Annotated in this window: 79 protein-coding genes, 1 tRNA gene and 1 riboswitch (1 of these 81 running past the window's edge); of the genes, 47 read left to right on the plus strand and 33 right to left on the minus strand. The window is 70.1% G+C overall.

Going from position 1 to position 86,950, the window contains the following annotated elements:
* On the plus strand, window positions 1–625 hold the 3' end of the coding sequence (locus FHX53_RS09140) for an amidohydrolase family protein (protein WP_182491039.1). The gene continues 827 nt to the left of window position 1, outside the view; 625 of the gene's 1,452 nt are visible here — the last part of the coding sequence; its start codon lies beyond the left edge, outside the window; the stop codon is at window positions 623–625.
* A gap of 373 nt (window positions 626–998) precedes the next feature.
* Here the strand turns inward: FHX53_RS09140 and FHX53_RS09145 are convergent, their stop codons facing one another.
* The 4 genes from FHX53_RS09145 to FHX53_RS09160 all read right to left on the minus strand — a co-directional run bounded on the left by FHX53_RS09145 (window position 999) and on the right by FHX53_RS09160 (window position 5,284).
* Window positions 999–2,021, minus strand: a complete 1,023-nt coding sequence (locus FHX53_RS09145; protein WP_182491040.1) for an ABC transporter permease — start codon at window positions 2,019–2,021, stop codon at window positions 999–1,001.
* 4 nt (window positions 2,022–2,025) lie between these two features.
* Complete coding sequence (locus tag FHX53_RS09150; RefSeq protein WP_182491041.1) at window positions 2,026–3,552, minus strand: sugar ABC transporter ATP-binding protein; 1,527 nt, start codon at window positions 3,550–3,552, stop codon at window positions 2,026–2,028.
* A gap of 3 nt (window positions 3,553–3,555) precedes the next feature.
* Window positions 3,556–4,599, minus strand: a complete 1,044-nt coding sequence (locus FHX53_RS09155) for a sugar ABC transporter substrate-binding protein (RefSeq protein WP_182491042.1) — start codon at window positions 4,597–4,599, stop codon at window positions 3,556–3,558.
* Between the two features lie 235 nt (window positions 4,600–4,834).
* Window positions 4,835–5,284 carry a VOC family protein gene (locus tag FHX53_RS09160; protein ID WP_182491043.1) on the minus strand — a complete coding sequence of 150 codons (450 nt, stop codon included), beginning with the start codon at window positions 5,282–5,284 and terminating at the stop codon, window positions 4,835–4,837.
* A gap of 311 nt (window positions 5,285–5,595) precedes the next feature.
* Between FHX53_RS09160 and FHX53_RS09165 the strand changes: the two genes are divergently transcribed.
* The 3 genes from FHX53_RS09165 to FHX53_RS09175 all read left to right on the plus strand — a co-directional run bounded on the left by FHX53_RS09165 (window position 5,596) and on the right by FHX53_RS09175 (window position 8,627).
* Window positions 5,596–6,375: an SDR family NAD(P)-dependent oxidoreductase gene (locus tag FHX53_RS09165; protein WP_182491044.1), complete on the plus strand. Its 780-nt coding sequence runs from the start codon at window positions 5,596–5,598 to the stop codon at window positions 6,373–6,375.
* A gap of 43 nt (window positions 6,376–6,418) precedes the next feature.
* Window positions 6,419–7,801 (plus strand): M24 family metallopeptidase, encoded by a 1,383-nt coding sequence (locus FHX53_RS09170; protein WP_182491045.1) that lies wholly within the window; start codon window positions 6,419–6,421, stop codon window positions 7,799–7,801.
* Window positions 7,802–7,883: 82 nt separating this feature from the next.
* Window positions 7,884–8,627 (plus strand): helix-turn-helix domain-containing protein, encoded by a 744-nt coding sequence (locus FHX53_RS09175; protein WP_182491046.1) that lies wholly within the window; start codon window positions 7,884–7,886, stop codon window positions 8,625–8,627.
* Between the two features lie 28 nt (window positions 8,628–8,655).
* Here FHX53_RS09175 and FHX53_RS09180 read toward each other — a convergent pair whose 3' ends face one another.
* Complete coding sequence (locus FHX53_RS09180; RefSeq protein WP_182491047.1) at window positions 8,656–9,546, minus strand: ABC transporter substrate-binding protein; 891 nt, start codon at window positions 9,544–9,546, stop codon at window positions 8,656–8,658.
* Between the two features lie 248 nt (window positions 9,547–9,794).
* Here FHX53_RS09180 and FHX53_RS09185 point away from each other — a divergent pair, with 248 nt between their 5' ends.
* The 6 genes from FHX53_RS09185 to FHX53_RS09210 all read left to right on the plus strand — a co-directional run bounded on the left by FHX53_RS09185 (window position 9,795) and on the right by FHX53_RS09210 (window position 17,200).
* The gene (locus FHX53_RS09185; RefSeq protein ID WP_182491048.1) at window positions 9,795–10,808 is read left to right on the plus strand and encodes an ABC transporter permease; all 1,014 of its coding nucleotides are present in this window, start codon (window positions 9,795–9,797) and stop codon (window positions 10,806–10,808) included.
* Entirely contained in the window at window positions 10,805–11,737 is a 933-nt protein-coding gene (locus tag FHX53_RS09190; RefSeq protein ID WP_182491049.1) for an ABC transporter permease, read from the plus strand. Before FHX53_RS09185 ends, FHX53_RS09190 begins: the two co-directional genes overlap by 4 nt.
* Before the next feature lies 1 nt (window position 11,738).
* The gene (locus FHX53_RS09195; RefSeq protein WP_182491050.1) at window positions 11,739–12,926 is read left to right on the plus strand and encodes an oligopeptide/dipeptide ABC transporter ATP-binding protein; all 1,188 of its coding nucleotides are present in this window, start codon (window positions 11,739–11,741) and stop codon (window positions 12,924–12,926) included.
* A complete protein-coding gene (locus FHX53_RS09200) occupies window positions 12,923–14,296 on the plus strand; it encodes an ABC transporter ATP-binding protein (protein WP_182491051.1) in 1,374 nt (457 codons plus the stop codon). The genes FHX53_RS09195 and FHX53_RS09200 overlap by 4 nt, the downstream gene beginning before the upstream one ends.
* Before the next feature lie 17 nt (window positions 14,297–14,313).
* Window positions 14,314–16,023: an ABC transporter substrate-binding protein gene (locus tag FHX53_RS09205; RefSeq protein WP_182491052.1), complete on the plus strand. Its 1,710-nt coding sequence runs from the start codon at window positions 14,314–14,316 to the stop codon at window positions 16,021–16,023.
* A gap of 115 nt (window positions 16,024–16,138) precedes the next feature.
* A complete protein-coding gene (locus FHX53_RS09210; RefSeq protein ID WP_182491053.1) occupies window positions 16,139–17,200 on the plus strand; it encodes a substrate-binding domain-containing protein in 1,062 nt (353 codons plus the stop codon).
* Here FHX53_RS09210 and FHX53_RS09215 read toward each other — a convergent pair whose 3' ends face one another.
* On the minus strand, window positions 17,201–18,070 hold the full coding sequence (locus FHX53_RS09215) for an NAD(P)-dependent oxidoreductase (protein WP_220476339.1): 870 nt from the start codon (window positions 18,068–18,070) through the stop codon (window positions 17,201–17,203).
* 300 nt (window positions 18,071–18,370) lie between these two features.
* On the opposite strand from FHX53_RS09215, the gene FHX53_RS09220 reads away from it, so the two are divergent.
* The 10 genes from FHX53_RS09220 (at window position 18,371) to FHX53_RS09265 (ending at window position 28,694) form a co-directional block, all read left to right on the plus strand.
* Window positions 18,371–19,237 (plus strand): ABC transporter permease subunit, encoded by an 867-nt coding sequence (locus FHX53_RS09220; protein ID WP_182491054.1) that lies wholly within the window; start codon window positions 18,371–18,373, stop codon window positions 19,235–19,237.
* Window positions 19,234–20,244, plus strand: coding sequence for a branched-chain amino acid ABC transporter permease (locus tag FHX53_RS09225; RefSeq protein ID WP_182491055.1), 1,011 nt, complete (start codon window positions 19,234–19,236; stop codon window positions 20,242–20,244). The genes FHX53_RS09220 and FHX53_RS09225 overlap by 4 nt, the downstream gene beginning before the upstream one ends.
* A 15-nt stretch (window positions 20,245–20,259) precedes the next feature.
* Complete coding sequence (locus tag FHX53_RS09230; RefSeq protein WP_182491056.1) at window positions 20,260–21,561, plus strand: ABC transporter substrate-binding protein; 1,302 nt, start codon at window positions 20,260–20,262, stop codon at window positions 21,559–21,561.
* 62 nt (window positions 21,562–21,623) lie between these two features.
* Window positions 21,624–22,367 carry an ATP-binding cassette domain-containing protein gene (locus FHX53_RS09235; protein ID WP_182491057.1) on the plus strand — a complete coding sequence of 248 codons (744 nt, stop codon included), beginning with the start codon at window positions 21,624–21,626 and terminating at the stop codon, window positions 22,365–22,367.
* Window positions 22,364–23,077, plus strand: coding sequence for an ATP-binding cassette domain-containing protein (locus FHX53_RS09240; protein WP_182491058.1), 714 nt, complete (start codon window positions 22,364–22,366; stop codon window positions 23,075–23,077). Before FHX53_RS09235 ends, FHX53_RS09240 begins: the two co-directional genes overlap by 4 nt.
* A 12-nt stretch (window positions 23,078–23,089) precedes the next feature.
* The gene (locus tag FHX53_RS09245; protein WP_182491059.1) at window positions 23,090–24,748 is read left to right on the plus strand and encodes an amidohydrolase family protein; all 1,659 of its coding nucleotides are present in this window, start codon (window positions 23,090–23,092) and stop codon (window positions 24,746–24,748) included.
* A 13-nt stretch (window positions 24,749–24,761) separates the two neighbouring features.
* Window positions 24,762–25,223 carry a RidA family protein gene (locus tag FHX53_RS09250; protein WP_182491060.1) on the plus strand — a complete coding sequence of 154 codons (462 nt, stop codon included), beginning with the start codon at window positions 24,762–24,764 and terminating at the stop codon, window positions 25,221–25,223.
* A 99-nt stretch (window positions 25,224–25,322) separates the two neighbouring features.
* Window positions 25,323–26,258, plus strand: a complete 936-nt coding sequence (locus tag FHX53_RS09255) for an NAD(P)-dependent oxidoreductase (RefSeq protein ID WP_182491061.1) — start codon at window positions 25,323–25,325, stop codon at window positions 26,256–26,258.
* A complete protein-coding gene (locus tag FHX53_RS09260; RefSeq protein WP_182491062.1) occupies window positions 26,258–27,559 on the plus strand; it encodes a M24 family metallopeptidase in 1,302 nt (433 codons plus the stop codon). Before FHX53_RS09255 ends, FHX53_RS09260 begins: the two co-directional genes overlap by 1 nt.
* A 16-nt stretch (window positions 27,560–27,575) precedes the next feature.
* The gene (locus tag FHX53_RS09265; RefSeq protein WP_182491063.1) at window positions 27,576–28,694 is read left to right on the plus strand and encodes a zinc-dependent alcohol dehydrogenase; all 1,119 of its coding nucleotides are present in this window, start codon (window positions 27,576–27,578) and stop codon (window positions 28,692–28,694) included.
* A 12-nt stretch (window positions 28,695–28,706) separates the two neighbouring features.
* On the opposite strand, the gene FHX53_RS09270 is transcribed toward FHX53_RS09265, so the two are convergent.
* Genes FHX53_RS09270 through FHX53_RS09285 form a run of 4 tightly spaced genes read right to left on the minus strand, consistent with a single transcriptional unit; the run spans window position 28,707 to window position 31,768 of the window.
* Window positions 28,707–29,102 (minus strand): RidA family protein, encoded by a 396-nt coding sequence (locus tag FHX53_RS09270; protein ID WP_182491064.1) that lies wholly within the window; start codon window positions 29,100–29,102, stop codon window positions 28,707–28,709.
* 5 nt (window positions 29,103–29,107) lie between these two features.
* A complete protein-coding gene (locus FHX53_RS09275) occupies window positions 29,108–30,484 on the minus strand; it encodes an NADP-dependent succinic semialdehyde dehydrogenase (protein WP_182491065.1) in 1,377 nt (458 codons plus the stop codon).
* A gap of 40 nt (window positions 30,485–30,524) precedes the next feature.
* Window positions 30,525–31,247 (minus strand): GntR family transcriptional regulator, encoded by a 723-nt coding sequence (locus tag FHX53_RS09280; RefSeq protein WP_182491066.1) that lies wholly within the window; start codon window positions 31,245–31,247, stop codon window positions 30,525–30,527.
* Entirely contained in the window at window positions 31,244–31,768 is a 525-nt protein-coding gene (locus tag FHX53_RS09285; RefSeq protein ID WP_182491067.1) for a VOC family protein, read from the minus strand. The genes FHX53_RS09280 and FHX53_RS09285 overlap by 4 nt, the downstream gene beginning before the upstream one ends.
* A 116-nt stretch (window positions 31,769–31,884) precedes the next feature.
* Between FHX53_RS09285 and FHX53_RS09290 the strand changes: the two genes are divergently transcribed.
* Together FHX53_RS09290 and FHX53_RS09295 are read left to right on the plus strand one after the other, a co-directional pair.
* Entirely contained in the window at window positions 31,885–34,074 is a 2,190-nt protein-coding gene (locus tag FHX53_RS09290) for an alpha-ketoacid dehydrogenase subunit alpha/beta (protein ID WP_182491068.1), read from the plus strand.
* The gene (locus FHX53_RS09295) at window positions 34,074–35,429 is read left to right on the plus strand and encodes a dihydrolipoamide acetyltransferase family protein (RefSeq protein ID WP_182491069.1); all 1,356 of its coding nucleotides are present in this window, start codon (window positions 34,074–34,076) and stop codon (window positions 35,427–35,429) included. The genes FHX53_RS09290 and FHX53_RS09295 overlap by 1 nt, the downstream gene beginning before the upstream one ends.
* Before the next feature lie 15 nt (window positions 35,430–35,444).
* On the opposite strand, the gene FHX53_RS09300 is transcribed toward FHX53_RS09295, so the two are convergent.
* Window positions 35,445–36,755: a DUF4032 domain-containing protein gene (locus FHX53_RS09300; protein WP_182491070.1), complete on the minus strand. Its 1,311-nt coding sequence runs from the start codon at window positions 36,753–36,755 to the stop codon at window positions 35,445–35,447.
* A gap of 91 nt (window positions 36,756–36,846) precedes the next feature.
* A complete protein-coding gene (locus FHX53_RS09305) occupies window positions 36,847–37,947 on the minus strand; it encodes an ABC transporter ATP-binding protein (RefSeq protein WP_182491071.1) in 1,101 nt (366 codons plus the stop codon).
* A gap of 295 nt (window positions 37,948–38,242) precedes the next feature.
* Here FHX53_RS09305 and FHX53_RS09310 point away from each other — a divergent pair, with 295 nt between their 5' ends.
* The 6 genes from FHX53_RS09310 (at window position 38,243) to FHX53_RS09335 (ending at window position 43,683) form a co-directional block, all read left to right on the plus strand.
* A complete protein-coding gene (locus tag FHX53_RS09310) occupies window positions 38,243–39,148 on the plus strand; it encodes a DsbA family protein (protein ID WP_182491072.1) in 906 nt (301 codons plus the stop codon).
* A gap of 48 nt (window positions 39,149–39,196) precedes the next feature.
* Window positions 39,197–39,269 (plus strand) — tRNA-Thr (locus FHX53_RS09315).
* Between the two features lie 204 nt (window positions 39,270–39,473).
* Window positions 39,474–40,463 carry a CAP domain-containing protein gene (locus FHX53_RS09320; RefSeq protein ID WP_182491073.1) on the plus strand — a complete coding sequence of 330 codons (990 nt, stop codon included), beginning with the start codon at window positions 39,474–39,476 and terminating at the stop codon, window positions 40,461–40,463.
* Between the two features lie 93 nt (window positions 40,464–40,556).
* Complete coding sequence (locus FHX53_RS09325; protein WP_182491074.1) at window positions 40,557–41,540, plus strand: Gfo/Idh/MocA family protein; 984 nt, start codon at window positions 40,557–40,559, stop codon at window positions 41,538–41,540.
* Between the two features lie 23 nt (window positions 41,541–41,563).
* A complete protein-coding gene (locus FHX53_RS09330; protein ID WP_182491075.1) occupies window positions 41,564–43,054 on the plus strand; it encodes a D-alanyl-D-alanine carboxypeptidase in 1,491 nt (496 codons plus the stop codon).
* A 44-nt stretch (window positions 43,055–43,098) separates the two neighbouring features.
* Window positions 43,099–43,683 carry an isochorismatase family protein gene (locus FHX53_RS09335; protein WP_182491076.1) on the plus strand — a complete coding sequence of 195 codons (585 nt, stop codon included), beginning with the start codon at window positions 43,099–43,101 and terminating at the stop codon, window positions 43,681–43,683.
* Window positions 43,684–43,843: 160 nt separating this feature from the next.
* Here FHX53_RS09335 and FHX53_RS09340 read toward each other — a convergent pair whose 3' ends face one another.
* Window positions 43,844–45,736 carry an ABC transporter ATP-binding protein gene (locus tag FHX53_RS09340; protein ID WP_182491077.1) on the minus strand — a complete coding sequence of 631 codons (1,893 nt, stop codon included), beginning with the start codon at window positions 45,734–45,736 and terminating at the stop codon, window positions 43,844–43,846.
* Between the two features lie 62 nt (window positions 45,737–45,798).
* On the opposite strand from FHX53_RS09340, the gene FHX53_RS09345 reads away from it, so the two are divergent.
* From FHX53_RS09345 to FHX53_RS09355, 3 genes are read left to right on the plus strand one after another with little or no spacing between them, the layout of a single operon-like run.
* Entirely contained in the window at window positions 45,799–46,725 is a 927-nt protein-coding gene (locus tag FHX53_RS09345; protein WP_182491078.1) for an ATP-binding cassette domain-containing protein, read from the plus strand.
* The gene (locus FHX53_RS09350; RefSeq protein WP_182491079.1) at window positions 46,722–47,573 is read left to right on the plus strand and encodes an ABC transporter permease; all 852 of its coding nucleotides are present in this window, start codon (window positions 46,722–46,724) and stop codon (window positions 47,571–47,573) included. Before FHX53_RS09345 ends, FHX53_RS09350 begins: the two co-directional genes overlap by 4 nt.
* On the plus strand, window positions 47,570–48,394 hold the full coding sequence (locus tag FHX53_RS09355; protein WP_182491080.1) for an ABC transporter permease: 825 nt from the start codon (window positions 47,570–47,572) through the stop codon (window positions 48,392–48,394). The genes FHX53_RS09350 and FHX53_RS09355 overlap by 4 nt, the downstream gene beginning before the upstream one ends.
* Before the next feature lie 68 nt (window positions 48,395–48,462).
* Here the strand turns inward: FHX53_RS09355 and ribH are convergent, their stop codons facing one another.
* From ribH to FHX53_RS09380, 5 genes are all read right to left on the minus strand, one after another.
* Window positions 48,463–48,933 (minus strand): 6,7-dimethyl-8-ribityllumazine synthase, encoded by a 471-nt coding sequence (ribH, locus tag FHX53_RS09360; protein WP_182491081.1) that lies wholly within the window; start codon window positions 48,931–48,933, stop codon window positions 48,463–48,465.
* Window positions 48,930–50,213: a 3,4-dihydroxy-2-butanone-4-phosphate synthase gene (gene ribB, locus FHX53_RS09365; RefSeq protein ID WP_182491082.1), complete on the minus strand. Its 1,284-nt coding sequence runs from the start codon at window positions 50,211–50,213 to the stop codon at window positions 48,930–48,932. The genes ribH and ribB overlap by 4 nt, the downstream gene beginning before the upstream one ends.
* A complete protein-coding gene (locus tag FHX53_RS09370) occupies window positions 50,210–50,815 on the minus strand; it encodes a riboflavin synthase (protein WP_182491083.1) in 606 nt (201 codons plus the stop codon). Before FHX53_RS09370 ends, ribB begins: the two co-directional genes overlap by 4 nt.
* An 8-nt stretch (window positions 50,816–50,823) precedes the next feature.
* Entirely contained in the window at window positions 50,824–51,885 is a 1,062-nt protein-coding gene (ribD, locus tag FHX53_RS09375; protein WP_246335609.1) for a bifunctional diaminohydroxyphosphoribosylaminopyrimidine deaminase/5-amino-6-(5-phosphoribosylamino)uracil reductase RibD, read from the minus strand.
* A 66-nt stretch (window positions 51,886–51,951) separates the two neighbouring features.
* A riboswitch (FMN riboswitch) is annotated at window positions 51,952–52,089 on the minus strand.
* Window positions 52,090–52,125: 36 nt separating this feature from the next.
* Entirely contained in the window at window positions 52,126–53,184 is a 1,059-nt protein-coding gene (locus FHX53_RS09380) for a sugar-binding transcriptional regulator (protein ID WP_182491084.1), read from the minus strand.
* 117 nt (window positions 53,185–53,301) lie between these two features.
* Between FHX53_RS09380 and FHX53_RS09385 the strand changes: the two genes are divergently transcribed.
* The 4 genes from FHX53_RS09385 (at window position 53,302) to FHX53_RS09400 (ending at window position 58,795) form a co-directional block, all read left to right on the plus strand.
* Window positions 53,302–55,020, plus strand: coding sequence for a glycerol-3-phosphate dehydrogenase/oxidase (locus FHX53_RS09385; protein ID WP_182491085.1), 1,719 nt, complete (start codon window positions 53,302–53,304; stop codon window positions 55,018–55,020).
* Window positions 55,021–55,236: 216 nt separating this feature from the next.
* Entirely contained in the window at window positions 55,237–55,944 is a 708-nt protein-coding gene (locus tag FHX53_RS09390) for an MIP/aquaporin family protein (protein WP_220476361.1), read from the plus strand.
* 66 nt (window positions 55,945–56,010) lie between these two features.
* The gene (gene glpK / locus FHX53_RS09395) at window positions 56,011–57,525 is read left to right on the plus strand and encodes a glycerol kinase GlpK (protein ID WP_182491087.1); all 1,515 of its coding nucleotides are present in this window, start codon (window positions 56,011–56,013) and stop codon (window positions 57,523–57,525) included.
* 400 nt (window positions 57,526–57,925) lie between these two features.
* Entirely contained in the window at window positions 57,926–58,795 is an 870-nt protein-coding gene (locus FHX53_RS09400; protein ID WP_182491088.1) for an endonuclease domain-containing protein, read from the plus strand.
* A gap of 190 nt (window positions 58,796–58,985) precedes the next feature.
* On the opposite strand, the gene FHX53_RS09405 is transcribed toward FHX53_RS09400, so the two are convergent.
* The 9 genes from FHX53_RS09405 to sdhC form a co-directional block, all read right to left on the minus strand.
* Window positions 58,986–59,738: an HAD-IA family hydrolase gene (locus tag FHX53_RS09405; protein WP_182491089.1), complete on the minus strand. Its 753-nt coding sequence runs from the start codon at window positions 59,736–59,738 to the stop codon at window positions 58,986–58,988.
* Window positions 59,735–60,292, minus strand: coding sequence for a GNAT family N-acetyltransferase (locus FHX53_RS09410; RefSeq protein WP_182491090.1), 558 nt, complete (start codon window positions 60,290–60,292; stop codon window positions 59,735–59,737). The genes FHX53_RS09405 and FHX53_RS09410 overlap by 4 nt, the downstream gene beginning before the upstream one ends.
* A gap of 8 nt (window positions 60,293–60,300) precedes the next feature.
* Entirely contained in the window at window positions 60,301–61,305 is a 1,005-nt protein-coding gene (gene trpS / locus FHX53_RS09415; protein WP_182491091.1) for a tryptophan--tRNA ligase, read from the minus strand.
* Window positions 61,306–61,356: 51 nt separating this feature from the next.
* Entirely contained in the window at window positions 61,357–62,202 is an 846-nt protein-coding gene (locus FHX53_RS09420) for an exodeoxyribonuclease III (protein WP_182491092.1), read from the minus strand.
* Window positions 62,203–62,254: 52 nt separating this feature from the next.
* Window positions 62,255–63,421 carry a YihY/virulence factor BrkB family protein gene (locus FHX53_RS09425; RefSeq protein WP_182491093.1) on the minus strand — a complete coding sequence of 389 codons (1,167 nt, stop codon included), beginning with the start codon at window positions 63,419–63,421 and terminating at the stop codon, window positions 62,255–62,257.
* Between the two features lie 148 nt (window positions 63,422–63,569).
* Window positions 63,570–64,325 (minus strand): succinate dehydrogenase iron-sulfur subunit, encoded by a 756-nt coding sequence (locus FHX53_RS09430; protein ID WP_182491094.1) that lies wholly within the window; start codon window positions 64,323–64,325, stop codon window positions 63,570–63,572.
* Window positions 64,325–66,109, minus strand: a complete 1,785-nt coding sequence (sdhA, locus tag FHX53_RS09435; RefSeq protein ID WP_182491133.1) for a succinate dehydrogenase flavoprotein subunit — start codon at window positions 66,107–66,109, stop codon at window positions 64,325–64,327. Before sdhA ends, FHX53_RS09430 begins: the two co-directional genes overlap by 1 nt.
* Window positions 66,110–66,174: 65 nt before the next feature.
* A complete protein-coding gene (locus tag FHX53_RS09440; RefSeq protein ID WP_182491095.1) occupies window positions 66,175–66,618 on the minus strand; it encodes a succinate dehydrogenase hydrophobic membrane anchor subunit in 444 nt (147 codons plus the stop codon).
* Between the two features lie 2 nt (window positions 66,619–66,620).
* Complete coding sequence (gene sdhC, locus FHX53_RS09445; RefSeq protein WP_220476362.1) at window positions 66,621–67,016, minus strand: succinate dehydrogenase, cytochrome b556 subunit; 396 nt, start codon at window positions 67,014–67,016, stop codon at window positions 66,621–66,623.
* 198 nt (window positions 67,017–67,214) lie between these two features.
* On the opposite strand from sdhC, the gene FHX53_RS09450 reads away from it, so the two are divergent.
* The 7 genes from FHX53_RS09450 to FHX53_RS09480 all read left to right on the plus strand — a co-directional run bounded on the left by FHX53_RS09450 (window position 67,215) and on the right by FHX53_RS09480 (window position 75,755).
* The gene (locus FHX53_RS09450) at window positions 67,215–68,336 is read left to right on the plus strand and encodes a mannose-1-phosphate guanylyltransferase (RefSeq protein WP_182491097.1); all 1,122 of its coding nucleotides are present in this window, start codon (window positions 67,215–67,217) and stop codon (window positions 68,334–68,336) included.
* Between the two features lie 238 nt (window positions 68,337–68,574).
* Window positions 68,575–69,672, plus strand: a complete 1,098-nt coding sequence (locus FHX53_RS09455; protein ID WP_182491098.1) for a BMP family ABC transporter substrate-binding protein — start codon at window positions 68,575–68,577, stop codon at window positions 69,670–69,672.
* A 255-nt stretch (window positions 69,673–69,927) separates the two neighbouring features.
* Window positions 69,928–71,442, plus strand: a complete 1,515-nt coding sequence (locus FHX53_RS09460) for an ABC transporter ATP-binding protein (protein WP_182491099.1) — start codon at window positions 69,928–69,930, stop codon at window positions 71,440–71,442.
* A complete protein-coding gene (locus tag FHX53_RS13665) occupies window positions 71,439–72,707 on the plus strand; it encodes an ABC transporter permease (protein WP_182491100.1) in 1,269 nt (422 codons plus the stop codon). Before FHX53_RS09460 ends, FHX53_RS13665 begins: the two co-directional genes overlap by 4 nt.
* Window positions 72,704–74,014 carry an ABC transporter permease gene (locus FHX53_RS09470; protein WP_425488312.1) on the plus strand — a complete coding sequence of 437 codons (1,311 nt, stop codon included), beginning with the start codon at window positions 72,704–72,706 and terminating at the stop codon, window positions 74,012–74,014. Before FHX53_RS13665 ends, FHX53_RS09470 begins: the two co-directional genes overlap by 4 nt.
* A gap of 17 nt (window positions 74,015–74,031) precedes the next feature.
* Window positions 74,032–74,457 (plus strand): cytidine deaminase, encoded by a 426-nt coding sequence (locus tag FHX53_RS09475; protein ID WP_182491101.1) that lies wholly within the window; start codon window positions 74,032–74,034, stop codon window positions 74,455–74,457.
* Window positions 74,454–75,755, plus strand: coding sequence for a thymidine phosphorylase (locus FHX53_RS09480; RefSeq protein WP_182491102.1), 1,302 nt, complete (start codon window positions 74,454–74,456; stop codon window positions 75,753–75,755). The genes FHX53_RS09475 and FHX53_RS09480 overlap by 4 nt, the downstream gene beginning before the upstream one ends.
* Window positions 75,756–75,780: 25 nt before the next feature.
* On the opposite strand, the gene uriH is transcribed toward FHX53_RS09480, so the two are convergent.
* Window positions 75,781–76,728, minus strand: coding sequence for a uridine-preferring nucleoside hydrolase UriH (gene uriH, locus FHX53_RS09485; protein WP_182491103.1), 948 nt, complete (start codon window positions 76,726–76,728; stop codon window positions 75,781–75,783).
* A gap of 63 nt (window positions 76,729–76,791) precedes the next feature.
* On the opposite strand from uriH, the gene FHX53_RS09490 reads away from it, so the two are divergent.
* The 3 genes from FHX53_RS09490 to FHX53_RS09500 are packed head-to-tail and all read left to right on the plus strand — an operon-like array spanning window position 76,792 to window position 78,649.
* On the plus strand, window positions 76,792–77,931 hold the full coding sequence (locus tag FHX53_RS09490) for an adenosine deaminase (protein WP_182491104.1): 1,140 nt from the start codon (window positions 76,792–76,794) through the stop codon (window positions 77,929–77,931).
* Window positions 77,928–78,380, plus strand: a complete 453-nt coding sequence (locus tag FHX53_RS09495; RefSeq protein ID WP_182491105.1) for a PTS sugar transporter subunit IIA — start codon at window positions 77,928–77,930, stop codon at window positions 78,378–78,380. Before FHX53_RS09490 ends, FHX53_RS09495 begins: the two co-directional genes overlap by 4 nt.
* Window positions 78,377–78,649 carry a PTS sugar transporter subunit IIB gene (locus tag FHX53_RS09500; RefSeq protein ID WP_182491106.1) on the plus strand — a complete coding sequence of 91 codons (273 nt, stop codon included), beginning with the start codon at window positions 78,377–78,379 and terminating at the stop codon, window positions 78,647–78,649. Before FHX53_RS09495 ends, FHX53_RS09500 begins: the two co-directional genes overlap by 4 nt.
* A gap of 24 nt (window positions 78,650–78,673) precedes the next feature.
* Here FHX53_RS09500 and FHX53_RS09505 read toward each other — a convergent pair whose 3' ends face one another.
* The 4 genes from FHX53_RS09505 to FHX53_RS09520 form a co-directional block, all read right to left on the minus strand.
* Window positions 78,674–79,261, minus strand: coding sequence for a hypothetical protein (locus FHX53_RS09505; protein WP_182491107.1), 588 nt, complete (start codon window positions 79,259–79,261; stop codon window positions 78,674–78,676).
* The gene (locus FHX53_RS09510; RefSeq protein ID WP_182491108.1) at window positions 79,258–80,472 is read right to left on the minus strand and encodes a hypothetical protein; all 1,215 of its coding nucleotides are present in this window, start codon (window positions 80,470–80,472) and stop codon (window positions 79,258–79,260) included. Before FHX53_RS09510 ends, FHX53_RS09505 begins: the two co-directional genes overlap by 4 nt.
* A 23-nt stretch (window positions 80,473–80,495) precedes the next feature.
* Complete coding sequence (locus FHX53_RS09515; RefSeq protein ID WP_182491109.1) at window positions 80,496–82,175, minus strand: phospho-sugar mutase; 1,680 nt, start codon at window positions 82,173–82,175, stop codon at window positions 80,496–80,498.
* 91 nt (window positions 82,176–82,266) lie between these two features.
* The gene (locus FHX53_RS09520) at window positions 82,267–83,100 is read right to left on the minus strand and encodes a purine-nucleoside phosphorylase (RefSeq protein WP_182491110.1); all 834 of its coding nucleotides are present in this window, start codon (window positions 83,098–83,100) and stop codon (window positions 82,267–82,269) included.
* Window positions 83,101–83,217: 117 nt separating this feature from the next.
* On the opposite strand from FHX53_RS09520, the gene FHX53_RS09525 reads away from it, so the two are divergent.
* Window positions 83,218–84,657 carry an NAD(P)H-quinone dehydrogenase gene (locus FHX53_RS09525; protein ID WP_182491111.1) on the plus strand — a complete coding sequence of 480 codons (1,440 nt, stop codon included), beginning with the start codon at window positions 83,218–83,220 and terminating at the stop codon, window positions 84,655–84,657.
* Between the two features lie 209 nt (window positions 84,658–84,866).
* Window positions 84,867–85,832 (plus strand): hypothetical protein, encoded by a 966-nt coding sequence (locus FHX53_RS09530; RefSeq protein ID WP_182491112.1) that lies wholly within the window; start codon window positions 84,867–84,869, stop codon window positions 85,830–85,832.
* Window positions 85,833–85,952: 120 nt separating this feature from the next.
* Here FHX53_RS09530 and FHX53_RS09535 read toward each other — a convergent pair.
* The coding region (locus FHX53_RS09535; protein WP_343050944.1) for an ATP-binding protein at window positions 85,953–86,950 on the minus strand (998 nt) is incomplete at its 5' end.

Here is an 86,950-nt window from a genome sequence, read left to right on the forward strand (position 1 = left end):
CGCCACCGAGAGCGAGCAGAGCGCCGGTCAGGGCTACCCGTCGGCGTGGGTCGCCAAGAAGTACGGCATCACCGCCTCGCTCTCGATGGACACGAGCGTGTGGTGGAGCGCCGACTTCTTCTCGGTTATGCGCTCGACGCTCAGCTCGTTCCGCTCGCGCGACCACCTCGAGGCCCACAGCAAGGGCGAGACGGTCAACGTCAACCGCATGAAGGCGGAGGACGCCGTCTGGCAGGCCACGATGGGCGGCGCGCACACGCTCGGCATGGCGGACAAGATCGGGTCGATCACGGTCGGGAAGAAGGCCGACCTCGTTCTGCTCAAGAACGACGAGTCGCCCGTCATGACGCCGATCCTCAACCCGTACGCCCACGTCGTGTACCAGGTCGGCACGGCCGATGTGCACACGGTGGTCGTCAACGGCAAGGTCGTCAAGTACGAGGGTGCCCGCATCGGACTGCCGCTCAAGCCCGTCGCCGACCGCGTGGCGGCCTCGGTCGAGTACGTGCGCGGCGAGCTCGGCGAGGAGGCCTGGAAGGAGTGGATGAACCCCGCTCTGCCCGAGGACGAGCCGATCGCCAACCCGTACCAGTACCTGTCGGAGGACGACGGGCACAAGCACTAGGCAGCAACCGCGCCGTCGACGGCGGGCGGCCCATCGGGGCCGCCCGCCGTCCGCGCGCGCCGCCGGGCCTGCCGCCTGCCGCCCGGCCCGCGCCCTCTGCCCGGCGTGGCCGTGTTCGTTCGTTCGGAGTCGGGCGTCGGGAACGCGGCGTGTCGGGATGCTCGACCGGCGTGTCGTGGGCGCCGTCCGCACGACCGACAGGAGTGAGCGACAAGCGGGCGCACGCGGACGGCGCGCCGGCAGGGCGGCGCCCATGTCGAGCGGGCGGACCGGGCAGCCGTTCGGGCGATCCGCGGGCGGGCCAACGACAGCGGGCGGGGCGCGTCGCGCCCCGCCCGCTGTCCGTCGCCCCTCACCACAGGAGCAGGCGAGATCAGGTCCGTCGGAACTTCGACCAGGCGTCGAATCCGACCGCGACGAGGATGATCATGCCGAGCGCGATGCCCTGGAAGAGCGGGTCGATGCGCAGGAGGGTGAAGCCGTTGTAGAGCATCGCGATGAAGAGGATGCCCAGCACCGTGCGCCACACGGCGCCCTCGCCGCCGAGGATGGACGTGCCGCCGACCACGATCCCCGCGAGCACGGTGAACGTCAGGGTCGTGGCGATCGCGTCGTTCTCCGGCGCCGACGGCGTGCGGGCGAGGTCGATGACCCCGGCGAGCCCCGCAGCGGTGCCGGCGAGCGCGAAGGTCGTGATGCGCACGACGTTCACGCGGATGCCCGCGAGTCGCGCAGCCTCCGCGTTGCCGCCCGCCGCGTACACGTAGCGACCGAAAGTCGTCCTCCACAGGATGACGCCGAGGACGATGAGGACGACGAGGGCGATCCAGGTCGGCAGCGAGACGCCGAGCGGCTTCGTGAGCGCGAGCCACCGGAACTCGGGCACGTCGACGCGGATCTGGCCGATGCCCTCCTTGCCGAACTGCGACACGAGCTTCGTCGCCCCGAGGATGATGAAGCTCATCGCGAGCGTCGCGATCAGCGGGTTGATCTTCAGGTACGTGCTGATGACGCCGTTCAGCAGCCCGACGATGAGACCGGCGAGGATGCCCGCGATGATCCCGAGCGCCGCCCCCGTCTCCCCGCCCACGCGCACGATGATCGTGCCGCAGATGACCGCGGTGAACATGTACGTCGCCCCGATCGAGAGGTCGATGCCGCCGGCGATCAGGACGAGCGTCGCCGCCGCCGCGACGATGAGGATGCCCGACTGGCGGTCGAGCACGTTGCCGATGTTCTGCGCCGAGAAGAACGCGGGGCTGCCGATCGTCAGCGCGATGAACACCGCGAGGAACGGAACGACGATCGCGAGCGATCGCCAGGGGATGCGCCGCATCGAGGGGCGCCCGCCGAAGGGGGCGGCGGCCCGCGGCTTCTCGAGGGTGTCGTTGCTCATGAGCTCACTCGCTCCCGTTCATGATCGGATCCGCGAAGGCCGCGGTGATGATGTTCTCCTCGGTCATGGCCCGGCCGGCGAACTCGCCGACGATCGTGCCGCCTCGAACGACGAGCACGCGGTGGGCGAGACCGATGACCTCCTCGACGTCGGAGGAGATGACGAGCACGCCGATGCCGTTCGCCGCCTGTTCGACGATGAGGTCGTAGATGGCGCGCCGGCTGCCGACGTCGACGCCGCGCGTCGGCTCGTCGGCGATGAGGAGCTTGCGCGAGCGCTGCAGGGCGCGGCCGAACAGCACCTTCTGCTGGTTGCCGCCCGACAGCGCCGAGACGTTCCGACGGTCGTCGCCCGCGACGGTGACGCGGTCGAGGAGGCTGCGCGAGGCGCGGCGCTCGACGCCCGCGGAGACCCACCCGCCCGTCGCGATCTGCCCCATGTTGGAGAGCGTCACGTTGTCGCGGATAGGCCGCCCGAGCACGAGGCCCTGCTCCTTGCGCGACTCCGGGATGAGGAAGATGCCGCTCTTCAGCGCCCCGGGTATCGACCCCGAGGTCTCGACCCCCTCGATCTCAACGGTGCCAGCGGCGATCGCGACCGAGCCGAAGATCGCGTGAGCGATCTCGCTGCGGCCCGCGCCGACGAGCCCGGCCAGTCCGACGATCTCGCCCGCTCGGACGTCGAAGGAGACCCCGTAGACGCCGGGCGCCACGAGATCGGTGACCCTGAGCACGACCTCGCCCTGCGACACGACGTCGGGCTTGTCGGGGAAGACGGAGCCGAGCGAGCGGCCGAGCATCCCCTCGATGAGTGACGAGTCCGTCTCCTCGGAGGCCGGGGCCGTCCTGATCAGGCGTCCGTCGCGCAGGATCGTGATCGTGTCGGCGAGGTCGAGCACCTCGCTCAGGAAGTGCGAGATGAGCACGACCGTGCGGCCCGACGCGGCGAGCTGCCGCACGACGCCGTGCAGGAGGACGGTGTCGTGCGCCGAGAGCGCCGCCGTCGGCTCGTCCATGATGATGAGGGATGCCCCGCGCGCGAGGGCGCGCATGATCTCGACCTTCTGCTGGTCGGCCGTGCGCATCCCCCCGACGGTCGCGTCAGGGTCGAGCTCGAAGCCCGTGCTCTCGGCGATCGCGAGGTAGTCCCTGCGGAGCTTGCGCCGGTTGATGAAGCCGAGCGTGCGCGGCTCGCGGCCGAGGAACACGTTCTCGGCGACGGTGAGCTCGGGCACGAGCGCGAGCTCCTGCGCGATCGTCGCGATGCCGCGGTCGAGCGCCTCCCGCGGCGAGGAGAAGCTCGCCTCCTCGCCGTCGATGAGCAGTCGACCCGACTCGATCGTGTACACGCCCGAGATGATCTTGCTCAGCGTCGACTTCCCCGCGCCGTTCTCGCCGACGAGCGCATGGACCGAGCCGGGTTCGAGACGAAGGTCGATGCCGGTGAGAACGGGAACGCCGCCGAATGACTTGCCGGCACCCCGCAGCTCGACGAGGAGCTGCGGGGCGACGGCGGCTGCCGTGTGGGGCATGGACTATCCGGCCCACTCGCCGGTGAACTCGTCCGCGTTCTCCTGCGTGATGACGCCGCCACCGGGGAGGTCGGCGAACGGATCCACGTCGCCCTGGTCGACGCCGTTGCGCAGCGCGTCGACCATGGCCTCCATGCCCAGGCGGCCTTCGGTCGCGGGCACCTGCAGGACGTTGGCGTAGACGAGGCCCTCGGAGACGCGCTCCTGCGACCAGACCGATCCGCCGTATCCGACCATCAGGTAGTCGCTGAGGGCGGAGCCCGCTGACTCGATCGCCTGGACGGCGCCCTGCAGGCCCTGGTCGGACGTCGCGATGAGGTCGATGTCCGGGTTGGCTGTGAGGATGTCGCTCACCGCGGTCTGCGCGGCGGCCGGGTTGTAGAAGGTCTCGCCCTCGGCGACGATCGTCACCGGGGAGCCCTCGATGACCGCGGTGAAGGCGTCGTAGAGCGCGATGCCGATGGCCGAAGCCTTGACGTCGTGGAGGAAGGCGACGTTGCACGGGTCGAGATCCTGCGTGGCGCACGCGTCGACGACCTGCTCGCCGAGCTTCGTGCCGAGGTCGGAGGGCACGAACACGACGTTGGCGGCGAGACCCTCGAGCTGCGTCTCACCCGTGGTGAAGTCGTCGCCGAGGATCTGGTCGATGTTGACGACCGTGATACCGGCGTCGATCGCCTGCTGCACGACGTCGACGAGGGCGGGGCCGAAGACCGGCTGCGTGATCATGCCGTCGTACTGCCCGGAGGCGATGACGTCCTGGATGAGCGTGACCTGGAGGTTGGGGTCGAGGTTGCCATCGAAGACGGTGATCTCGATGTTGTTCTCGGCCGCGACGCGCTCGATCTCCGCGAGCATCGGCTCGTCGTAGGTGTTGGCGACGGCGAACGAGATGAAGGCGACCTGGAGGGTCTCCTCGGCGGGGACGTCGCCGTCGGCGACGGGTGCGAGCTCGGCGCTCGCGCACGCCGCGAGGGCGAGAGCGGCGACGGCGGTGATGCCGACCGACAGGAGTCGGCGGAACCGCGCCGGCTGTGCATTCCTCATGTGATTTCTCCTTTGAAATCGATGCAGGGGGAGCGACGATCGACGGCGATCGTCGGGCGGTGTATTCAGCCGCACTGTACATCTTCATGCGTTCACATGGAAAGAGTTTGGCCAAACTGAATTCTGAAGCGTACTCCGACCGATCTGTTGAGCTTTTGTGAACATGAAGACGGCGGCGGCCCGAAGGCCTCCGCCGCACTTCTCCGCCGCGGACTGAGCGCCCGCGCGGAAGCGTTCACCCCTTCGGGTACTGCCAGATCTCGAGCTGGATGCCGTCGGGGTCGCGGAGGTACGCCCACTGCGAACCGGCGAGATCGCCCTCGGTGAGCGTCACAGGAGGACCGTTGAACACCGCGCCGCGCTCGATGAGGTCGGCGTAGGCGGCGTCCATGTCATCGACCTCGAGGCAGATGTGGGCCGAGCCGACGTCGCCGTTCGTGCGATCCCAGTCGCGGCCCTCCGGCTGGTGGTACTCGAGGAGCTCGACGTTGACGTTCCCGATCCGGATCATCGAGAACGACAGCTCGGCACCCGGTACCTGCACGCCGCGCTCGAGCTCGGGGCCCGAGCCGTGGTTGACGGGGCCCGGCTGCACCCCGAACATGCGGGTGTACCACTCGAACGACCGCCGCATGTCGCGGACGGTGATGCCGACGTGATGCACGCCGGTGACGCTGAACCCCATGGCCACTCCTCGGTCTCGGTGCCTCGACGCGCGTAGGGCGCGGATGTCCGCTGCCGCCGTCGGCAATGTACCCAGACTCAACACCACCAGCCGCCTGCTCGGCAAGGGCCCAGAGCGCTATGCAGTCCCACCGGGTCGCGGAATTTCGCACATTCGTCGCTCCGGAAGCCGCTCGCCGCCGGACGCGCGGAGGCAGGTCTGCCGGATAGGTGTTCACTTGATTTGGATGGCGCGGGTGAGTAAGTTCACCTATAGTGAACACGAGCGGGCAGGGCCCGCGACACCCGGAACGGACGCAAAGGAGCTTCCACATGGCGGGACGACTGCAGGGGCGCACGGTCATCGTGACCGGGGGTGCCTCCGGCATCGGCGCCGCCCTCTGCGAAGGGTTCGCCGCGGAGGGTGCGAACATCGTCATCGCCGATCTCAATCTCGAACCCGCTCAGGCTCTCGCCGCGACGATCGCCTCGGCGGGCGGTAGCGCTCTCGCCGTCCGCGTCGACGTGACCGATCGCGCGCAGGTCGCCGCAGGCATCGCGGAGGCCGTCGCTCGCTTCGGCCGCCTCGACGCATTCTTCAGCAACGCGGGGATGAACTCGCCCATGAAGTACCTCGATGTCACCGAGTCGAACTTCGACCTGATCATGAAGGTCAACGTCCTCGGCGTTCTCATCGGCGCTCAGGAGGCGGCGAAGCAGTTCATCGCCCAGGGCGGCGGCGGCAAGATCGTGAACACGGCATCCATCGCCGGTCGCACCGGATTCTCGAGCTTCGCGCCGTACAGCGCGGCGAAGGCCGCCGTCATCTCACTCACCCAGTCGGGGGCGCGGGCGCTCGCCGAGCACGGCATCACCGTCAACGGCTTCGCTCCCGGGGTCGTCGAGACCCCGCTCTGGACGAAGCTCGACCGCGAGCTCGACGAGATCGGCGAGGGCCAGAACGGCTTCGACTCGATGTCGAGCAGCATCCTCCTCGGCCGCCCGGCGCAGCCCGCCGACATCGTGCCGACCGGCGTCTTCCTTGCCGGCTCCGACTCCGACTACATCACCGGACAGATCATCCCCATCGAGGGTGGGATGATCCTCGTCTGATCGACGAGGGCATCCCCACTCCATCGTAGAGAGAGCGACCACCATGAAGAGCACGGGAACCACGGGCACGAACGCCGTCGACTGGGAGGCGCGCGTCGACTTCGACCGCCTGCGCACCGAGCGGCTCATGCGGCTCAAGGCGCAGCTCGACAAGTCCGACGTCGGCGCGGTCCTGGCCTTCGACTTCTCGAACATCCGCTACATGTCGGCGACCCACATCGGCACGTGGGCGATGGACAAGCTCATCCGGTTCTCGCTGCTGACGCGCAAGACCGACCCCATCGTGTGGGACTTCGGGTCGGCGGCGAAGCACCACTCGCTCTACAACCCGTGGCTCGACCAGACCCACTCGGAGGCCGACGCCGACCCGCACGCCCCGCACCACGGCGCGACGCGGCCGCGGCTGGAGTCCGGCTCGCGCGCCGGCATCTCGACCCTCCGAGGCGCCTTCCCTCCCGACGCGGGCATCGCCGAGGAGGTCGCGCGCAAGGTCAAGCGCGAGCTGGAGAAGTTCGGCCTCGCGAACGAGCCGCTCGGCGTCGACGTGATCGAGCTGCCCATCCTGTTCGCGCTGCAGAAGGAGGGCATCCAGGTCGTCGACGGCCAGCAGATCTTCCTGGAGGCGCGCCGCATCAAGACCCACGACGAGATCCGCCTGCTGACGACGGCGGCGTCGATGGTGGATGCCGCCTACGAGAACCTCTACGAGTTCCTCCGGCCCGGCGTGCGCGAGAACGAGACCGTCGGCCTCGTCGCGAAGACCCTCTACGATCTCGGCTCCGAATACGTCGAGGGTGTCAACGCGATCTCCGGCGAGCGCTGCTCGCCGCACCCGCACGTGTTCAGCGACCGGCTGATCCGCCCGGGCGACCCCGCCTTCTTCGACATCCTGCACAGCTACAACGGCTACCGCACCTGCTACTACCGCACCTTTGCGGTGGGCTCGGCGAGCCAGGCGCAGAAGGATGCCTACACCCGGGCCCGCGAGTACATGGATCGCGCCATCGCCCTCGTGAAGCCCGGCGCGACGACGGCCGATGTGGTCGCGGTCTGGCCGAAGGCGGAGGAATTCGGGTTCCCGAACGAGGAGGCAGCCTTCGCGCTCCAGTACGGCCACGGCGTGGGCCTGTCGATCTGGGAGAAGCCGATCTTCTCGCGCCTGACCTCATTCGACCACCCGGAGGTGCTGCAGGAGGGCATGGTCTTCGCTCTCGAGACGTACTGGCCGGCGGCCGACGGCTGGGGGGCCGCGCGCATCGAGGAGGAGGTCGTCGTCACCGCGACCGGGTGCGAGGTCATCACGAAGTTCCCGGCGGAGGAGCTTCTCGTCGCGGGCAAGCGCTACTACTCGGTCGGCGGCGAGCTCAGCACTCTGCGCGACTCCCAGTCGCACCTCAACACGGTCGACGGCCGCGGCGGGAAGTGACCCGCGAGCGTTCCGCGCTCGTCAGCACGTATCCTCGACTCGACGGGATGGAAGCGATCATGAGCACGTCACGAGAGGGTCAATGATGCAGTTCGACGTGGGCGCCGAGCTGCGCAGAGTCCGCGAATCCCGACAGCTCAGCCTCCGGGCTGTCGCATCCGCCGTCGGCGTGTCGGCGAGCATGCTCTCGCAGGTCGAGACGGGGAAGACCCAGCCCTCGGTGAGCACCCTCTACGCGCTCGTCAACTACCTCGGAATCTCCCTCGACGCCCTCATGGGGCATCGGCCGCCCGGTCCGCCGCCCCTCGGGCTCGGCGCCTCCACGGCGCCCTCGGACCAGTCAGGCAGTCGCCGCAGCGACTCCGTCGTCCAGCGGCGGGAGGACAATCCCGTGATCGAGATGGAGAACGGCGTCACGTGGGAGCGCCTGGCGGTCGGCGAGTCGGCGATCGCCGACCCGCTCATCGTGACGTACGAGCCGTCGGGCTCGTCCTCGATCGAGGGCAAGATGATGCGGCATGCGGCACTCGAGTACGGCGTCCTGCTCGAGGGCCGGCTCACCCTGCGCATCGAGTTCGAACGCTACGAGCTCGAGCCCGGCGACTCCTTCTGCTTCGAGGCCATCCGCCCCCACATGTACCTCAACGAGGGCGACACGCCCGCGCGCGGCATCTGGTTCGTGATCGCGCGCAGGGAGGCCGGCGGTGAGTCGCTCGAGGACTTCGGCCATGAGCACGACACGGGGTCATCCCCGGCCGTTGCGAAGGCCCCGGCATCGGCCGTCGATGTCCTTCAGATCATGCGCGGCCTCCAGGCCGAGCGCTGACCGCTCCGCCCCTGCCGCTCCGCAGCGCTCAGTGCGCCGCGAGGAGCGCTGCGAGCTGATCGTCCGTCGGGGCGTACGCGCCGACCGACGTGCGGATGTCGGCGAGGACGCGAAGCTGCTCGAGCGAGACCGACGCGTCGGCGACGCATCCGAACTCCGTCGACTGCAGCAGGGCGACGTAGGCGGGGGTGGCGAGCGCAGGTGCGGATGCCCCGAGCAGTTCGGAGACTCGTGCAGCGGGGGCCGAGGAGATGAAATCCGTCGCCTCCTGCCAGAGCGCGAGCAGGCCATCGACGCCCTCCGTGTCGCGATCGGCCATCGTCACGAGCACCGTGCCGAGGTAGTCGTCGCTCACGTCGACCGAGGCGAGCCAGCGCGTCAGACCGGACTCCTCGGCTCTGACGGCCGTCTCGGCGTTGAGGATCGTGCCGACGACCGTGCCGTCGAGCACCGCGCCGAGCCGCTTCGGTGTGGCGCCAATGGCCTCGAAAGCCATCGTGGTCGCATCGAGTCCGGCATCGCGGAGCATGCGGAGGAGCAGCAGCGCGAAGCCTGAGTTCATGACGTCGACACCGAGCGGGCGCCCCTCGAGCTCGGTGAGGGCGCGGATGCCCGGGTCGGTGTACAGCGCGAGCCCGAGTCCGCGGTCGATGGGGCGCAGGAACCGGACGGGCAGCTGCTCGCCGAGCGGATTGCGGTCCGTGGTCGCGTAGAGGATGACGTTGTCGGGGCTCGTGATCGCCACATCCATCTCGCCGTCGCGGAGCGAGGCGAACTGCGCGGGCGACGACGGCACGCGCTGCGTGGTCCAGCTCACACCGAACCGCTCGTCGAGGCCCAGTACGGCGGCCACGGCGAGCACGGGCGACTCGCTGAACTGTCCGATCCGGAGCGTGATCGAACTCGAGGTGTGCGTCATCGTCGTCTCCTTGCAATCGTTCGCAGTGTACGCGACTTGCCGCGTCTGACATCCGCCGCCCGCGCTACGGGCGCACTCTCGTGGGTGTCATCCGCGCAGTCCGAGCGGGCCTCGCGGTAGACGGCGGTGCCGTGACCGAATCGTTACCCGGCGTCGTTGTCCCATCGAATGCCGCGGCTTACGTTGGCCTACAACCGATTGCATCGGGGCGCAGGAACAGACGCTGATTTCGCCAATGGAGGCAGAACATGCAAGTCCGAGACTATTTGTTGAGGCGACTGGCCCTGCTGCCGCTGATCATGCTCGGCGTGAGCATCGTCGTGTTCACCCTCACGCGATTCACGGGCTCTCCGGTCGGCATCTATGCGAGCCCCAACATGACGCCCGACCAGGTCGCCGCTCTCGAGGCGCGCTACCTGCTCGACGAGCCCATCCCCGTGCAGTACATCGCCTGGCTGGGTGGGCTGTTCCGCGGGGACTTCGGCTGGTCCGGCGTCTCCGTCGCTCCCGTGACCGATGTCATCTGGGTGAAGATCGCGGCCACGCTCGAGCTCGCGCTCGCCGCCGGTGCCATCGCGATCTTCGTCGGGATCGCGATCGGCACGATTGCCGGCGTCCGGCAGAACAAGTGGCCCGACCATAGCGCGCGACTGTTCTCCATCCTGGGGGCCAGCACGCCGACGTTCTGGTTCGGTCTTCTCCTGCTCGTCCCGTTCTACCTCTGGCTCAACTGGTTCCCGCTCGGCCGCGCGACTCCGGACATCTACGACTCGGTCACCCACCTGACCGGGATGTACACGCTCGATGCGCTGCTGAACGCCAACCCAGTGGCGTTCGTCGACGCGCTGCGGCACATCGTGCTCCCAGCTACCGTTCTCGCCTTCGGCGCCATGGCCACGATCGTGCGCATGATGCGCTCCTCCATGGTGGAGACGATGTCGGAGGAGTACGTCGACGCCGCCCGCGCCAAGGGGCTGCCGGAGAGCGTCGTCGTCAAGCGCCACGCGCGCCGGAACGCGCTCGTGCCCACCTCGACCGTGATCGGGCTGAGCTTCGGCTTCCTGCTGCAGGGAGCGGTCGCGGTCGAACTCATCTTCCGCTGGCCCGGCCTCGGCCAATGGGTCTCCAGCGCGATCCTCGCCGGCGACCAGGCGACGATCATGGCCTACGTCCTCGTCACGGCCTTCATCTTCATGACCGTCAACCTGGCGGTCGATGTCGCCTACGCCTACCTCGACAGAAGGGTGGTGCTCGGAGGATGACCGCCCTCGCCAGCCCACGGATCTCACTTCCCACCGACCCCAATCATCGCACCGCCGCCGGTGTGCGGTGGGAGCGTCGGCTCCAGCTCGCGCGCGAGGTGCTCCGCAATCCGCTCACGGTGTTCGGTCTCGTCATCATCGGCTTCTTCCTCCTGATGGCGGCAGCCGCACCGCTGCTGACCGAGCAAAATCAGCCGGATGCCTACCAGGCCCCGCGCGACTGGTCGAACATCGACGTCCCGCCCGGCACCGACGGACACGTCCTCGGCACCGACTCGACGGGCGGCGATGTGCTCTACGGCATCATCTGGGGCTCGCGGCTGTCGCTCCAGCTCTCGTTCACCGTCGTGTTCACCACCCTCGTCATCGGGACGATCGTCGGGAGCATCGCAGCGATGCGCGGCGGCCGCGTGGACAACGTCCTCATGCGGATCGTGGACATCTTCCTCGCGATCCCCGAGCTCATCTTCGCTCTCGCCATCGCCGCTGTGCTCGGCCCGTCGTTCGAGAACATCATCCTCGCGCTGGCGTCCGTCTTCTGGGTCAAGTACGCCCGCATCGTGCGCGGCGAGATCATCCGGGTGAAGCAGTCGGAGTACGTCGCAGCAGCCCGCGTCGTCGGTGACTCGACCTGGAACATCTACCGCAAGGACGTCCTGCCCAACTCGCTCACCCCGCTCATGGTGCAGGCGACCCTCGACATGGGAAACGTCGTCCTCATCGGCGCGACGCTCAGCTACCTCGGCCTCGCCCAGGCGGGCCTCACCGAATGGGGCGCGATGGTGAGCGCGGGGCAGTCGGGCCTGCTCGCCGGAGAGTGGTGGGTCTCCACCTTCGCCGGCCTCGCGATCGTCCTGTGGGCTCTCGCGTTCAACCTCGTCGGAGACGGTCTCCGCGACGTCCTCGACCCGAAGATGGAGGGCCGCTGACGTGGCTGACAGCACACTGCTCACGGTCGAGGACCTCAGCGTCCACTTCTCGACCTCGAGGGGGACGGCGCACGCCGTCGACCGGGTCTCGTTCTCCATCGAGAAGGGGGAGACGCTCGCTCTCGTCGGCGAGACCGGCTGCGGAAAGAGCGTCACGGCACGGTCCATCCTCAAGCTCGTGCCGGAGCCTCCCGGCCGATACGCCTCGGGGTCGATCCGGCTCGCCAATCCGGACGGTTCGTCGACGGACATGCTCGCAGCGCCCATGCGGGAGGTGCGCGCCATCCGCGGCGAGCGGATCTCGATGATCTTCCAGGACCCGGGGAAGGCCCTCAACCCGGCGCTGACGATCGGTCGCCAGCTCGCCGAGGTCTTCGGCGAGCACCGACTCGGCATGATCCTCGAGCGGGCGGGTCTCGACCCGGACAAAGCCCGGCCGACAGCGCGGCGGATCGCGCAGCAGCGCGCGGGCGCGACGCGTCGACGCGTCTACTCGCTCACGAACCGCGTCACGTCGCGCGCCCTCCAGCGCTCGATCGACGAAGCGGTCATGGCGGCGCTCGCCGACACGGGCATCCCCAACACCCGCAAGATCATGGCCAGCTACCCCCATGAGCTCTCGGGGGGGATGAAGCAGCGCGTGATGATCGCCCAGGCGCTCGCATGCGACCCTGACCTCCTGGTGGCGGATGAGCCGACGACCGCTCTCGACGTCACGATCCAGGCCAGGATCCTCGAGCTCATCCACGAGATGCAGCAACGACGAGGAACGGCGATCCTGTACATCACTCACGACCTCTCGATCGTGCGGCAGTTCGCGGACCGGGTCGCCGTCATGTATGCGGGACGGATCGTCGAGTCCGGTCGTGCCATCGACGTCCTCACCGCGCCGCAGCATCCGTACACGCAGGGCCTGCTCGCCGCGATCCCGCGCCCCGGCACCCCGCGCGGGCAGCTCGAGGCGATCCCGGGATCCGTTCCTCAGCTCATCGACCCGCCGGCGCAATGCCACTTCGCGAGTCGGTGCAAGTGGGCCGCTCCTGCGTGCTCCGCCGCCGTGCCGCGCCTGCTCGCCGTGCGCCCGATGCACGAGACCGCGTGCTTCCGATACGAGTCGGCCGAATCGGTCGGCATGCCGCAAGAGGACATGCCCGCGCGCATCCATCACGAAGGGGCAACCGCCGAATGAACCAGCACCAGCCCACGATCATCCGGGATCGCACTCCTGTGAGTGATGCCGTCCTGACCCTCCATGACGTGAAAGTGCACTACCCGGTCAAGGAAGGTCTACTGCAGAGCGTCACGGGGCACGTGCGCGCGGTCGACGGCGTGGATCTCACGATCGGACGCGGTCAGACGCTCGGCCTCGTCGGCGAGTCCGGCTGCGGGAAGACCACTCTTGGTCGCGTGATCGCCGGTCTCGTCGAGCCGACCGGCGGCGACCTCTGGGTCAATCTCACCGCCGAGCAACAGCGCGACGTCGACCGACTCCGGGCCGTCGAGCCCGCAAGCATGACGGCGGCCGACAGGGCGGCGTGGCAGTCGCTGCAGACGGGCCACCGGCTCGGGTCGATGTCAAGGGAGAACCAGAGGGCGTACCGACGCAACTGCCAGGTCGTCTTCCAGGACTCCTTCGCCTCCCTCAACCCTCGTCAGCTCGTGAGGGACATCGTCGGTCGTCCGCTGAGAGTGCATCAGGGGCTCTCGGGAGACAGGCTCAACGCGAAGGTTGGCGAGCTGCTCGACATGGTGGGCCTCGGCTCCCAGCACATGTACCGCTACCCGCACCAGTTCTCCGGCGGGCAGCGGCAGCGCATCTCGATCGCCCGCGCGCTCGCACTCAACCCCGAGTTCGTCGTGCTCGACGAGCCGACGAGCGCGCTCGACGTGTCCGTCCAGGCCCAGATCCTGAACCTCCTGGTCGACCTCCAGGGGGAGCTCGGGCTCACCTATCTCTTCATCACCCACGACCTCGGCGTGGTCCAGCACCTCTCGACAACGATCGCCGTCATGTACCTCGGGCAGATCGCCGAGTACGGACCGACGGATCTCGTCTTCAACGATCCGCTCCACCCGTACACGCGCATCCTCCGCGACTCGAACCCGAGCCTCGATGGCGAGAACGACGCGACCGAGTGGGAGCTGACCGGCTCCGTGCCCAACCCCATCTCGCCGCCGCACGGGTGCCGGCTGCACCCGCGATGCCCCGTGGCGAGAGCGGAGTGCGGCTGGTCGGTGGACGACGTGCTGACGGACATCGAGGACCGTGCGCCGCTCCTCTTCGAGACAATCTCGCGCGTCGAGCGCCAGGACGACTTCACGGCGGACGTCACGTTCGACACCGAGGTCTCGGCACGGGCGTTCGCCGATCGCCTGCAGGCATCGCGCGCGCACGACGCGGTGGACCGGCCGCTCGAGATCGCGGACGCCACGGTGAGCGTCAGCTTCCGCGAGGTGCCCGACGCGACTCTGCAGCAGCTTCGCGAAGGCCGTCTCACATCCTGCACGCGCACGCAGAACCTGGGTGCGCTCCCGCCGATCCACGAAACCCGTCGATAACAGTGAAGGTGACCACCATGATCACGACTCCCAGCGGCACGCCGAGCGCTCCTCGCGCCCGGCGCCGCATCATCCCCGCGGTCGCGGGGGCGGCCGCACTGACCCTGCTCGTCTCCGCCTGCGGCGGAGCGACTCAGACCGGCACGAACTCCGGCGACGAGCTGCGGAACGCCGGCGTCATCGTCCACCACCAGAACGGCGAGCCGCGAAGCCTCGACCCCGCGCGCACCGAGCAGGGCGAGAAAGGCGAGGCCTTCATCGACAACGTCTACGAGCGACTCGTCGACGTCGGCCCGGACGGCCCCGATCTGATCCCGTCGCTCGCGACCGAGGTCCCCACGGTGGAGAACGGGCTCGTCACCGAGGACCGACTCACCTACACGTTCCCCCTCCGCGAGGGGGTCGTCTTCCATGACGGCACCGAGTTCACCGCCGACGACGTCGTCTACTCGTGGGAGCGCGTCATGACGATGAACCTGCCCGAGGGGCAGGCGTCCGTGCTGGTCGACTCGGTGGAGTCCCTGCGGGCGGTCGACGAATTCACGTTCGAGGTGACGATCCAGGAGCCGGACGCCTCCTTCCTCTACTCGGTCGTGCTCAACACGGTCGCTTCGGTCGTCAGCCCCGACGCCGTGGAGTCCAACGGCGGCGTCGAGGCCGACGCTCCGAACGAGTGGATGGACGCCAACATGGTCGGGACGGGCCCCTACCGCTTCGGCGAGTGGAACCGGGGCCAGTCGCTCACGATGGTCATCAACGAGGACTACTGGGGCGAGCCGGCCAAGGCCGAGGTGCGGTGGGACATCACGCCGGAGGAGAGCTCGCGCGTCATCGCTCTCCAGGCGGGCGACGCGGACATCATCGACATCTCGCCCTCCAACGTCGACGACCTGGACGGCGTCGACGGAGTCTCGATCTCGGCGGAGGGGCTACTTCTCGAGCCCATCCACCTCGGGTTCAACATGCGCGCTGACGAGCTCCCATCGGGAGACACCATCCCATCGGACTTCTTCGCCGACAAGCGCATCCGACAGGCCTTCAGCCACGCCTTCGACTACGAGACGTACATCGCCTCTTTCCTCGACGGCTACGGAGCCCGCTACAGCGCCTACATCCCGCAGGGTGTGTTCGGCTACGACGAGACCGCCCCGGTGTACGAGTACGACCTCGAGCGCGCGGCGGAGCTCATGGAGGAGACCACGTATTGGGATGAGGGATTCACAGTCTCCGTGCTTGTGCAGGCCGGCGAGCCGGAGTTCGAGGGCGTCGCGCTCCTCATGAAGGACGGCATCGAGAAGGTAAACCCCAACTTTCGGGTCAACGTCGTCAACCAGGCAGAGACGCAGTTCGACGACAACCTCGGCGAGGACCCCGTTCCCTACGCGCTCTGGGTGAAGAACGCCGATCCCGGCGCCGACCCTCATCAGTTCTTCGACCCCTACCAGCACCCAGACGGGGATTGGGGAGCCAAGCACGGGATGCGCGACGCATACGAGGATCCGGACCTCATCGCCGAGCTCATCGACGCGGGGAAGTCGACGGTCGACCCGGACGAGCGCGCGGAGATCTACGCCGAGCTGCAGCGGATCCTGCACGATGACCCGATGTGGGTCTACGCCGCTCAGGAGGGCCTCGCGTACCCCTACCGGTCGTGGCTTGACGGGTTCACCGTGAACCCGCTCTGGCGCGGACCGCACTATGAGTACTACTCGAAGCCGACCGGCTGACCCGGTCTGGCACGCAGCAGGGGCGCGGCCACGCGGGGAGAGATCCTCACGGCGTGGCCGCGCCGCCGCGAACCACGACGCCGACGCTACGGTAGCGGGGGAAAGCGGGTGTGATGTGTCCAAGCGAGTGACGATCGACGATGTGGCCAGGCTCGCCAAGGTGCACAAGGCCACGGTCTCCCGGGCGCTCAACGAGCAGACCGCGGATATGGTGCACGGCGCGACGGCCGAACGGGTGAGGCAGGCCGCCCGCGAGCTGGGCTACGTGCCGAACGCCATGGCCCGCGCGCTGCGGGTGAACGTCTCCATGACGATCGGGATCGTGGTCCCCGACCTCATGAACCCGATCTTCCCGCCCATCGTCCGGGGCATCGAGAGAGTGCTGCAGCCGCGCGGGTACACCGTTCTCGTCGCCAACACCGACGGGCATGCCGATGTCGAGGCGGCCGCGATCGAGTCCCTCACGCGGCGCCGGGTCGACGGATTCATCCTCGCGACGGGGCGGCTCGACGACGAGCAGAGCCTCGCGGCCGCGCACGCCGACGGGATCCACGTCGTCATGGTGAACCGGGAGGCGGCCGCGGGTGCGCCGTACCCGTCCGTCAGCGGCGACAACACAGCGGGTGTGGCGCTGTCGCTCGACCACCTGCTCGAGCTCGGTCACACGCGCCTGCTGTACCTTGCGGGGCCTCAGAACTACTCGACGACGCGGAGCCGGGCGATCGCCTTCCAGTCGCTCGTGCGCGGTCGCAACGGTCTGACCACCTCCGTGGTCGAGGTCGGCGAGCTGACGGCGGAGGCAGGCAGTGCGGCGATGGATCGCGTGCTGTCCTCGCCCGGGCCCCTCCCCACCGCCGTCCTGGCGGGCAACGACCTCGTCGCACTCGGCGTGCTCCGCTCGGTCCGGCGGCACGGCCTGCGCTGCCCGGAGGACATCTCGGTCGTGGGCTTCAACGACATGACCTTCGCCGAGGACTTCTGCCCCCCGCTCACGACCGTGCACCTCCCGCTCGTGGACATCGGTGCCGAAGCCGCGAGGATCCTGCTCGCCGGCATCGAGGATGGCGAGCCCCGACGCTCGACGGTCGAGCTCCCCGTCTCGCTGGTCGTCCGGAAGTCCACCGGCCCCGCCCCACGGTCGCACGTCGGCAGCCTCGAGCAGGGCGCCGCGGAATGATCAGCGCCGGCGGGTGACTTCGGCGACAGCCGACCAATCGAGCTCGGCGAGCGAGGGGTCCGCGAGCGCAGTCGTGAAGCGCTCGCGCAGCACGGGCGCGCTCGGGAGCTCGATGCCGAACTCGGCCGCGAGTGCCTCGGCGAGCCCGAGGTCTTTGAGCCCGAGGGGCATCCCGAATCCGGGCGGGCTGTAACGGCGCTCGGCGATCATTCCGCCGTACCCGGAGTAGATCGCGCCAGGGAAGAGCGTGCTCGTCATGAGCTCGATCAGGTCGGCCGCGTCGACGCCGTGCGCCTCCACGAGCGTGATCGACTCGGCCATCGCCTGCAGTGCGTGGAGGATGGTGAAGTTCATCGCGATCTTGACCGCGTTCGCCTGGCGCGGCTCGTCGCCGAACCTCCAGCGCCGCACGCTGCACAAGGCGAGGAGCGGCTCGACCAGCTCGACGGCCGAGTCCGGCCCGGCGACGAGGATGTTGAGCTTCCCCTCCGCGGCGACGGCGGGTCTGCCGAGCACGGGCGAGGCGACGTACTCGACGCCCGCCGCCCTGGCGACTCCCTCCAGGCGCTCGGCGGCGCTCGTGCTGATCGAGGCCATATTGACGTGGATGCGCCCTGCGCCGCCCGCGCCGAGGTTGTCCGCGCTGAGCACGGTCTCAGCCGCGGCATCGTCCGCCAGCATCGAGAACGAGATGTCCGCGGAGAGCGCCTCCGCGGGTGTCGCGGCGAGAATCGCGCCAGCAGCGACGAGCTGCTCGGCCGCGGCGCTCGAGCGATTCCAGACGGTCACGGGATGACCGGACGCCATGAGTCTCGTCGCGATCGCCGATCCCATGCTGCCGAGACCCAGAAACCCCACTGTGATGCTCATGTCTCTCCCTCTGCGCCATCGTCGCGCTTTCGTGGGGTGCGAAGAATCCGCGGGAGCGGGCGTGCTCCGCGTCTCTGACCCGTACCAATTAAACCTTGCTGAACAACGTGCGCGGTGGAATCTGCTGAAACTGTGCGCGCGTGCCAGTATTCGCTTTCACGATCGTGCCCCGAGGACGCGCGCACATACACTCGCTTAACAGCTGTACAGTGGGCCTTGACAGCGACGACCGCTCTTGCTTGACTGGCTGCCGCACTGACGTTTACCCAATCCTCAACGACGTGGAAGGTCCGGTTTCGAGTGTTTGAACCCGTGTTCCTGGCGCAGCAAGTGCTGAACGGGCTGAGTTTCGGCGCGTTGCTGTTCCTGCTGGCCAGCGGCCTCACCCTGGTCTTCGGATTGATGAAGATCGTCAACATGGCGCACGGCGCCTTCTACCTGCTCGGCGGGTACATCGGCGTCGTCATCGCGGGACTGACGGGCAACCTCCTGCTCGCCGTGATCACCGCGGTGATCGTCGTCGCCGTGACCGCGTTCCTCGTCGAGGTCGTGCTGCTCCGCTTCGTGCGCGGCCAGGAGCTGCCGGAGGTTCTGCTCACGATCGGCGTCTCGTTCGTCATCGCCGACCTCTGCCTCGCGATCTTCGGCGGCGACCCGCAGAATCTCCCGACGTCGGCCACGATTCCGGGCGCCCTCATGATCGGCGACCTGATCTACCCGTGGTACCGCATCTTCGTCATCGGCGTCGCCATCGCGATCGGGATCGGCCTGGCCTTCGTCCAGACCAAGACGCGCATCGGCGCGATCGTCCGGGCGGGCGTTGACGACCGGGAGATCATCTCGGCCATGGGAGTGAACATCGCCTGGGTCTTCACTGGGATGTTCGTGGTGGGTGCCGGGCTCGCGGCTCTCGGAGGCACGATCGGATCGGGGATGCAGAGCATCCTGCCCGGCGTGCAGAACGAGGTGCTGCTCTACGCCCTCGTCGTCATCATCATCGGCGGCCTCGGCAGCGTCACCGGCGCGGCGGTCGGTAGCGTGCTCATCGGTCTGATCGACGCGTTCGCGAAGGCCTGGATCCCGGAGCTCGCCTACTTCACGATCTTCCTGCCCATGGCCCTCGTCCTGGTGCTTCGGCCCACCGGTCTCTTCGGGAGGACCGCATGAACCGTCGGATGCTCGTCAACATCGGCCTGCTGGGGCTCCTGCTGGTCGTGCTCCTGGCCCTGCCCTACTTCGGCGTCTCGAACTTCGTCCTCGGGCTCGCGTCGACGATCCTCATAGCCGCGGTCCTCGCATCGAGCGTCAACTTCCTCGGCGGCGACGGCGGGATGGTCTCACTCGGCCACGGCGCGATCGCCGCCGCCTCCGCGTACGCGGTGGGGTGGGCATCCCGCCAGGGCCTCGACTCGACGACGCAGGTGCTGCTCGCCCTCGGCGTGACGCTCGTCGTGTCGTTCATCTACGGCCTGCTGTCGATGCGCACGAGCGGCATCTACTTCCTCATGGTCACCCTCGCGGTCGGAATGCTCATCTACGGACTCGCCTTCCGGCTCTCGTCGGTGACCGGGGGAGAGAACGGGATCTCCGGCATCGCAGCCCCGGGCGACCTCCACGAGGAGTGGATCTACTACTACTTCGTGCTCGGCATCTTCGTGCTCACGACGGCCGCCCTCTGGGTGGTCAGCAACTCTCCGTTCGGCGCGAGCCTGCGGGGCCTCCGCGACAGCGAGAGCCGGATGCGCAGCCTCGGCTACAACGTGGCGCAGTACAAACTCGGCGCCTTCATGATCTCGGGCACGGTCGCCGGCATCGCCGGACTGCTCGCGGTCTGGCACATCAACTTCGTGAGCCCGTCCTCCGCGGGCGTCGAGCGCTCGGTGCTGCTCGTCGTCATGGTCATCCTCGGCGGCATCGGAACGCTTCTCGGCCCGCTGATCGGAGCCTCGATCGTCGTGCTCGTCGAGAACGTGCTGTCGAGCTACGTCGACCGCTGGCCGACTGCTCTCGGGCTCATCTTCATCCTCGTCATCCTCTTCGCTCGGGCCGGCGTCGCCGGCAGCGTGCCGAAGGTGCTGGCGAAGCTCCGGGGGCGAGGGCCCTCCGCCGCGCCACCAGGCGACCGGAGTTCCTCCAAGGGCGCCCCGGCGCCTGAACGCAATCACACTCCGTAATCGAAAGGAACTGCCATGACGTCAACGATGACAACGGCTCCGCGGCGCTGGGTCGGCTTCGCCGGTCTCGTCGCCACGGCCGCACTGGTGCTCACCGCGTGCGCGCCGCCCCAGGCGGCCGAGCCCGAGCCCGATGCGGGCGGCGGCGCGGAAGAGGGCGTCAGCGAGACGCTCACGGTCGGCTACATCTCCCCCGTGACGGGCAACTTCGCCGTCGCCGGTCAGGAGATGGTGGACGGCTGGAACCTCTACTGGGAGCTCAACGGCAACGAGGTCAACGGCGTCACCGTCGAGACCATCGTCGAGGACGACGCGGGAAACCCCGAGATCTCTCTCACGAAGGCCGCCAAGCTCGTCGAGCAGGATGAGGTCGACGTCCTCGTCGGACCGCTCCTCGCGAACACCGCGCTGGCTGTCGCCGAGTACGCCGCGAGCGTCGGGATCCCGAACCTGCACCCCGTCGCCGCGTCCGACGACCTGACGCAGCGCAACGCGAACGACCTCACCGTCCGCACCGGATCGATGGGCGGCTCGCAGGCCAACTACCCGGGCGGCGAGTGGGCGGCCACCGACGGCGGCTTCGGCACCGCCGTCACGCTGTGCGCCGACTACGCGTTCGGCTGGGAGTCGTGCGCCGGCTTCGTACAGGGCTTCCAGGACAACGGCGGCGAGGTCGTCGAGCAGCTCTGGTTCCCGAACTCGACCACCGACTTCTCGACGTACGTCTCGCAGATCCAGGCCGCCGGTGCCGACATGGTCTACGTCGCCACCGCCGGCGGCGCACCCGGACCGAACTTCCTCACCTCCTACCTCGGCCTCGGGCTCGACATGGACAGGCTGCTGCTCAACTGCTGCTCGGCCGACCAGGGCACGCTGCGGGCGATGGGCGAGCAGATCGTCGGTCTGAAGTCGGTCAGCTACTGGGCCGAGGGCAGGGAGTCCGACGCCGTCGCCGAGCTCATCGAGGCGTACAAGGAATTCTCGGGCGGAAACGTTCCCGGTGCGTACATCGCGGGCGGGTACATCACCGCGTCGCTCGTCGCCTCGGTGCTCGAGGAGCAGGGCTTCGTCACGGGGGAGGAGCTCGTCGCCGCCATCACCGAGTCCACCTTTGAGGACAACATCTTCGGCAGCGTCTCGTTCGACGAGTACAACAACACGGTCGGGCCGGTGTACATCCGCGAGGTCGTGCTCCGCGAGGACGGAAACCTGTACAACACGCCGATCGCGACCTACGAGGACGTCGACCAGTGGTTCGGTCAGGACCCGGAGGAAGCGCTGGGGCAGCCGACCTACTCGCAGGACTTCCAGGGCTAGTGAACACCGCAACGGAAATGGCGCCGGCCTCGGACCCTCAGGGGTCCGGGGCTGGTGCCCCCGTGCTCGTCATCGATGATCTCGGAAAGCGCTACGGCGGCGTTCAGGCCGTCGACGGGATCTCTCTCGTGCTCGAGCCGGGCGAGCGCTTCGGGGTGATCGGACCGAACGGCGCGGGCAAGACGACGCTGTTCAAGATGATCGCCGGGGACGTGCCGCCCACCGCAGGGGCCGTCCACCTCTTCGGCAAGGACGTCACCACCATGTCGACCGCGCGTCGCGCGCGGATGGGCGTCGGCCGCACCTTCCAGATCTCCAACCTCTTCCGCGACATGACGGTGTTCGATAACGTCCGCGTCGCCGCACGAGGAGGGACCTCGAAGGCGCGCGTCTTCTGGATGCCGCAGCGCGCGAAGGACGACGTCTCCGAGCGCTCGATCGAGGCGCTCGAGTCGGTCGGCCTCGCCGACCGCAGGAACCTCACCGTCGCGAACCTCTCCCACGGAGAGCAGAGGCAGCTCGAGATCGCAATGGCGCTCGTCGGCGAGCCGAGCATCCTGCTCCTGGACGAGCCGGCGGCCGGGCTGTCCGCCGTCGAGCGCGCCACCCTCAAGTCGCTCATCGAGAACCTCCCGCGCACGCTTCCGATCCTGCTCATCGAGCACGACATGACGCTCGCCCTCGGCCTCACCGATCGCGTGATGTGCATGGAGAACGGGCGCCACGTCGTCACGGGCACGCCCGCCGAGGTGCGCGACAACGAGACCGTCAGGGAGATCTACCTGGGAAGGCGCGATAAGAAGTGAGCCTCAACGTCACGGGACTGCACGTCGGATACGCTACGGCGCAGGTGCTCCACGGAGTCGATTTCACGATCGGCGAGAACGAGACCGTCGCCCTGCTCGGCCGCAACGGCATGGGGAAGACGACGCTCGTCCGGGCGATCTGCGGGCTGCGCCCGCCGACCATCACGAGCGGCAGCGTGACCTTCGACGGCGTCGACATCACGAAGAAGTCGAGCCACCAGATCTCGCGGCTCGGCATCTCGATCGTGCCGCAGGGCCGCCGGGTGTTCGGCTCGCTCACGACCCTGGAGAACCTCTCGGTCATCCCGCAGCGCAAGGACATCCTGGGTGAGCGCTGGACGGTCGAGCGCGTCTTCGAGTTCTTCCCCCGCCTCGGCGAGCGTCAGACGTCGATGGCCCGCTCGCTGTCGGGCGGGGAGCAGCAGATGCTCGCCATCGGGCGGGCGCTCATGACGAACCCGAGCCTGCTGATCATGGACGAGCCGAGCGAAGGACTCGCTCCGAGCGTGCTCGACGTGATCCACGATCGCATCGAGGGGCTGCGCGGCACGGGGCTGTCGACGCTCATCGCCGAGCAGAACGTGGATCTCGCCCTCGACATGGCCGATCGCGTGATCATCATCGACGACAGCGGGTCGATCCCGTGGTCGGGCCGCGCCGACGAGCTTCGCAACGACTCCGCGCTGCTCGAGCGCTACCTCAGCATCTAGGGACGGTCTGCCGTGACCGCCGTGAGCCCCATCCCACTCGTCGACCTCCTGCTGACGGGAGGTCGCATCGCGACCTTCGCCGACCCCGACCAGGGGCCCGCCGAGGCGCAGGCGATCGCGGTCGCGGGAGGGCGGATCATGGCGGTCGGGAGCGACGCCGAGCTCGCCCACTACGCGCCGCTCGCGGCTCGAGTCATCGATCTCGCGGGTCGCCGCGTCATACCGGGCCTCAACGACGCGCACATCCATGCGATACGCGGCGGGCTCTCGTGGACGCGGACCGTGCACTGGGAGGACGTGCGCTCGCTCGCCGACGGCCTCGCGCTCATTCGAGAGGATGCCCGTCGCCGGGGTCCGGGGGAATGGGTGAGCGTCGTCGGCGGCTGGCACTCGCGGCAGCTCGCCGAGGGCCGCGCCCCCACGCGCGCGGAGCTCGATGCGGCCGCCCCCGACAACCCCGTGTACGTCCAGGAGCTCTACGACCGCGGCATCGTGAACACCGCCGGTCTCGCCGCCTGCGGGTGGTCCGACGACTCCCCCGATCCGGCGCGCGGTGCGCTCCTGCGCGACGAGGACGGTCGACTCACGGGAGAACTCCGCGGCGTCGGCGCCTTCTCCGTGCCGCTCGGTCTTGCGCTCGCCGGCCCCGACGGGCAGGGCGAGGAGGGCATCCTCGCCATGAACGCCGTTCTCGCCCGCCACGGGCTGACCGGCGTCGTCGACGCGGGAGGCCTTCTCGTCACCCCGCGCGACTACGACCCCCTGTACGCGGTCTGGCGCCGCGGCGAGCTCGACGTGCGCACGCGCCTGTTCATCTCCGCCTGGACCCGCGGGGGCGAGGTCGATGACATCGACCGGCTCACGGCGCTCGTGCAGGCAGGCAGTGGCGACGGCATGCTGCGCATCGCCGGTGTCGGCGAGATCCCGCACCTGGGCTGCCACGACATGGAGGGCCTCGACCCGTTCGAGATGACCGAGGCCGCGCACCGCGAGCTCGTCGAGATCGTGCGCCTGTGCGCCGAGCGCGGCTGGCGGATGAGCATCCACGCCGTCCTCAATGACACGCTCGGCCGCATCCTCGACGCGTGGGAGGAGGTGGAGCGCGAGACCGGCCTCGTCGCCGGGCGCGGCTTCTCGATCGTGCACGCCGACGAGGCGACCCGCGAGAACCTCGAGCGGATCGCGCGACTCGGGGCGGGCATCCTCGTCCAGAGCCGTCTCGTGCTCAAGGGCGCCGACTACGTCGAGGCGTGGGGGCCCGAGGCGACGGCCTCCGCGCCGCCCATCGGCGACATGAGCGACCTCGGGATCATCATCGGCGCGGGCACGGATGCGACGCGCGCGAACTGGTTCTCGCCCTGGTCGGCCATCTGGTGGCTCGTCACGGGCGGCACCGTCGACGGCAGCGGCGTCCGCGACGAGCGGCACCGGATGTCGCGGCTCGAGGCCCTCGCCGCGTACACGCGCGACGCCGCCTGGTTTACAGGGGAGCAGGAGCATCGCGGGCGACTGCTGCCCGGGTACGACGCCGACCTGTGCGTCCCGAGCGCGGATCCGCTGGAGTGCGGCGACGACGAGCTGCGGAGCATCCTCAGCGACCTGACCGTCATGGCGGGTCGGATCACCCACGACTCGGGCGTGCTCTCTCGCGCCGGTGCGGACGAACGATGAAGGCGAGGGCGCGATGAGCGCGATTCCCGGCCCACGACGCGTGGGCAACGCGGAGGTCATCCACCACGAGGGCTACGACGAGAGCATCGTCAGCCCGTTCGTCCCGGCCATCCGCGTCGTCTCCAACGCGCGACTGGTGTTCATCAGCGGGGTGACGGGTGCGCCGGTCTACCACGACCACCCGCACCAGCCCGAGGTGTTCGACTCGATGCCGACCGATGCCGCCGGGCAGGTGCGCAACGCGTTCGACCACCTCGAGCTCGCCCTGGCCGCCGCGGGGTGCGAGCGGCACGACGTCGTCAACATGATCCGCTTCTTCACCGACATCGAGGCGGACCAGGACATCGTGAACAAGCACCAGGGGGAGTGGTTCGGCGGGCACATCCCGACGAGCACCACCCTCGAGATCTCGCGGCTCGCGACGGACCCTCGTCTCCGCTTCGAGTTCCACGTCGTCGCGGCTGCGCCGGCCTGACACGTAGGGAATGAACACCGAGCGCGCCCCCGTTGCATTCTGCAATCGGTTGCATTACCGTATCGCGCAGAGCGCCACCCTTCACAGAAAGAGAAGCAGATGACTGACACCAAGCCCACCGTCGGGTGGATCGGAACGGGCCGGATGGGTTTCCAGCTGGCCAAGCGGCTCCTGGACGCCGGCTACGACGTCGCCGTCTACAACCGCACCCGCGCCAAGGCCGAGCCGCTCACGGAGTTCGGCGCCACCGTCGTCGACCGCCCGGTCGAGCTCGCCGACCGCGACATCGTCTTCAGCATGGTCTCCGCGTCCAAGGACCTCGAGAACGTCATGCTCGGCGACGGCGGCCTGCTCTCCGACCCCGAGCGCGCCCCCCGCATCATCGGCGACGCGTCCACCGTGTCGGTCGAGGCCAGCGAGACCGTGCGCGCCGCCGCCGAGGCGCGCGGCGTGGGCTTCCTCGCCACCCCGGTCTCGGGCAACCCCAAGGTCATCGCCGTGGGCAAGCTCACGGTCGCGGCCTCGGGCCCGCGCGAGGTCTACGACGAGGCCGCGCCGCTGCTCGCCACGTGGGGCCGCGGCGTCACCTACGTCGGCGAGGGCGAGGTCGCTCGCATCGTCAAGATCGCTCACAACGTCTTCCTCGGCGTCGTCATCCAGTCGATGGCCGAGATCACGGTGCTCGCCGAGAAGGCCGGCGTCACGCGCGAAGCGTTCCTGACCTTCCTCAACGACTCGGTCATGGGCTCCGTGTTCACGCAGTACAAGACGCCGGCGCTCGTGAACCTCGACTTCACGCCCACCTTCACGAACGTGCTGCTGCAGAAGGACTTCGACCTCGGCCTCGCCGCCGCCGCGAAGATGGGCGTCGTCATGCCCGTTGCGAGCGTGACGCGCAACCTCGTCGCGCAGGAGGTCGGCAACGGCAACGTCGAGCAGGACTTCGCGTCGCTCATCGTGACCGTCGCGAACGGATCGGGCCTCGAGCTAGCGTCGGAGAACGCGCCGGTCAGCGACGGTCTCGAGGTGGACTGATGGCCCATGGTCACGACCACGGCGGGCGCCGCTTCGAGCGTCCGTCGGCCCGACCGCCGGGGGTCCGCCCCCTCGGCGCTCCCGGGCAGAACGGTGTTGACTACGAGCACCGCGTCGACTTCGACCGGTTGAGGAGCTACCGCCTCGAGCGGGCCAAGGCGGCGCTCGAGGCGAGCGAGTGCGGGGCCTTCCTGCTCTTCGACTTCTACAACATCCGCTACACGACGCAGACGTGGATCGGAGGCGCTCTCGGCGACAAGATGATCCGCTACGCGCTCCTGATGCGCGGGAAGGATCCGATCCTCTGGGACTTCGGCTCCGCCGTGCGGCACCACAAGCTCTACTCCGACTGGGTGCCCGAGGAGAACTACCGCGCCGGCTTCCTCGGCTTCCGCGGCGCCGTCGCGCCCGAGGGCGCGGGGCTCATGCGCGACGCGGTCGCGGAGATCAAGTCGCTGCTCATGGCCGAGGGGCTCGCCGACGCTCCCATCGGCCTCGACATCGTCGAGCCGCCCTTCCTCTTCGAGCTCGAGCGGCAGGGGCTGCGGGTCGCCGACGCGCAGCAGCACATGCTCGACGCCCGGGTGATCAAGAGCCAGGACGAGATCATGCTCCTCAACCAGGCTGCGGCGATGGTCGACGGCGTGTACCAGGACATCGCCGAGGCGCTCAAGCCGGGCGTGCGCGAGAACGAGATCGTCGCCCTCGCGAACAAGCGCCTCTACGAGTACGGAAGCGATCAGGTGGAGGCGATCAACGCGATCTCCGGCGAGCGGTGCAATCCGCATCCGCACAACTTCACCGATCGCATCATCCGCCCGGGCGATCAGGCGTTCTTCGACATCATCCACTCGTTCAACGGCTACCGGACGTGCTACTACCGCACCTTCGGGGTCGGCTGGGCGACCGAGAGCCAGCGCGACGCGTACAAGCAGGCCCGCGAGTGGATGGATTCTGCGCTGGATGCGCTCCGGCCGGGCGTCGGCACCGATCAGGTGGCGGCGGTCCTCCCGAAGGCGGAGGACTTCGGGTTCGAGAACGAGCTGTCGGCCTTCGGCCTGCAGTTCGCCCACGGGCTCGGCCTCGGCCTGCACGAGCGGCCGATCATCTCGCGGCTCAACTCGATGAAGGATCCGGTCGAGCTCAAGCCGGGGATGGTCTTCGCGATGGAGACCTACTGCCCCGCCTCCGACGGCACCTCCGCCGCGCGCATCGAGGAGGAGGTCGTCGTGACCGACTACGGGATCGAAGTGCTCACCAAGTTCCCCGCGCAGGATCTCTTCGTCGCGAACCAGTACTGAGCCGGGGGATCTCCCGATGCCCGAGACGATGAGAGCGGCGGTCTTCCACGGCCGCGGCGACATCAGGATCGAGCAGCGGGCGATCCCGACGCCGGGGCCGGACGAGCTGCTGCTGCGGGTCGGGACGGCGGGCGTCTGCGGGACGGACGTCGGCGAGTGGGCGCACGGGCCCATCCAGCATCCGGTCCATCAGCGTCATGCCTCGAGCGGGCACCTCGGCCCGGTGATCCCCGGGCACGAGTTCTCGGGAACGGTCGTCGGCGTCGGCGAGAGCGTCGACCCGGCCTGGATCGGGCGCCGCGTCGCCTCGTGCGGTGCGGTCGCCTGCGGCGAGTGCGCCTCGTGCCGGGGCGGCGACAGCAACCGGTGCGCGCGCTACGTCGGGGTGGGCCTCCACCGCGACGGCGCGCTCGCCGGTTTCGTCACGACGCCCGTCGCCTCGTGCGTGGCGGTCGACGACCTCGGGCTGGGCCTCGACGAGGCGGCGCTCTGCCAGCCGATGGCGATCGCGCTGCACTGCGTCAGCCGCGCGGGGAGCGTCGACGGCGAGCTCGTGGTCGTCCTCGGGGTCGGAGGGATCGGCGCGTTCCTCGTCGTCGCGCTCGTGGAATCCGGTGCCGAGGTCATCGCGGTCGATGTCGACGCCGACCGACTCGAGCTCGCCGGCGAGCTCGGCGCGCACCGACTGCTCCGCGTCGCGGGAGGCGCTGGCGATCGAGAGGTCGTTCAGGCCGAGATCGACCGGGCGGGTCGGCGCCCCGTCGTCTTCGAGGTGAGCGGCACTGCGGGAGGGCTGCGGACGGCGCTCGCCGTCGCCCCCGTCGGCGGTCGCATCGTCCTCGTCGGAATCCAGGGTGCGCCGCGCGAGGTCGACCTCGCCGCGGTCACGGTGCGCGAGCAGACCCTGATCGGCACGAACGCGCTCGTCCGCGAGATCGACTTCCCGCGCGCGGTCGAGATCGTCGCGCGCCGTTCGGGCACGTGGGGCCGCGTGGCGCCGCGGGTGCTCCCGCTGCGCGAGCTCGTCGAGGGGGCGCTGCGGCCGATGAGCGAGGGGCGCGCACCCGCGATCAAGACGCTCATCGACCCGTGGATCGATGAGGCCCGATCGATGGATGCGCGCCGCCCCGACTGAACGGACCGTCGCTCAGACCGCGGCGATCGCGTCGATCTCGATCGTGCAGGTGTCGGCGAACAGCGCCGCGACGCCGACGAGCGTGCTCGCGGGGATGCTCTCGGGGTCGATCCAGCGGTCGCGCACGGTGCGGTAGGTCGCGAGCTTCTCCGGGGTGAGCCCGACGATGTAGACGTTCACCCGCACGAGGCTCGAGAGGGTCGCGCCGCGCGCCGACAGAGCGCGCTGCAGCTCGCCGAACACCAGGTCGGTCTCATCCGCGAAGTCGCCGGCCGCCTCGCCGCCCGGGCGGAGCCCGACGACGCCGGAGAGGAACAGCAGGTCTCCCGCCGCGACGCGGACGCTGTCGGAGATCCCGGGGATGGTCGGGCTCGGCTCGCGCGTGACCCGTTCGCCGCCCGCGGCCATGCCGCTCACGCCTTCCACACGCTCTTGAGGTTGACGAACTCGCGGATGCCCTCGACCGAGAGCTCGCGGCCGACGCCCGAGTCCTTGATGCCGCCGAAGGGCAGCTCCGGGTACGAGATCGACATGCCGTTGATGAACACCGCGCCGGCGTCCAGGCCGCGCACGAAGAGCTCCTCCTCGTGCTCGTCCTGCGTCCAGACCGCCGAGCTGAGGCCGAAGGTGGTGTCGTTCGCGATGCGCAGCGCGTCCTCGGCGCTGTCGACGCGGAAGACCGAGGCGACGGGCCCGAACGCCTCCTCGGCGTACAGGCGCATGTCCTCGGTGATGCCGCTCAGGACGGTGGGCGGGTAGTACCAGCCGGCGCCGTCGGGCACCGCTCCGCCCGTGGTCGCGACGGCGCCCTTGCCGAGGGCGTCGTCGACGAGGCCGACGAGGTCCTCGCGACCGGAGGACGTCGCGAGGGGGCCGACGTCCGTCGACTCGTCCATCGGGTCGCCGACGCGAAGCGCGCTCATGGCGGCGGTGAACCGCTCCAGGAAGTCGTCGTGGATGTCGGTGTGCACGATGAAGCGCTTGGCGTTGATGCACGCCTGGCCGTTGTTGGCGGTGCGCGCGGAGACGGCGGTTGCGACGGCCTTCTCGATGTCGGCGCTCGGCATCACGATGAAGGGGTCGGACCCGCCGAGCTCGAGCACGACGTGCTTGACCTCGCTGCCGGCGATCGAGGCGACCGAGCGGCCGGCGGGCTCGGAGCCCGTGAGGGTCGCGGCGACGACGCGGCGGTCGCGCAGCACGCCCTCGACCTTCGATGCGGGGATGAGCAGCGAGCGGAACGCCCCGGTGGGGAAGCCGCCGCGCTCGAAGAGCGTGTCGAGGTAGAGGGCCGCCTGCGGCACGTTCGAGGCGTGCTTGAGAAGCCCCGCGTTGCCGGCCATGAGCGCGGGCGCGGCGAAGCGGATGACCTGCCAGAGCGGGTAGTTCCACGGCATGACGGCGAGCACGACGCCGATCGGGTCGTAGCGCGTGTGGGCCGCGGAGGCGTTGACGGCGCTCGGGTCGTCGAGCGAGCGACCGGTGAGGAACTCCTCGGCGTGGTCGGCGTAGAACCTCATGCCCTTCGCGCACTTGAGCACCTCGGCGCGCGACTGCCCGATCGTCTTGCCCATCTCGGTTGTGAGCATCGCGGCCGCCGAGTCGAGCTCGGCCTCGAGGAGGTTGGCGGCGGCGCGCATCCAGCCGGCGCGGTCGGCGAAGGAGGTCGCCTTCATCGCCCGGTACGCGTCGTGCGCCTGCCCGATCCGGGCGTCGATCTCGGCGTCGGTGTGCGCGTCGAACTCGCGCTCGGTGACGCCGGTCGCGGGGTTGATGGTCGCGATGGCCATGGTGGTTCCTCGTCTCTCTTACTGGTACTGGCTCTGTCTGCTACGGGATCGCGGGGAGGGTCTCGAAGACCTCGGGGTGGCTGGCGAGGAGGCGCCGCGTGCGGCGGATGTGGCCCTCGATGACCCGCTCGGCCGTGTCGAAGTCGCGGTCGCGCAGCGCGGTAACGAGCATGTGGTGCTCGTCGTGAACGATGCGCTGGCTGTGCGCGTCGATCATGAGCGTGTACGCGCGCCGATATGGCTGGGTCGTGTTCCAGAGCCGGCGCACGAGGTCTCCGAGCACGAGCGTGTCTGCCCCGGCGTACGAGCGCTGGTGGAACTCGCGGTCGAGCCGCAGGAACTCCTCGACGTCGGCCGTCTCCGCCATGCGCTCGGCGAGGCGCTCGAGCTCGTCGAGCGCCGCGTCGTCGAGGTGCGGCGCCGAGTAGCGCAGCAGCAGCGGCTCGACGCGCTCGCGCGTCTGGTAGACCTCCTCGCACTCGGCGAGGCTCAGACGGGTCACCCACGCGCCCGTGTTGGCGACGAGCGTCACGAGCCCGTCGGCCTCGAGCGCTTTGAGCGCCTCCCGCACCGGCACGCGGCTCGCGCCGAACCTCTCGGCGATCTCCTCCTGGCGGATGCGGCTGCCGGGCGGGTACTCGCCGCCCACGATCGCCTCGCGCAGGGCATCCGCGACGCGAGCGCTCGCATTGCCGTCACGCGTGAGCGGCGCGGCGACCCGCGGCGGGCGCACGCGATCGAGGGGGGCGGATGCTGCGCTCATGCCGAGGGATCCCGAGGGTCCCACAGCCGCACGGTCGAGCTCGCCTCGTAGGCCTTGCCGTCGGGGAAGCTCACGAGCTCGAGCTGCATGCCCCAGGGGGAGAGGAAGTACACCCACCGCTGGCCCTCGCTCGCGTTGCGGCTCGCGGTCGGATCGCCGAGCACGCGGACGCCTCGCTCGTGCAGGTAGGCCACGGCGACGTCGAGGTCGTCGACGTAGAAGGCGAGGTGGTGGCCGCCGATGTCGCTGTTCCGCGGCTGCGGCGCCTGGCCGTCGGCGGGCTCCCACTGGAAGATCTCGAAGTTCGGTCCGTGGCCGCAGCGGAAGAAGCGCAGCTCGCGCATGACCGACCGCGGGTGCACGCCGAGGTGCTCGGCCATCCAGTCGTCGTCGCGCTCGAACGGGCCGAGGGAGTACACGCGCTCGCAGCCGATGACGTCGACGAAGAACGCTTCCGCCTCGTCGAGGTCGGGCACCGTGAAGCCGATGTGCTCGGTGCCGCGGATGCCGGGAAGCGCCATCGCATTCCACCCTTCGCTGTGTGACTGGATGCAACCGTACCGCCGAAACGGGCATCCGCGAAAGAAAACCCCCAAAGATGATTGAGATTGGATGCAATCAGCCGTACAGTGACGACATGCCCCAACGTCGACGTTTGGACACCACCGCCGAGTGGGTCGAGCTCACCACGACCGCAGCCGACTGGAAGAAGGCCGAACCGGCCCTCCTGGCCACGATGCTCGGCCAGCTGCACCTCATCCGCGCCTTCGAGGAGCGCGTGCTCGACCTCGCGGGCGAGGGTCTCGTCCACGGCCCCGCCCACTCGTCCATCGGGCAGGAGGGCGGCGCGGTCGGCTCGATCGTCGCGCTGCGCTCGAGCGACGCCGTGAACGGCTCGCACCGCGGTCACCATCAGTTCCTCGCCAAGGCGCTCGCGCACGTCGCCCAGAGCGGTCTGCAGCTCGACGCGCTCGTCACGAGCGACATCCAGACCGTGCTGCAGAAGACGCTCGCCGAGATCCTCGGCCTCGCGCAGGGCTACTGCCGCGGCCGCGGCGGCTCGATGCACCTGCAGTGGTTCGAGGCCGGCGCGCTCGGCACGAACGCGATCGTCGGCGGCGGCGCCCCCATGGCGACCGGCAACGCCTGGGCTCAGAAGCGCGCGGGCACGACCGACCTCACGATCAACTACTTCGGCGACGGCGCCGCGCAGATCGGCTCGGTCCTCGAGTCGATGAACCTCGCCGCGGCGTGGAAGCTGCCCGTCTGCTTCTTCATCGAGAACAACCGGTACGCCGTCGCGACCCGCATCGAGGAGTCGGTCGCCGACACGCGCCTCTCCGTGCGCGGCCAGGGCTTCGGCATCCCCTCCTGGCGCGTCGACGGCATGGACCCGCTCGCCGTGCACCTCGCCATGGAGGAGGCGGCCGCGGTCATGCGCTCCGGCGGCGGCCCGACGATCGTCGAGGCCGAGGTCTACCGCTTCTTCCACCAGAACGGCCCGTACCCCGGCAGCGCCTTCGGCTACCGCACGAAGGAGGAGGAGGCCGAGTGGAAGAAGCGCGACCCCCTCGACCGCGTCGCGCGCGAGATGCAGAAGCGCGGTCTCATCGACGAGGCGGGCGTCGAGAGCGTGCGCGCCCAGGCGATCGCGGCGATGGATGCGGCCACGGCCGAGCTGCTCGAGGCCGACCCCGAGAAGCAGGGTCGTCGCCGCATCCGGCCCGAGCTGTGGCCCGACCCCGAGTTCGTCGACGTCGGGGTGCGCGGAGACGCGAGCGAGCTCGCCTCGCTCCGCGTGCTCGAACCGAGCGTCTCCGACGCGGCCCGCGAGCCGATGAAGTTCGTCGACGCCGTCGCCGGCGTGATGGAGCGCCGGATGGGCGAGGACGAGCGCATCGTGATCATGGGCGAGGACATCCACCGGCTCAAGGGCGGCACGAACGGCGCGACCAAGGGCCTCGCCGACTCCTTCCCCGACCGCGTGCTCGGCACCCCGATCAGCGAGAACGCCTTCATGGGCCTCGGCGGCGGGCTCGCCCTCGACGGCCGCTACCGCCCCGTGGTCGAGTTCATGTACCCCGATTTCATGTGGGTCGCCGCCGACCAGGTCTTCAACCAGGTGGGCAAGGCCCGCCACATGTTCGGCGGCGACAACCCCGTGCCCCTCGTGCTGCGCACGAAGGTCGCGATGGGCTCGGGCTACGGCTCGCAGCACCTCATGGACCCTGCGGGCGTCTTCGCCACGAGCCCCGGCTGGCGCATCGTCGCCCCGTCGTCGGCCGCGGACTACGTCGGCCTCATGAACGCCGCGCTCGCCCTGCAGGACCCGGTGCTCGTCATCGAGCACGTCGACCTCTACAACGAGAAGGACGAGGTCATCGCGGGCGACTTCGACTACATCATCCCGCCCGGCACCGCGGCCGTGCGCCGCGAGGGCAGCGAGATGACCGTCATCAGCTACCTCTCGATGGTCAGGCACTGCGCGGAGGCGATCGAGCAGACGGGGGCGGATGCCGAGCTCATCGACCTGCGCTGGCTCGACCGCGCCTCGCTCGACTGGGAGACCATCGAGCGCAGCGTCAAGAAGACGAACGCCGTCCTCATCGTCGAGCAGGGAGCCCGAGGCACGTCGTACGGCGCGTGGCTCGCCGACGAGATCCAGCGCCGCCTGTTCGACTGGCTCGACCAGCCCGTGCAGCGCGTGACCGGCGCCGAGTCGTCGCCGTCCATCTCGCGCATCCTCGAGCGCGCGGCGATCGCGCGGACCGAGGAGGTCGTCGAGGGGATCGAGACCGTGCGCCGCAACGCGGGGGGAGCAGCCTGATGTCGACGACCATCCGCATGCCGGAGGTGCTCGCGAACGTCACCGAGGCCGCCGTCCAGAAGTGGCTCGTCGCCCCCGGCGACGCGGTCGAGGTCGGCCAGCCGTTCGCCGAGATCGAGACCGAGAAGGCCGTCGTGGAGTTCGCGGCGGAGACCGCGGGCACCGTGCTCGAGCTTCTGGTGGGAGAGGGCGACTCGATCGACGTCGGCGCCCCCATCGCCATCGTGGGCGAGGCGGGGGAGGTGGCACTTCCCGTCAGCCCCGCAGCGGCTCCGGCCGCTGAGGAGTCCGACGGGGCCGCTCAGGCGGCCCCGTCGGATCCCGAATCCGGCTCGCCCGTGGAGGAGGTCGCGGCCCCGGCCGTCGACGCCGCCGCGACCGCCTCGAGCGCCGCCGGCGCCCTCACCGAGTCGACCCCGGCATCCGCCCCGCACGACGGCGGGCGCCGCTTCGTGAGCCCGCTCGTACGGCGCCTCGCGCGCGAGCACGGCATCGACCTCGCGGGCGTCGCGGGCTCCGGCCCGGACGGCCGCATCGTGCGCCGCGACATCACCGCGCTGCTCGAGGGCGCAGCCGCCGCGCCCGCCGCCTCGGTGCCCGCTGCCGCGCCCGCTCCTGCCGCCGCACCCGCCGCACCCGCTGCGCCTGCGACAGCGCCCGCCAGTCCCGCGCCGGAGGGCGTCGAGGTCATCCCGCACAGCCGCATGCGCGCGACCATCGCCCGCCGCCTCACCGAGAGCAAGAGCTCGGTGCCGCACTTCTACCTCACCGCCGACTGCCGCGTCGACGCGCTGCTCGACATGCGCACGCAGATCAACGCCGGCGGCAAGGTGAAGGTGAGCGTCAACGACCTCGTGGTCAAGGCGGTCGCCGGCGCGTTCGCCGACGTGCCCGAGGCGAACCGCACGTGGGGCGACGATGGCATGCACGTGCACGCGAGCGTCGACATCGGCATCGCGGTGTCGCTCGACGACGGGCTCGTGGTGCCCGTCGTGCGCGGCGTCGAGGGGCTCAGCGTCTCGGCGCTCGGCGCCCGCATCGCCGAGCTCGCCGGTCGCGGCCGCGAGGGCCGCCTGAAGCTCGACGAGCTCGAGGGCGGAAGCTTCACGGTCTCGAACCTCGGCATGTTCGGCACGCAGGCGTTCTCGGCGATCATCAACCCTCCGCACGCGGGCATCCTCGCCGTGGGGGCCGCGTCCGCGCGGCCGGTCGTGGTCGACGGCGCGCTCGAGGTCGGCCAGGTCATGACCGTCACGCTCTCGGCCGATCACCGCGCGTGGGATGGCGCGCTCGCCGCGCGCTGGCTCGCCGCCTTCGTCGCCCGGATCGAGAACCCGCTCAGCATCCTCGCCTAGGCGCGGATCCGCCGCTCACACCTTGTCGCGCCACGACCCCGCAGGGGTCTCGTCGTCGACGACCTCGATCGCATCGGTGTCGAGCGGCAGCCCGATCGTCTCGGTCGGCGGCGCGATCATCGTCGCCTCGTCGCGGCGGTGACGGAGGACGGTGTCGATGTACGAGCTGAGCGCCTCCGCGAGCGGGATGGCCCTCGCCTCGTTCTGCGACAGGAACCAGCGGTGCTCGAGCAGCTGGTGGAAGACCTCCGGACCCTCGAGCTTGCCCTTGAGCTCGCGCGGGATGGCGCGCACGACGGGCTCGAAGACGCGAACGAGCCACTCGTGGGCGACCTGCTCCTCGTCGACGGACTTGTCCGGGTAGGTCGCGGCCGAGTACGAGTCGAGGTCGTTCAGCAGCCGCCTGGCCTGGTTCTCGCCCGCGTCGATCCCGGTGAGTCGCAGGAGGCGCCGGGTGTGGTGGCCCGCGTCGACGACCTTGGGCTGGATCCGCACCTCGGTCGAGTCGCCGTCGGTGCGGATGGCGAGCTCCTCGATGTCGAAGCCCAGGTCGTTGAGCCGCTCGACGCGCTGCGTGATGCGCCAGCGCTCCGACCGGTCGAAGGACTCCCACCCCGTGAGCTCCTTCCAGAGCGTCCGGTAGGCGTCGATGATGCCGTTGGAGACCTCGATCGCGTCGACGCTGCCGTCGAGCCGACCGCCCGCCTCGAGGTCGAGCAGCTCGCCCGCGATGTTGACGCGGCCGATTTCGAGGTCGTTCTCGCGCTGGCCATTGGAGAGCCCGCCCTCGTAGAGCTGACCGGTCTCGGCGTCGACCAGGTAGGCCGCGAAGGCGCCGGCGTCGCGGCGGAAGAGCGTGTTCGACAGCGACACGTCGCCCCAGAAGAAGCCCGCGATGTGGAGGCGGACGAGGAGGACGGCGAGAGCGTCCACGAGCCGCGTCGCCGTCTCGGGTCGCAGCGTCTGCGAGTAGAGGGCGCGGTACGGCAGCGAGAAGCGCAGGTGGCGCGTGACGAGGACGGGCATGAGCGGCGTGCCGTCGTCGTCCACTCGGCCGGTGATGACGGCGACGGGGTCGACGCACGGGATCTCGAGCCTCTGCAGGGTGCGGAGCATCTCGTACTCGCGCCGCGCCATCTCCTCCGTCGTCTCCTTGATCGCGACGACTGCGCCGCTCAGGTGCACGAAGCGCACGAGGTGGCGGGAGATGCCCTTGGGCAGGGAGGCGATCGCGTCGTCCGGCCACGTGTCGAGCGGCAGGTTCCACGGCAGGTCGAGCAGGCCGGGGTCGACGACGGCCGACGTGATGCTGAGCGAGGCGCTCATCCGGGCGGATTCCCTTCGTCGGGGCGGGAACGCGACGAGGGCGGGCGCGTCATGCGACGCGGCCCGCCCTCGCTGCGGTCGAGACCGAGTCTCAGTGGGTGATCGGGGTGCGGTTGAGTCGGAGGCCGTTCGCCGTGTCGAACACGTGGACGTGCTTCGGCTCGGGCGTGACGACGACCGTCTCGCCGGCGTTGGGGTGCGAGCGGCCGTCGACGCGCGCGACGACGTCGACGCGCTGGCCCTGCACCTCGGTGTGGCCGTAGAGGTAGCCGTCGGCGCCGAGCTCCTCGACCACGTCGACCTCGACCGTGAGGCCCTGCGAGCCGGGGGCGCCGACGATGAGGTCCTCCGGGCGGACGCCGACCGTGACCGACTTGTCGCTCGCGTTGTCGAGCGTCTCCCGCTCGACGACGGCGACCGCGCTGCCGAACTCCACGCCGCCGTCGACGATCGTCGCGGGGAAGAGGTTCATGGCGGGCGAGCCGATGAAGCCGGCGACGAACACGTTGTTGGGCGTCTCGTAGAGGTCGCGGGGCGTGCCGACCTGCTGGAGGACGCCGTCCTTGAGGACCGCGATGCGGTCGCCCATCGTGAGGGCCTCGGTCTGGTCGTGCGTGACGTAGACGGTCGTGACGCCGAGGCGGCGCTGCAGCGAGGCGATCTGGGTGCGCGTCTGCACGCGGAGCTTCGCGTCGAGGTTCGACAGCGGTTCGTCCATGAGGAACACCTGCGGCTGGCGCACGATCGCGCGGCCCATGGCGACGCGCTGGCGCTGGCCGCCCGAGAGAGCCTTCGGCTTCCGGTCGAGGTAGGGCTCGAGGTCGAGGAGCTTCGCCGCCTCGAGGACGCGAGTCGCGCGCTCCTCCTTGCCGATGCCGGCGATCTTGAGCGCGAAGCCCATGTTCTCCGCGACGGTCATGTGGGGGTACAGCGCGTAGTTCTGGAACACCATCGCGATGTCGCGGTCCTTCGGCGGGATGTCGGTGACGTTGCGCTCGCCGATGAAGATGTTGCCGTCGTTGACCTCCTCGAGGCCCGCGAGCATGCGGAGGGTGGTCGACTTGCCGCAGCCGGAGGGGCCGACGAGGACGAGGAACTCGCCGTCCTCGATGTGGAGGTCGATCGCGTCGACCGCGGGAACGGTCGAGCCGGGGTACAGTCGGGTCGCCTTGTCGAAAGTGACGGTAGCCATGCGGGTTAACTCTCCTCTTCACCGGCAGGTACGTGCCGGACGATCCGTCGTGAATGGATTGATGACGCTGTCATCGATGAGCGGCGCTGGTCATCGGGCCCCAGTATGCCACCTTCCCGGGCGCCGCCCGAATCGGCGGAATGCCCGTGCAGGCGCCGCGACGCGGGTGCGGCCGCTCTCGAGGACCGCTCGAGTGGCCACGCATCGTTCGTCGCCGTACTATCCTTCGGGGCGCACTGCGCCTGAACCCGGTGCCGGCGCGCGGAGCGCGCACGGCGAGCGACGAAGAGGAACCATGACCGAGAGCAGACCAGCAGGCGCGAGGCAGTCGAAGACCGCGCGCCGCGATGAAGCCCGCGAGAAGGCCCGCCAGCTGCGCGCCGGGCACAAGAAGAAGGAGCGGCGCAACCGCTGGCTGCTGCAGGGCGGCATCGCCGTCGTGCTCGTGGCGATCGTCGCGATCGTCGCGCTCGTGATCACGAACTCGGTCAGGCCGGAGCGCAGCGGGCCCCGCAACATGGCGAGCGACGGCATCCTCATCGGCGAGGGCCTCGCGGCCGTCCAGACTCCGGGCGTCGCGCCGGATGCGACCCCTGTGCCGAGCGCCCCCAACGAGCCGGGCGTCGTCGCGATCACCATCTGGGTCGACTACCTGTGCCCCGTCTGCGGCGAGTTCGAGCAGGAGAACGGCGAACTCATCCGCACGCTCGTCGATTCGGGAGCCGCAACCGTGGAATACCACCCCATCGCGATCCTCACCACTCTCTCCGCAGGAACTCAGTACTCGCTTCGCGCTGCCAACGCCGCCGCGTGCGTCTCCAACTTCAACCCCGACGCGTTCTTCGACTTCAACACAGCCATGTTCACCGATCAGCCGGCCGAGGGCACTGAGGGGCTCACCGACGACGAGCTGCTCGAGGTCGCGCGCGATGCCGGCGCGACCTCGACCTCCCTCGAGCGCTGCATCGACGACGGGCGTTTCTTCGAGTGGGTCAAGGCTGCCACGACGCGCGCCGGCAACGGCCCGCTGCCGGTCGAGGGCACCGAGGTCGAGAACGTGCGCGGCACGCCGACCATTCTCGTGAACGGCGAGCTCTACACCCCCTCGTACCCGTTCGACTCGACGGAGTTCTCGCAGTTCGTGCTCTCGGCGGCCGGCGACGACTTCGCGGCCAGCCCGTCGCCCTCCCCGACCCCGTAACGCATCCCTCCCGATGGGCGCGGGCCGATAGGCTGAGATCGCTCCAGCGCCCCGTTAGCTCAGCTGGTAGAGCAGCTGTCTTGTAAACAGCAGGTCGCAGGTTCGAATCCTGTACGGGGCTCCGTCTCCGGCCATCCACGGGCGTTCCGCAGCGGCAATACCCCCGATCAGGGGTCCGTTTCGGACAGCTTCTCCCCCAGTCCTGGGGTGATCCGTTCGTTTTCCGACTGCCTCCACTTGTCCGATCGGGCTCAGGAGCCGTACCGTCGGGGGAGTCAGCCGGGGGGCTGGCGGATACATCGGACGGTTTCGGGGGGAACCTGACATGCTTCGAACGCTCCTTGTGGGGTCGGCGCTCGCGACGAGCGCCATCTTGCTCGCTCCCGTCGTCAGCGGAAGCGTCGACGTCTCCGACGTCCTCAGCGCTCGCACGCTGACGACCGGCGCGTCCGCGATCACGATCGTGGAGGCCGAGCGCGCCGTCGACGGCAGCGGCTTCCTCGACCCGCGCCAGCGCGCCACCTACTCCGCGACGAGCGTCGGCGGCGATGCCGAGCCCACGGCCGCGCGAAGCGCATCCCCGTCGCCGGACGCATCCCCGTCGCCGGACGCCTCGCCGGCGCCGGTTGCGACGACCGAGCCGAGCGGTGGTGCGCCGAGCGCGCCGTCGAGCACCGCGAGCGCGAAGCCCGCGCCGGCTCCGTCGGCCAGCGCGCCTGCCACGACCACGTCGGCGTCGGGCACCGGAACGGCGGTCGTGCAGCCCAAGCCGTCCGGGCCCGCACCGGCCCCGGCGCCCGCGCCGACCGTCACCACTCCGGCCTGCCCCGGCATGCCGGGCGGCAGCACGGCGGGAGCGCCGAGCCGCACGTCCGCCGGCGGCGTCGCCGGCACCACGTCGGCCGACCTCGCACAGTTCGCGCAGAGGTACAACGAGATCCGCGTCGCCAATTGCCTGCCGCCTGTGCCGTTCTCGAACATCCGCTACGACTCCTGCATGGAGGACCGCCTGTTCTGGATGGCGGAGGACCCGTCGACCGACCCGATGAGTGCGTGGGGTCACATCGGCTCCCAGCGCAGCGACGGAGTGCCGAGCGTCGGCTGCGACGGCAACCTCGCCGGCGGCTCGAACAACACCGGCGCGACCGTTGCCCAGAAGTGGTGGGACTCCTCCGGGCACCGCACCTCGCTCTACAAGCCGACCTACGCGGGAACCACGGTCGGCGTCTGCATCCTCTTCGCGATGACGCACGGCGGCGTTCCGAATGAGCCGTACAGCTTCACTCGCTCGGCGTCGCGCTGGGTCACCTGCTGATCGACCGCGCCCGGTCGGTTCACGGCACCGGCGAGCGGGCTCGATAGGCTGAGCCCGCTCGCCGGCGCTCGACCGCGAGCGGAAGGCAGGAGGATGGCGCGACCTGGCTGGGGCATTCTCGCGGCGGGCAGCATCGCGCACGCATTCGCGCACGACCTGGTCGCAGAGGGGTTCACGATCGCCGCGGTGGGGTCCCGCCGCCTCGAGAGCGCGCGCTCCTTCGCGGCCGAGCACGGCATCCCGACCGCGCACGGCTCGTACGAAGAGCTCGTCGCCGATCCGGCCGTCGAGATCGTCTATGTCGCGAGCCCGCACTCCCATCACGCCGAGCACGCGCTACTCGCGATCGCGGCAGGCAAACACGTGCTCGTCGAGAAGGCCTTCACCCTCATCGAGCGGGATGCGCGCCGGGTCGCCGACGCCGCGGCTCAGGCGGGCGTCGTCGTCATGGAGGCGATGTGGACGCGATTCCTCCCTCACATGATCCGGGTGCGCGAGCTCGTGCGCTCCGGTGCGCTCGGCGAGGTGCGCACCGTCCTCGCCGATCACACCCAGTCGCTCCCGCTCGACCCCGAGCACCGGCTGCAGAACCCGGAGCTGGGCGGAGGGGCGCTCCTCGACCTCGGCATCTACACGGTGTCGTTCGCTGTGGACGTCCTCGGGCTCCCGACGGGCATTCGCGCCCATGCCGACCTGACCGCGGCCGGCGTCGACCGCCAGACGGCGATGATTCTCGACTACGCCGACGGGCGGCAGGCCGTCCTGCACACCGCGCTCGACACCGCGGGCCCGAACCGCGCCGCCGTCATCGGCACGCGGGGGTATCTCGAGATCGAGAGCACCTTCTATGCGCCGACCGTGGCGACGCTGTTCGACGGGCAAGGCGAGGTCGTCGAGCGCATCGCGCCGGAGGTCGCGCAGCGCGGAATGCAGTTCCAGGCCGCGGAGATGGAGGCGCGCGTCGCAGGCGCGGCGCCGACGAGCCTCCCGATCGAGGAGACGATCGCGATCATGGGCGTGCTCGATGAGGTGCGGCGCCAGATCGGCGTTCGGTACGCGGCCGACGACGAGGCCTGATCCGTCGCGACTATCATGGCCCGGTGACAGCGCCGAGAATTCGCAAGACTCCTGAGGGCGGCGCGGGCCTCGGCGCCGTCGTGGGACGTCATCCGCGCCCGCTCGCCATCACAGCGCTCGCTACGGCCTTCTCGATTCTCGGAGCGGCCGCCGTCGCCACCGGTATGGCCGCAGTGCCCCCGACCGCGGACGCGGTGGCCGCGCCCGAGACGGACGCCGACCTGCGCACGCCGAGCGCGGATCCGACGCCCGACCGCGAGCCGTCGCGCGCCGGGCCGTCGTCGGCGATCGCGCCCACGCGCGTGCGGACGTGCTCGATCCGAACCCTGGCGTCCGACGGCCGCCTCGCCGAGTTCGTCGGCGTGGTGGTCAACGCCGAGACGGGCGAGGTGCTCTTCGAGAAGGACGCGTCGACTCCGGCGCGGCACGGCAGCGTTCTCAAGGTGCTCACCGCCGCGGTGGCGCTGCGGGTCCTCGGTCCCGGCTACCAGCTTCAGACGCGCGTCGAGCAGGGATCGGAGCCCGGGCAGATCGTCCTCGTCGGCGGGGGAGATGCGACACTGAGCGCGCTCGCCCCCGGCCAGGAGAGCGTCTACCGAGGTGCTCCCAAACTCTCCGACCTCGCCGCGCAGGCTGTCTCCGCCTATGGGGCGGCGAACCCCGACGCCCCGGAGATCACCGAGGTACTGCTCGACGCGACCTATTGGAACCCGGCCGATAGGTGGGATCCATCGTGGGATCCGAGCGTGGTGTCGATCGGGTACCAGTCCGAGGTCACCGCTCTGCAGGTCGATGGCGACCGGCAGAACCCCGCGGTCGACACGAGCCCTCGCTCGGCCGACCCCATCACGCGCGCCGGCGAGGCGTTCGCCCTCGCCCTCGGCGCCGCGGGCAACCCGGGCGGTCGCCCCTCGGTGCGGGTGGGCGTCGCGAGCGGCGGCGCCGAGCTCGCGGTCGTGCGATCGCAGCCCGTGAGCCGTCTCATCGAGAAGATGCTGATGAACAGCGACAACACGCTCTCCGAGATGCTCGCGCGAGTGGTGTCGAAGGAATCGGGCTTCGACGGCTCGGCCGCCTCCCTCACGCAGGCGTACGCGACGGCGCTGCAGCCGTACGGAGTCGCGCTCGACCCGGGTATGGTCATCCGCGACGGGTCGGGCCTCAGCCCCCTCAACGCCGTCTCGCCCCTGTACTACGCGCGCTTCTTCGACGTCATCGCGGCAGGCGGAGGCGACCTGCCGGTGCTCGCCGCCGGGCTCCCCGTCGCCGGGCGCTCGGGTTCGCTCGCGAACCGCTTCGTCGGCGATGCCGCCGTCGCGCGCGGCAGCGTGTCGGCGAAGACCGGGTGGATCACGACCGCCTATTCGCTCAGCGGCATCATCACTGCCGCGGACGGCACGACGCTCACCTTCGCGTTCTCGGCGATCGGCAACGTCGAAGGCTCCGCCCGGGCGGCGCTCGACCTGCTGGCGGCCGGCGCGTACCGCTGCGGCGACAACCTCACCACCCTCTGATGAAGCCGGGCCGCGGAAGCCCGGCGTTGAGAGATGGAGACGACATGCCCCGCGCCCTGCTCATCATCGACGTGCAGAACGACTTCACGGAGGGCGGCGCTCTGGGCGTCGTCGGCGGCGCCGCCGTGGCCGTGGCGATCACCGAGCACGTCCGCGCGCACGCCGACGACTACGCCCTCGTGGTCGCCTCGCGCGACTGGCACGACTCCGACAACGACAACGGCGGGCACTTCGCGACGGATGCGGACCCGGACTTCGTGACGACGTGGCCGGTGCACTGCGTGGCCGGCTCGCCGGGCGCCGACTACCATCCGGCGATCGACCGAGCGCTGATCGACCTGCACGTGCGCAAGGGTCAGGGCGTCCCGGCGTACTCGATCTTCGAGGGGATCACCGATGACGGCCGCACCCTCGTCGCCGCGCTCGACGAGCACCGCATCGACGTCGTCGACGTCGTCGGTATCGCGACGGACCACTGCGTCCGCGCCTCGGCGCTCGACGCGATCACCGCAGGTCGACGGGTTCGCGTTCTGAGCGATCTCGTCGCCGGGGTGGCCCCCGGTCCGAGCGCGGCGGCGCTCGCCGAGATCGTCGCCGCCGGCGGAGCGGTCGTCTCCGCGGCATCCTGACCCGGCGCCGCGGCGTCCCTTCGCCAGTTGCGGCACCGTGCGCTCTGGACGACAACGTGCGGCAGACCACACGCTCGCGGCCAAAGCGCACGGTCTCGCATCCAAGGGGCCAGCGCTGACCCCATCGGGGCGATGTCGACCGCCCCGCGAGGCGGCCGCGTCACACCAGCAGCTGGTGCTTCGCGAGGTCGCGGTAGAGCGGCACCTCGCGCACGAGCTCGCTGTGCGTGCCCGTCCCGACGACGCGTCCGTGATCGATCACGACGATGAGGTCGCTGTCGACGACCGTCGAGAGCCGGTGCGCGATCACGATGAGCGTGCGGTTCTCGGCGACCGCGTCGATCGCCTCCCGCATGAGCTGCTCGTTGCGGCCGTCGAGTGAGGATGTCGACTCGTCGAGGAGCAGGATGGGCGGCGCCGCGAGCAGCGCGCGTGCGATCGCAAGCCGCTGCCTCTCGCCGCCCGAGAGCATGACGCCATCCTCGCCGACGGGCGCCTCGAGCCCGAGCGGCGAGCGGTCGAGCACTTCGCCGAGGTTCACCGAGCGCAGCACGGTCGCGCACTGCTCATCGCTCGCATCAGGCGTTCCGAGCAAGAGGTTCTCGCGCAGAGTGCCGGCGAGCACGGGCGCATCCTGCTCGACGTAGCCGATCCTGCTGCGCAGCTCGACACGATCGAGCGCGCGGATGTCGACGCCGTCCATCCGGATGACGCCTGCCGTCGGGTCGTAGAAGCGTTCCACGAGCGCGAGCACGGTCGACTTCCCTGCGCCGCTCGGACCGACGAGTGCGACGCGCGCCCCCCGCGGCACCGCGAACGAGACCCCGCGGAGCACTTGCGCATCGCGCGACCCGTGGGAGTTCGCGTTCGCCCCGCGCCCCGCCGTCGCGGAGAGCGCCGCCTCGGCCTCCGCAGCGGCCTTCTCGGCCTCGGTGCGATGCGCCCGCTCGGGGTAGGAGAAGTGCACGTCGTGGAAGGACACTGCCGCGTCGTCCGGGTCATCCGGCTCGGGGACGACGTCGGCGTCGCCCTCGACCTCGCTCGGGAGGGCGATGATCTCCTGGATGCGACCGAGCGCGCCGAGCGCCGAGTTCACCGAGGTGATCGCGCCGAACGCCTGCCCGAGCGGCCCGATGAGCAGGAACAGGAACAGGATGAACGCGACGAGAGCGCCGATCTCGATCGCGCCGGTCGCGACGCGGAATCCACCGACGCCGAGGACGACGAGGAACGAGACCTGCAGCGCGATCGACGAGATCGGAACGACGAGGGCGGAGATGCGCGCGACGCGGATGCCCTGCTCCCACGCGCCGCGGGCATCCTTGTCGACCGCTGCGATCTCGCGATCGGTGGCGTTCGCGGCGCGCACCGTGCGCACGGACGAGATCGCCCGTTCGACGGCCGCGGCGAGATCGCCGACCTTCTCCTGCGCCCTGCGGGAGGCGACGCGGATGCGTCGGGACAGCACCACGACCGTGACGACCGACACGGCGACGACGAGCAGCGTGAGCCCGAGGAGCGTCGGGTCGATGACGGCCATCGCGATGATCGCGCCGACGAAGGTGAGGCTCCCGCCGATCGCCTGCACGAGGCCCTGGGTGAGCACGGCCCGCAGCAGGGTGGTGTCGCTGCCGACGCGGCTGACGAGATCGCCCGTGCGCCGCTCGTCGAACTGCGCGATCGGCAAGTGCAGAAGGCGCCGCACGAGGGTGCGGCGGCTCGAGAGCACGACGCCTTCTCCTGTGCGCTGCAGGAGGTAGTGCCCGAAGCCGCTGAGGAGCGCGGCGGCCACGACGAGGGCGACGAGACCGGCGACGAGCGAGCCGAGCGGCTCTCCCTGCTCGACGCGCGCGATGACCTGGCTCACGAGCAGCGGCTGGGCGAGCGAGGCGATCGCGCCGAGGATGCTGATGACGATGACCCACGACAGCACCGTGCGGTGCTCGAGCAGATAGGGGAGCAACTGGCCGAAGGTCGCGCGCGGGCCCGAGTCCGCCTCGGGGTCGCGGCCGAAGCCGCGGCGCGGGCGGGCGGGGTCGCTGGTCGAGCTCATGGCTCCATCCTGGCCGAGTTCTCCTCGGTGCCGACCGTGCGCGAGGTCTATGCTCGTCTCTCGTGCCGCAGCCCGTCATCACCGCCAGGAAACTGACCAAGAAGTACGGCGACTTCACCGCTGTCGACGGGATCGACTTCGACGTCGCGCCCGGTGAGTCCTTCGGCCTGCTCGGCCCGAACGGCGCGGGCAAGTCGACCACGATGCGCATGGTCGGCGCCGTCTCGACGCGCACGGCCGGTGACCTCGAGATCCTCGGCCTCGACCCGAACGACCACGGCCCCGACATCCGCTCGCAGCTGGGCGTCGTTCCCCAGCAGGACAACCTCGACCAGGAGCTCCGCGTCCGCGACAATCTCCTGGTGTACGGCCGCTACTTCGGCCTGCCGCGGGCGGTCGTAGCCGAGCGGGCGGATGCCCTGCTCGAGTTCGCGCAGCTGGCCGACCGCACCAAGGCCAAGGTCGACGACCTCTCGGGCGGGATGAAGCGCCGCCTCACGATCGCCCGCGCGCTCATCAACGAGCCGCGCATCCTGCTGCTCGACGAGCCGACGACGGGTCTCGACCCGCAGGCGCGCCACATCCTCTGGGATCGCCTGTTCCGCCTCAAGGAGCAGGGCACGACGCTCGTGCTCACGACGCACTACATGGATGAGGCCGAGCAGCTGTGCGACCGCCTCGTGGTCGTCGACAAGGGCCGCATCATGGCCGAGGGCTCGCCCGCCGCGCTCATCCGCGAGTACTCGAGCAGGGAGGTGCTCGAGGTGCGCTTCGGCAGCGACAGGAACGCCGAGGCTGCGGCGAAGCTGCAGGGGGTCGGCGAGCGCCTCGAGGTGCTGCCCGACCGCATCCTCGTGTACAGCGCCAACGGCGAGGCGGAGCTCGAGCGGATCACGCAGCTCGGGCTGCACCCGATCACGTCCCTCGTTCGCCGGTCGAGCCTCGAGGACGTCTTCCTGCGACTCACGGGTCGGAGCCTGATCGAATGACGACGACCGACCCAGCGGCTCCGGCCGAGAGCGCGCAGAGAGAGGATGCCCGGCGCTCGCTCGCCGCCGGTGCCGCCCCGCGCCGCTTCGGCTCCTGGTACATCGCCGAGCACCGCATCCGCGCGATGAAGGGCTACGCCGGAGACGCGATCTTCCAGAGCTTCGGCAACCCGCTCATCTACCTCTTCGCGCTCGGCGTCGGGCTCGCGAGCCTCGTGCCGCAGGGCGTCGAGGGCGTCAGCTACCTGCAGTTCGTAGCCCCCGCACTCATGGCGGCGGCCGCCATGACGGTCACCGCCAACGAGACGTCCTATCCGATCCTGCTCGGCTTCAAGTGGAACCCGATCTTCTTCGGCATGAACGCCTCGCCCATCACGGGCGCCCAGATCGTCAACGGCATGTTCATCCACATCGCGCTGCGCACGGTCGTCACGGTCGCGATCTACTGCGGCATCATCGCCCTCTTCGGCGCGATCACCTCGCCTCTCGGCTGGCTCGGGATCTTCGTCGCGTCGATGACCGGCCTCGCCATCGGCGCCGCGATCTCGAGCTACACCTCCACCATCACCGAAGACCGGGGTCAGATGGCGATGCTGCAGCGCTTCGGCATCACGCCCCTGTTCCTGTTCTCGGGCACGTTCTTCCCGCTCGAGCAGCTGCCGGTCTTCCTGCAGCCGATCGGCTGGATCTCACCGCTCTGGCACGGCACCGAGCTCGGCCGCGTGCTCACGTACGGCATGGCCGAGCCCGCGTGGCTCACGGCGACGCACGTCGGCTACCTCGTCACGCTCTTCGCGGTCGGGCTCTGGGCGACGCGCCGCCACTTCACGAGGAGGCTCGACAAGTGACGGCGGCATCGGCGGCGGCGAGCGCTCCGCTGACCAGGCAGCGCAGCGCCCTCTATGCGGGCAACACGGGTGCGGTCATCCGCCGTGGTCTTCTGGCGACCCGCAGCACGAACTACCTCGTCGTGCTCAGCGGCTTCTTCGAGCCGGTGTTCTACCTGCTCTCGCTCGGCATCGGCTTCGGCGCCCTCGTCGGGTCGGTGCAGACCTCGACGGGCCAGGAGGTGCCGTACGCGGCGTTCATCGCGCCCGCCCTGCTCGCGGTGTCGGCGATGAACGGCGCCGTCTACGACTCGACCTGGAACGTCTTCTTCAAGCTCAACTACTCGAAGCTCTACCAGGGCATGCTCACGACGAGCCTCGGCCCTCTCGACGTCGCGCTCGGCGAGATCTTCCTCGCCCTCCTGCGCGGCGCGATGTACGCGGTCGGCTTCATGGTCGTCATGCAGCTCTTCGGGCTCAACCTGGCATGGACGGCTCTGCTCGCCCTGCCCGCGGTGCTGCTCATCGCGTTCGGCTTCGCGAGCCTCGGGATGGCCATCACGAGCTACATGAAGACGTTCCAGCAGATCGAGTGGGTGACGTTCATCATGCTGCCGATGTTCCTGTTCTCGGCGACCTTCTACCCCATCAGCGTTTACCCCGAGCCCATCCAGTGGGTCATCCAGGCGCTGCCCCTGTGGCACGGCGTCGAGCTCGTCCGGGGTCTGACGACGGGCGCCCTGAGCGGCATGATGCTCGTGCACGTCGGCTACTACCTCGTGATGATCGCGATCGGCATCGTGTTCACGACGAACAGGCTCCGCGCGCTCTTCCTCAGGTAGGGGGCGGATGCGAACGGCGCCCGCCCCCCTCGCGGGGTGCGGGCGCCGTTCGTTCCTGTGCGGCGGCTCTAGCCGCGGATGACCCGCAGCGCCTGCGCCGTCGCGAGGGCGGCCTCCGCGGCCTCGGCGCCCTTGTCCTCCTTCGAGCCGGGAAGCCCGGCCCGGTCGAGGCCCTGCTGCTCGTTCTCGAGAGTGAGCACACCGAATCCGACGGGCTTCCCCGTGTCGAGGGCGACGCGGGTGAGTCCGTCGGTCGCTGCCGAGGAGACGAATTCGAAGTGGGGGGTTCCGCCGCGGATGATGACCCCGAGGGCGACCACGGCATCCGCGCCGTTCTCGAGAGCGGCCTTGCTGACGACCGGGAGCTCGAACGAGCCGGGAGCGGCGTACTCGACGATCGTCGCGCCCGAGGCCTCGAGCACGCGACGCGCGCCGGCGAGAAGCCCTGCGCTGATCTCGGCGTGCCACTGGCCGGCCACGATCGCGACCGTGAGGCCGGTTCCGTCGACGTTCAGGGTCGGGCTTCCTGCTCCGCTCATGCGCTGCGTCCTTCCATCTGGGCGTACACGGGGGCGGAGGTGATGCTATCCGGAAGGCGGTGACCCATGCGGTCGCGCTTCGCGCTCAGGTAGCCCTGATTGTCGTCGCCGACGCCCACGAGCAGCGGCACGAGCGAGCTCACCTCGATGCCGTACTTCGTGAGCTGACGCTGCTTCTCGGGGTTGTTCGACAGCAGGCGAACGCGCCCGACGCCCAGGTCGCGCAGCATGTCGCTCGCCGCCTGGTAGTCGCGGCTGTCAGCGGGGAGGCCGAGCGCGAGGTTGGCGTCGAGCGTGTCGTAGCCGTCCTCCTGCAGGCGGTAGGCGCGGAGCTTGTTGATGAGGCCGATGCCGCGCCCCTCGTGACCGCGCATGTAGAGCACGGCGCCGCCCTGGCGCTGGATGACGTCGAGTGCGGCGTCGAGCTGCGGCCCGCACTCGCACTTGAGCGAGCCGAAGGCCTCGCCGGTCAGGCACTCGGAGTGGACGCGCACGATCATGTCATCGTGGGGCATCCCGCTCACGATCGCGACGTGGTCGGCACCGGTCTTGCGATCGCGGTAGGCGCGCAGCGAGAACGGCCCGTGCGTGGTCGGCACGGTCGTGGCGACCTCGAAGGAGACGCTCGAGAGCTGCTCGGCGGGGGCGCCGGGGGCTCCTGCTGCGAACTTCTCGCCCGAACTCAGGTACGCGATGAGGTCGACGATCGTGATGACGACGACGTCCTCCGTTCGCCCGAACTCGATGAGCTCGGGCAGGCGCATCATCTCGCCGTCGTCGGCGACGACCTCGCCGATGACCGCGACGGGGCGCAGGCCCGCGAGGCGCATGAGCTCGACGGCCGCCTCGGTGTGGCCCGCGCGCTCGCGCACGCCGCCGTCGACCGCGCGCAGAGGCAGGATGTGGCCGGGGCGGATGAGGCTGGCGGGCGTCGAGGCGGGGTCGGCGAGCACGCGCAGGGTGTGCGCGCGGTCGCGCGCGCTGATGCCGGTAGAGATGCGGTCGGCGGCGTCGACGCTCACCGTGTACGCCGTGCGGCGCGGGTCCTCGGTGTCGGCGACCATGAGCGGGAGCGCGAGCGCGTCGGCGAGCTCGTTCGTCATGGGAGCGCACAGGTAGCCGCTCGAGTGCTTGACGGTCCATGCGACCCACTCCTGCGTCGCGAGCTCGGCGGAGAGGATGATGTCGCCCTCGTTCTCGCGGCTCTCGTCGTCGGCTACGAGGATGGGCCGACCCTGCCGCAGCGCGGCGAGCGCCTGGGGGATGGTTCCGATGCTCATGCGGGGATCCTTCCGTCGAAGCGCGCCAGTCGCGCCACGTGTCGAGCGAGGATGTCGGTCTCGATGTTGACGAGGTCGCCGACCGCGCGGCGCCCCAGGGTCGTGCGCTCGAGCGTCTCGGGGATGAGCGAGACCTCGAACCAGTCGTCGCCGGCGGCGCTGACCGTGAGCGAGATCCCGTCGACGGCGATCGAGCCCTTGTCGACGACGAGCGGGGCGTGCGCGGCGGCGAGCGAGAACCGCAGCACGCGCCAGGTTCCCTCGTCGCGCACGCTGATCACCTCGGATGTGCCGTCGATGTGGCCCTGCACGATGTGGCCGCCGAGCCGGTCGCCCACGGAGGCGGCGCGCTCGAGGTTGACGGTGCGACCCATGGCCCATTGCACGGGGTTCGACATGCGCAGGGTCTGCCCCATGACGTCGGCCCTGAACCAGTCGGGCCCCTGCTCGACGACGGTGAGGCACACGCCGCTCACGCTGATCGAGTCGCCGTGCTTCGCGTCGCTCACGGCGAGCGGGCCGCGCACTGTCACCCGGCCGGCGTCGCCGTGCGTCTGCCAGCCGATGATCTCGCCGAGCTCTTCGATGATTCCGGTGAACATTGCGGTTCCTAGCTGTGCGGGGTGAGGTGGGAGGACGAGCGGGCGTCGGGGCGGCAGGTGACGAGCAGGTCGTCGCCGAGCGATTCGATCGAGCGGATGCTCAGCCGGTGCGCTTCGGCCATCGTGGTGACCCCCAGATCGTCGAGGGCCGTGCGCGGCCCGCCGAGAAGCAGGGGCGCCAGGTACACGAGCACCTCGTCGGCGAGTCCGGCGCGGAGGAAAGCGCTCGCCAGCGTCGGCCCTCCCTCGACGTAGAGGCGGCGGATGCCGCGGCTCAGCAGCTCGGGCAGCGCCGTCGCGAGATCGCGGTGGCCCACCTCGATGAGGCCGGCGGGATGGCGACGGAGGGCGGCATCCGCCGATACGGGCGTCCTTCCGAAGACGACGGGGACCGGCTGGTGCGCCAGGAGCTCGCCGGCGTCGCCACGGGCGGTGAGGCTCGGGTCGTCGGCGAGCACGGTGCCGGTGCCGACGGCGATCGCGTCGTGGCGCGCGCGCTGCTCGTGGACGCGCTGGCGGGCGGCGGCTCCCGTGATCCACTGGCTCGTGCCGTCCGCGGCGGCGGCGCGCCCGTCGAGGGTGGAGGCCCACTTGACCGTGACGAAGGGGCGCCCGAGTCGCGCGCTCGTGAGCCAGGGGCGCAGCAGCTCCTCCGCCTCGTGGGCGAGCGGGCCGCGCTCGGCGACGATGCCCGCCGCGCGGAGGCGCTCGGCGCCGCCGTCGGCGCGCTCGCTCGGGTCGTCGAGGGCGAAGATCACGCGCGAGACCCCCGCCTCGATGAGGGCCAGAGCGCAGGGGCCGGTGCGGCCCGTGTGATTGCAGGGCTCGAGGGTGACGACGGCGGTGAGCCCGCGCGCATCCGCGACCTTCGACAGCGCATCGACCTCGGCGTGGGCAGTGCCAGCACCCCGGTGCCAGCCCTCCGCCACGATCGTGCCGTCGCCGTCGAGGAGGACGCAGCCCACCTGCGGGTTGTCGCCCACTGCCGGACCGTGCTCGGCGAGGGAGAGCGCGCGGCTCATCGCGGCCTCGACGCGCGTGGCGTCGATCGGTGCGGCGATGGCGGTCATTCCCGAAAGGGCCCTTCGGTGAGTCGGGGCGCAATCCGGGGTCGCGAGTGCGCGGCGAGGCCGCGCACCGCACTTCTCCCATCCGGACTCTCACCGTCGGTGCTGGAGTTCCACCAGCTCAACCGGGCCGTGCTCGTGAGAGCTCGACCGCGGGTCGCGGACTATGACCGCCGGCTCGGACTTTCACCGACCCCGAAGTGCGTTTCGTGTTCGAGTGTATTGAACGCAGGCGGCCCTGGGTTATTCCCGAGCGGCTCCTGGGAACTGATCCGCGTCATCCGACGTCACGTCGACGATCGTCACGGCGCCCGTCATGGGCGATACGGAGCCGCCCGCCGAGTCGATGAGCGCGCGAGCGCCGGCCTCGTCGATGATCAGATCGGTGATGAGTCCTGCGGCGAGCGCGCCCGAGAGTCCCGGCAGCTTCGAGACGCCCGAGACGACGCAGACCCGACGGGGGATGCGCCGGAGGACGTCGAAGTCCGGTCCGGTCGCGCGCGCGTTCAGCTCGATTCCATCGGTCGAGCCGTCGGCGCGGAAGAACACCGTCGCGACATCGCCGACGACGCCCTGGTCGCTGAGCGTCTGGTAATCCTCCGGGTCGAGATACCCGCCGATGTAGACGTGGCTGGGGATGTCCGCGAAGGGCGAGCCGACTCCGAAGAGTGCGATGTCGAGATGCGCCTGCATGTCGAGGACGCGGCGCATGCTCCGCTCCTTCCACAAGTGCTCGCGCGTCGCGGGGGAGTCGAAGAAGGCGGGCACGGGGAACTGCTGGAGCCGCGCGGTGTACGACTCGGCGAAGCGGCGAAGAATCTCGCTCGCGTAGTCGATCCCGGTCGTATGGGTGTTTCCCGCCCCGTTGAGCTGCACGATGTCGGAGTTGTGGGTCTCTTTCGGCACGAGGTGCCGACTGATGGCGCTCATCGTCGAGCCCCACGCGACACCCATCGCCATGTTGGAATCGAAGTACGAGTTGAGAATCCGTGCAGCGCCGCGCGCGACGCGGTCCTGTCTGTCGACGTCCGACGAGCCGCTCGGAACAGGCACGACGTGGGCGGAGACACCGAAACGGCGGGCGATATCGCGCTCCCACCGCGTCGACAGCTCGAAGGGCGAACGGATCCGGATGTCGACGAGACCGGTGTCCTTCGCGAAGGAGATCAGGCGCGAAACCGAGGATCTCGAGGTCTTCAGCTCCCGGGCGATGGCATCCATCGTGAGGTCCTGCATGTAGTAGAGGTGGGCCGCTCTGAGGGCATCGCGCATGCGCCCCGAGGGCTGAGCGGTCGTCGCCATCGAATCCTCCGCGCGTCTGCACGTTTGTGCAATCGAGTTGGTCGATCGTTCGCGACCGTCGGAGGATTATCCCACCGCCGACTCTCCGTCGGCTGGATCGAGGGAGTGTCTCAACCGATGTCGACACAGAAGTCGTCCCCCGCACGGTCGACCGTGACTGCGCTCACCGAGCGCCCCTCCGCCGACGTCGTCGTCATCGGCGCGGGCATCAACGGCATCGCGACATTCCGCGACCTCGCTCTCAACGGCGTCGACGTCGTCCTCGTCGAACGCGACGACTACGTCGCCGGCGCCTCCGCGGCGAGCTCGCACATGGTGCACGGCGGCATCCGCTACCTCGAGAACGGCGAGTTCCGCCTCGTGCAGGAGTCGGTGCACGAGCGCAATGCGCTTCTCCGGCTCGCCCCGCACTACGTGCGACCGCTGCGAACGACCATCCCGATCTTCTCGACCTTCTCGAGCCTGCTCTCCGCTCCGCTGAAATTCGTCGGCGTGAAGGGCGGCGCGAAGAAGGAGCGCGGCGCGCTCATCATCAAGGTCGGCCTGACGATCTACGACACGTTCTCGCGCGACGGCGGCCGCGTCCCTCGGCACCAGTTCCGCGGCGCCGCCGCCTCGCGCCGAGAGCTGCCCAAGCTCCGCGACGACGTGAAGTGGACGGCCACCTACTACGACGCCTCCATGCACGACCCCGAGCGGCTCGCGCTCGACGTCCTCAACGACGGGCTCGCCGCCGGCTCCCACGCTCGCGCCGCCAACTATGTCGAGGCCTTCGGAATGAGCGACAGCGGTGCCGTGCAGATGCGCGATGTCGTCTCCGGCGAGGAGTTCGAGATCGCCGCGAAGCTCGTCGTGAACGCCTCAGGCCCGTGGACGGACGAGACCAACGACGCTCTCGGCCAGCCGTCGCAGTTCATGGGAGGCACGAAGGGCTCGCACATCGTCCTCGACCACCCCGAGCTGCTCGAGGCGTGCAACGGCCGCGAGATCTTCTTCGAGTTCACCGACGGCCGCATCGTGCTCATCTACCCGCTCAAGGGCCGGGTGCTCGTCGGCACGACCGACCTCGCCCATGACATCTCGCAGCCGATCCGCTGCACCGAGGAGGAGGTCGACTACTTCTTCGACCTCGTGAAGCACGTCTTCCCGACGATCGACGTCAATCGCTCGCAGATCGTGTTCCGCTTCTCGGGCGTCCGCCCCCTCCCGCGGCAGGATGCCGACTCCACCGGTCAGATCTCGCGCGACTACCGCATCGAGCGCGGCGAGCGCGGGGGAGTCCCCGTCCTCAGCCTCGTCGGCGGCAAGTGGACGACCTTCCGCGCGCTCGGCGAGAACCTCGCCGACGAGGTCTTGACGGCGCTCGGCCGCTCGCGCTCGGTCAGCACCGACGGCCGCCTCATCGGCGGCGCCGTCGGCTACCCCACGACGGATGCGGCGCGCTCGACCTGGCTCCAGAAGCACGGCGCCGTGATCGGCCGCGATCGCGCCGCAACGCTCCTCGACCGGTACGGCACGAGCGCCGAACCGCTCATCGAGCGCATCGCCTCGGGAGACGACACCTCTCTCGCCTCCGCTCCCGCTTACTCGCGGCTCGAACTGCAGCACCTCGTCGAGACCGAGCAGGTCGTCCGGCTCGTCGATGTCGTCCTGCGGCGCACCTCGATGGGGTTCACCGGCGCGGTCACCTCCGCAGTCCTCGACGAGCTCGCCGATGTCGTCGGCGAGGTGCTCGGCTGGGACGAGGCGCAGCGACGCGCGGAGCGCGCGGCTGCGGCCGAGTACCTCGCCGAACACCACGGTGTGGAAGTCGACCATCCCCAGGAGGCTCGCTAGAGCATCCTGACCTCCTAAGAACCATCCCGGGACTGCGCATCCCCTCTCAGCCACCGCGTCGAGCATCGCTGCTCGGCACGGAATCGCCCGATGGTCCCGATCATCGAGCACCCTCTTCGGCCGGAACCGAGGCCGAGGAGTCCACCCTGAACAGAGGAACAAGTCAACGTGGACAATCTCGCAGTGGTCTTCCTTTCGGAAGTCGTCGGCACCGCCATGCTGCTCCTGCTCGGCGCCGGCGTCGTCGCCAACGCCGTGCTCATCAAGAACAAGGGCTTCGGCGGCGGCTTCCTGATGATCAACTTCGGCTGGGGCCTTGCGGTCTTCGCCGGTGTGACCGTCGCCTACGCCTCCGGCGCTCACCTCAACCCGGCCGTCACCATCGGTCTCGTCACCAACGGCGTGACCGAGTTCGGGCAGGGCGTTCCCGTGAATCTCCTGTCGGTGCTCGCCTACATGGGTGCGCAGCTCATCGGTGCGTTCATCGGTGCTGTGCTCGCCTTCCTCGCCTACAAGAAGCACTTCGACGAGGAGCCCGACGCCGGCACCAAGCTCGCCGTCTTCTCGACCGGTCCGGCCATCCGCAGCTACGGCTGGAACCTCGTCACCGAGATCGTCGGCACCTTCGTGCTCGTGTTCGTCGTCATCGGCTTCGGGCGCGCCGAACCGGCCGGACTCGCGGCCCTCGGCGCACTGCCCGTCGCCCTGCTCGTCGTCGGAATCGGTGCATCGCTCGGTGGGCCCACGGGTTACGCCATCAACCCGGCCCGTGACCTCGGCCCCCGCCTCGCGCACGCCGTGCTCCCCATCAAGGGCAAGGGCTCGAGCGACTGGTCGTACTCGTGGGTGCCGGTCGTCGGACCCCTCATCGGCGGCGCGCTCGCCGGTGTGGCTGCAACGGCGCTCCTGCCGGTCCTCGGCTGAGCCGCGACGCACCCCTCATGACAGCCGGCACCGGCCGGCACCGATAACGAAGGAGTTATACCTCTCATGGCCAACTACGTACTGGCGATCGACCAGGGCACAACCAGCACCCGCGCGATCATCTTCGACCAGAAGGGCTCTATCGTCTCGACCGGGCAGCTCGAGCACGAGCAGATCTTCCCCAAGGCGGGCTGGGTCGAGCACGACCCGATGGAGATCTGGGGCAACACCCGCGAGGTCATCGGCTCCGCGCTGTCGAAGGCGAACCTGACGCGTCACGACATCGCCGCCGTCGGCATCACCAACCAGCGCGAGACCGCCGTGGTGTGGGATCGCAACACCGGGAAGCCCGTCTACAACGCCATCGTCTGGCAGGACACCCGCACCCAGTCGATCGTCGACCGCCTCGCGGCCGACGGCGGCGTCGAGCGCTTCAAGCAGAAGGTCGGCCTCCCCCTCGCGACCTACTTCTCCGGCACGAAGATCGTGTGGATCCTCGAGAACGTCGAGGGCGCTCGCGAGGCCGCCGACCGCGGCGACCTCATGTTCGGCACCACCGACACCTGGGTTCTCTGGAACCTGACCGGCGGCACCGACGGCGGTGTGCACGCGACCGACGTCACGAACGCCTCGCGCACGATGTTCATGGACCTGGAGACCCTGCAGTGGGATCACGGGATCCTCGAGGCGTTCAACGTGCCGGCGTCGATGCTCCCCGAGATCCGCTCCTCCTCCGAGGTCTACGGCACCGTGCACGGCAGCTCGCTGCTGCGCGAGGTGCCCGTGGCGGGCATCCTGGGTGACCAGCAGGCCGCCACGTTCGGCCAGGCGGCGTTCGACGCCGGCGAGTCGAAGAACACGTACGGCACCGGCAACTTCCTCATCTTCAACACCGGTGAGGAGATCGTCCACTCCAAGAACGGCCTGCTGACGACGCTCGGGTACAAGCTCGGCGACGCCAAGCCGCACTACGCGCTCGAGGGTGCCATCGCGGTGACCGGCTCGCTCGTGCAGTGGGTGCGCGACAACTTGGGGCTCATCAAGGACGCGCCCGAGATCGAGACGCTCGCCAAGACGGTCGACGACAACGGCGGCGCCTACTTCGTGCCGGCGTTCTCGGGTCTGTTCGCTCCGTACTGGCGGTCGGATGCCCGTGGTGCGCTCGTGGGGCTCACCCGCTACGTGAACAAGGGCCACATCGCGCGCGCCGTGCTCGAGGCGACCGCTTTCCAGACCCGCGAGGTGCTGGATGCGGTCAACGCCGACTCGGGCGTCGACCTCACCGAGCTGAAGGTCGACGGGGGCATGATCGCGAACAACACGCTCATGCAGTTCCAGGCCGACATCCTCGGCGTGCCGGTCGTTCGCCCGGTCGTCGCGGAGACGACTGCGCTCGGCGCCGCGTACGCCGCGGGCCTCGCGGTCGGCGTGTGGGGCTCGCTCGACGAGCTGCGCGCCAACTGGCAGGAGGACTCGCGCTGGACGCCCAACATGGACGACTCCGAGCGCGATCGCCAGATGCGCAACTGGAAGAAGGCCGTCACGAAGACCTTCGACTGGGTCGACGACGACGTGAATTAGCAGTCCGTCCCGCGCGAGCGGGTCGGGTGTGCGGCTCACATGAGCCGCCGCGGCCGTGGTAGGGCCGCACGAGGGGCGGGGCGCGCGCAGGCGCCCCGCCCCTTCGCGCGCGCGGCGCATGTCGCGCATGCCGCGCGTCCCGCGCGTCCCGCGCATGCCGCGCATGCCGCGCGTCCCGCGCATGCCGCGCATGCCGCGCGTCCCGCGCATGTCGCGCTCGCGCGTGTCCGTTCTCCGGAGATCCGGTCCGCCGCTCCGCGGCGACCCCGCGTCCGTCACGCGCGACGACGATTCTCCGAAGTTGTGACACACGACTCCTCCACCGGCGCGGCTGCTCGAGGGGCTCCACCGATCCTCATGGCGTCGCACGGCGGCCCGGCCAGGTGGAGAGAGTGCACCGATGATCGCGCTCGACCCTCGGCGTCTCTACTCGCGGCAAGAGCTCCTCGAGCAGCTCAGTCGACGAGCTCTGGCAGGGGCGATCGACCGCGGCGAGGTGATCCGCGCTCGACGTGGCGTGTACGTGAGCAAGTGGATGTCCGAACCGGCTCGACGCGCCGCCACCGTCGGCGGCCGGCTGACCTGCGTCTCAGCGCTCGCGCTGCTCGGATGCTTCGAGCCGCCCGGTGCTCGCCTCCACGCGCAGGTCGCTCCAGACGCCTCACGACTGCGACTGCCCGCGGGGCAGCCGCTGGGCGCGAGGGATGCGGTGCTCCACTGGGTGCCGCTCGATGAACCCCCGCACACGACGGTCGTCTCGCCGGCGGGCGCCGTCCGTCAGCTCCTGCGGTGCCAACCGCGTCCGCTGGCGATCGCTGTGCTCGATAGCGTGCGCAGGCAGCGAGTACTCGCGCCCGCGCAGATCGACGATCTCGTGCGGTGCGCACCGCGTCGTCTCCACCTGGTTCCCGCGCACCTCGATGGCAGAAGCGAGTCGGGGATCGAGTCTCTCGTTCGGGTCGCGCTGCTCGACGCGGGCCTGACAGTCGACGTGCAGGTGGTGATCCCCGGCGTCGGGCGCGTCGACCTCGTGATCGAGGGACGAGTCGTCGTCGAGGTGGACGGCCGGGAATGGCACCGAGGCGAGCAGGAGCGAGACTACTGGCGCGACCTGGAGCTCGCGCGCCGCGGATACGTCGTCGTGCGCGTCGACTACGCGCTGGTCGTATCAAACATCGACTCGGTGGTCGATGCCGTGATCCGGGCGACCAGCCGTCGCGCGCCAGCCGGTGTGCACGTACTCCGGAGAACCGGCGGCGCTGGAGGCTAGCGAGCAGCATCGGGCGAACGAATGACCGGATCTCCGGAGTTGTTGCACGCCGCACTGCGATCGTGTCCTGCGCGGGCGGCGACCCGCGCGGGGCACGACGACGGTGGCACGACGACGGTGGCACGACGACGGTGGCACGACGACGGTGGCACGACGACGGTGGCACGACGACGGTGGCGCTATGCGCGGCTCAGTGCGCGGCGACCGCGGCGGGGAGGTCACGCAGCGTCGCGAGGCGTGCGACGCCGGGTGGCACGATTCCCGCCTCGACGGGGACCCCGAGGGCCTCGAGCGGGCGGTCGAGCCAGAGGCCGAGCATCCCCGCAGCGTCAGCGCCGGCCGCGTCGGTGCGCAGCCGGTCGCCGACGTATGCGCACGAGGCGACACCGACGCCGAACGTGGCGGCGGCGAGCTCGAAGATCGCCGCCGCCGGCTTCGCGACCCCGACCTCGCCCGACGCGATGACGTGCTCCATGCGGTCGGCGAGCCCGATCGCTGTGAGCTTCTCGCTCTGGAAGGTCAGGTCGCCGTTCGTGATGACCCCGAAGCGGATGCCCGGCACGGCCTTCTCGAGCGCGTCGAGCGCGGGAAGCACGTCGTCGAAGAGGGCCCACGACGCGCGGTAGCCCACCATGTACCGGTCGAACCATGCGAGCGCCTCGTCGGGCGTCGGCACGATGCCGAACGGTGCGAGGAAACCCCGCGCCCGCTCGCGCCGCTGCTCGATGAAGTCGATCTCGCCGCGCAGCCATCGCCCGTAGTGGTGCTCCTCGAGGTCGCGCCAGCGCCGCAGCTCATCGGCGTCGTCGGCCGCCGCGACCGCGCCGCCGGCCTCCGTCCGCGCTCGCGTAAGACCGATCGCGACGGCGCGCGAGTGCGCCATGAGGCAGTCGTCGAGGTCGAAGAGCATGACGCGGATGCTCGACCGGGGCTCTGCGATCACGCGAGCACCGGCCACCGTTCGAGCGCCTCCACGGTCCCGAGGTCGGCGCGCGTCAGCACCGAGTGCCACCCGGGCGGGTGCGAACCTGCGCGGTCGACGATGTCGCACGGCCCGAAGCCCGCCCAGCGGAAGCCCGCCGCCCGCGCGGCGTGCGCCGACCCGAGGTTGCCCTCCACGCATTCCCACCGCAGCGAGGCGACGTCGTGCTCGGGCCCGAGCACCCACTCCGCGAGGGCGCGCAGCGCCTCGGCCACGTACCCGTGCCCGCGGTGCTCGGCGCCCATCCAGTACCCCACGTAGCCTCGGCGCCGCTGCCACGAGACGACCCCCATGAGGTCGCTGCCGCCGGCTGGCCGCAGCGCGAAGACCGCCTCGGTGCCGTCGCGCCAGCCGGCGGGCACGAACTCCTCGACGAACGACCGCGCGTCGTCGGCCGTGTAGGGCACGGGCACGGTCGTCCAGCGCTGCAGCTCCGCGTCCTGGCAGTGACGAAGGACCGCGGGCGCGTCAGCGGCGACGGGCGTCGAGAGCACGAGCCTCGGCGTCTGCAGCACGACCGGCTTCATGCGCGCGGGAGGAACCCGACGGCGTCGTACACGCGGGCGAGCGTCGCGTCGGCGATGGCGGATGCCCGGTCCGCGTTGATCGCGAGCAGTCGGTCGAGCTCGGCGGGGTCGTCGAGCAACTCGAGCGTGCGCTCGCGGATCGGCCGCAGCTCCTCCACGACCGCCTCGGCCACGGCGCTCTTGAGCGCTCCGTACTGCAGGCCGTCGAACTCGGCCTCGACCTCCGCGACCGAGCGCCGCGTCACGATCGCGAGGATCGACAGCAGGTTCGAGACGCCGGGCTTCTCGATCGGGTCGTACCGCACGACGCCCTCCGAGTCGGTGACGGCCGATTTGATCTTCTTCGCGAGCGCCGTGTCGTCGTCGAGCATCCAGAGGATCCCGGCCGGGCTCTCGCCCGACTTCGACATCTTCGAGCCCGGGTTCTGCAGGTCGTAGATCTTCGCGGTCTCCTTGAGGATCCGCACCTCGGGCACGACGAGGGTGTCTCCGAAGCGCGAGTTGAACCGCGTCGCGAGGTCGCGCGTGAGCTCGATGTGCTGGCGCTGATCCTCGCCGACGGGCACGACGACCGCGTCGTAGAGCAGGATGTCGGCCGCCTGCAGGATCGGGTATGTGAACAGCCCGACCGACGCGACGTCGAGGCCGCCGCGCGCGGACTTGTCCTTGAACTGCGTCATGCGCGACGCCTCGCCGTATCCCGTGATCGTGTTGAGCACCCACGCGAGCTGGGCGTGCGCGGGCACGTGCGACTGCACGAAGAGGGTCGAGTGCTCGGGGTCGATGCCCGCCGCGATGTACTGGGCGGCCGTGCGGCGCGTGCGCTCGCGCAGCTCGGCGGGATCCTGCGGCACCGTGATCGCGTGCAGGTCGACGACGCAGAAGACGGCGTCGTGGGTCGCCTGCATCTCGCGCCACTGCAGCAGTGCTCCGGCGTAGTTGCCGAGGTGCAGGCTCGCCGCGGAGGGCTGCATGCCGGAGAACAGGCGGGGTGCGGTCATGAGACGTTCCTTCTCGAAGATCGAAGCGGCGGATGCTGGGCGCGAGCGGGGCTACAGCTCGTAGTCGACGACCACAGGCGCGTGGTCGCTCCAGCGCGTGTCCCACGACGGCGCCCGGTCGATCGCGTAGCCGGTGACGGCGGCGGCGAGCGCGGGAGTGGCGACGTGGTAGTCGATGCGCCAGCCGGTGTCGGTGTCGAACGCCTTCCCGCGCTGCGACCACCAGGTGTACGGGCCGTCGACCTCGCCCGCCTGGGCGCGCCCGACGTCGACCCAGCCGAGGCCGGTGCCGGTCGTGCCGTCGACGCACTCGACGCTCTCGCCTGCCGTCGCGAAGAAGCGGTCGAAGTAGGCGCGCTCGCGCGGCAGGAAGCCCGCGCTCTTGCGGTTGCCCCGCCAGTTCCTGATGTCGAGCTCGCGGTGGCCGACGTTGAGGTCGCCGACGACGAGGGCGTGCTCACTGTGGGCGGCGAGCTGCGGCAGGCGCTCCTCCATCGCGTCGAGGAAGCGGAACTTCTCGACCTGCTTGGGGGTGTCGACCTCGCCCGAGTGCACGTAGCAGCTCACGACGGTGATGGGCACGTCGCCGACGTGGAGGTCGGCCTCGAGCCAGCGCCCGGCGGAGTCGAAGTCCTCGTCGCCGAGCTCGACGCGGTGCGCGTGGATGGGCCACCGAGTGGCGATCGCGACCCCGGCACGCCCCTTCGCGGTGGCGGCGTCGTGAAGGACCGTCCAGCCCTCGCCGAGCAGCCCCGTGACGTCCTCTGTGGATGCCCGGACCTCCTGCAGCGCGAGGATGTCGACGTCACGCTGCGCGAGCCACTCGCCCATGCCCTTGCGGTACGCGGCGCGGATGCCGTTGACGTTGACGGAGGCGATGCGGACCGGATTCGGCATGGGTTCATCCTAGGTTCGACCCCGGACCTCCTCTCGACGTGCGACGGCCCGCTCAACCCCGGACGGCGGCCCTCCCGCGATCGGCGCCGTCGGCGCGCACACGTTCCTTCTCCCGTTGGCGGGCTGCGCGCTTCCGTCTCCGTCGGGCACGATGCCGCGCCCAGAAGCCACCGATCTCCTCGAGGTCCCCGTCGTGGGCGGCCACGAGCGCGCGGGCTCTCTCCAGGCGCTCCTCGGCGACGCGCCCATCAAGCACGAGTCCCGCATCCCGAACCGTCACCGCGACCCACGCCGCTGACACGAGAATCACCTGGCAGACGAGGTTGAAGAAGATCAGCAGACCGATGATGACCGCGAAGGAGGCCAGGAGCGGGTTGGAGGTCGCGCCGCCCAGCAGTGCCGACCCGAGCACCTTGAGGGCCCCGAGCAGCGCCGCTCCGAGGAGCACCCCGGCGCGCAGCTGGGGAATGGGGATGCGCAGCCCCGCGAGGATGCGGAACAGCGCGCCGAGCACGACGACGTCGAGCGCGAACATCACCGCGAGCGACACGACGCGCGACAGGATGGTGGCGATGACGGTCTCGCCGAGCCCCAGCGCACCCAGCACGAGGGTGGTCGCCTGCGTGCCGACGATGGTGAGCGCGGCGGAGACGATCAGCAGCGCGCCGAACCCGATCGCGGTGACGAGGTCCTTGAGGCGCTGGACGACGACGTTCCCCTCGGCCGGCGGCAGATCGAAGAGCACCCGCACGGCATCGCGTGCCGACGCCAGCCAGCCGAGCGCCGTCGCGAGGAGGCCGATGAGCGCGAAGGCCCCCGTCCAGGTGAACGCCGCCGTGTCGAGCAGGTCGTTCGGGTCGATCGCCCCGTCGCCGAACCCCGTGTCGATCAGGCCGGGCACCGCATCGGCGAGCACGCGGATGACCGTGGTGCGCAGTCCGAGATCCTCCGAGATGATCGCGCCCGCGATCGAGAACCCCACCCAGAGCGCGGCGAAGACCGAGAAGATGGCGGAGTACGCGAGCCCCGACGCGAGGATGGGGCCGCGCTCGCCGCTGTAGTGCTGGAACACGCGCACCGGCCTGGTCCGCACGACGCGCGCGATGAGCGCTTTCGCGCGGTCCACCATGCTCGGCTCGCCCTCCTGCGTCGGCCCGGTCAGCGGCGCGGCGGGGGAGGGATCGACCGTCGTGCGTTCGTCTTGCTGCGATCCGGGCATCCCGTCACCCTAACGAGGGCTGCGGCGCCGCGGCACCGGACGTTCAGCGTCGTCGCAGGCGATCGCGCGTCTGGCCCGCAACGGGAGAGGGCCCCAGGGGAGCATCCCGGCGGCCCTCGATCGGCGCGTTCGGACGCGCGATCCGTCGTTACGGCCTGCCGCGGAGGATCGCCTGCTTCACTTCGGCGATGGCCTTCGTGACCTCGATGCCGCGGGGGCACGCCTCGGAGCAGTTGAAGGTCGTGCGGCAGCGCCAGACGCCCTCCTTGTCGTTGAGGATGTCCAGGCGCACCTGGGCGGCCTCGTCGCGGCTGTCGAAGATGAAGCGGTGCGCGTTCACGATCGCAGCGGGGCCGAAGTACTGGCCGTCCGTCCAGAAGACGGGGCACGAGGAGGTGCACGCGGCGCACAGGATGCACTTCGTGGTGTCGTCGAAGCGCGCGCGCTGCTCGATCGTCTGCAGGCGCTCCTTCTCGGGCTTCGAGCTCGCGATGAGGAACGGCTGCACCTGGCGGTACGACTCGAAGAAGGGCTCCATGTCGACGATGAGGTCCTTCTCGAGCGGCAGGCCCTTGATCGCCTCGACGTAGATCGGCTTCGTGATGTCGAGGTCCTTGATGAGGGTCTTGCACGCGAGACGGTTGCGGCCGTTGATGCGCATGGCGTCGGATCCGCAGATGCCGTGGGCGCACGAGCGGCGGAACGCGAGCGTGCCGTCCTGGTCCCACTTGATCTTGTGCAGCGCGTCGAGCACGCGGTCGGTCGAGTACATCTCGACGTCGAAGTCCTGCCAGTACGGCTCGGCGTCCTTCTCGGGGTCGAACCGGCGCACGATGAGGGTGACGGTGAAGGCCTGGACGGCGCCGACCTCCTGCGCGGGAGCCTCGGGGGCGGTCGTGGCCATCAGTACTTCCTCTCCATGGGCTGGTAGTGCGTGATCGTGACGGGCTTCCAGTCCATGCGGATGTGGTCCTCCGGGTTCGCCGAGTGCAGGTCGCCGACGAGGTACGCCATCGTGTGCTGCATGTAGTCGGCGTCGTTGCGGTCGGGGTAGTCGTCGCGCATGTGACCGCCGCGGCTCTCCTTGCGGTTGCGCGCCGAGAACACGACGACCTCGGCGATGTCGAGCAGGAAGCCCAGCTCGATCGCCTCGAGGAGGTCGGTGTTGAAGCGCTTGCCGCGATCCTGGATGCCGATGTTCTGGTAGCGGTCGCGCAGCTCCTGGATGGTGGTGGTCACGCTGCCGAGGCTCTCCTCGGTGCGGAACACCTGCGCGTTCTTGTCCATCTCCTCCTGCAGGGTCTTGCGCAGGGGCGCGAGGCGCTCGGGGCCGTCGGCCACGCGCAGGCGCTCGACCATCTCGCGCACCTCCTTCGACGGGTCCTCCGGGAGGGGCGCGAAGTCGGCCGAGTTCGCGTACTCGACGGCGTACTTCCCGGCGCGCTTTCCGAACACGTTGATGTCGAGCAGCGAGTTGGTGCCGAGGCGGTTCGAGCCGTGCACCGACACGCACGCGCACTCGCCGGCCGCGTAGAGGCCCTTGATGACCGTCTCGTTGTCGGCGAGGACCTCGGCCTTGATGGTCGTCGGGATCCCACCCATGGCGTAGTGCGCCGTCGGCATGACCGGCACGGGCTCGTGCACGGGGTCGACGCCGAGGTAGGTGCGCGCGAACTCGGTGATGTCGGGGAGCTTGGTCTCGAGTACCTCGGCGCCGAGGTGGGTGCAGTCGAGGAGCACGTAGTCCTTGTTGGGGCCGGCGCCGCGGCCCTCCGCGACCTCCTGGACCATGCATCGCGAGATGATGTCGCGCGGTGCGAGGTCCTTGATGGTGGGGGCGTAGCGCTCCATGAAGCGTTCGCCGCTGGCATTGCGCAGGATGGCGCCCTCTCCGCGGGCGCCCTCGGTGAGCAGGATGCCCAGGCCCGCGAGTCCGGTCGGATGGAACTGGAAGAACTCCATGTCCTCCAGCGGGATGCCCTTGCGCCAGATGATGCCGACGCCGTCGCCCGTGAGGGTGTGCGCGTTCGAGGTCGTCTTGTAGATCTTGCCGAAGCCGCCGGTGGCGAAGACGATGCTCTTGGCGTGGAACACGTGCAGGTCGCCCGTCGCGAGCTCGTACGCGACGACGCCCGCGGCGCGGCGCTCGCCGTCGAGCTCGCTCAGCAGGAGGTCGAGGACGTAGTACTCGTTGTAGAAGTCGATGCCCAGCTTGACGCAGTTCTGGAAGAGCGTCTGCAGGATCATGTGGCCGGTGCGGTCGGCCGCGTAGCAGGCGCGGCGCACGGGCGCCTTGCCGTGGTCGCGCGTGTGACCGCCGAAGCGCCGCTGGTCGATCTTGCCGTCGGGCGTGCGGTTGAAGGGCAGACCCATGTTCTCGAGATCGATGATCGCGTCGATGGCCTCCTTCGCGAGGATCTCGGCCGCGTCCTGGTCGACGAGGTAGTCGCCGCCCTTCACGGTGTCGAAGGTGTGCCATTCCCAGCTGTCCTCCTCGACGTTCGCGAGGGCGGCGGCCATGCCGCCCTGCGCGGCGCCCGTGTGCGAGCGCGTCGGGTAGAGCTTGGAGATGACGGCGGTCTTTGCGTTCGGGCCCGCCTCGATGGCGGCGCGCATGCCGGCGCCGCCCGCGCCGACGATGACGACATCGAACTGGTGGTGGTGGACCGCGGACGCGGTCGGGGTCATGGTGGTCTCAGTGCTCAAGGGATGTCTCCGCTGGTGTCAGGGGTCGGCGCTCAGGTTTCGACTGCTCAGAGCGTCGAGCAGAAGGAGGCGACGAGCTCGGGGTCCGCGCCGGCGGGGCACGGGTCGAAGGTGTAGATCACGAGCGTGCCGAGGATGAGCAGCACGGCTGTGGAAGACGCGAGCGCGAAGTGCAGCGCTGCGCGCACCTTCGGCTTCGTGACGTAGTCGTTCACCAGGGTTCGCATTCCGTTCGCGCCGTGGATGAGGGCGAGCCAGAGCAGCAGCGTGTCCCACACGATCCAGAACGGGTCGGTGAGCTTGCCCGCGACGAAGGCGAAGTCGATCTGCTTCACGCCCTCGCCGGCGACGAGGTTGACGAAGAGGTGGCCGAAGATCAGCACGACGAGGACGACTCCCGAGGCGCGCATGTACATCCACCCCCACTTCTCGAGATTGACGCCGCGGCGGGTGCGGTTGACCGGGGTCCGGGGTGCGTCGATGGTCGTCATGGTCAGCCTCCGAACACGGCGATGAGGTGGCGGGGGGTGAAGGCGATCATCAGCACGGCCCACACGCCCAGCACGGTCCAGAAGAGCGCGCGCTGGTGGCGCGTGCCGACCGACCAGAAGTCGACCAGGATGATCCGCAGCCCGTTGAGGGCGTGGAAGAGGATCGCGGCGACGAGCGCGAGCTCGCCGAGGCCCATGATGGGCGTCTTGTACGCGCCGATGACGGCGTTGTACGCCTCAGGGCTGACGCGGACGAGCGCCGTGTCGAGGATGTGGACGAGCAGGAAGAAGTAGATCGCCACACCGGTGATGCGGTGCAGGACCCATGACCACATTCCCTCGCGGCCGCGGTAGAGCGTTCCGGCGATGACGGGTGGTCGGGGGGCGGGCACGGACAGGGGGGCCGACGAGCTACTCGCTCCGGCTCCCGCTACCTTCGCTGGCACGAGAAACCCTCCTCAGGGCAAGGACGACGGGCGCAGTTTTCTGCGTCCTTGAACTCCGATGATTACCGGTCTCGACTGGTGGCCGCCGATGCGCTCCATCCTACGTCGACATTTCTGAGTGCTTCCGCCCTGCGCGCTAGGGTGACCGGCATGCGTCAACTCGAGGGAGCACTGCCCGACTTCCACGCGATCATCCCCGCGGGCGGCGTCGGCTCGAGGCTGTGGCCCCTCTCTCGGGCCGAGGCGCCGAAGTTCCTGCACGACCTGACCGGCACCGGGCGCACGCTGCTGCGGGAGACGTGGGAGCGCATCCTGCCGCTGACCGGGATCGACCGCATCATGGTCGTCACGGGGCGCGCCCACCGGGCCGCCGTCGAGAGGCAGCTGCCCGAGCTCACGCCCGCGAATATGGTGCTGGAGTCGGAGCCGAAGGAGTCGTCCGCGGCGATCGGCCTCGCGGCCGCCATCCTGCACCGGCGCCAGCCCGATGTCATCGTGGGCTCCTTCGCGGCCGACCACGTCATCACGGATGCCGACCGCTTCCGCCGCACGGTGGCGGAAGCGGTGGCGGTGGCGCGCACCGGGCTCATCACGACGATCGGCATCACCCCGCTCGAGCCGTCCATCGGCTTCGGCTACATCCACTGCGGCGCGCCGCTCGAGATCGAGGGCGCTCCGCACGCCGAGCTCGTCGACCGCTTCGTCGAGAAGCCCGACCTCGAGACCGCCACGCAGTACGTGCGCTCGGGCGACTACCTCTGGAACGCGGGCATGTTCATCTCGCGCGCCGACCGGCTGCTCGACGAGCTCGCCCGCACCCAGCCCGAGCTGCACGAGGGCCTCGTGGAGATCGCGGCGGCGTGGGACACGGAGCAGCGGGACGACGTCGTCGACGCCATCTGGCCAATGCTGTCGAAGATCGCGATCGACTACTCGGTCGCCGAGCCCGCCGCGGAGGAGGGCCGGCTGGCGGTCGTGCGCGGCGACTTCCCCTGGGACGACGTCGGCGACTTCTCCTCCCTCGCCAAGCTGCTCTCCGGCGGCCGTCCTGGCGATCTGGCGATCCTGGGTGAGGGCGCGCGCGTGCTCGCCGATTCCTCGAGCGGGGTGGTGGTCAGCCAGAGCCAGAGGCTCATCTCACTCATCGGGGTCACCGACATCGTCGTCGTCGACACCCCCGACGCGCTGCTGGTCACCACCCGAGAGCACGCTCAGCGCGTGAAGGCGGTCGTCGACGCGATCAAGTCCGCGGGGCGCAACGACCTGCTCTAGCGCGAGCGATGAGCGAGGGCGGATGCGCCTCGCGCCGCGCATCCGATGCTCATTCGCGCATCTCGCAGATCGATCTGTGGCGGGATGCCCGGATTTCCGCGGGATTTCGGCCCCGTCCCGGTTCCGTAACGCTTGCATCACCAGGGCCGAAAGCCACTGCTGAGCAGGGATCTCGGGCGCTAACGTAAGGCGCAACCACCCCAGCGCCCCCGCTGGGCCCTGCTTTCTGGAGGACACAGTGACGTTCACTTCCCGCAAGTCCGCGTTCAGCGGTCTCGCCCTTATCGGCGCCAGCGCGCTCGTGCTGGCCGGCTGCGCCGCCGCACCCGAGGCACCCGAAGAGCCCGCTCCCGGTGAGACGACCGAGGAGGCCCTCGACTTCTACCCCTGCATGGTCTCGGACGCGGGCGGCTTCGACGACAAGTCGTTCAACCAGGCCGGGTTCACCGGTCTGGAGGACGCCGCGAACGACCTCGGCGTCGAGTTCAACGCCATCGAGTCCCCCGACGAGAACGCGTACAATCCGAACGTCTCGAGCCTCGTGGACGAGGGTTGCGACCTGATCGTGACGGTGGGCTTCCTGCTCGCCGAGGCCACGTCGGAGGCCTCCGCCGCCAACCCCGACATCAATTTCGCGATCATCGACGAGTTCGTCGAGGGCGACAACGTCAAGCCGATCCAGTTCAACACCGTCGAGGCGGCGTTCCTCGCCGGCTACGCGGCCGCGAGCTACTCGCAGACCGGTTTCGTCGGGACTTTCGGCGGAATCCAGATCCCGCCGGTCACGATCTTCATGGACGGCTTCGTCCAGGGCGTCGAGTACCACAACGAGGTCAAGGGCACCAGTGTCCAGGCTCTCGGCTGGGACTTCGACGCGCAGACCGGCGCGTTCACCGGCGGCTTCGCTCCCGGCACCGAGGCGCTCACGACGGCTCAGGGCCTCATCGACCAGAACGTCGACGTGCTCCTGCCCGTCGGCGGCCCGATCTACCAGAGCGCCGCGGAGGCCATTCGCGACTCCGGCCGTGAGATCGCCCTCATCGGCGTCGACTCCGACGTCTTCGAGACCGACCCCTCGGTCGCCGACCTGCTGCTGACCTCGGTTCTCAAGAACATCGCTGTCGGCGTCTACGACGTCACGACGAGCGCCGCCGACGGCTCGTTCGACAACAGCCCGTTCGTCGGCACGCTCGAGAACGGCGGCCTCGGCCTTGCGCCGTTCCACGACTTCGAGTCGAAGGTCAGCCCCGACCTCGCCGCGGAGCTCGAGGAAGTCACCGCCGGGATCATTGACGGCTCGATCGAGGTCACCTCGCCCGCGTCGCCCGGCCAGTAGTCCCAACCGGAAGCACCCCGGGGGAGGCCAGCGCTGCTGGCCTCCCCCGGTCCTGTTTTCCGGCTCCGCCGCTCGCCGCCGGCGCCCTCGCCGGTCTGCTCAGATGCGCAGATCACTGCTCAGATACCGGAACCGGCGCTCCCGTACAGTGGAGCATCGGGCTCGCGGCGGTCGCCCTGAACGCGGCATCCTCCCGACCCCCTCAGCTCACGGACAGCGCCGACTCCACCCCGACGGCGCGGGAAGGCGCGGAGCATGAAACTCGAGCTTCGTGGCATCACCAAGCGCTTCGGCGCGCTGGTCGCCAACGACCACATCGACCTCGCGGTCGAGCCCGGCGAGATCCACTGCCTGCTCGGTGAGAACGGTGCGGGCAAATCCACGCTCATGAACGTCCTGTACGGCCTCTACCAGGCCGACGAGGGCCAGATCCTCCTCGACGACGCGGTTCAGAGCTTCTCCGGCCCCGGCGACGCGATGAGCGCCGGCATCGGCATGGTGCACCAGCACTTCATGCTCATCCCCGTCTTCACCGTCGCGGAGAACGTCATGCTGGGCAACGAGTCGACCAAGCCGGGCGGTCTCCTCGATCTCGAGGAGGCCCGATCGAAGGTCGAGGAGATCTCTGCCCGCTTCGGCTTCGACATCGACCCGGATGCGCGCATCGAGGACCTCCCCGTCGGCGTCCAGCAGCGAGTCGAGATCATCAAGGCGCTCTCGCGCAACGCGAACGTGCTCGTCTTCGACGAGCCGACCGCCGTGCTCACTCCCCAGGAGACGGATGAGCTCATGGCGATCATGCGCCAGCTCCGCGACGAGGGCACGTCGATCGTCTTCATCACTCACAAGCTGCGTGAGGTCCGAGAGGTCGCCGATCGGATCACGGTCATCCGTCTGGGGAAGGTCGTCGGGGAGGCGGCGCCGACCGCGACGAACGCCGAGCTGGCCTCCCTCATGGTCGGCCGCGCCGTGGATCTCACGGTCGACAAGGGCCCGGCCGCCCCGGGGGACGACGCGCTCGTCGTGCGCGATCTGACCGTCACCGACCTCAGAGGCCAGGTGCTCGTGGACGGCGTGTCCTTCTCGCTGCGACGCGGTGAGATCCTCGCCATCGCGGGCGTGCAGGGAAACGGCCAGACCGAGCTCACCGAGGCGATCATGGGTCTGCAGCACCGGGTCCATGGGTCGATCTCCCTCGACGGCGAGGAGCTCATCGGGCGCTCCACGCGCGGCGTGCTCGATGCCGGCGTCGGCTTCGTGCCGGAGGATCGTAAGGAGGACGGCCTGATCGCCGAGATGACGATCGCGGAGAACCTCATGCTCGATCGGTCCACGAGCGAGCCCTTCGTGAAGCGCGGCACGCTCCAGCTGGCCGATCTCGCTCGATTCGCGGAGGAGAAGGTGCGCGAGTTCGACGTCAGGGCGCAGGGGATCGCCACGCGCGTCGGCCGCCTCTCCGGCGGCAACCAGCAGAAGGTCGTCCTCGCACGCGAGCTCAGCCGCGACCTGAGGCTCTTCATCGCCGCGCAGCCCACTCGGGGGCTCGACGTCGGCTCGATCGAGTTCGTGCACAAGCGCATCGTCGAGACGCGCGATTCCGGGGTCCCGGTCATCGTCGTCTCGACCGAGCTCGACGAGGTCGTCGCGCTCGCCGACCGCATCGCGGTCATGTACCGCGGCCGCATCGTGGGCATCGTGCCCGGCGACACGCCCCGCGCGACCCTCGGACTGATGATGGCCGGCGAGACGCCGGCGGAGGTGGCCGCATGAGCACGACGACCAGCCCCACGACCCCGGCGAGCGCCCCCGAGACGCCCGCCGCCCCGCGGTCGAACCAGATCATGAAGGAGATCCTCGGCGGCTCCGCCGCGATCTCCGTCCTCGCCGTCGTCCTCGCGCTCATCGCGGGCGGCATCCTCATCATCCTGACGGACGAGCGGGTCGCCGAGACGTCCGGCTACTTCTTCTCACGGCCCACCGACACGCTCGGCGCCGCCTGGCAGGCGGTGAGCGGCGCCTACTCCGCCCTCTTCCGCGGATCGGTGTTCAACTACGCGACCGACCGCGGCTTCGCGATCGCGATCCGTCCCCTGCTGGAGACGCTCAGCTTCGCCACACCGCTCATCGCCGCGGGGCTCGGTGTCGCTCTCGCCTTCCGCGTCGGTCTGTTCAACATCGGCGGCCGCGGCCAGATGCTGATCGCGGCGGCTGCGGCCGGGTACATCGGGGCGTACGTGCCGCTCCCGCCGGTCATCCACCTCGTCGTGGCCCTCGTCGTCGGCATCATCGGCGGCGCGCTCTGGGGCGGCATCGTCGGGCTGCTCAAGGCCCGAACCGGCGCGCACGAGGTGATCGTGACGATCATGCTCAACTACATCGCCTTCTACCTCGTGTCGTACCTGCTGCGCACGCCCGGCGCGCTGCAGGCGCCCGGCCAGAACAATCCGAAATCCGGACCGATGCTCGACTCGGCGCACTACCCGAGCCTGCTGGGGCCGCAGTACACCCTCGACATCGGCTTCATCCTGGTGATCGTCGCGACCATCTACGTCTGGTACCTGCTCAACCGGTCGGCCATGGGCTTCCAGTTCCGCGCGGTCGGCGAGAACCCGCACGCCGCTCAGGTCGCCGGCATCAACGTCAAGAGCGTCTACGTCAAGGTCATGCTCATCGCCGGGGCGCTCGTCGGGCTCGCGGGCGTTCAGCAGGTGCTCGGCAACTTCACCGGCGGCTTCGCCGCCGGCCTGGACGCCGGCATCGGCTTCGACGCGATCACGGTCGCGCTCCTCGGCCGATCCAAGCCATGGGGCGTGTTCTTCGCCGGGATCCTCTTCGGAGCCCTGAAGGCCGGATCGTTCACGATGCAGAGCGCCGAGGGAATCCCCGTCGACATCGTGCTCGTCGTCCAGAGCTTCATCGTCCTCTTCATCGCGGCACCCCCGCTCGTGAGGGCGATCTTCCGACTGCCGACGCCCGACGGCAGCTTCCAGTGGCGCAAGCCAGTGATCGCCCGCAAGGCGGAGGTGTCGAAGTGACCGCTGCACCCGCGACCACCGCGCCCTCCACGACGACGGCGAGCGGAGCATCCCCCATCACGGTCCGGAGCTGGAAGGCCCCGATCGGATTCGCGATCTTCACCGCGATCGCCATCCTGCTGTTCTTCGTCGTCGGTCGGCCCGACCTCGAGGGCGGCAACCCCACGACCACATACCGGCTGTCGGAGGCGCGAGACGCCATCCAGCTTCCTCCCCTGACCCTCGGGCTGGCCGAGACCACGATCGTGGTCGTTCTGCTCATGGCCGCAGCGACCGTCGGCACCGTTCTGCTCTCGCGTGCGTCGGTCCGGGTGCCGCTGTGGCTCACGACGGTGTTCGCCGTGCTCTTCCTCGTCGGCTTTCTGACGTGGGCCGCCGCCGGTGCCACCGTGCCGATGATCGGCCTTCTCGCCGGGGCGCTCACCGTCAGCACGCCGCTCATCTTCGGCTCGCTCGGCGGTGTGATCTCCGAGCGCGTCGGCGTCGTCAACATCGCCATCGAGGCCCAGCTACTCGGCGGCGCCTTCATGGCCGCGATGCTCGGCAGCCTCACCGGCAGCCCGTACGTGGGCCTGCTCGGCGCGATGGTCGCCGGAGCGCTCGTGTCGGTCGTGCTCGCGGCGTTCGCGATCAAGTACTTCGTCGACCAGGTCATCGTCGGCGTCGTGCTCAACGTGCTCGTCCTCGGCCTCACGAGCTTCCTTTACTCCACCGTCATGGTGCCGAACGCCGAGACGTTCAACTCGCCCGTGAAGTTCGAGCGCATCGCCATCCCGCTGCTGAGCGAGATCCCGGTCCTCGGGCCGATCCTGTTCCGGCAGACGGTCATCGTCTACCTCATGTACATCGCGATCTTCCTGGTGTGGTTCGGGCTCTTCAAGACGCGCTGGGGCCTGCGGCTCCGCGCGGTGGGCGAGCACCCGACCGCCGCCGACACGGTCGGCATCAACGTGCGGGCGACCCGATTCTGGAACGTCCTCCTGGCCGGCGCGATCGTCGGCGGAGGCGGTGCCTTCTTCACTCTCGCCGCGGTCGGCTCGTTCGGCAAGGACATGACCAACGGCGCCGGTTTCATCGCCCTCGCCGCCGTGATCTTCGGCCGCTGGGATCCGATCCGCGCGACCCTCGCGGCCCTGCTGTTCGGCTTCGCGACGAACCTGCAGTCGACGCTGTCGATCGTGGGGTCGCCCGTGCCGAGCGAGTTCATGCTCATGCTCCCGTACGTCGTGACGATCGTCGCGGTCGCCGGCTTCGTCGGGCTCTCCCGACCGCCTGCGGCGTCCGGCAAGCCGTACATGAAGGCCTGAGCGGAGCGATCGAGCACATGACAGGACCGACGACGCCCGCATCCGGCTCGATCGACTGGGACGCGCTCCGGGCCGTCGCGCTCGAAGCGATGGGCAAGGCCTACGTGCCGTACTCGAAGTTCCCCGTGGGCGTCGCCGCGATCGTCGACGACGGCCGCATCATCGCGGGCTGCAACGTCGAGAACGCCTCTTACGGACTGACGCTGTGCGCGGAGTGCGCGCTCGTGTCGACGCTGCACATGACCGGCGGAGGCCGACTCGTCGCCTTCACGTGCGTCGACGGCAACGGCGGCGCCCTCATGCCCTGCGGTCGCTGCCGCCAGCTGCTGTTCGAGCACTCGGCCGAGGGCATGCTGCTCGAGACCGTCTCGGGCATCAGGACCATCGACGAGGTCCTGCCGGATGCGTTCGGGCCCCGCACGCTGGAGGAATACCGCTCATGAGCATCGAACCGTTCGACGTCGTCGACCTCATCCGCACCAAGCGCGACAAGGGAGCCCTGACGACGGCGCAGATCCAGTGGATGATCGACGCGTACACGCGCGGCTACGTCGCCGACGAGCAGATGTCGGCGATGACCATGGCGATCTTCCTCAACGGCATGACGCGCGAGGAGGTGCGCGACATGACGTTCGCGATGGTCGCCTCCGGCACGCGCCTCGACTTCTCCGGTCTCTCCAAGCGCACGACCGACAAGCACTCCACGGGCGGAGTGGGCGACAAGATCACGCTGCCGCTCGCGCCGCTCGTCGCGTCGTTCGGTGTCGCAGTGCCGCAGCTCTCCGGCCGCGGGCTCGGTCACACCGGCGGCACGCTCGACAAGCTCGAGAGCATCCCGGGCTGGCGTGCGAACGTGACCGTCGACGAGATGATGGCGCAGCTCGAGAGTGCCGGTGCCGTCGTGTGCGCCGCGGGCTCGGGCCTCGCGCCCGCCGACAGCAAGCTCTACGCGCTGCGCGACATCGCGGGGACCGTCGAGTGCATCCCGCTCATCGCCTCCTCGATCATGTCCAAGAAGATCGCCGAGGGCACGGCCGCGCTCGTGCTCGACGTCAAGTTCGGCTCGGGCGCCTTCCTCAAGGACATCGAGCAGTCGCGGGAGCTCGCGAAGGTCATGGTGCGTCTCGGTGAGGATGCCGGGGTCGCGACGCGCGCGGTGCTCACGAACATGAACGTGCCGCTGGGACTCGCGATCGGCAACGCCAACGAGGTGCGCGAGTCCGTCGAGGTGCTCGCGGGCGGCGGACCCGCCGACGTCGTCGAGCTCACCGTGACGCTCGCCCGCCACATGCTCGAGCTCGCGGGGGTCACCGACGCCGACGTCGAGGGCGCGCTACGGAGCGGACGGGCGATGGATTCCTGGAACGCGATGATCCGCGCGCAGGGCGGCGATCCCGATGCGCCGATGGCGGAGGCGAACGAGCACCACGTCGTCACGGCCGACCGCGACGGCGTCCTCCTCGAGCAGCAGGCCCTGCCCTTCGGCATCGCCGCCTGGCGTCTCGGCGCCGGGCGCGCCCGCAAGGAGGACCCGGTGGATCACGCCGCGGGCATCGACCTGCACGCGAAGCCCGGCGACGCCGTGACGAAGGGGCAGCCGCTGTTCACCATGCACGCGAACGACGCGGCGCGGTTCGACCGCGCGCTCGAGGCGCTCGAAGACGGCTACCGCATCGGCGACGAGGGTGACGAGGTCGTCACGGGCGGGCCGCTCATCGCGGGGGTCGTCGAGGCGGACTAGGCCGACCGCGGTCGCCGAGCGCTCCCTACAGCTCCACCGCCCCGATGCGCTCGAGCGCGTCGACGACGAGCGCCCAGAAGCGGTCGTTGTCGATGTCGAGGGCGACCTGCGTCGTGCATCCCTCAGGCGCGGGGCCGCGCAGATCGGCGACGGTCATGCCGAGCGTGAGCCCGCCCGTCAGCTCGACATCGAGCGGCGCCTTCACAACTCGCAACAGCGACGGGTCGATGAGGTAGGCGACCGCGCACGGGTCGTGCACGGGCGGGTGGTCGAAGCCCTGCGCGTCCTTGTAGGAGTGCGCGAAGAACTCCAGCAGCTCGCCGACGAACCGGGCGGGCGCCGTGCCGACCGCCGCGATGCGCGCGGCAACCTCGTCTGTCGCGAGCGCCTGATGGGTCGCGTCGAGACCGATCATCGTGAGCGGCCATGGCTCGTTGAACACGATGTGGGCGGCCTCGGGGTCGATGATGATGTTGAACTCGGCGACGGCGCTCCAGTTGCCGACGTGCACGCCGCCGCCCATGAGGACGACCTGCTTGACGCGCTCGGCGAGGCGGGGCTCCTTCCTCACCGCGATGGCGATGTTGGTGAGCGCGCCCGTCGGCACGAGCGAGACCGTCTTCGGCGGGTGGCTCATGACGATGTCGATGATGAGGTCGACCGCGTGGCGGGCATCGAGCTCGACCGCCGGCTCGGGGAGGGCCGGGCCGTCGAGGCCCGATTCTCCGTGGATGTCCGGAGCGGTCTCGATGGTGCGCACGAGCGGGCGGTGGGCTCCGCGCGCGATCGGCACGGCATCCATGCCGATGACGCGCGCGACCGAGAGCGTGTTGCGCGTGACCTTCTCGATCGTCTGATTCCCCATGACGGTCGTGACGGCGAGCAGCTCGATCTCCGGTGAGCCATGGGCGAGCAGCATCGCAACCGCGTCGTCGTGGCCGGGGTCGCAATCGAGGATGATCTTCTCGGGCATGAGCCGAGCCTAGAGCTCGCCGAGCGGGGTCACGACGCGGTAACGAACCGGTAGGTTTGAGTCATGACGACGGCGACGACCACGACCCCGCTGCCCGGGACGGACACGGTGCTCGAGCTTCTGCCGAAGGTGTCGCTGCACGACCACCTCGACGGGGGCCTGCGCCCTCAGACGATCATCGAGCTCGCCGAGGAGGCTGGCGTCGAGCTGCCCACGACCGATGCCGACGAGCTCGCCGCCTGGTTCGCCGAGAAGAGCAACTCCGGCTCGCTCGTGGAGTACCTGAAGACCTTCGACATCACGACCGCCGTCATGCAGACGCGCGAGGGCCTCGAGCGCGTCGCCCGCGAGGCCGTGCTCGACCTCGCCGCGGACGGCGTCGTCTGGGGCGAGATCCGATGGGCCCCCGAGCAGCACCTCACGCGCGGGCTGAGCCTCGACGAGACGGTGGAGGCCGTGCAGGCGGGCCTCGATGCGGGCGTCGCCGAGGCGCGATCGCTCGGCCAGCGCATCCGCGTCGGTCAGATCGTGAGCGCCATGCGCCACGCCGATCGCGGCCTCGAGATCGCCGAGCTCGCCGTGCGCCACCGCGACAACGGGGTCGTCGGCTTCGACATCGCCGGCGCGGAGGCGGGCTTCCCGGCCGGCCGCATGCGCGACGCCTTCGACCTCCTCGCCGCGAGCTTCTTCCCCGCGACCGTGCACGCGGGCGAGGCGGACGGGCTCGAGTCGATCCGCGGCGCCCTGCTCGACGGGCGCGCGCTGCGCCTCGGCCACGGCGTGCGCCTCGCCGAGGACATCGACATCACGACCGAGGGAGAGTCGACGTTCGCGCGCCTCGGAACCCTCGCCGAGTGGGTGAAGGACCGCGGCATCGCCCTCGAGACGAGCCCGAGCTCGAACCTGCAGACGGGTGCGATCGCGCAGTGGGGCGACGAGCTCGTCGACCACCCTCTCGATCTCTTCTACCAGCTCGGCTTCCGCGTGACCGTCAACACCGACAACCGGCTCATGAGCGGCACGACCCTGAGCCGAGAGCTCGCGCTCGTCGCCGACGCGTTCGGCTACGGCGTCGCGGACATCCTCGCCTTCCAGCTCAACGCGGCCGAGGCGGCGTTCCTCCCCGTGGAGGACCGCGTCGAGCTCGCCGAGATGCTCGTCGAGGGCTTCGAGGCCGCCCTGGCGGGTGAGCACGCCGGATGACGCTGCCCGAGCTCGCCGACCGGGCGATCGTCCTGCGCGCGCGAGCCGCCGACTGGCGGGAGGCCGTGCGCATCGCCGGCGATGCCCTCGTCGACAGCGGGTGCACGACGAGCGAGTACACCGACGCGATGATTCGCATGGTCGAGGATCACGGGCCGTACATCGTCATCGCTCCCGGTCTCGCGCTCGCGCACGCGCGCCCCGGGGGAGCCGTCCGATGCGACGGCCTGTCGGTCGTGACGCTCGCCGGGCCCGTCGATTTCGGTCACGCCCACCACGACCCGGTGCGAGTCGTCATCGGCCTCGCCGGGGTGGCGCCGGATGCCCACCTCGCCGCCGTCGCGGCCCTCGCGAACGCCTTCAACGACTCGGCCGCGATCTCCGCGGTCGCCGACGCTCCGACCCGCGAGGCCGTCCGCGCCATCCTCGAGCGCTCGGAGCGCTCGTGAAGATCGTGACGATCTGCGGCGCCGGAATCGGATCGAGCGGCATCCTCAAGGTCAACGCCGAGCGCGTGCTGCAGCGCCTCGGCCTGGAGGCGACCGTCGTCGCCGCCGACATCGGCTCCGTCGCGCGGGTCGCGGCCGACGCCCAGGTGATCCTCACGAGCGCCGAGTTCGTCGAGGCCATCGGGCCCACGCGGGCCGACGTCGTGGTGATCGAGAACTACTTCGACACCGACGAGCTCAGCCGCAAGCTCGAGGTCGCGATCGGCTGAGCAGCGCGCGCGGCGAGGGCGGGCTCAGCGGTCCGCGCCGCCGTGTAGCTCATCGAACCGGGCCTGCTCGCGCTCGCGTCGGATGCGCAGCGCGAGGGCGATGACGAGCCCCATCGCGGCGACCGGCACGATGGCCCCGGTGTAGCCGAAGAGCGCGAGGCCGACGAGCGCCGCGACGCCCAGGCCGACGACCGCGATGCGCTCGGGCCGACGCGCTGGGCCGCTCGTGGGCAGGACGCTGATCGCGGCGACCCCCGACGCCGCCGCGGTCGTGAGGAAGATCGGCAGGGTCAACGACGGGGGCACGACGGCGACCGGGGACGCGATCGCCTCCACGACGACGACGGCGGGGCGCACGAGCAGCAGCCCGATCGCGAGGCGCAGCAGCCATGCGGGCAGGGCGGGACGGTCGACGAGCGCCAGCGCGGCGAGCAGCAGCGGGATGAACCCCACAAGCGCGAGCGCGTTGCCGACGAGGACGACGCGAAGCGCCGTCAGCTGATCCGCCGGGTCGAGCGCGCCGAACGCGAGAAGGAGCGGCGGGCCCCACGCGCCGATCGTCGTCATCGCCAGCGCGACCACGGCGAGGAGGAGTCCGTGACGAAGGGTCATCGGGCCGCGCCTCGCTCCACGGCGGCGCGCCGGTTCCGTCGGGCACCGCGCCCGCGTCGACGGAGCGCGAGGAGCGTCGTGACGACGGAAACGAACGCGAGGACCAGACCACCGGTGCTCACGACCACGAGCCACCACGCCGTCGCCGCGACGATCGCCACGAGCACCGCGCCCTCGGTGGAGACGCTGAATCCGCGTCGGGCGAGAGCGCCGGCGAGCAGGGCGACCGCGACGGACTGCACGGCGACGGCCGCGAAGAAGACGGGGTCGAGCGGCGCGGCGATGAGCGCGATCGAGGCCAGGCCGAGCATCCCGCCCCCGACCGCGAGCCAGGCGCGCAGGCGCGCGACGGCGCCGCGCATCAGGGCCAGCTGAACGGCGAGAGGGATCGCGGCGAGCGACGCGGCGGCGAAGCCCTGGCCACCGCCGGCGTCGTCACCCGACGCGGCGCCGACCGCGATGCCGATCGCCCACGCGACGACGACCGAGCCGATCGCGGTGCACCCGAGGGCGAGGACGAGCCGGAGGGAGCCGCGCTCGAACTGAGGTCCGCGCTCGCGCGCCCGGAACTCGTCGCGCGGGTCGACGCGAGCTCCGCCTCCGAGGGCGATCGCGCGCTCGCGCGCCTCGAGGGCGCGCGCTCGACGCCGATGGCCTGCGCGATCGACGACTCCGATGAGTACGGCGCCGGCCATTATGAGCTCGGGAGGCGCCCCCGCTGCCATGAATGGGATGGCGAAGCCCGCACCCGCGATGCCCGACCAGACGTGGGCGGCCATCGCCTCGACGTGCGGCCGGATCAGCACCGCCGTCGACGCCGCGGCCGACGCCGCCGCCGTGATGATGCCGATCGACGCGACAGAGCCGACGATGCCGATCGGCCGGTCGGGGCCGGAGTTCAGCAGCCAGATGATGGCGACCGCCGAGAGCCCGGAGGCGATCGCCATGACGATCGCGCCGATCGCCGGCGTGCGCTCGAGGCGGTCCTCCCCGCGCCGGGCGAGCAGCGTCACCAGGGCGCTCGCCGCGATGAGGATGCCCGCAGTGCGGAGGAGCCCGGTGAGCTCGGGTCGGCCCAGTACGCCGGCCCCGAGACCGAGCGTCGCCACCACGAGCGCGAGCACGAGCGCCCGCGCGACGCCCGGGCTGAGCAGGGGTTCGTGCGCGAGCGGACGGAAGGGCGCGGGCGGCGCGGGCGGCGAAGTGCTCACCGTGTCAGTCAAGCACGCGCGCCCTAGATGATGAGCGCGCGCATGCCCTCCTCGAGCGCCGCGACCTCCGCCTGGGCGGCCGAGCGGCGCTCGTCGACGTCGCCCTGCGTGCTCGACGCGTCGATGTAGACCTTGACCTTCGGCTCGGTGCCGCTCGGGCGGACGATGACCCGCGCTCCGCCGTCCATCCAGAAGCGCAGGATGTCTGAGGGCGGGAAGACCCCGAAGCCGCGGATGAAGTCGTCGACCTGCGAGACCCGCACCCCGTTGATCGAGGCGGGAGGGGCATCCCGCAGCGACGCCATGATCGCGGGGATGCGCGTGAGGTCGGTGACGCGCAGCGAGACCTGCGCGCTCGCGAACGCACCGAAGCGCTCGTCGAACGCGCGCTGGTGGTCGGCGAGCGTGCGCCCCTCGGCCGCGAGCTCGCCGACGAGGGCGAGGAGGTCGACGGCGGCGGAGATGCCGTCCTTGTCGCGAACCTTCTCGGGGTCCACGAGGTAGCCGAGGGCCTCCTCGAAGCCGTAGGCGAGGCCGCCGACGCGCGAGACCCACTTGAAGCCCGTGAGGGTGTCGCTGTAGCTGAGGCCGTACGCCTTCGCGACCTCCGAGAGCGCGGGCGAGGAGACGAGCGAGGCGGCGAGCTTCGCCATGCGGCCCTCCTCCGTGATCCGCTCGGCGGCGCGCCAGCCGAGCAGCGCGCCGACCTCGTTGCCGGTCAGTCGACGCCAACCCTCGGGAGCCTCCGCATCGGGGATCGCGATGGCGAGCCGATCGGCGTCGGGATCGTTGGCGATGATGAGCCCGGCACCGGCGCTGGTCGCGGTCACGTACGAGAGATCCATCGCGCCCGGCTCCTCCGGGTTGGGGAAGGCGACGGTCGGGAAGGCGCCGTCCGGCTCGATCTGCTCGGCGACGACGGTCGGCTCGGCGAAGCCGGCGGCGCGGAACACGCGCTGCGCGACCTCCCACCCGACGCCGTGCATCGCCGTGTACACGAAGGGAACGGGGACTCGGGGGGCGGCGCCGTCGCCGTGGGGCGCGAGGGCCGCCGTCGCGGCGACGTACGCCTCGACGACGTCCTCGCCCGCGACCTCGAACTCGTTCGAGCGCGGCAGCTGGTCGATCGACGTCGTCGAGGCGACGCCGATGATCGCCTCGTGGATCTCGGCGTCGACGGGGGCCACGATCTGCGAGCCGTGATCGCGGCCGCCGAGGTAGACCTTGTAGCCGTTGTCGCGCGGCGGATTGTGGCTCGCCGTCACCATGACGCCGGCGCTCACGCCGAGGTGGCGCACCGCGAAGGCCAGCACGGGCGTCGGCAGCATGCGCGGCAGCAGGATCGCTCGTACACCCGCGCCCGCCATGATCTCGGCGGTGTCGCTCGCGAAGACGTCGGAGTTCACGCGCCCGTCGTACCCGATGACGATGCTCGGGTGGCTCTCGCGGCCGAGCAGGAAGCGGGCGAGCCCCGCGGCGGCCTGCGTCACGAGCACGCGGTTCATGCGGTTCGAGCCGGCGCCGAGCTCGCCGCGCAGCCCGGCGGTCCCGAACGCGAGCCGCGAGTCGAAGCGATCGTGCAGGGCGGCGACGGCCGTCGCGTCGCCGGCCTCGGCATCCGCGATGATCGCCTCGAGCTCGGCCCGGGTGACTGGGTCGGGATCCTGGTCGCGCCAGGCTTTCGCGGCGTCGAGCGTCGTCATGGGGTCTCCGATCTGGGTGCGGTGCGTGCGGTGCGCGGGGTGCGTGCGGTGCGCGTCAGCGGGGCGGATGCTCGGGCGGTGGTCCCGGTGGCTAGAGGGCCGCGACGATCCGGGCGAGGAGGGCGCTGATGACCGACTCGGCGTCCCTGCCAGCCTGCAGCACCTCGGCGTGGCTGAGCGGTTCGGGGCTGATGCCCGCCGCCAGGTTCGTGATGAGCGACATGCCGAGCACCTCCATGCCGGCCTGACGAGCGGCGATGGCCTCCAGCGCCGTCGACATGCCGACGATGTGCCCGCCCATGGCCTTCGCCATCCGGACCTCGGCGGGCGTCTCGTAGTGCGGCCCGCGGAACTGCACGTACACGCCCTCGTCGAGGCTCGGGTCGATCTCGCGGGCGAGTCTGCGCAGGCGGGCGCTGTACAGGTCGGTCAGGTCGATGAAGGTCGCGCCCTCGAGCGGGGAGTTCGCCGTGAGGTTCAGGTGGTCGCTGATGAGGACGGGAGTGCCGGGGCTCCAGTGCTCCAGGATGCCTCCCGCGCCGTTCGTCAGGATCATCGTCTGCGCGCCGGCGGCCGCCGCTGTGCGCACCGAGTGCACGACGCGGCGCACGCCATGGCCCTCGTAGTAGTGGGTGCGCGCGCCGATGACGAGAGCGCGCTTGCCGCCCGGGGTGAGGATGCTGCGCAGCGTGCCGACATGGCCGGTGAGCGCGGGGCGGGAGAACCCGACGATGTCGGTCGCGGGGATCTCGGCCGTGGTCTCGCCGATCAGGTCGGCGGCCTTCGCCCAGCCGGAGCCGAGCGTGAGGGCGATGTCGTGGCTCGCGACGCCCGTGCGCTCCGCGATCTGCGCCGCGGCCTCGGCGGCGATCGCGAAGGGATCGGCGTTCGGGTCGTCGAGAGGGTGCGGTGCGTCAGCGGACATGACGAACATCGTAGTGAGGAGGCCCGATGCGCGACCGCGCGGAGTCGTGCGCATGCGCGCCCGGGCGGGGCGGGCATCCGTTGGGGCGTTCACGGGGGGAGTGGAAGACTGGAGGGCGTGTCGACAACATTCGAACGGACCCAGCGCATCGTCATCATCGGCGGCGGCCCCGGCGGCTACGAGGCCGCCCTCGCCGGTCGCCAGCTCGGCGCGGAGGTGACCCTCATCGAGCGCTCGGGCGTCGGCGGGTCGGCGGTGCTCACCGACGTCGTGCCCTCTAAGACGCTCATCGCGACGGCCGAGGCCGCCGAGGCGATCATGGAGGCCGGCGAGGTCGGCGTGCAGTTCTTCGCCCGAGGTGAGCGCGGCCGCGCGGTCAAGCCCGAGATCGCCGTCAACCTGACCGCCGTCAACCAGCGACTGCTGCGGCTCGCCGCTCAGCAATCGCAGGACATGCACGAGCAGCTCGAGCGCGCGGGTGTGCGCATCCTCACCGGCGACGGCCGCCTCGACGGGCCTGGTCGCGTCATCGTCTCGACAGGAAGCGAGCGCAAGCGCGTCGACTTCGACGAGTGCGAGGCCGACACCATCATCGTCGCGGTGGGCGCGTCGCCTCGCGAGTTGTCGGCCGCCAAGCCCGACGGCGAGCGCATCCTGACCTGGAAGCAGCTCTACGGGCTCGAGGACGTCCCCGAGCACCTCATCGTCGTCGGGTCGGGCGTCACGGGCGCTGAGTTCGCGTCCGCGTATCGCTCGCTTGGCGCGCGCGTCACGCTCGTCTCCTCGCGCGACCAGGTCCTCCCGGGCGAGGATGCCGATGCCGCGGCCCTCATCGAGACCGTGTTCCTCCGCTCGGGCATGGAGCTGCTCTCCAAGGCCCGCGCCGAGCGCGTCGAGAACACCGGCTCGGGCGTGCGGGTGACCCTCGCCGATGGTCGCGTCGTCGAGGGCTCGCACTGTCTCATGGCGGTCGGCGCCGTGCCGAACACCGCAGGCATCGGGCTCGAGGAGGCGGGGGTCCAGCTCGCCGAGAGCGGGCACATCCGCGTCAACCGGGTCGCGCGCACGTCGATCCCGTCGATCTACGCCGTCGGCGACTGCAGCGACTTCCTGCCGCTCGCCTCCGTCGCGTCGATGCAGGGCCGCACCGCGGTGTATCACGCGATGGGCGACGCCGTTGACCCGGTCGAGCGCCGGAACGTGACATCCAACATCTTCACCCACCCGGAGATCGCGACCGTCGGGTTCTCGCAGAAGGATGTCGAGGAGGGCGTCGCGCGCGGCACCGTCTTCAAGCTGCCGCTCGCGGCGAACCCGCGCGCGAAGATGCAGGGCATCAAGGAGGGCTTCATCAAGCTCTTCGCCTCGCGCACCTCCGGAACCGTCATCGGCGGGGTCGTCGTTGCGCCGCGGGCCTCCGAGCTGATCCTGCCGATCGCGCTCGCGGTCGAGCACCGGCTCACGGTCGACCAGCTCGCGTCGGCGATGAGCGTCTACCCCTCGCTCTCGGGGGGCATCACGGATGCCGCGCGAGCGATGCACGTCATCCGCGAGTAGCGGGGCGGCGCCCGCGCGCCTCCGGCCCGCGGTTGCGCCCGAAAGTCGCAGTTGAGCCGGAAAGTTCTGACTCAAGCGTGATTTTTCCGCTCACGTGCGACGTTCGCGAGGTCGAACGCAGCTCCTCCAGAGTCGCCGGCGCCGCCCCTGCGTCCCCGGCGACGGGCGCGCCGCGCCGCTGGCGGACGCGCACTGGCCACACTCGGGGGATGTTCTTGCCCGAGGAAATGCGCCAGTCGCTCACTCTGATCAGCGAAGTCGTCGACCGCGGTGAGCGAGCGGTGACATACCGCGCACTCGCTTCCGGTTCGATGCGTCGGCTGCACCCCGGCGTCCACATCGCGGCGTCTCGGCTGAAGGAACTCAGCCAGGACGACCGGTACCTGCTGCGCGTCGTCGCTGTGGGTTCCAGGCTGCACCGACTCGACGTGCTGTCCCACTGGTCGGCCGCCGCGCTGTGGGGGCTGCCCTCGGTCGACTCCTGGCCGGCCGCCGTGCACTCGACGGTGCCGGCCGCGAGCATGCTGGCGTCGACCCGCAGCCTCCGACGGCATCGGGCGCGTCGCGGCCCGGGAGCGCTGCGCGAGCGTCTCGGTCTCCCGGTGACCTCACTCGCCAGGACAGTCGTCGACGTCGCCGCGACGAGTCCGTTCCCGGCGGGAGTTGCGCTCGCCGACGCCGCCCTCTTCGCCGTCGCACATGGCGCGCATGCAGGGCAGACAGTGACGTCACTCCGTGCAGAACTCGAGGACGAGCTCGAGGAGCTCGCGACGGGGCCGGGGAGCGCGCGAGCCCGACGGGTCATCGGCTTCGCCGACGAGCGAGCCGACCGGCCAGGGGAGTCTCTCAGTCGGGCCACGATGCACCTGCTGGGTGCGCCGGCTCCCGAGCTGCAGTTCGCGGTCGTGGGCGTCTCGGGCCAAACGTGGCACACCGACTTCGGGTGGCCGGAGTTCGGAGCCGTCGCCGAGTTCGACGGACGCGCCAAGTACTCCGACGCGCGCTACCTCGCCGGCCGGACCCCTGCACAGGCTGTCTATGACGAGAAGCTTCGGGAGGACGACATCCGCCCCCGCGTCCGCGCCTTCGGGCGATGGGACTGGCGGACGTCGAGGTCGCGCGATCTCATGAGGTCGGCGATCATGCGACTCGGGGTGCCCTGCGATGGCAGTTGAGCCGAAAAGTCGCATCAGCGCCCAAAATTCCGCGCACAACTGCAACTTTCGCACTCAAGTGGGGGTCGGGCGCGCGGGGTCGGGCGCGCGGGGTCGGCCGCGCGGGCGCGGGCGCGGCCGCTAGTCGGCGATCGTGAGGAGCACGTGGCCCGCGGCGACCGTCTCGCCGACCGTCGCGTTCACCCCGGAGACCGTGCCGTCCTTGTGCGCCGTCATCGGCTGCTCCATCTTCATCGCCTCGAGCACGGCGACGAGGTCGCCCGTGACGACCCTGTCGCCTTCGGCAACGGCGAGCTTCACGACCGTGGCCTGCATCGGGCTCTTCACCGCGTCGCCCGACGCGCCGATCGCGACCGCCGTGCCTCCCCGGCGGCGTGGGGCGACGGCGAGGGCGGTCTGGGCGCGGGATGCTCCGCTCGGCATGAGCGAATCGGGCAGCGACACCTCCAGGCGCTTGCCGCCGACCTCGACGACGACCGTGTGGCGCGCGGCAGGCGCCGACACCTCGTCGGCGAGCGAGCCGCTCCAGGGCTCGAGCCGGTTGTCGAACTCGGTCTCGATCCACCGCGTGAACACCGTGAAGGGAGCGCCGTCGGCGGGCGCGAACGCGGGGTCGTCGACGACTGCGCGGTGGAACGGAAGCACGGTGGGCAGGCCGGCCACCTCGAATTCGGCGAGAGCGCGGCGCGAGCGCTCGAGGGCATCCTCACGGGTCTTGCCCGTCACGATGAGCTTCGCAAGAAGCGAGTCGAAGGCGCCGGAGATGACGTCGCCGGTCGTGACGCCCGAGTCGACCCGCACGCCCGGGCCGCCGGGGAAGCGCAGAGCGTGAACGGGGCCGGGCATGGGCATGAAATTCAGCCCCGGGTCCTCTCCGTTGATGCGGAACTCGATCGAGTGGCCGTGTGCGACGGGGTCGTCGTAGCCGATCTCCTGGCCCTCGGCGACGCGGAACTGCTCGCGGACGAGGTCGATGCCCGTGACCTCCTCCGAGACGGGGTGCTCGACCTGAAGGCGCGTGTTCACCTCGAGGAACGAGACGGTGCCGTCCGAGCCGATGAGGAACTCGCACGTGCCCGCCCCGACGTAGCCGACCTCCCGCAGGATCGCTTTCGATG

Source organism: Microcella alkalica (assembly GCF_014137945.1).
GTDB lineage: Bacteria > Actinomycetota > Actinomycetes > Actinomycetales > Microbacteriaceae > Microcella > Microcella alkalica.

Excerpts from the sequence above, each read along its gene's own strand:
- FHX53_RS09145 (WP_182491040.1), bottom strand. The coding sequence starts at position 2,021 with ATGAGCAACGACACCCTCGAGAAGCCGCGGGCCGCCGCCCCCTTCGGC.
- FHX53_RS09150 (WP_182491041.1), bottom strand. The coding sequence starts at position 3,552 with ATGCCCCACACGGCAGCCGCCGTCGCCCCGCAGCTCCTCGTCGAGCTG.
- FHX53_RS09155 (WP_182491042.1), bottom strand. The coding sequence starts at position 4,599 with ATGAGGAATGCACAGCCGGCGCGGTTCCGCCGACTCCTGTCGGTCGGC.
- FHX53_RS09160 (WP_182491043.1), bottom strand. The coding sequence starts at position 5,284 with ATGGGGTTCAGCGTCACCGGCGTGCATCACGTCGGCATCACCGTCCGC.
- FHX53_RS09165 (WP_182491044.1), top strand. The coding sequence starts at position 5,596 with ATGGCGGGACGACTGCAGGGGCGCACGGTCATCGTGACCGGGGGTGCC.
- FHX53_RS09170 (WP_182491045.1), top strand. The coding sequence starts at position 6,419 with ATGAAGAGCACGGGAACCACGGGCACGAACGCCGTCGACTGGGAGGCG.
- FHX53_RS09175 (WP_182491046.1), top strand. The coding sequence starts at position 7,884 with ATGATGCAGTTCGACGTGGGCGCCGAGCTGCGCAGAGTCCGCGAATCC.
- FHX53_RS09180 (WP_182491047.1), bottom strand. The coding sequence starts at position 9,546 with ATGACGCACACCTCGAGTTCGATCACGCTCCGGATCGGACAGTTCAGC.
- FHX53_RS09185 (WP_182491048.1), top strand. The coding sequence starts at position 9,795 with ATGCAAGTCCGAGACTATTTGTTGAGGCGACTGGCCCTGCTGCCGCTG.
- FHX53_RS09190 (WP_182491049.1), top strand. The coding sequence starts at position 10,805 with ATGACCGCCCTCGCCAGCCCACGGATCTCACTTCCCACCGACCCCAAT.
- FHX53_RS09200 (WP_182491051.1), top strand. The coding sequence starts at position 12,923 with ATGAACCAGCACCAGCCCACGATCATCCGGGATCGCACTCCTGTGAGT.
- FHX53_RS09205 (WP_182491052.1), top strand. The coding sequence starts at position 14,314 with ATGATCACGACTCCCAGCGGCACGCCGAGCGCTCCTCGCGCCCGGCGC.
- FHX53_RS09215 (WP_220476339.1), bottom strand. The coding sequence starts at position 18,070 with ATGAGCATCACAGTGGGGTTTCTGGGTCTCGGCAGCATGGGATCGGCG.
- FHX53_RS09225 (WP_182491055.1), top strand. The coding sequence starts at position 19,234 with ATGAACCGTCGGATGCTCGTCAACATCGGCCTGCTGGGGCTCCTGCTG.
- FHX53_RS09230 (WP_182491056.1), top strand. The coding sequence starts at position 20,260 with ATGACGTCAACGATGACAACGGCTCCGCGGCGCTGGGTCGGCTTCGCC.
- FHX53_RS09250 (WP_182491060.1), top strand. The coding sequence starts at position 24,762 with ATGAGCGCGATTCCCGGCCCACGACGCGTGGGCAACGCGGAGGTCATC.
- FHX53_RS09255 (WP_182491061.1), top strand. The coding sequence starts at position 25,323 with ATGACTGACACCAAGCCCACCGTCGGGTGGATCGGAACGGGCCGGATG.
- FHX53_RS09260 (WP_182491062.1), top strand. The coding sequence starts at position 26,258 with ATGGCCCATGGTCACGACCACGGCGGGCGCCGCTTCGAGCGTCCGTCG.
- FHX53_RS09265 (WP_182491063.1), top strand. The coding sequence starts at position 27,576 with ATGCCCGAGACGATGAGAGCGGCGGTCTTCCACGGCCGCGGCGACATC.
- FHX53_RS09270 (WP_182491064.1), bottom strand. The coding sequence starts at position 29,102 with ATGGCCGCGGGCGGCGAACGGGTCACGCGCGAGCCGAGCCCGACCATC.
- FHX53_RS09275 (WP_182491065.1), bottom strand. The coding sequence starts at position 30,484 with ATGGCCATCGCGACCATCAACCCCGCGACCGGCGTCACCGAGCGCGAG.
- FHX53_RS09280 (WP_182491066.1), bottom strand. The coding sequence starts at position 31,247 with ATGAGCGCAGCATCCGCCCCCCTCGATCGCGTGCGCCCGCCGCGGGTC.
- FHX53_RS09285 (WP_182491067.1), bottom strand. The coding sequence starts at position 31,768 with ATGGCGCTTCCCGGCATCCGCGGCACCGAGCACATCGGCTTCACGGTG.
- FHX53_RS09290 (WP_182491068.1), top strand. The coding sequence starts at position 31,885 with ATGCCCCAACGTCGACGTTTGGACACCACCGCCGAGTGGGTCGAGCTC.
- FHX53_RS09295 (WP_182491069.1), top strand. The coding sequence starts at position 34,074 with ATGTCGACGACCATCCGCATGCCGGAGGTGCTCGCGAACGTCACCGAG.
- FHX53_RS09300 (WP_182491070.1), bottom strand. The coding sequence starts at position 36,755 with ATGAGCGCCTCGCTCAGCATCACGTCGGCCGTCGTCGACCCCGGCCTG.
- FHX53_RS09305 (WP_182491071.1), bottom strand. The coding sequence starts at position 37,947 with ATGGCTACCGTCACTTTCGACAAGGCGACCCGACTGTACCCCGGCTCG.
- FHX53_RS09310 (WP_182491072.1), top strand. The coding sequence starts at position 38,243 with ATGACCGAGAGCAGACCAGCAGGCGCGAGGCAGTCGAAGACCGCGCGC.
- FHX53_RS09320 (WP_182491073.1), top strand. The coding sequence starts at position 39,474 with ATGCTTCGAACGCTCCTTGTGGGGTCGGCGCTCGCGACGAGCGCCATC.
- FHX53_RS09325 (WP_182491074.1), top strand. The coding sequence starts at position 40,557 with ATGGCGCGACCTGGCTGGGGCATTCTCGCGGCGGGCAGCATCGCGCAC.
- FHX53_RS09335 (WP_182491076.1), top strand. The coding sequence starts at position 43,099 with ATGCCCCGCGCCCTGCTCATCATCGACGTGCAGAACGACTTCACGGAG.
- FHX53_RS09340 (WP_182491077.1), bottom strand. The coding sequence starts at position 45,736 with ATGAGCTCGACCAGCGACCCCGCCCGCCCGCGCCGCGGCTTCGGCCGC.
- FHX53_RS09350 (WP_182491079.1), top strand. The coding sequence starts at position 46,722 with ATGACGACGACCGACCCAGCGGCTCCGGCCGAGAGCGCGCAGAGAGAG.
- ribH (WP_182491081.1), bottom strand. The coding sequence starts at position 48,933 with ATGAGCGGAGCAGGAAGCCCGACCCTGAACGTCGACGGAACCGGCCTC.
- ribB (WP_182491082.1), bottom strand. The coding sequence starts at position 50,213 with ATGAGCATCGGAACCATCCCCCAGGCGCTCGCCGCGCTGCGGCAGGGT.
- FHX53_RS09370 (WP_182491083.1), bottom strand. The coding sequence starts at position 50,815 with ATGTTCACCGGAATCATCGAAGAGCTCGGCGAGATCATCGGCTGGCAG.
- ribD (WP_246335609.1), bottom strand. The coding sequence starts at position 51,885 with ATGACCGCCATCGCCGCACCGATCGACGCCACGCGCGTCGAGGCCGCG.
- FHX53_RS09380 (WP_182491084.1), bottom strand. The coding sequence starts at position 53,184 with ATGGCGACGACCGCTCAGCCCTCGGGGCGCATGCGCGATGCCCTCAGA.
- FHX53_RS09385 (WP_182491085.1), top strand. The coding sequence starts at position 53,302 with ATGTCGACACAGAAGTCGTCCCCCGCACGGTCGACCGTGACTGCGCTC.
- FHX53_RS09390 (WP_220476361.1), top strand. The coding sequence starts at position 55,237 with ATGCTGCTCCTGCTCGGCGCCGGCGTCGTCGCCAACGCCGTGCTCATC.
- glpK (WP_182491087.1), top strand. The coding sequence starts at position 56,011 with ATGGCCAACTACGTACTGGCGATCGACCAGGGCACAACCAGCACCCGC.
- FHX53_RS09400 (WP_182491088.1), top strand. The coding sequence starts at position 57,926 with ATGATCGCGCTCGACCCTCGGCGTCTCTACTCGCGGCAAGAGCTCCTC.
- trpS (WP_182491091.1), bottom strand. The coding sequence starts at position 61,305 with ATGACCGCACCCCGCCTGTTCTCCGGCATGCAGCCCTCCGCGGCGAGC.
- FHX53_RS09420 (WP_182491092.1), bottom strand. The coding sequence starts at position 62,202 with ATGCCGAATCCGGTCCGCATCGCCTCCGTCAACGTCAACGGCATCCGC.
- FHX53_RS09425 (WP_182491093.1), bottom strand. The coding sequence starts at position 63,421 with ATGCCCGGATCGCAGCAAGACGAACGCACGACGGTCGATCCCTCCCCC.
- FHX53_RS09430 (WP_182491094.1), bottom strand. The coding sequence starts at position 64,325 with ATGGCCACGACCGCCCCCGAGGCTCCCGCGCAGGAGGTCGGCGCCGTC.
- sdhA (WP_182491133.1), bottom strand. The coding sequence starts at position 66,109 with ATGACCCCGACCGCGTCCGCGGTCCACCACCACCAGTTCGATGTCGTC.
- FHX53_RS09440 (WP_182491095.1), bottom strand. The coding sequence starts at position 66,618 with ATGACGACCATCGACGCACCCCGGACCCCGGTCAACCGCACCCGCCGC.
- FHX53_RS09450 (WP_182491097.1), top strand. The coding sequence starts at position 67,215 with ATGCGTCAACTCGAGGGAGCACTGCCCGACTTCCACGCGATCATCCCC.
- FHX53_RS09460 (WP_182491099.1), top strand. The coding sequence starts at position 69,928 with ATGAAACTCGAGCTTCGTGGCATCACCAAGCGCTTCGGCGCGCTGGTC.
- FHX53_RS13665 (WP_182491100.1), top strand. The coding sequence starts at position 71,439 with ATGAGCACGACGACCAGCCCCACGACCCCGGCGAGCGCCCCCGAGACG.
- FHX53_RS09475 (WP_182491101.1), top strand. The coding sequence starts at position 74,032 with ATGACAGGACCGACGACGCCCGCATCCGGCTCGATCGACTGGGACGCG.
- FHX53_RS09480 (WP_182491102.1), top strand. The coding sequence starts at position 74,454 with ATGAGCATCGAACCGTTCGACGTCGTCGACCTCATCCGCACCAAGCGC.
- uriH (WP_182491103.1), bottom strand. The coding sequence starts at position 76,728 with ATGCCCGAGAAGATCATCCTCGATTGCGACCCCGGCCACGACGACGCG.
- FHX53_RS09490 (WP_182491104.1), top strand. The coding sequence starts at position 76,792 with ATGACGACGGCGACGACCACGACCCCGCTGCCCGGGACGGACACGGTG.
- FHX53_RS09495 (WP_182491105.1), top strand. The coding sequence starts at position 77,928 with ATGACGCTGCCCGAGCTCGCCGACCGGGCGATCGTCCTGCGCGCGCGA.
- FHX53_RS09505 (WP_182491107.1), bottom strand. The coding sequence starts at position 79,261 with ATGACCCTTCGTCACGGACTCCTCCTCGCCGTGGTCGCGCTGGCGATG.
- FHX53_RS09515 (WP_182491109.1), bottom strand. The coding sequence starts at position 82,175 with ATGACGACGCTCGACGCCGCGAAAGCCTGGCGCGACCAGGATCCCGAC.
- FHX53_RS09520 (WP_182491110.1), bottom strand. The coding sequence starts at position 83,100 with ATGTCCGCTGACGCACCGCACCCTCTCGACGACCCGAACGCCGATCCC.
- FHX53_RS09530 (WP_182491112.1), top strand. The coding sequence starts at position 84,867 with ATGTTCTTGCCCGAGGAAATGCGCCAGTCGCTCACTCTGATCAGCGAA.